Genomic DNA, 115,343 nt, shown 5'->3' on the forward strand with positions numbered 1-115,343 from the left:
GGCGCTGCCGACGCCCAGCGATGCGCTGGCGGAGCGTGTGCTCGACCTCTACAACCATCGCGACCCGGTGCTGGCAGCGGTGCTGCAGAAGGGCCTCGACGCTGACCGCATGGCGATGAGCGACCAGCTCGATGGCAGCACGATGAAACCCCACGGCGGCCTCGCCAACGCCGCCTGCATGCGCCAGTCCGCGCAAGGCGCGGCGAAACTGATGGCCGCCGACGACGGGCCGCGCATTGCGGCGCTGGCCTTCGACGGCTGGGACACGCATGTCAACGAGGGCGGCGCCACCGGGCGGCTCGCCAAGCTGCTCGGCGGCCTCGATGGCGCCTTCGAGGAATTCGAGAAAGGGCTCGGCGAGCGCTGGAAGGACACGGCGATCGTCGCCATCACCGAATTCGGGCGCACCGCCCGCGTCAACGGCACCGTCGGCACGGACCACGGCACCGGCACGGTGGTGCTGCTCGCCGGCGGCGCGATCAAAGGTGGCCGCGTCATCGCCGACTGGCCGGGGCTGAAGCCGGCTCAGCTCTACCAAGGCCGCGACCTCGCGCCGACCAGCGATGTGCGCGCGGTGCTGAAGGGGTTGCTTGCCGAGCAGTTCGGGCTCTCCGCCGCCGTGCTCGGCGACAAGGTGTTTCCGGAGTCGGCGGCGGTGAAGCCGATGCGGGATTTGGTGGCGTGAGAGCTTCGACTTTGTCCATCAGCCGCGAGGCAGGAACGCGGCGGCACAAGGTGAGATCGGTCGAGATCCTTCGCCCCCCCTCTGTCCTGCCGGACATCTCCCCCACTTGGGGGGAGATTGGCAGCTTCGGCGCCGCGACCACTCTGCGCTGTCGAACAGAGTACGACACTGACGATTGGCGAAGGCCGGCGCGATGTCTGAGCTCCCCCCTTGCGGCGAAGATGTCCGGCAAGACAGAGGGGGCGCTGTCCAGACGCCGTCTCTGAGGGCTGTCTGAATCCTCGCTCGAGGAACTTAGCAAGCCGCCCGCGCCGTTTCCGGCACGGGCGCCCCTCAAACCGATCACCAGCTCCAATAGCCGCGATGCCAGCGGTGGTGATACCGGAAGCCCGGATGCCAGTGGCGCACGGGCCGGATGAACCGGCGACCGTTCGGCACGCATCTGCCCCAGTGATTCACGTGCCAACCAGGACCGCAGCGCCAGCCGACCGTCTCGACTGGCAGCGGCGCAGCGCTGGGCTTTGCCATCGGCATGGCCTGCGCGCCGGCGGAGAGCATCAAAGTGCCGGCGGCCAATGCGAACGGTAGAAAATATTTGGTGAGCATAAAGTTCGTCTCCGTGATTCATCCCTACCGCCGTGAAACGGACGGCAGGGTCGAAATCCGTCGGATGGGATGGGATCACATCCTCGTTATCGGGCGGCGTCGTCGAGCGTCGCCACGGTCTTCAGCGCGCCGTCGAGCATGTCGCCCTTTTCGTCCTTCAGCGCCGCTTCGCGCAGGCGGCGGATCCAGTCGGCGGCGTCTTCGCGGCCCTTGAGCATCGGGAGGGCCGAGAGCACGCGGTCGAATTTCGACTGGGCACGGGCGTGGGTGTCGCTGTAGCCCTTGATCAAGCGGCGGCAATTCAGGATCTCCAGCCCAAGCGCATAATTTTCGCGCGCATGGGCAAGCGCCAAGCCGTACCAGCGCTCCAGATGCTCGACCTCGACCTTGTGGCGCAGCAGGCGGCGCCGCCAGCGGCGCAGGCCGCCGATGAACCAGAGCATGGCGAAGCCGGTGAAACTGTCGGTGCGGATATGGCGGCCGCGGTTGATGCGGCGGTCAAGGAAGGCGGCGAGCTTCGGGCGGTTCTCGATGTAACTGCCGATTGCTAGCGGCAGCGTGCCGCAAAATTCCTCGATGCGCGGATGGAAATATTCAGTGACCTGCAGGACCAAGCCTTCCCTGACACCGACTTCCTTGCGCACGCGCCTGTCGCGGGTCGAACGCGTCTTGAGGTCGGCGACGCGGATCATGTCGTCATAGCACATGGCGTTGGCCAGATGTTTCGCGGCCGCGACCGACAGCGCATGGCCACGCTCCGCATTGTCCAGCGCGATCGCCTTGTCCAGCCGGTCGAGATATTCGCCGCCATAGGCGGCGTCCTGGTAATCGACGACCTTCTTCAAGCCGCGTTCAGCCATGTCGCGCAGCGGTTTCGGCAGTGCCGCGACACGGGCGGCGAGATCCTGCCAGCCCTTCAGCAGGGTCTCGGGACCACTGACCCTCGCCGTTGATTTGGTGTCGGGAGCGGCGGGCTTCCCGGTTGCCTTATCCCCGGCTGTCGCGACCGCGATGCCGCGCGCCCGGTCATAGGCGGCGCCGAAGGCGGCAAGGCTGGCCTTCACGCCGCGGCCACCGGCGCCGATCGCCTGCTCGTAGTTTTCGCGCGCGAAGGGCAGCGCGTCAGAACCGGCCAGCGCGCCGAGCAGGCTGGCCGAGATCATCGTGCCGTGCTCGGCGGCGATCTTTTCCATATCGAAGGCGATGAAGCGCTTGGCGGCCGCCTCGGCCGTCGCATGCACCTTTTCGGACGGGGCGCGGCCGTCGCCCGGCTCGATCTTTTCCGAGACGGCGGCGATGCGGTGCGAGGAGGCGATCAGCGTCGTGCGCTCGGGCGTGACGAAACCGCGGATGATGGCGCGGCCAGCCTCCATCAGCTCGGCGGCGATCAAGATGTCGACGTCGCCCTGCGAGGGCGACAGGGCGAAGACCGGCAGCCGGCCGGTGTCGCGCGCCATCTCGATGTAATAGATCGTGGCCCCCGTGCGCTGGGCGACTCCCGCCACCGACGTCGATTGCGCAATGTAGCCGCTGCGCTCGGCGACGTCGGTGATCCAATCGGCGAGCACGCCGCCGCCCTGGCCGCCGACGGCAAGCACGGCGAGTTTTATCACCCGCTCATCATCAGAGGCGCCCGGCTTCGGGCGCAGCGGTGAAGCCTGCTCAAGCATCGGCGAACATCAAACGGCGACTCTCGCGGCGGCGCTGCAACCGGCCGATCACGGCGCGGCGCGCGCTTTCCAGGAAACGGTCCCAGCGGCTCGGATTGTGCACGACATCGGCGCGGTAGAAGGAGGGACAGAGCACGGCCGCATCCGCCACCTCGCCGCAATTGCCGCAGCCGACACAGTTCTGGTCGATCGAGGCGACCGGATCGTCGCGCAGCGGATCGTCGAGCGACTTCACCGAGAGCGACGGGCAGCCGGAGAGCCGCATGCAGGCGTGGTCGCCAGTGCAGACGTCCTCGTCGACGCCGAATTTCGGCTTGACGACCCGCTCGCCGCCCTTGACCGCCTTGTCGACCAGCGGCCTCTCGCGGCGCTGGCGGTTCAGCATGCATTCGGACGAGGCGACGATGACCTTCGGCCCCTTCTCCTCGGTGGTTAGCGCCTCGCGCAGCGTGTCGCGCATCTTGCCGACGTCATAGGTGCGGTCGATGTGGCGCAGCCATTTGACGCCCATGCCTTTCACCGCTTCGGTGATCGGATGTTTTGTGGACTTGGTGCGGTTCGAGGCGCGCGAGGACAGGATGTCCTGGCCGCCGGTGGCGGCCGAGTAAAAATTGTCGACGATGACGATGACGCCGTCATTCTTGTTGAAGACGGCGTTGCCGATCGAGGAGGTGAGACCGTTATGCCAGAAGCCGCCGTCGCCGACGAAGGAGATCGAGCGGCGTTTCGCTTCCGGCGAATTGAAGGCGGAAGCCGAGGCCGGCCCGAGGCCGTAGCCCATGGTGGTGGCACCGAGCTCGAAGGGCGGCATGATCGAGAACAGGTGGCAGCCGATGTCGGAAGCGATGTGGTGCTTGCCAAGCTCCTGCTCGACCAGCTTGGTCGCAGCGAAGATCGGCCGCTCCGGACAGCCGACGCAGAAGCCCGGCGGGCGGCCGGGAACGACATTGATGAGATCGGCCGTGTCGACGCCCTCGCCCAACTTGTTCGGCGCGCGAACCTCGCCGGGCAGCAGATGCGGAGCATAGGCGCGCAGGAAGGAGCCAATGCCGTCCAGCATCACCTGCCCGGTATATTCGCCGGCCATCGGCAGATGCTCCTTGCCGACCAGCTTGGTGCCGCGCCCTGCCTTGTGCAGCATCGCGGCAAAGGCCTGCTCGATGTAGTTGGGCTGGCCTTCTTCGACGACCAGCACCGCCTGTTTGCCCTCGCAGAAGGAAAGGAACTCGTCATCGACGAGCGGATAGACGGCGTTCAGCACATAAAGCGGCACGTCGGTGTCGCCATAGGTGTCGGCAAGGCCGAGCCGCTGCAGCGCGCGGACGACCGAATTGTACATGCCGCCCTGCATGACGATGCCGATCGAGCCATTGTCCGGCCCAAAGACCTCGTTGATCTTGCGGCTCTTGATGAAATCGACCGCCGCCGGCCAGCGCTTTGCGACCTTCTCCTTCTCGTGCAGGAAGGAGGCAGGCGGCAGCACGATGCGGCCGGTGTCGCGGCGCGGGGCCGACAGCGCATCGGCAACCGACATAGGCGGCCGCTTGTTATCCTTGGCGATGAAGTGGCCATGGACGTGGCAGCAGCGGATGCGCACCTGCAGCATGACCGGCGTGTTGGAGGCCTCCGACAGCTCGAAGCCATCCTCGACCGCCTTGACGATCGAGGGCAGGTTCGGGCGCGGATCGAGCAGCCAGACCTGGCTCTTCATGGCGAAGGCGTGGCTGCGCTCCTGCATGATGGAGGAGCCCTCGCCATAGTCCTCGCCGACGATGATCAGCGCGCCGCCGGTGACGCCGCCCGAGGCGAGGTTCGCCAAAGCGTCCGAGGCGACATTGGTGCCCACCGTCGACTTGAAGGTGGCGGCACCGCGGATCGGGTAGTGCACGGATGCGGCAAGCATGGCGGTGGCGGTTGCTTCCGAGGCGCTCGCCTCGAAGTGCACGCCGAGCTCGCCCAGAATGTCCTGCGCGTCGGCGAGCACATCCATCAGATGGCTGATCGGCGCGCCCTGGTAGCCGCCGACATAGCCGACGCCGCATTGCAGCAGCGCCTTGGTGATGGCGAGGATGCCCTCGCCCGCGAATTCCTGGCCGGCGCCAAGCCTCAGCTTTTCAACTTCCTTGGCAAAAGACCGTTCGGCCATCTCTGCCTCCTTCCGTTACCGCCGTTTGGACGGCGGCGCGTACGTCAAACTCAAATGTCGTGCTTGCGGATGTTCTTCAGCATCTTCTGCAGGATCGCGATCAGCGCGGCATATTCGGCATCGTCGACGCCGTCGAACATCGCTTCGAAGGCATCATGCATGGCCGGCCAGGCGCGGGTGAAAAGCGCCCGGCCGTCATCGGTCAGGAACACATGGCGGAAGCGGCTGTCGGCGACGCCCTGCTCGCGCCGCACGAGGCCCTGGCCTTCCAGCGCGTCGAGCGTGCGACTCAAGGTCGATTGCTCGATCACCGTATAGACCGAGAGGTCGTTGACGGTGATGCCGTCGGTGACCGAGAGCACGGCCAACGTGCGCACCTGCGGAATGGTCAGGCCCTGCTTGCGAAAGTCTTCTCGCAGGGTGGCGTTGTAGCGGCCCATGATGCGGTTCATCAAATAGGGCGCGAATTGCTGCAGGCCGATCTGGCCGAGGGTCGAGATGCGCTGGCGCTTTTCCGGAAGCTTCTGTTCCATCAGAGCCTCTCCGCCAGCAGGAAGCCGGAGCCGCCGCCGAGCCCCGCGCCCGGGTGCGTCGACGCGCCGATATGGTAGAGGCCCTTAATGCCGGTCTCGTGATTGCGGCTGGCCTTGAACGGCCGCCACAAGAAGGACTGGTCGATGGTGGACGAGCCGCCATAGGGATCGCCGCCGACCAGATTGATGTTCATCGCTTCCAGATCGGCAGGCGAATAGGCGCGGCGCGCGATGATGGTGTCGCGAAAACCATCGATGTGATGAGCGAGGATCGCCTCGACGCGGTCGGCGTAGGGCTCGCGCAGCGCCTCGCTCCAGCGGCCATCGGCTGGGGCCTCGAGCTTGCCGGCGGCATCGCCCTTGATGTGGCGCGGCGCTTCCGGAAGCTGCAGCCACAGGATTGCCTTGCCCGGCGGACAGCGCGACGGATCGAGCGCGTGGGGCTGGCCGACGCAGATCGTCGGCACTTCCGGCAACAGGCCGCGCACCGCTTCGTTGCAGGCTTTCGACACACCATCGAGTCCCGGCGTCAGATGCAGCAGCGCCACCTTGTCGAGGCCCTCGCCGCGCCAGGCCGGCGGCTTGTTCAGCGCGTAGTGGAGCTGGAAGTTGCCCTTGCCGTAGCGGTAGGACTGCGTGGCCTTGGTTGCTGCGTCGGGCACATCGTTGCCGAGCAGACGGCCATAGAGCTGCGTCGGCGTGAGCGAGCAGATGATGCCCTTTGCCGCCGTCAGCGTCTCGCCGGAGGCGAGCCGGACGCCGGTGGCACGGCCGCCGGCCTGGACGATCGAGGCGACGTCGGCGTTGACGCGGATTTCGCCGCCGCGCTCCTTGATCAATGTCTCGAAGGCGGCGAGCAGGGTCTTCGCCCCGCCCTTGACGATCGGTGCGCCGGCCGCCTCCAGCGCGAAGGCGATGACCTTGGCGATCTGACCGGAGAAGGCGTCTTCCGGCCCAAGCCCGGCATGCAGCACCCAGGGCGCCCAGAGCGCGCGGACGGTATCGGACTTGTACGCGGTCTCCAGCCAGCCCCGCGCCGGCACCAGCGCCTCGCCCAGGACGGCGGCAAGCTGGCGCGGACCGCGCCGCCACGCCTCGCCGGCCATGAGCTTCGTCGTCGGATAGGACCAGAGCGCGCCACCGAGCAGGCCGAAGAGCAGTCCGGCATTGCGTTCGATGTCGCCGACATCGCCGCCATGACGGTCGCCATCGCCGGAGGCAAAGGCGTTCAGCGCCGCGATATTGGCGGCCCGGTCGGTGGTGAGCACGGCATGGCTGCCATCGGGCCGAAGCACGCCGGTGGGTGTGGTCGTGTGACAGAATACCAGCCCGTGCCGCGCAAGATCCTTGCCGAGCGCGGCATAGGCCGGCGAGGTGATGAAGAGGACGAAGGTCGTCGCCATCACGTCATGGACGAAGCCGGGCGCCGTGATCTCATCGGTGCGCATGCAGCCGCCGATGCGGTCGTTGCGTTCGAGCACGAGCACCTTGACGCCCTTGGCGCCAAGCATCGCCGCGCAGACCAGGGCGTTGATGCCGCTACCGACGATGATGTGATCGGCAGCGGTCATTGCGCACTCGCAATCGAGAAGTGAACGTCAATCGCACTAAGGCGAGTTCCTTCGCGCCCCCCTCTGTCCTGCCGGACATCTCCCCCACTTGGGGGGAGATTGGCAGTTTCGGCGCCCTGCTCAATCCTACGACGTCGGAGATTGGCGAAAGCGGAGGTGACGTGCAATCTCCCCCCTTGTGGGGGAGATGTCCGGCAGGACAGAGGGGGGCGCCGTAGAGCGCCAGCGTCGCTCCGATCCCACCTCTCCACTACTCCATTGCGCGCGAGCATGATCTTCTCCCGAAGACCGCCACCTCGCCTATTGGCCCGGCACCAGCGCCAGGGCGCGGATCGGGCTGCCGGTGCCGTGCTCGATCTTGAGCGGGGCGGCGATCAGGATCGCGCCTTTCGGCGGCAGCTGGTCGAGGTTGCAGAGGCTGGCCAGCCCATAGCGATTGGCTTTGTGCATCAGCGTGTGCGCCGGGAAAGGCGGCTCCATGCCGCCGGCCTTGCCGGCATCGGTGCCGATCGTCTCCGAGCCCCAGCCCTTGATGTCCTTGCTGATCAGGAACTGGATGGCTTCCGCTGTCGGTCCGGGTGTATGCGGGCCGGTCTCGTTGGCGTTGAGGAAGTCGGCTTCCGAACCGTTGCGCTTGTACCAGTCGGTGCGCATCACCACCCATTCGCCGGCATTGATGGTGCCATGCTTGGCCTCCCACGTCTTGATGTGGTCGACGGTGAGAAGGAAATCGTGATCGGCGGCGGCTTCCACTGAGCAGTCGATGACATTGACCGGACCGACGAAATTCTGCGCCGGGATGGTGTCGGTGGCGCCGTCCGGATAGTCCTTGCCGGTGATCCAGTGCTGCGGCGCGTCGAAATGCGTGCCCGAATGCTCGCCGAGCTTCAGCCAGTTCCAGGCCCACCACGGACCATTCTTGTCATACTTTGAAATGGGGTGGATCTCGACCTTCGGCGTGTCGACGGCGAGTTCCGGCGGCAGCTTGATTAGCGGCGTGTTGGGCCCGAGCGGCGCCGACAGGTCGACCACCCTGATGGCGCCCGAAAGCAGCTGGCCGGCGACCTCGCCGAGGAGTTTCTGCGTGTCCATTGTCTTCGTTCCCTCTTGTTCCGTGCTCATCAAGGCTCGTTGCGGCCCTTAATATCCTACTAGACGAAAACATATGCATCTGCAATTATCTTTAAGCATAAAGCATTTTGGGGCAGGGCGTGAGCGAGTTCGACGCCATCTTTGTCGGGGCGGGCCACAACAATCTGGCCTGCGCCGCGCATCTGTCGCTCAAAGGCTGGAAAACCGCAATTTTCGAGCGCAACACAACTATCGGCGGCGCGGTCCGGACCGCGGAATACACGCTTCCCGGTTTCAGGCACGACTTCGGCGCGATGAACCTGAGCCTGTTCGCTGGCTCTCCCTTCCATCGGAAATATGCAAATGAATTGAAAAGCCACGGGCTGGAATTTTCGCCCGTCGCCGACTGTTTCGCCAGCGCTTTCCCGGATGGAAGATGGTTTGGCGTCAGCAACGATCTCGAGAAGACGACATCGCGGCTCGCCACCTTCTCCGCGGCCGATGCCGCTACATGGCGCCGGCTGGTCGAGGCCTTTCCAGGCGAGGCGGAGCATCTGTTCCCGCTGCTCGGATCGCCGATGAGCCCGCGGGCGCTTGCCGGCACGGCCTGGAATCTTTGGCGCAAGAAAGGCATTGGCGGTGCGCTCGATACCGGCCGCTTGTTGCTGTCTTCACCCCGCGCGTGGCTCGAGGACAATTTCGAGACGCCGCATGTGCAAACCACGCTCGCCGCCTGGGGCATGCATCTCGACTTCGCCCCAGACATCGCTGGCGGCGCCGTGTTCCCCTATCTGGAATCAATGGCCAACCAGAGTTTTGGCATGGTGCTCGGCAAGGGCGGCGCCGACACCATCATCCGCGCGCTTGTCGGCATGGTCAAAGCGGCCGGCGGCAAGATCATGGGCGGCGCGGAGGTGGCGGAGATCACCGTCGCCGGCGGCCGCGCGACCGGCGTGCGGCTCGCCTCCGGCGATTTCCATGTCGCCAGCAAGGCCGTCATTGCCGGCGTCGCGCCCAAGGCGCTGACTGGCAAGCTGTTGCCGAACGGATCCGGCGATGCCGGGTTCGACGCGGCGATGAAAAAGTTCCGCCATGCGCCGGGCACGATGATGATCCATTTGGCACTGGACGATCTGCCGGACTGGAGCGCCGGCGCCGAGCTTCGCCACTTCGCCTATGTGCATCTGGCGCCGTCGCTCGATGCCATGTCGCGCACCTATCAGCAGGCGATTGCCGGCGTGCTGCCCGATCAGCCGGTGCTCGTCGTAGGACAGCCGACCGCCGTCGATCCCTGGCGGGCGCCAGAAGGCAAGCACGTGCTCTGGGTCCAGGTGCGCATGCTGCCGGCGGAAATCCTTGGCGATGCCGCCGGCAAGATCGCGCCCGGTTCCTGGTACGCGGTCAAGGACGCCTATGCCGAGCGCGTGCTCGACATCATCGAGAGCTATGCGCCTGGTTTGCGCCAGAAGATCCTCGGCCGCGCGATCTTCTCGCCGCTCGACCTCGAGCGCGAGAATCAGAACCTCGTCGGCGGCGACCAGATCTGCGGCAGCCACCATTTGGCGCAGAATTTTCTCTTCCGTCCGGCGCGCGGCTTCGCGCGCTGGAACACGCCGGTGTCGAACCTCTACCTCATCGGCGCCGCGACATGGCCCGGCGCCGGCACCGGTGCCGGATCCGGCTTCATGCTGGCGCAACAGCTGGGAGGGCACTAGCAGCAGAATTCCAGGATGGACAAGGCGCGGTTGCCCACCAGACCTTGCGAATGAACAACGCCGCGCGACAATGAAAGTCAAAAACCGACAACCAACAAGGGGAACGACCATGACCATCAACAGACGCGATTTGCTTGGGTTTGGCGCAGCAGCGCTTGGCGCGGCGACACTCGGACTGCCGAAGGCAGCCAAGGCGGCGGACGAGCTCACCATCGCCTACAACGTGAACCTGCCATCCTGGGACCCGACGACCGGGCCTTCGGCGGTGAACCCGACCATCCAAGGCCTCTACCAGTCGGTGTTCGACCAGTTCATCCCGCAGAAGCCGGACCTTTCCTTCACACCCGGCCTGCTCACCGAATGGGGTTGGAACGACGATCGCAGCAAGGTGACGATGACGGTCCGCGACGGCGTGAAATGGCATGACGGCTCGCCCTTCACCGCCGAGGACGTTGTCTGGTCGCTGCAGCGGGCGGGCGACGAGAAGACCGGCAATCCGATCCAGTTCGTCTGGAAGAACGTCAACAACTTCAAGATCGACGGCAACAAGATCACCGCCGACGTCGTGCAGTTCGATCCGGTCTATTTCAAATGGATGTCTTTCCTGACCGGCTACATCATGCCGAAGGCCTATTACGAGAAGGTAGGCGCGGAAGGCTTCGAGAAGGCGCCGATCGGCACCGGGCCCTATATGGTCGACAAATTCGAGCGCAACGCCTTCCTGCGGCTGAAGGCCAATCCGAATTACTGGGGTGCCAAGCCAGCCTTCGAGAACGTGACGATCAAGTTCGTCACCGACGCGGCAAGCCGCGTCGCCGAGGTCGAGTCCGGCTCCTCGCAGGTGACGCTCGAAATCCCCTATGAAGAATATGACCGGCTGATCGCCAAGGACGGACTCGCCGGCTCGATCAAGAATGTCTCCGACATCGGCATGATCTTCTTCAACGACATCGAGGCGATGCTCGACAAGAACGTCCGCCAAGCGGCTGTGATGGCGGTGGACAAGGAGCTCTTGGTCAAGCGGCTGCTGCGCGGCTACGGCCAGCCGATCGCCACGCTGGAGACGCCGGAATACACGGCCTTCGACGCGTCGATCAAAGTCGAGCACAATCCGGAAAAGGCCAAGGAACTGCTCGCCGCTTCAGGGTATTCGCCCAAGAAGCCGGTCAAGTTCACCATCCAAACGACCAAGGGCTTCAAGCCCAAGGATTATGAGATGATCCAGGCGATCGTCGGCATGTGGCGCAAGGTCGGCATCGAGGCCAATATCGAGGTCTACGACATCGCCAAGCATTACGAGCTGCGGGCCGCCGACAAGCTGGCGCCGGCCGCCTTCTACAACTGGGGGAATGCGATCGGCGATCCGACCACCTCGACCGGCTTTGCCATGTATGGACCTAGCCCGCATTCGGTGTGGGACAGCCAGGACCTGATCGACATGATCAATCCGCTGTGGGGCGAGAAGGACGAGGCCAAGCGCATCGCCGGCTGGAAGGCCGTCGACAAATACATCGCCGAGCAGGCCTATGTGCTGCCGCTGATGCAGTATGCTCAGCCGATCGTGCACTCGAAGAAGGTCAATGTCGTGCAGCATGTATCGGGCGCGCTGCTGCCGGCGCTGATGACCCCGGCCTGATGACATCTGAGAAGCTGCGCTGGCGCAGCGCACCTTCTCCAACGACGCAAGGCCCCCCTCGTCCGGCCGGTGAGGGGCCGAATGCATTAGGCTCAGCGAGCATGCTGCTGCAGAGATTTCTTGTTCGTCTGATGACGATGCTGGTCACACTGTTCGGCGTCGCCGTCGTCGTCTTCGTCGTCATCCGCGTGGCGCCCGGCGACCCGATCGCGATGATGCTGCCACCCGGCGCCAGCAATGACGACATAGCGCGTCTGCGCGCGCTCTATGGGCTGGACAAGAGTATTGCGCAGCAGTTCTTCATCTGGCTCGCCGGCGTGCTGCATGGCGATTTCGGCACTTCGATCTCGCTGCGCCAGGATGTGCTCGGCCTCGTCTTCAACCGGCTGCCGGCGACGTTGGAATTGGCCACCGTCGCGCTGTTGATGGCGGTGGCGATCGGCGTCTCCGCTGCGATCCTCGGTGCGCGTTCGCGTGGCACGGCCGTCGAAGCCGGCATCGACATCGCCAGCGGCGCGACGCTCTCCATCCCCGATTTCCTGTGGGGCTTGGTGCTGATCCTGCTGTTCGGCGTGCTCATCCCGGTGTTCGACATTTCCGGTCGAGTGTCACCGCAACTCGACCTGCCCTTCGTCACCCAGTTCTATCTCGCCGAGAGCATTCTCAGGCTCCGCTTCGACCTCACCTGGGACCTGCTCAAGCACATGCTGATGCCGGCGATCGCGCTGGCGTTGCCGCTGGCGGCGATCATCGCGCAACTCCTGAAACAGTCGCTGAAGGAAGTGCTCGACCTCGACTATGTCGTGCTCGCGCGGGTCAAAGGCTTTTCCGAAACGCAGGTTATCCTGCGCGAGGCGTTGAAGAACGCGGCGCTGCCAACGCTGACGCTGGTGGGCGTGCAGTTCACCTTCCTGATCGGCGGCACGGTCATCGTCGAGCGGCTGTTCTCCTATGAGGGTCTCGGCAATATGGCGATCGATGCCGTCATCAACCGCGACCTGCCGCTGATCCAGGGCATCGTGCTGGTCTTCGCGCTGCTCTTCGTGCTGATCAACCTTGCCGTCGACATGATGTATGCGCTGCTCAATCCGAGGCTGCGTCATGGATGAGGCGCGCATTTCGCGACGGCGCTTCAGCCCGCGGCTATGGCTGGCCGGCGGCTGGCTTCTGCTGGCGCTGCTTGCGGCCATCTTGGCGCCGCTGATCGTACCGCAAGATCCGCTGGCGCAGGACCTGATGCTCGAGCGTCTGCCGCCCTTCTGGCTCGATGGCGCCGAGCCCGGCTATTGGCTGGGCACCGACAGCCTCGGCAGGGATCTCCTGTCACGGCTGATCTTCGGCGGCCGCATCGCCTTCATCGTCGCCTTCGCCGCGGCGGCGTCCGCCTGCATCATCGGCTCGGCGCTCGGGCTCATTGCCGGCTATTTCGGCGGTTGGGCCGACCGCGTCATCTCGCGCATCGTGGATGTCTGGATGGCGTTCCCGCCGGTGCTGTTCGCGATCCTCCTGGTCGCGGTGCTGGGCACCGGCTTGAGCTCCGTCATCATCGCCATCGCCGTCATCGACTGGACGCGCTTCTGCCGCGTGATCCGCGCCGAGGCGATGAGTCAGGCGCGCATGGACTATGTCGAGAGCGCGCGCATCGCCGGCTATGGCCGCATCGGCATCATGCTGCGCGAAGTCCTGCCCAATGTGCTGCCGTCGGTGGTGGCGCTCTTGTCGCTTGAGATGGGCATCGCCGTCATCGTCGAGGCGATCCTCTCCTTCGTCAATCTGTCGATCTCGAGCGACGATCCGACCTGGGGCGGCATCATCGCCGAGGGCCGGCTGTCGATCCACCAGGCCTGGTGGGTGCTGGTGTTCCCGCTGATTACATTGATCCTCACCGTGCTGTCCTTCAGCCAGTTCGGCGAAGGATTGAAGGCGCGATTCGATCCGGTGCTGCGATGAGCGCCAATATGGAACCATGCCTCGAAATCCGCTCCTTGAGCGCCGTGCTGTCCAACGGCCAGCGCGTGCTGCGCTCGGTGTCGCTCACCGTGCAGCCGGGCGAAGTCCGCGCGCTGGTCGGCGAGAGCGGCGCCGGCAAGACGATGATCGGCAAGGCGGTGCTCGGCGTGCTGCCGAAGAGCGTGCGCATCGTCGAGGGCGAGATGCTGATCGAGGGCGAGGATCTCGGCCGCCTCGATGCGAAGGCGCGGCGGACGCTGATCGGCGCGCGTACCGCGCTGATCCCACAGGACCCGCTCACCGCGCTCAACCCGTCGCGCCGCATCGGCCCGCAGATGACCGACCGGCTGGTGCGCATCCTCGGCTGGAGCGGCGAGAAGGCAGACAAGCGCGTCCGGCAGTTGCTCGACGAGGTGCAGATCCGCGAGCCCGAACGTGTTCTGAAATGCTATCCGCACGAGCTCTCCGGCGGCATGCGCCAGCGCGTGCTGATCGCGGCCGCCTTCGCCGCCGAGCCCAGGCTGATGGTCGCCGACGAGCCGACGACGGCGCTGGACGTGACCGTGCAGAAGCAGATCCTGCGCCTCATCGCGCAATTGCAGCGCAACCACGGCACGGCGCTTCTGTTCGTCACGCACGATCTCGGTGTCGTCGCCAAGATCAGCCAGAAAGTGTCGGTGCTCTATGCCGGCAAGGTGGTCGAAGAAGCCGCGACCGCTGACCTCTTCGCATCGCCGCAGCACCCCTACACGCGGGCGCTGATCGCGGCGACGCCGCGCTATACCGATCCCTACGCATCGCTGAAGCCGGTGAACAAAACCGTGCTGGCCGGGCTCGCGGACGAGATCGCGGGCGCCGACAGGGCGTGGAGGCCAAGCCATGGCTGAGCCGCTGTTTTCCGTCCGCGGGCTGAAGGTGGCGCTGCCCGACATGACGCGCAAGCCGCTGATCGGCCGGGCGCCACTGGCCGAGATCCTCAAAGGACTGGACTTCGACCTGCCGAAGGGATCGGTGACCGGCATCGTCGGCGAATCCGGTTCCGGCAAGTCGACGCTCGGCCGCGCGCTGGTGCGGCTGATCGAGCCGAGCGCCGGCTCGATCAGCTTCGAAGGGCGAGACATCGGCCATCTTTCGGAAGCGGAGCTCAGACCGCTGCGTCGCGACCTGCAGATGATCTTCCAGGACCCGATGTCCTCGCTCAACCCCCGGCACACCATCTTCAACATCATCGCGGCACCCTTGAGGCAGAACGGGCTTGGCGACCGGCTGAAGGAGCGCGTGGCGGAAGCCCTGCAGCGCGTCGGCCTGCCGCAGAGTTTTGCCGGCCGCTACCGCCACGAGCTGTCCGGCGGGCAACGCCAGCGCGTCGGCATCGCACGGGCGCTGGCGCTGTCGCCGAAATTCGTTTTGGCCGACGAGATCGTCTCCGGCCTCGACGTCTCGACGCAGGCACAGATCCTGACGCTGCTGGAAAAGCTCGCGGCCGAGATGGGGCTGACGGTCGCCTTCATCAGCCATGATCTGTCGGTGATCCGGCGGCTCTGCCGGCAAGTCATCGTCATGCGCGAGGGAAGGATCGTCGAAGCCAGCGCAACCGACGTGCTCTTCGACAATCCGAAGGAGACTTACACGCGCGACCTGCTCGCTGCCATCCCGCTGCCTGAGATCGATGCGGACTGGCTCCAGCCGCCTGCAAAGGCGCCGGCATGAGAAAGTCAAACCTTGTCCGCACACCGAACAGCGGGCCTCGGATGTGCATGGGAGCAAAGTCAGCCCGCCAATGGAGGTTGACATGAAATACGCAAGAAGCGGCGCAATGCTCGGCGCAATCCTGTTCGGCTCAATGGGAACGGCTTCGGCCGACTCGATCCCCGGCATGCGCGGCCACGACCATACCGGCATCACCGTGCCCGACATGAAGCAGGCCGTCGACTTCTTCACCAATGTGGTCGGTTGCAAGAAGGCGATGTCCTTCGGCCCGTTCGCCGACGACAAGGGCACCTTCATGCAGGACCTGCTCGGCGTCGATCCAAAAGCGGTAATCGAGGAGATCACCCTGGTGCGCTGCGGCTATGGATCGAACATCGAATTGTTCAAATACACCGCGCCCGACCAGAAGGACCTGACGCCGAAGAACAGCGACATCGGCGGCTTCCATATCGCCTTCTATGTCGACGATGTCGCCGCCGCGAAGGCCTATCTCGACGCCAAGGGCGTGAAGACCAGGATGGGTCCTCTGCCGGTCAAAGAAGGACCGGCCGCCGGCCAAACCATCCTCTATTTCCAGGCGCCCTGGGGACTGCAGCTGGAAGCGATCAGCTATCCCGACGGCATGGCTTACGAGAAAGGCGCCGAGACGGTGCTGTGGAGTCCCAAAGATCCAGCCAAGTGAGCTGATCGCGCCGCGATTGTTCAATCATGAAACTTTAAGCTTGAAATAGTTGTCGGCAGGCGCGATACTGATGTTGGAATCGCCGGCCCCTCGGCGGTCCCGGGTGCCCTTTGAGCGTTTGACGCAATTCCGGACGGAAACCGCTACGCACTTTTCCTGAAATTGCTCTAGAGGAGATCGCAAGACATGAAGGTTGCGGTTCTCGGCGGCGGACCGGCCGGCCTCTATTTTGCCATTTCGCTGAAGCTGCGAGACGCCGCGCATGACGTGACGGTCTACGAGCGCAACCGCCCCGACGATACGTTCGGCTGGGGTGTGGTGCTGTCGGCCGAAACGCTGGAGAACCTGACCAGGAACGACCCTGTCAGCGCGGTCTGGATCAGGAAGCATTTTGCCTACTGGGACGACATCGCCGTCATTCATGACGGCGTGCGCACGGTGTCGACCGGCCACGGCTTCTGCGGCATCGGCCGCAAGCGGCTTTTAATTCTGCTCCAGCGCAGAGCGCGCGAGCTCGGCATCAAGATGATGTTCGAGACCGAGATTTCCGATCCCAGGCCGTTCATGGAAACGCACGACCTTGTCGTTGCGGCTGACGGATTGAACTCGAAGTCGCGCGCCACCTTCGCCAACGTTTTCAAGCCCGACATCGACACGCGCAAATGCAAGTTCGTGTGGCTCGGCACCACGCAGAAATTCGACGACGCGTTCACCTTCATCTTCGAAAGGACGCAGCATGGCTGGGTGTGGGCGCATGCCTACCAGTTCGACAGCGAGACCGCGACCTTCATCGTCGAATGCAGCGAACAGACCTGGGCTGCCTTCGGTTTCGGCGCGATGACGCAGCAGGAATCGATCGCGGTCTGCGAGCGCATTTTCGAAAAGCATCTGGGCGGCCATCCGCTGATGACCAATGCCAACCACATCAGAGGTTCGGCCTGGATCAACTTCCCGCGCGTGCTTTGCGAGCGCTGGTCTTACAAGAATCTGGCGCTGATGGGCGACGCGGCGGCATCGGCGCATTTCTCGATCGGCTCCGGCACGAAGCTGGCCCTGGAAAGCGCAGTCGCGCTCGCCGACTATGTCGAGTCCGAGTCCGACCTCGAAGCGGCCTTCCGCAAATACGAAGATGCTCGCCGCACCGAGGTGCTGAAACTGCAATCGGCGGCGCGCAACTCGCTCGAATGGTTCGAGGAAGTCGAACGTTATCTCGGGTTGGATCCAGTTCAATTCAACTATTCGCTGCTCACCCGCTCGCAGCGCATCAGCCACGAGAACCTTCGTCTGCGCGATGCCGAATGGCTGGCGGGCGCGGAGGAATGGTTCCAGCGCAAGGCCGGCGCCGGCGGCAACATGCTGCGCCGCGCGCCGATGTTCGCGCCATTCAGACTGCGCGAGATGGCGCTCACGAACCGCATCGTCGTCTCGCCGATGGCCCAGTACAAGGCGGTCGACGGCTGCCCGACCGACTGGCATTTCGCCCACTATGCCGAGCGCGCCAAGGGCGGGGCCGGGCTCGTTTATATCGAGATGACTTGCGTCAGCCCGGAGGGACGCATCACCCCTGGCTGCACCGGCTTCTACCAGCCCGAGCATGAGGTCGCCTGGAAGCGGCTGGTCGATTTCGTCCACGCCGAGACCGAAGCCAAGATCTGCGCCCAGATCGGCCATTCAGGCCCGAAGGGCTCGACCCGCCTCGGCTGGGAAGGAACGGACGAGCCGCTGCCGTCCGGCAACTGGCCGGTGATGGCGCCTTCAGCCGTGCCGTGGTCGCCGCAGAATCAGGTGCCGAAGGCGATGAACCGCGCCGACATGGACCTTGTGCGCGACCAGTTCGTCGCCTCGGCGGAGATGGCCGAGCGCTGCGGCTTCGACATGCTGGAGATCCATGCCGCGCATGGCTATCTGCTCTCCGCCTTCATCACGCCGCTGACCAACAGGCGCACCGACGACTATGGCGGCTCGCTGGAGAACCGCATGCGCTATCCGCTGGAGATCTTCCACGCGGTGCGCGCCGTGTGGCCGGCCGAAAAGCCTATCTCGGTGCGCATCTCGGCCAATGACTGGGTGGGCATCGAAGGCGTCACGCCGGCCGATGCGGTCGAGATCGCCAAGCTTCTGCATCAAACCGGCGTCGATCTCTGCGACGTCTCGGCCGGCCAGACCACGATCGCCGCGAAGCCGGTCTATGGCCGCATGTTCCAGACGCCGTTCTCCGACCGCATCCGCAACGAGGTCGGCATGGCGACGATGGCGGTCGGCAACATCTACGAGCCGGACCACGCCAACTCGATCCTGATGGCAGGACGCGCCGATCTGGTGGCGCTGGCCCGGCCGCATCTCAGCGATCCCTATTGGACGCTGCATGCGGCCGTCACCCTCGGCGACCGCGGCGTCAAATGGCCGGATCCTTATCTGCGCGGACGCGACCAGATCTACCGGCTGGCCGAACGCGAAGCGGCGGCAGGGCTGAAGGTATGAGCGCATTTATGTTTTCACGTCGGCGCCGCCCCTCATCCGCCTGCCGGCACCTTCTCCCCGTGAAGGACGGGGAGAAGGCACAAGTTCAAACGCTGGCGGCCCGCTCTCCCCGTCCTTCACGGGGAGAGGGTAAGGATGAGGCGCAGCGCCTTGCCTGGAGGACTGGCGCATGATTGCCGGCAAGCATGCGCTGGTCACCGGCGGCGGCTCCGGCGTCGGCCGTGCGATCGCACTGTCGCTGGCGGAAGCCGGCGTCGCCGTCACCATCTGTGGCCGCCGCAAGGCCGCGCTGAATGAAGTCGCGAAGGCAAACGACCGCATCTTCGGCATCGGCGCCGATGTCACCGACGAAGCCGACATGACGGCGCTGTACGAGAAGGCCGAGGCGGCGCGCGGTCCCTTCGAGATCGTCGTCGCCAATGCCGGGATGGCTGTCAGTGCGCCGGCGCACAAGACCTCGCTCGCCGACTGGCAGCGCTCGCTCGACGTCAACCTCACCGGCGCCTTCCTGGCGGTGCAGCCGGCGCTTGGCGGCATGCTGGCGCGGAAGACAGGCCGTATCGTTTTCATTGCCTCGACCGCCGGACTGAAGGGCTACGCGTATGTCGCGCCCTACGTAGCGGCCAAGCATGGCGTCGTCGGGCTGATGCGGGCGCTCGCAGCCGAGACCGCCAAGTCCGGCATCACCGTCAACGCCATCTGCCCGGGCTTCGTCGAAACCGACATGCTGGAGGAATCCATCCAGCGCATCGTCGAGAAGACCGGCCGTTCCGCCGATGAGGCACGCGCGAGCCTTTCGGCTGCGAACCCGCAGGCGCGTTTCATCCAGCCGGAAGAGGTCGCCGCGGCGGTGCTCTGGCTCTGCGGCGATGCGGCGCGGTCGATCACAGGACAGGCGATCTCGGTCTCGGGAGGCGAGACATGGTAGCGGGACCGACGTCTATCGGGCCGGGCAAGGACAGGCTGCGGCTGTGGATCCGCCTGCTGCGTGCTTCGCGCACGATCGAGGCCGAGCTGCGCGAGCGGCTGAAGAAGGAGTTCGACACCACGCTGCCGCGCTTCGACGTCATGGCGGCGCTCTACCGCTCGCCGGAGGGCATGCTGATGAGCGACCTGTCGCGATTCCTGCTGGTGTCGAACGGCAATATCACCGGCATCGTCGACCGGCTGGTCTCCGAAGGGCTGGTGACGCGCGCGCGCCGCAACGGCGACCGCCGCACCTCGATGGTGCGGCTGACCGAAGAAGGTTCGAAGTCTTTCGCGGCAATCGCCGCGGCGCATGAGAACTGGGTCGGCGAGCTCCTCGGCACTGTCAGCGAGGACGAAGCGCGCCGGCTGACCGGCATGCTGAAATCGTTCCGCAGCAATTGGGAGGGACGCGAATGAGCGCCATGGCCAAGCTCAAGCCGAAGCACTTCCTCTGGGAGGTGGAAGGCAGGGTCGCGAAGGTCCGGCTCGACCGGCCGGAGCGCAAGAACCCGCTGACCTTCGACAGTTATGCGGAGCTGCGCGACACTTTTCGCGATCTCGCTTACGCCGATGATGTCGATGCCGTGGCGTTCCTGCCCAACGGCGGCAATTTCTGCTCGGGCGGCGATGTCCACGACATCATCGGACCCCTGGTCAAGATGGACATGAAGGCGCTGCTCTCCTTCACGCGCATGACCGGCGACTTCGTCAAGGCCATGCTGAATTGCGGCAAGCCGATCATCGCGGCGGTGGATGGCGTCGCCGTCGGCGCCGGCGCGATCATCGCCATGGCCTCCGACATCCGCATCGCGACGCCGGAAGCAAAGACCGCCTTCCTGTTTACCCGCGTCGGCCTCGCCGGGTGCGACATGGGCGCCTGCGCGATCTTGCCCCGCATCATCGGCCAGGGCCGCGCCGCCGAGCTGCTTTACACCGGCCGCACCATGAGCGCGGCCGAAGGCGAGCGTTGGGGCTTCTACAATCGGCTGGTCGATGCAGCGGCGCTCGAGGCCGACGCGCTCGAGATGGCAGCGCGGATCGTCTCCGGCCCGACCTTCGCGCATTGCATCACCAAGACGCAGTTGAACCAGGAATGGTCGATGGGTCTCGACCAGGCGATCGAGGCGGAAGCGCAGGCACAGGCGATCTGCATGCAGACCGGCGATTTCGAGCGCGCCTACAAGGCGTTCGTGGCCAAGGAAAAGCCGGTGTTCGAGGGGAAATGAGGATGGCTCTTTTAACGGAGACGTTTGCGGGACAGCGCCCCCCTCTGTCCTGCCGGACATCTCCCCCACAAGGGGGGAGATCAGTTGTCGTCTCTGCCTTAGCCAATCGCCAAGGTCGCAAGAATGAGCGGGGCGCCAAAACTGCCAATCTCCCCCTTTGTGGGGGAGATGTCCGGCAGGACAGAGGGGGGCGCCATAGAGCAGAGGCCTTGAAGAGTAGCGGAGGCACCGATGCCTGACCGTTCCTTCCTTAACTGGCCCTTCTTTGAAAGCCGCCATCGCGAACTTGCCGAAAATCTCGACGCCTGGTGCGCCAAGAACCTGCCCGTCGATCACCACGATGTCGACGCGGCCTGCCGCAATCTCGTCTCCATGCTCGGCCGCGACGGCTGGCTGAAGCCGACGGCGCTCGATCCCGACAAGCCGGAGCCGCTCGACGTGCGCACGCTCTGCATCACCCGCGAGACGCTGGCGCGCCATGACGGGCTCGCCGACTTCGCCTTCGCCATGCAGGGCCTTGGCAGCGGCGCGATCTCGCTGTTCGGCACACCGGAGCAGCAGCGCTGGCTGGAAAAGACGCGGGCGGGCCAGGCGATCGCAGCCTTTGCGCTGTCGGAGCCGCGGTCGGGATCGGATGTCGCCAACATGGAGATGGCGGCTGTCCGCGACGGCGACTTCTATGTGCTTTCGGGCGAGAAGACCTGGATCTCCAATGGCGGCATTGCCGACGTATACATTGTTTTCGCCCGCACCGGCGAGGCGCCCGGCGCCAAGGGAATTTCCGCTTTGATCGTGCCTGCGGACACCAAAAGCGTTGGCATCGCCGAACGATTGGAAGTTATCGCCCCGCATCCACTCGCGCGGCTCTCCTTCGACAATGTGCGCGTTCCGGCTTCCGCCCTGATCGGCAAACCCGGCGACGGTTTTCGGATCGCCATGTCGGTGCTCGACGTCTTCCGCTCGACGGTGGGTGCCGCGGCGCTCGGCTTTGCTCGAAGAGCGTTGGACGAAAGCATCAAAAGGGTGTCCGAGCGAAAACTGTTCGGCGCGCCGATGGCCGAACTGCAGATGGTGCAGGGCCACATCGCCGACATGGCGCTGGATGTCGACGCCGCCGCCCTGCTCGTCTATCGCGCCGCCTGGACCAAGGATATGGGCGCCGCCCGCGTCACTCGCGAGGCGGCAATGGCCAAGCTGTTCTCCACGGACAAGGCGCAGGAAGTGATCGACAAGGCGGTGCAACTGCATGGCGGCGATGGCGTGCGCAAGGGCCACATCGTCGAGAGCCTCTATCGCGAGATACGCGCGCTGCGCATCTATGAGGGCGCTTCCGACGTGCAGAAAGTGGTGATCGCCAGGCAAGTGATGGGAGCGGCGTGAGATCATGCTTGCGGACCGCATTTCACTTAAGGGAGGCTAGACATGCACACGATCCTGCAGCCGGAAGGCTGGGCCAAACCGATCGGCTATGCCAACGGCGTTGCCGCGCGTGGCCGGCTGGTCTTCATCGGCGGCCAGGTCGGCTGGAATGCCGAGTGCCGGTTCGAGACCGACGATTTCGTCGATCAGGTGCGCCAGACCCTCACCAATGTCGTCGCCGTTCTCGCCGAGGCCGGCGGGGAGCCGCAGCACATCACCTCGATGACCTGGTATTTTACCGAGAAGGCCGAGTACCTCGCCAACCTCAAAGGGATCGGCGAAGTCTACCGCGCCGTCATCGGCCGGCATTTTCCGGCGATGGCCGCCATGCAGGTGGTGGCGCTGGTCGAGGACCGGGCGAAGGTGGAGATACAGGCAATCGCAATTATTCCGGAGTGAGTCGGAGGCGCTACTGGCTTCTATTTCGCAATGGCCTGAAGCGGCGAAGGCGGCTACTCCAACTCGGCGCGCTCGAGGGATCGTGTCTGCCTTCCGTGCGTCAGCATTGCCGTGACAGTACGGCAAGGGCCGCTTGGCTGCCGCCACAATCTGTGATCAGATGATCATACCCGCGTCGGGCGGATATTCGCACATAAACTTTGCCGGCACCAAGGAAAGCAAAAGCGTGGCTCTGGGCTTCGAACCAGTATCGGGACGCATTACTGTCCAGGACGGCGTCTACCAGCAACTTCGCCATGCCCTGATGGTCGGCAGCTTCGATCCCGGGCAGGTGCTGACCATCGCCTCGCTGGCGGAGGCTTTCGGCACCTCAAACATGCCGGTGCGCGAGGCGTTGCGGCGGCTGGCGGCGGAGAACGCGCTGGAAATCTCGCAGAACGGCTCAGCCTGCGTGCCGGTGGTGACGCGGGCGCGGCTCGACGACCTCTGCCGGGCCCGCCTCGCCGTCGAGGGGCTGGCCGCCGAGCTTGGCGCGCCGCGCCTGACCGCAGCCGAGATCGGCTTGCTGCAAAGGGTTACTGACGACCAGCGGGCGATCGGCCGCGACGGCAGCATCTACGAGCTGATCGCCAAGAACCAGCAGTTCCACTTCACCATATACCGCGCCTCCGGCTCCGATGTGCTGTTTCAGCTGATCGAGACGCTGTGGCTGCGCTTCGGTCCGTACATGCGGCTGTTGTCCAACCATGTCGCGCCGCTGATGCGCGCCGGCACCATGGAGCCTTCGGGCCGGCACGTCGCGATCATAGCGGCCATCAAGGACAAGGATTTCACCCGCGCGCGCGACGAGGTGGTGGCCGATATCACGGCGACGCAAGCGACATTGCGGGCGATCTGTCCTGACGTGCCGGAGCCCAGACCGGTCGATTTTGCCGCTTTCGGAAGGGCGCCTTGATAGGCGGCCGCCGCAGAGTGGCTTTGAAGCCGCCTGGGCCAAGCTCCTGGACCAAGAGAACAGCCGGATTGTGAGGCGCTGACCCGCATTTCTTCAGCCGCGGCGCATTGATCCCTGTCCGTATTTGTGATCACATGATCACAGGGAGACAGCGAATGTCCGGCTATTTTCTCTATCATTCGATCGGCACCTTCCCCGGCAAGGCCGAGCGAATGGCCGCCTCGCTGACGGATTTCTCCAACATCTGGTCGGCGGAAGACGACGGTCAGTGGCCTGCCGCGCTTGCGGCGCGGCAACGCTTCATCGATGCCTGGAGGCGGCTGATCGAGGCGCCGCAAGGCACGCTGACCACGGCCGAGAATGTCACCGCCGCGCTCTATAGCCTGATCGGTGGCTTGCCGACGGAGCGGCTGGCGGGAAAGCGGCTGCTGGTCGCCGCCGACTGTTTTCCTAGCCTGCATTTCCTGCTGGCGGGCTTGGGAGAGCGTTTCGGCTTCACCCTCGACACCGTCCCATTGCGGCCTGGCGAGACCTGGGTTCGCGACCAGGATTTCATCGACCGCTGGCAGGCGGATGTCGGGCTCGCGCTCATTACCTTCGTCACCTCGACGGCCTCGCACCGCTGCGATGTCGGCCGCCTCGCCGCGCATGGCCGCGCCGTGGGCAGCATAGTCGGCGTTGATGTCACACAAGGCATCGGCGTGGCGCCGTTTTCGGTTGCCGCGACGCCGGTCGATTTCGTCGTCTCGACTTCGCTCAAATGGCTGTGTGGATCCTCCGGCGCCGGCCTTTTGCAGGTCGCGCCTGACCTTCTGGCGTCCTGCCGGCCGGAGTTGCGGGGCTGGTTCAGTCAGCCGAACCCGTTCTCCTGGGACCTCGACGCTTTCACTTACGCCGACGATGCGCGCCGCTTCGATCATGGCACGCCGGCGATCCTGGCAAGCGTCGCCTCGCTGCCCGGGCTGGAGTGGGTGGAACAGACCGGCATCGACATCATCCGCGCGCAGAATGCCGGGCTCGTCGAGCGTATCATCGGCGCCGCGCTGGAGAATGGCTGGGAGATCCGCTCGCCGCTCGATGCCAGTGAACGTGGCGGCAGCGTGATGCTCGGCCTGCCGCAAGGTACCGAGCCGGCGAAGATCATAGCTGCGCTTCGCGACGAGCGGCTTTACTGCGATGCGCGCGGCACGACGCTGCGGCTGTCTCCCGGCATGGTCACCACAGAGACGGCGGTCGACGCGCTGATCGCGCAACTCACGAAGCATATCGGTTCGCGGCGACGCCGCGCGTCGTGAAATTCAGGTACCGCCTCGCCTGCGGCGCCCGGGAGTTTGGCGCCGGAAAGGGGCGGATCAGGAACCGAACCAGAGGGAAGCAAGATGTTGAAACGTCTAGGACTGATTGGGATGGCCGTCGCTGCCGGCCTTGCCTTTGCGGCGCCCGCCTTCGCCGACAAGATCATGGTGGGCGCCTATCCGGCCAACCCGCCATGGGAATACAAGACCGATTCCGGTGCCTTCGAGGGGTTTGAGATCGACGTCGCCAATGATGTCGCCAAGCGCATCGGCGCAGAGGTCGAGTTCCAGGACCTCGGCTTCCAGGCGCTGTTCGCAGCGACCGCTTCGGGCCGCATCGACTTTGCCGTGTCCTCGATCTCGGTCACCAAGGAGCGGCTGCAGAACCAGGGCTTCACGCAAGCCTATTACGACAGCGACGGTACCATCGTCGGCAAGGCGGATTCCGCCATCAAATCGCTCGACGATCTGAAGGGCAAGACCATCGGGGTCATCGCCGGCTCGACAGGCGAAGCCTACATGAAGGAGAACGCCGCCAAGCTCGGCGTTGCAGAGACCAAGAGCTACAACGCCCAGCAGGACCTTCTGCTCGACGTGCAGAACGGCCGCATCGACGGCGGCGCGGGCGAGCTCGCCGGCTTCCTGTTCGCCATCAAGCAGATGCCAGCGCTAAAGATCCTGGTGCGCATCCCGACCGGCGAGCGCTTCGCCATGATGACCAAGAAGGGCCATCCGCTGCTTGAAAAAGTCAACGACGCCATCAGCGAAATGAAGAAGGATGGCACCATGGCCGCGATCCACAAGAAGTGGTTCGGCGTCGATCCGGAAGCCGGCACCAGCACGGTGACGCCTGGCCCGATCCCGCAATAAGCCGGCTAATCAGAAATTCCGACGAGAGCGGCAGCAAGAGTTGGCGCTCTCGCTTCGACCATTTGGGTCTCGCCCAACACGGCGAACCTTGTCTCACGGTGAGCGCCGATGGAACTGATCGACACCTTCTTCAACTGGGGCATCCTGGTCCGATCGTTTCCGATCCTGATCCGCGGTCTTGGCAACACCATTCTGCTCGGCTGCGCGGCGATCATCTTCGGCACGATCGGCGGGCTGGCGATCTGCCTGGTGCGGCTCTACGCGCCGAAGCCGCTCAGGCGGCTGGCGACGCTCTATATCGACATGTTCCGCGCGCTTCCGATCCTGGTGGTGCTGATCCTGATCTACTACGCCCTGCCCTTCATCGGCATCCGCCTGTCGTCCTTCGTCTCGGCAGCACTTGCGCTGTCACTGGTGTTGGCGGCCTTCACGGCGGAAGTCTGCCGCGCCGGCATCGAGAACATTCCGAAGGGCCAGTTCGAGGCGGCGTCGGCGCTCGGCCTGCCCTTTTGGGTCGCCATGCGCAAGGTGATCCTGCCGCAAGCGATCCGTGTCGTCATTCCGCCGCTCACCAGCAACTGCGTCTCGGTGTTCAAGGACACCGCGCTCGCCTCGGTGGTGGCGATGCCGGACCTCTTGAAGCAGGCGACCGACGCGCAGGCGCTGATGGCCAATCCGACGCCGCTGATCGGCGCGGCGATCATCTATCTCGCCTTCCTGTGGCCGCTGGTGCGGCTGGTCGGCTACCTCGAAGAGCGCGGCAAAGCTCGGTCCGCGCACTGATCCCCTTAGAATGACCTCGATTAGCTGAAGGAGACTCCCGTGAACCAGCACCATGTTTCGAAAGCGCAGGAGAGCGCCGCTTCGTTCCCGGTCGAGAAGATCCGCGCCATGTTCCCGGCGCTCCGGCAGGCCGGCGACTTCATCTTCATGGACAACGCCGCCGGTGCGCAGATCCCGCAAAGCGTGCTCGACGCGGTGACCAGCCATCTGGTGGCGCACAACGTGCAGCGCGGCGGCCGCTACGGCCGCAGCGTCACCGTCGACCAGTCCGTCGCCGAAGCGCGTGAGAGTGTGGCGCTCCTGATCAACGCCTACAGCCCGTCCGAAATCTGCTTCGGCATGAACGCCACCTCGTTCATCCGCCTTGTCAGCCTCGGCATCGGCCAGATGCTTTCGGAACGCGACGAGATCGTCGTCACCGACATGGACCATGACGCCAACATCGCCACGTGGTTGGCGCTGGAGCAGGCCGGCGCCAGGTTCAAATGGTGGCGCATGCGCGAGGACGGCAATCTGCATGTCGACGACCTCAAGCCGCTGATGTCGGACCGCACCCGGCTCGTCGCCTGCACGGTAACCGCGCACTCGATCGGCTCGATTGTCGATGTCGCTTCGGTCGCCAAGATCGCGCATGCGGCAGGCGCGGAAGTGTTCCTCGACTGCGTGCATTACGGGCCGCACGGGCTGATCGACGTGCAGGCCTGGGACTGCGACTATCTCGTCTGCTCAGGCTACAAGAATTTCTCGCCGCATATGGGTTTTCTCTGGGGCCGCTTCGAAACGTTGAAGCGGCTGCCGACCTTCCGCGAGGACTTCATCCCGGATGAGCCGCCCTACAAGGTCGAGGCCGGCACCTTCATCTACGAGAATGTCTCCGGCATGGACGCAGCGGTGCGCTACCTGGAGTCGATCGGCCGCAATTTCTTGGCCGAGAACAACCGCTCGCGCCGCGACAACATCGCCGCCGGCATGAACGCCATCCGCGAGTACGAGCTGACGCTGGCGCGCGAGATGATGAAGGTGCTGAAGGCCTGCGGCGCGACAATTTACGGCGTCGCCGACGAGGCGTGTATCCATGAGCGCGTGCCGACCTTCTGCTTCAACATCGGCACACTGTCGCCGCAAAGGATCGTCGAGGAGATGGCGGCCTTGCAGATCGGCATCCGCGACGGCCATATGTACGCGCCGCGGCTGATGAAGCGGCTGAACCTGTCGATGGACAGCGGCGCGATCCGCGCCTCGCTGGTGCACTACAACACGGTCGAGGAAGTGCACCGTTTCGGCGAAGCGCTGCGGGCAATCATTGCGAAGCTGGCGTGACGCCCGGACGTCTGGTTCGAGCCTTACGCCGCCTTCTTCGCCAGCCTTGCCTTGATGCTTGCCACGTCGGCGCGCGGCGTCGCGGCGAAGAGCGTCTTGGTGTAGCTGTGCTTGGGGTCCGAGAAGACCTCGTCGCGCGAGCCGTATTCGACCGCCTCGCCGAAATACATCACCATGACGTCGTCGGCGATGTAGCGCACCACCGACAGATCGTGGCTGATGAAGACATAGGTCAGCTTGAACTCGTCCTGCAGGTCGGCGAGCAGGTTGAGCACCTGCGCCTGCACCGAAAGATCGAGCGCCGAGACCGGCTCGTCCAGCACCAGCAGGCTCGGGTTCAGCATCAGTGCGCGGGCAATGGCGATGCGCTGGCGCTGACCGCCGGAGAACATATGCGGATAGCGGTTGTAGTGCTCGGGGCCGAGGCCGACCTTCTTCAGCATGTTCATCGCCAGGTCGCGGCGTTCCTCGGCCGGCTTGTCGGTATTGATCAGCAGCGGCTCGCCGAGCACGTCGCCGATCTTTTGACGCGGGTTGAGCGACCCGTAGGGATTCTGGAAGACGATCTGCACCTTGCGGCGCATTTCCTTGGTCAATCCGTCCTTGGCGATGTCGACCTTGTTGCCGTCGATGAACAAATCGCCGGCGGTCGCGGGATCGATCAGCGTGATGATGCGGGCGAGCGTGGACTTGCCGCAGCCGCTTTCGCCGACGATGGCGAGCGTCTTGCCCTTATCGACGCTGAAGGAGACGCCCTTCACCGCATGCACCGTGCGCGCGGGGCGGAACAGGCCGCCGCCGACATGGTAGTCGCGTTTGATGTTCTTGCCTTCGACAACCTTGGTCATGCGCCGGCTCCGGTCATGCACTGGCTTCTGGGGGCGCCGGCTCGAACAGCATGTCGGAGACGGTCGGCAGCCGGTCGCCGACGGCGTTCTCCGGCAGCGCAGACAGCAGCGCGCGCGTATAGTTGCTCTTGGGGTTCTCGAACAGCGACAGCACGTCGGCCTCTTCCATCTTGCGGCCCTTGTATTGGACGATGACGCGATCGGCGGTCTCGGCGACCACGCCCATATTGTGGGTGATCATGATCAGGCCCATGCCGTATTTGGCCTGCAGCGACACAAGCAGATCGAGAATCTGCTTCTGGATGGTGACGTCGAGCGCGGTGGTCGGCTCGTCGGCGATCAGCAGCTTCGGATTGCAGGCAATGGCCATGGCGATCATGACGCGCTGGCATTGGCCGCCCGACATCTGGTGCGGGAAGGAGTTGAGCCGCTCGGCCGGCTCCGGAATGCCGACCTGCTTCAACAACTCGATGGCGCGCGCCCGGCGCTGTGCGCGATCCATGCCGAGATGGAAGCGCAGCACTTCCTCGATCTGAAAGCCGACGGTGAAGCAAGGGTTGAGACTGGCGATCGGCTCCTGGAAGATCATGGCAATGTCCTTGCCGATGATCTTGCGGCGCTCGGCCGGACCCATCTTGAGGAGATCGCGGCCGCCGAACGTCATGCGGTCGGCGGTGACAGTGGCGGTCCAGGGCAGCAAGCCCATAACCGCCAGCATCGACACCGACTTGCCGGAGCCGGATTCGCCGACGATGGCGAGCACCTCGCGCTCGTCGACACGGAGCGAGACGCCGTCGACGGCGCGGAACGGGCCGGAGGCGGTCTGGAACTCGACGACGAGGTTCTGGATGTCGAGCAATGCCATCACGACCTCCTGAGCTTCGGATCGAGCGCGTCGCGCAGGCCGTCGCCGATCAGGTTGATGGCGAGCACCGTGATAAGTATGGCAAGGCCGGGGAAAGTCACCACCCACCAGGCGCGCAGGATGAATTCGCGCGCCGAGGCCAGCATGGTGCCCCATTCCGGCGTCGGCGGCTGAGCGCCGAGGCCAAGGAAGCCAAGCGCTGCGGCTTCCAGGATGGCGTTCGAGAAGGACAGCGTGCCCTGGACGATCAGCGGCGCCAGGCAGTTCGGCAGGATGGTCTTGAGCATCAGCCTCAGGTGCCCGGCGCCGGCGACCTTGGCAGCCACGACATATTCGCGGCTCTTCTCGGCCATCACGGCAGCGCGCACCAGGCGGGCGAAATGCGGCTGCAGGACGAGCGAGATCGCCAGCATCGCATTGAACAGGCCGGGCCCGAGAATGGTGACCAGCACCAGCGCCAGAAGTAGCGACGGGAAGGCCAGGATCAGGTCCATGACGCGCATGATCGCGACGTCGACCCAGCCGCGGAAATAGCCTGCCAGCAAGCCGAGCGTGATGCCGCCGACGAGGGCCAGCGTGACGACGACGGCGCCGATGAGCAGCGAGAAACGCGCGCCATAGAGCAGGCGCGAGAGGATGTCGCGGCCGACCGGATCGGTGCCGAGGATATATTGCGAGCTGCCGCCCGCCTGCCAGGCCGGCGGCCTGAGGAAGGCGGTCTTGTCCTGCACGTCGGGTGCATAGGGCGCCAGCAACGGCGCAAAGAGCGCCGCCAGCACCAGCAGGATGAAGACGACCAGGCCGATGACGGCGCCGCGGTTCACCGAGAAATAGTGCCAGAAGGTCTTGAAGCCAGTCAGCCGGTCCGGGCTGCCGGCGGCCATCGGGGCGATTTCGGTCGACTGGCTCATCACGCCGCCCTGATGCGCGGGTTGATGACGGCATAAAGCACGTCGACGATGAGGTTAACGGCCATGACGATGAGTGCGATCAAAAGCAGACCTGACTGCACGACGACATAGTCGCGCTTGAAGATGGAATCCACCATCCACTTGCCGATGCCCGGCCAGGCGAAGATGGTTTCGGTGAGGATGGCGCCGGCAAGCAGCGTGCCGACCTGCAGGCCGATCGTGGTGACGACCGGGATCAGGGCGTTGCGAAGTGCGTGCGCACCGATGACGCGGGCGGCGGAAAGGCCCTTGGCGCGGGCGGTGCGGACATAGTCTTCACCGAGCACCTCGAGCATGGCCGAACGGGTCTGGCGCGCGATCACCGCCAGCGGAATCGTGCCGAGCACGATCGCCGGGAGGATGAGATGGCTGAGCGCCGAGCGCAGCGCGTCCCATTTGCCGTAGAGGATGCTGTCGATGGTCATGAAACCGGTGATCGGCTTCAGGAAGAACTGCAGGCCCATGCGGCCCGACACCGGCGTCCAGCCGAGATAGCCGGAAAAGAAGATGATGAGCAGCAGGCCCCACCAGAAGATCGGCATGGAATAGCCGACCAGCGCGGTGCCCATCAACGACTGATCGAACCATGAGCCGCGTTTGACGGCCGCGAATATGCCGGCCGGGATGCCGATCGCCATGGCGAAGATCATGGCGAAGAAGGACAATTCCAGCGTCGCCGGAAAGAGCGTCTTGAACTCCTGGAGCACCGGGCGCTTGGAGGAAATCGAGACGCCGAAATCGCCGGTCGCGACCTCGCCGACATAGCGCGCATACTGCTCCCAGACCGGCAGATTGTAGCCGAACTGTTCCTTGAGCTCTTCGTAGCGGGCGGGGGTGACGCCATGCTCGCCGGCCATGGCCAGGATCGGATCGCCGGGCAGCAGCCGGACAAAGGCGAAGGCGCAGATGGTGATGCCGACGAGCGTCGGGATCAGAAGTGCGATTTTGTTGAGGAGATATCTGAGCATCGTGAAATGGAATGGGGCGGCGACAATTCGCGCCGCCCCGTTCGCAAATATTACTCGGCCTTGTCAACGCCGTCGAAGCGATGAATGCCGAGCGGGTCCATCTTGAAGCCGCTGACGTTGTTGCGAACAACGGCATAGACCTGGCTGTGAGCCAGCAGGAAGGCCGGCGCCTGCTTGGCGAAGATTTCCTGCGCCTGCTCATAGAGCTTGGTGCGCTCGCCCTGGTCGCTGGTCTTCTTGGCCTTCTGGATCAGGTCCTCGAAGTCCTTGTCGCACCAGCTGGAATAGTTCGAGACGCCGATGGCCGAGCACGCGAAGAGGGTGGCGAAGAAATTGTCCGGATCGCCATTGTCGCCGGTCCAGCCGATCTGGAAGGCGCCGGGACGCTCCTTCTTTTTGCCTTCCTCGCGATACTTGGTCCACTCGTAGTTGACGATCTCGGCCTTGACGCCGACCTTGGCCCAATCGGCCTGGATCAGCTCAGCCGCGCGCTGAAAGTTCGGGTTGTAAGGACGAACGCGATCGGAAGCCCAGAGCTGGATTTCCTTCAGCCCGGCGTCGGCCAGCACCTTCTTGGCCGCTTCCGGATCATAGGAATCGAACTTCACATCCTTGTTCCACGACCACATGGTCGGCGGGATCAGGTTCTGCGCCGGCGTCGCGCCAGCGTCCTGGAACAGCGACTTGATCAGCGCTTCCCGGTCGATCGCCTGGTTGAGCGCGTGACGAACCTCCGGCTTGTCGAGCGGCGGGATCGTGGTGTTGTAGCTCATGTAGCCGATGTTGAGGCCGGCCTGATCCATCAGGGTCACGTCCTTGTTGGCCTTGATGGTGGCGATGTCGGCCGGGTTCGGATAGGGAGCGACATCGCATTCGCCGGCCAGCACCTTCTGGATGCGGGCGGTCGCGTCAGGCGTGATGGCGAAGACCAGATCGTCGATCTTCTCCTTGCCCTTGAAGTAGTCGGGGTTCGCCGCATAGCGGATGACCGAATCGAGCTGATAGTCGACGAACTGGAACGGCCCGGTGCCGATCGGCTTGGTCGAGAAGTCGGCCATCTTGCCTTCCTTCTCGAGCTGGTCGGCATATTCCTTCGACACGATCGAGGCGAAGTCCATGCCGAGATTGGCCAGCATCGGCGCGTTCGGCTCGGTCAGCGTCAGCTTGACGGTGAGGTCGTCGACCTTTTCCCACTTGGCGACGTATTTCGGCATGTCCATGCCGGTGTAGTAATCCCAGGTCAGGTTCGGCAGATACTTCTCGCCGTTCCACGGATTCTGCTTGTTGAACTGCCGGTCGAACGAGAAGACGACGTCATCGGCGTTGAGGTCGCGGGTCGGCTTGAAATAGTCGGTGGTCTGGAACTTCACGCCAGGGTGCAGGTGGAAAGTATAGACCAAGCCGTCGTCGGAGATTTCCCATTTGTCGGCGAGGCCGGGCTCGATCTCGGTGCCGCCATGCTTGAACTCGACCAGGCGCGAATAGACCGTGCGCGACGAAGCGTCGAAGTCGTTGCCGCCCGTCGTCGTACCCGGATCGAAATTGGCCGGCGACGCTTCCGAGCAATAGACAAGCGTCTTTGCATTGGCCATCCCGCCGAGGACGCTTGCAGCCAGCAACGCGGCTGCAAAAGTCATTGTCTTTTTCATTGAGCACTCCCTGATGTTCTTCCAAGCCCCTCTATCAGGCTCGCGAAGCGCGCATATAAGCACCGTTTTTGGGGCTTTGGAACACCCCGTTTGCGTACCCCACGGTAAGCAGGAAAAGAATCCGCATTTTCCTCAAATAGCAGAAAAAATGAGCAGAATTTTTCGCTCACGCTAATGTTAACAACCGCATTTTTTTATTGATTGAGGCTCTGCCGAAATGGAACGAGGAGCTCCTGCCTGCGATCCCAGGTCCTCGTGGGGACACGCCTGCGGGAGGCGTCGAGGGACAGGATTTCGGCGGCAAATCTTTCCGCCGCTGCCGCTGGGGCAAGACTTGCACGGCCGCCGATAGAGGCAATACATAGATGCCAGGCCGGATTTCTTGGAATCCGCAATCGGCCGCAGCGGGAGGAACGCTTCCGAAATCGGAAAGAGATGCGGCGCAGCGACAAGACCAGGACACCAGGGAGGGATTTGGTGGCAAAAGCAGCAAAGACAACGCCCCCGGCGAAGGCAACAGCCAAGGCCGCGCCCGTCGATGCGGGCGCGGCCAAGGCTTCATCTTCCAAGACCGCTTCGCCAGCCAAAACGCCGTCACCTGCGAAGGCCGGCTCCAAGCCGAAGACCACTGCGAAACCGGCTGCCGCTGCAAAGAAGACGAACCCCACATCCGCCGCCAAGGCTGCAACCGCAAAGACCGCCAGGCCTGCGGCAAAGGCAGCCTCGGGGTCGGCCAGGCGGCTGCCCAAGGCGATCACGGAACTCGCGGCAGGGTTGCCGGAAAAGCCTTGGCTGAAAAACTACCCGAAGAACATGCCGGCGGAGATCGGTCCGCTGCCTTACGATTCCATTGGCGACTTCCTCGTCGGCGCCTGCAAGCAGTTCGCCAGCCGGCCGGCGTTCGTGTGCATGGGCAAGTCGATCTCCTATGCCGAGCTCGAGCGGCTTTCGGCGGCCTTCGGCGCCTATCTGCAGTCGAAGGGACTGGAGAAGGGCGCGCGCGTGGCGCTGATGATGCCGAACGTTTTGCAATACCCGGTAGCGATGATGGCCGTGCTTCGCGCCGGCTTCACGGTGGTGAACGTCAACCCGCTCTACACGCCGCGCGAGCTGGAGCATCAGCTCAAGGACTCCGGCGCGCAGGCCATCGTCATTCTGGAGAACTTCGCCAACACGCTGCAGGCGGTGATCGCCAGGACGCCGGTCAAGCATGTCGTGGTCGCGGCGATGGGCGACATGTTGGGCGGGCTGAAAGGCGCGATCGTCAATCTCGTCGTGCGGCGGGTGAAGAAGATGGTTCCCGCCTGGTCGCTGCCCGGCCACGTCAAATTCAACGCCGCGCTCAAGGCGGGCTCGGCAAGCGCCTTCAAGCCGGCGGCGGTATCGGGCGACGATATCGCCTTCCTGCAATATACCGGCGGCACGACCGGCGTGTCGAAAGGCGCGACGCTGCTGCACCGCAACGTCTTGTCCAACGTGGCGCAGAATTCGCTCTGGGTGGAGGACGCCTATACGGTCAAGCCGAAGCCGGCGCATCTCAACTTCGTCTGCGCGCTGCCGCTCTACCACATCTTCGCGCTGACGGTGAACGCGCTGATGGGCATGCAGCAAGGCGCGCAGAACGTGCTCATTCCGAACCCGCGCGACATTCCGGGATTCGTGAAAGAACTGCAGAAATACCCGGTCCACATCTTTCCCGGCCTCAATACGCTGTTCAACGCGCTGCTCAACAATGAGGATTTCCGCAAGCTCGACTTCAAGCCGCTGATCCTCACTCTCGGCGGCGGCATGGCGGTGCAGAAAGGCGTGGCCGAGCGCTGGAAGGCGCTGACGGGCTGTCCGGTGAGCGAAGGCTACGGACTTTCCGAAACCTCGCCGGTGGCGACCGCCAACAAGTTCAGCTCCAGCGACTTTACCGGCACGATCGGCCTGCCGCTGCCATCGACCGAGATCGCCATCCGCGACGACGACGGCAACAACGTGCCGCTCGGCGAAGTCGGAGAGATCTGCATCCGGGGTCCGCAGGTTATGGCCGGCTACTGGAACCGGCCGGACGAGACCGCCAAGGTGATGACCAAGGACGGGTTCTTCAAGTCGGGCGACATGGGCTTCATGGATGAGCGCGGCTACACCAAGATCGTCGACCGCAAGAAGGACATGATCCTGGTCTCCGGTTTCAACGTCTATCCGAACGAGCTGGAAGAAGTCGTGGCGCAGCACCCGGGCGTGCTCGAAGTGGCGGCGATCGGCGTGCCGGACGAGCACTCCGGCGAGGTGCCGAAGCTGTTTGTGGTCAGGAAGGATCCAGCGCTCACCATCGAGACGCTGACTGTCTATTGCCGCGAGAACCTGACCGGCTACAAGCGGCCGAGATACATCGAATTCCGCGCCGAACTGCCGAAGACGCCGGTCGGCAAGATCCTGCGGCGCGCGTTGCGGGAGCAGATTTGAACGAAAATGTTGCCGGCCTGACGCCAATACATCGCGCCGACCTCGACCCCGCCGAATTCATCAAGGCGAACATGCGGCTTCAGCCGGTGCCGTCGCTGCCTGAAATCCGGCTCTATACGGCCCATCCCGGCAGCGGGCTGAGGCGGCTGCTGGAACCGGAGGACGGGTCGCATGAGCACGCGGCCGAGCCGCAGCCGCCCTACTGGGCCTATGCCTGGGCGGGCGGCGCAGTGCTGGCGCGCTATGTTCTCGACCGGCCGTCAACCGTTGCGGGCCGGCGCGTGCTCGACCTCGGCGCGGGTTCCGGCCTTGTCGGTATCGCCGCGGCGCGAGCCGGGGCTAGGGAAGTGACCGCGGCGGAGATCGACCGCAACGGCATCGTCGCGCTCCGCCTCAACGCGGAGGCCAACGGCGTCGCCATCATCATAATCGGCGAGGACATCAGCGCCGGTCCGCCGCCGTCGGTCGATGTTGTGCTCGCCGGCGACGTTTTCTACGGGCAAGCGGTCGCGCGGCGGATCGTCCCATTCCTCGACCGCTGCCTTGCCGCGGGCATCGAGGTGCTGGTCGGCGACCCGGGCCGCGCCTGGCTACCCAGGCGGCGGATTCGCCTGCTTGGCGAGTATCAGGTGTCTGATGTCGGCGGAAACGGCGGTAGCGCGCCGAAACCGAGCGGGATATTTGCGTTCCTTCCCAGCGAGCCCTGATCAGCCCGCCGGCACACTCATCCGCGCGGCGAGAAAATCCGGCAGGTCGGCGACCGAATCCAGGATGACGTCGGCCATCGGCGACAGCGAGTCACGCGTGCCCGTGCCGGAAAGCACGCCGATCGCCAGGCCGCAGCCGCCGGCGCGCGCCATTTCGAGATCGTGGCGATTGTCGCCGACCATGGCGATCTCGCCAGCCTTCAGTCCCGTCAGATCGCAGAACGCGATGACCGTGTCGGGCGCGGGCTTCGGGTTCGCGACCGCATCATAGCCGAAGGCGGCGTCGAAGAGCTGCGCGACACCGAGCGTGGCGAGCGTCTTCTCGGCGCCGCTGGTGGAATCGTTGGTGGCGACGCCCAGCCGGAAGGATCGCTTGTGCAGCGCCCGCAGCGATTCGACGATACCGGGCAGAGCGACAGCCATCGACGAGCCCTGAACCGAGGTGATCTCGTTGAAGCGGGCGACGGCCAGCATCTGGTCCTCCTCCGACAGGCGCGGGAACCAGAGCTCGACGACGTCCATGTTCGAGCCCGAGGCAAAGATCGAATCGGGCTTGAAGCGCTTGCTGACGAAATCGAAGCCGGCGGCGGCGAGCAACCTGTCGGCTTTCCAGCGATCGCCTTCGGCGGCGTCCATGGCCATGAAATCGGCAATGCCGAGCCAGGTAGCGTTGAAGTCGACAAGCGTGCCGTCCTTGTCGAACAGAATTCCCTTGATATCCGCCAATCCGTTTACTCCGCGCCACGCAATTGGTGGATATGAGCCACCAATCCGGCAGTCGAGGCGTCGCGTTTTGCGGCAGTCTCCTTGCCTTCCACGACAGGCAGCAGGCCTGTCGCCAGTTCCTTGCCGAGTTCGACACCCCACTGGTCGAACGAGTTGATGTTGAACAGCGTGCCCTCGACGAAGACGCGATGCTCATAGAGCGCGATCAGGCGACCGAGCGTGCGCGGATCAAGCTTGCGGTAGAGGATGGTGAGCGACGGACGGTTGCCCGAAAAGACGCGATGCGGCGCGATGCGATCGACATCGGCGGGCTTCATGCCCTTGGCCAGCATCTGCGCGCGCGCCTCTTCCAGCGTGCGGCCCTTCATGAAGGCTTCCGACTGCGCCAGGCAATTGGCAAGCAAGAGATCGTGGTGGGTCTTCAGCTCGGGCTCGTGGCTGACGGCTGCGGCAAGAAACTCGACCGGGATGAAATCGGTGCCCTGGTGCAAAAGCTGGAAAAAGGCGTGCTGGCCGTTGGTACCGGGCTCGCCCCAGACCAGCGGGCCGGTCGGCGTCGTCACCGGGCCGCCGTCCAGTGTCACGCTCTTGCCGTTCGATTCCATATCGAGCTGCTGCAGATAGGCCGGCAGGCGCGACAGGCGCTGATCGTATGGAATGACGGCGCGGGCCGGGTATTTGCAGACGACGCGGTGCCACCAGCCGATCAGCCCCAGCAAAACAGGCAGGTTCTTCTGCAGGGGGGCCGAGCGGAAATGCTCGTCCATCTCATGCGCGCCGTCGAGGAAGGCGCGGAAATTGCGCAGGCCGATGGCGATCATCACCGGCAGGCCGATGGCGCTCCAGACCGAGTAGCGGCCGCCGACCCAGTCCCAGAAACCGAAGACGCGGTCGGAGGCGATGCCGAACTTGGCCACTAGGTCGAGCGCGGTCGAGACGGCGGCGAAATGCTTGCCGATCGCTTGCTTGCCCAGCGCCTTTTCCACCCATCTGCGCGCCGTCTCGGCATTGGTCATCGTCTCGACAGTGGTGAAGGTCTTGGAGGCGATGATGAACAAAGTCGTCTCGGGAGACAGGCCCTTCAGCGTGTCGTGGATGTGGGCGCCGTCGACATTGGAGACATAATGCGCACGCGGGCCGTCATGGTAGGGAGCGAGCGCCAACGTCACCATCGCCGGGCCAAGATCCGAGCCGCCAATGCCGATATTGACGATGTCGGTGATCTTCTTGCCGGTGGCGCCGGCCGCCTCGCCGGAGCGGATCGCATCAGCGAAGGCGCCCATTGCGTCGAGCACGGCGATCACATCGGCGTTGGTGTCCTGGCCATCGACCACGACGCTCTTGCCGGTCAGATTGCGCAGCGCCGTGTGCAGCACGGCGCGGTTTTCGGTGATGTTGATCTTCTTGCCTTCGAACATCGCGGCGCGTCGGCCTTCGATGTCGGCGGCGCCGGCGAGCTTCTCCAGCATTGCCATCGTGTCGGCGTCGACCGCGCATTTCGACCAGTCGAGCAGAAGATCGCCATCGGTCGCGGAGAATTTCTCGAAGCGCTTGGGATCGGCGGCGAAGGCTTCGCGCATCGTGCCCTTGGCTGCCGCGCGCTGCTCACGCAGGGCGGTGACCTGCTTGTCGAAGGCTGACTGATCCAATGGTGGCTCCTGGCGGGTTTTTAGACCATTTTAACAGGCCCGATGTTTCCGGCGCGTGTCGTCGCGACAATGTATTGAGCCGGATTTCCGTTTCGTTCAAGCGCGGCAGTGACGCACTGCATCACGCTTTTATGATGCCCCGCAACATCCGCTTCCCTGGCGGACGCGCCCCTTTCGTGACCAATGGATCACTGGCATAAATCCCAGCGATCAGAAAAATTGATTGGCGCAACCCCTTGTGCCACCCCTACACTCGACTGGTCCAGCCAAGTGAAAACAGCTGGCCATCCGAGGATGATCTCCCATGCCACAGCGCAATGACACGGCCATATGGTCCGGCCTGTTCCGGATTTCGGCCGAATCCGGACAAACTCTCCAGGCACAGATCCGCCAAGCGATCGTCGCAGCCATCCTCGACCGGCAGATCGCCGCTTCGATGCCGCTGCCATCCTGTCGGATTCTGGCGGAAAAACTGGGCGTTGCCCGCGGCACGGTGGTGCTTGCCTTCCAGCAGCTGGTCGACCAAGGTTTTCTTGTGGCGCGCGAGCGGCGCGGCCACTTCGTCAACCCTGAAGTGCTGGCCACCCCCGCCAAGCCGCACCAGAAGGCGCCCGACCAGCAGAATGAGATCGACTGGAAGGCGCGTCGGCAGATCGCCGCCAGCGACATGCCGCCGCCGGCCAAGCACGACAACTGGATCAAGTCCTCCTACCCGTTCGTCTACGGCCAGTTCGATCCGGCGCTGTTTCCGACCGCGGAATGGCGCGAGTGCAACCGCATGGCGCTCGCGGTGCTGGAGATCCGCAACTGGGCATCCGACATGGTCGACCGGGACGATCCGCTGCTCATCGAGCAGATCCAGGCCCGGCTTTTGCCGCGCCGCGGCATCTTCGCCAATCCGGACGAGATCATCGTGACCCTGGGCGCGCAGAACGCGCTCTATATGCTCGCCTCGCTGTTGATGACCAAGGGCTCGAAGGTGGCAATGGAAGACCCCGGCTATCCGGATGCCCGCTCGATCTTCCGGCTCGCCGGCGCAGATATCCAGCCGGTCCCGGTCGACCAGTCGGGCATCGTGACCTCGGCGATTCCCAGCGATTCCGGCTTTGTCTTCGTCACGCCCAGCCATCATTGCCCGACGATGGTGCCGTTGTCCGCCGAGCGGCGGCAGGATTTGCTGGCGTGCGCCAACCGCAACAACCAGATCATCATCGAGGACGGCTATGACAGCCAGCTTCTCGACGAGGCGCCGCAGCAGGCGCTGAAGAGCCTCGATCGCTCGGGCCGCGTCATCTATGTCGGCTCGATGTCGAAGACGCTGGCTCCGGGTCTGAGGCTCGGCTACATCGTCGCTTCGGCAGGACTGATTGCCGAGCTTCGCGCGTTGCGTCGCTTCATGCTCAGGCATCCGCCGGCAAACAACCAGCGCGCCGTTGCGCTGTTTTTGTCGCTCGGCCATCATGAGGCGCTGGTGCGCAGGCTCTCCGCCGCCTTCGACGAGCGGCGCAAGCGTCTGGTCCATGCGATTTCCGCTTTCCTGCCAGAATGGCGCTCGACCGACTCGGCGGGAGGCACATCGTTGTGGCTGGAGGGCCCGCGCGGTACCGATTCACGAGGGCTCGCCGAAGCGGCCGCTTCCCGCAGCGTCATCATCGAACCCGGCGACCGGTTCTTCGACCGCAGCGAAAAGCCCTCGCGTTTCATGCGTTTGGGCATCTCCTCGATCTCGCTGCAGCACATCGAGCCCGGGATCCGGGAGCTCGCCACGGCCGCCGGCCGCAGGCCCGCTGCCGCCTGATCACCACGGACTGCCACATGAAGAGCCGGCGTTTTGCCGGCTCTTCTATTTTGGCGCGCCTCAACGCTTTAGCATCCTGGCATATTCGACGGGATTGACTGGCTCATAGGCTGTGCCAATGCCGACGGCATAGTCGAGGCACAAAGGGGACGAGGCAGGCCGATGGTGGACCAACCGCCGCGCATCCTGCCCCTGAAAAAGCAAAGGTGGAGCGCTTTCCATGTCAGTGGCTCTTGAGAAGCAGGAAACGACGTCGGACCAGCGTTCGCGGCGGTCCGGCGGGCGCGAAGCGCGCCGCGCGATGCGGGCAGCACCGCTCGCAGACGATATCCGTCCGGTGCGAGCCGGCCTCGAAGGCGGCAGCTACGGGCCGTTGAGCCAGAACGACAAGGAACGCATCCATGAAGCGGTGCTGACGCTTCTGGAGACGGTGGGCTTCGCCAACGCCATCCCCTCCTGCATCGAGGCGCTGACCCGGGTCGGGGCGAGCTATGGCGACGACGGCCGCATCCGCCTGCCGCGCGCGCTGGTGCTCGACACGATCAAGAAGGCGGCGCGCCACTTCACGCTCCACGGCCAGGATCCCAAGCACGACATGGTGATCCAGGGCAAACGCGTGCACTACGGCACCGCGGGCGCGGCGGTGCATCTGGTCGATGTCGAGAAGCGCGAATATCGCGAATCGCAGCTGCAGGACATCTATGACGCCGCCCGTCTCGTCGACGGGCTCGACAACATCCATTTCTTCCAGCGCACCATGGTGCCGCGCGATATCCCCGATCCGCTCGAGATGGACTTCAACACGCTCTATGCCTGCGTAATGGGGACATCCAAGCATGTCGGCACCTCGTTCACCGTGCGAGAGAACGTCAAGCCGGCGCTGGAAATGCTCTATGCGATCGCCGGCGGCGAGGAGAATTTCCGGGCGCGGCCTTTCGTGTCGAACTCGAACTGCTTCGTGGTGCCGCCGATGAAATTCGCCGAGGACGCCTGCGGCGTGCTCGAAGCCTGCGTCGAGGGCGGCATTCCGATCCTGCTCTTGTCGGCCGGCCAGGCCGGCGCCACGGCTCCCGCCGCGATTGCCGGCGCCGTCGTGCAGGCGGTGGCCGAAGTGCTGATGGGCCTGGTCTATGTCAACGCCATCAAGCCCGGCCATCCGGCGATTTTCGGCACCTGGCCGTTCGTCTCCGATCTCCGGACCGGCGCCATGTCCGGCGGTTCGGCCGAGCAGGCCGTGTTGACCGCGGCCTGCGCGCAGATGGCGCAATATTACGACCTGCCGGGCGGCTCGGCCGCGGGCATGACGGATTCGAAGCTGCCGGACATCCAGTCCGGCTATGAAAAAGGCATCACCGATGTGATGGCCGGTCTTGCCGGCCTCAACCTCGTCTATGAATCGGCCGGCATGCATGCCTCGCTGCTCGGCTTCTGTCTCGAAAGTCTGATCATCGACAACGATATGCTCGGCCACTGCCTGCGATGCGTGCGCGGCATCGAGGTGACGGACGAGGCGCTGTCGATCGACACGATCGCCGATGTCTGCCTTAAGGGCCCGGGCCACTATCTCGGCAACGAGCAGACTTTGAAGCTGATGCAGACCGAATATTTTTATCCCGCAGTCGGCGATCGCTTCTCGCCCAAGGAATGGAACGAGAAGGGCCGGCCCGACATTTTGCAGCGGGCGATCGCCGAGAAGAAGCGCGTGCTGGCCGAGCGGTTTCCGCGCCATGTGTCGCGGCTCGTCGACGACAAGCTGCGCGCGCGCTTCGGCGAGATGATCAAGCTGCCGCGCAACAAGATGGGCGGCTGATCTTTCCGCTCTCGCAGATCACTCCGCACGCAGCCGATAGCGCTCGACGACTTCGGCGTTGATCAGCTTCGCATGCAGCGTCAACAGCACGATCTGCGCATCGAGGCTGTCGCCGGCATCGAGCGCGGCCTCGATGCGGCGCTCGGCTTCCAAAGTGTGCTCCCTGCCATTGGCCCGCTCGAAGGTTTCCGGTCCGGCGACGCAATAGCCGCAGAGTTGCGCCACCGATTGATAAGCCTGGGGCGGCGGCTCCTCGGGCCAATGATCCTTCATCAGGTTGACGATGGTGAGCTTGACGCCCTCAGGCACCAGTGCCGGATGCAAGTCGGCCTTGCGCAAGGCGTCGTCGAGCTGGCGCAAGTCGCCCGAACGGCCGAACATGCCGAGGAAGCCGAGGGAAGAGCGCCGTTTCGCCATATATAGCCTCCCTTCGTAGGACCGCCGAGATCGGGCTAATCTGTAGATGCCCCGCGGCCGAAACAAGGGCCATGAGAAAGGGCGGTCCGCCGGAAAGCGGACCGCCCTTCGATTTTTCGCCGTGCTCTGAATTCAGTGGTTGTCGCGCGGGACGCCCCTGGTGTGCGCGACATCCTGATATTTCACCGCCGGCTTCAGCACCATGCCGGCGGAGAACTGGTCGACCATGCCGCGCTGGATCTCCTGCCAGGGCGTCTGGTGCTCGGGATAGTCATAGCCGCCAATGCCCTGCAGCGCTGCCCGCCGCCTGGCGATCTCCTCGTCGCCGACAAGGATATTTGCGGTGCCCTTCCTCAGGTCGATGCGGACGCGGTCGCCGGTCTTGAGCAGCGCCAGCCCGCCGCCGACCGCTGCCTCCGGCGAGGCGTTGAGGATCGATGGCGAACCCGACGTGCCGGACTGGCGACCGTCGCCGATGCAGGCCAGCGAATGGATGCCCTTCTTGATGAGATGGGCCGGCGGCTGCATGTTGACCACCTCGGCGCCGCCCGGATAGCCGACCGGGCCGGCGCCGCGCATGAACAGGATCGTGTGCTCGTCGATGCCCTGCGCCGGATCGTCGATGCGGGCGTGGTAATCCTCCGGGCCGTCGAAGACCATGGCGTTGCCTTCGAAAGCCTCCGGATCGTTCGGGTTCGAGAGATAGCGCTCGCGGAATTCGGGCGAGATGCCGCTGGTCTTCATGATGGCGGAATCGAACAGATTGCCCTTGAGGTTGATGAAGCCGGCATTGCTCTTGAGCGGCTTGTCGACGCCGCGGATGACATCGTGATTTTCGTTGACCGCGCCGCGGCAATTGTCGCCGATCGACTTGCCGTTGGCGGTGATCGCGTCGGGGTGCGGCAATAGTCCGCCCTTCAGCAGTTCGGCCACGACGGCCGGCACGCCGCCGGCATGGTGATAGTCCTCGCCGAGATACTCGCCCGTCGGCTGCAGGTTGACGATCAGCGGCACGTTAAGGCCGATGTTCTGCCAGTCGTCATTGTCGAGCGGCACGCCGAGATGGCGGGCGATGGCATTGAGGTGGATCGGCGCGTTGGTCGAGCCGCCGATGGCCGAATTGACGACGATGGCATTCTCGAACGCCTGGCGGGTCATGATGTCCGACGGCTTCAGGTCCTCATGCACCATATCGACGATGCGCTTGCCGGTCTCGTAGGCAATCTGGCCGCGCTCGCGATAGGGCGCGGGGATCGCGGCCGAGCCCGGCAGCTGCATGCCGAGCGCTTCGGCCAGCGAGTTCATGGTGGTGGCGGTACCCATGGTGTTGCAATAGCCGGTCGACGGCGCCGAGGAGGCGACGATGTCCATGAACTCGTCATAATTGATCTCGCCGGCCGACAGCCGCTGGCGCGATTCCCAGACAATGGTGCCGGAGCCGGTGCGCTTGCCCTTATGCCAGCCATTGAGCATCGGGCCGACCGAAAGCGCGATCGCCGGAATGTTGACGGTCGCCGCCGCCATCAAGAGCGCGGGCGTAGTCTTGTCGCAGCCGATGGTCAGCACGACGCCGTCGAGCGGATAGCCGTAGAGCACCTCGACGAGGCTGAGATAGGCGAGGTTGCGGTCGAGCGCCGCCGTCGGCCGCTTGCCGGTCTCCTGGATCGGGTGGCACGGGAACTCGAAGGGGATGCCGCCCATCGAGACAATGCCTTCGCGCACGCGCTTGGCGAGCTCGAGATGGTGCCTGTTGCAGGGCGAGAGATCGGAACCCGTCTGCGCGATGCCGATCAGCGGCTTGCCCGACATCAGCTCGGCGCGGGTCAGCCCGTAATTGAGGTAGCGTTCGAGATAGAGCGCCGTCATGCCCGGGTTGTCGGGATTGTCGAACCACTCCTGCGAGCGAAATTTCTTCTTCTTGGTGGGGGCGCCTGCCATCGTGGTCTCCGTATTTGTATGACAAATCGATATGACAACGCGCCCATGCAGGCAAGAGGCAGACACGCCGCAGACCCGCACTTTGGTGCGATAGACATAGAAAGGGCCGCGCACTAGGACCAATCGAGGCCAGCAATCCGGGAGGTCTTGATGGCCTTGGTGATCGAAGGCGAGGAGCGGATCGCCGCACCCGTCGAGAAAGTGTGGGACGCCCTCAACGACCCGGAAATCCTGAAGGAGGCGATTCCCGGCTGGAAAGGAAATCGGACACCTAGCGGCGGCCCGGCGAATTACTCGAACACGATGCTGGGCACTGCCGCCTCGGCGGCGCCGCGTTCCTCTTGGACCCTGTCCCATATCTTCGCGGCGATATCGCGATAGATCTTCGCCTCGGCGCCGTCCGGCTTGGATGCGACCACCGGGGCGCCGGCGTCCGAGCTTTCGCGGATGCCCATCTCCAGCGGCACCTCGCCAAGGAAGGTGACGCCGAGCCGCTCGGCCTCGCGGCGCGCGCCGCCATGGCCAAAGATGTCGTAGCGCTTGCCGGTGTCGGGCGCGAGGAAATAGCTCATGTTCTCGACGATGCCGAGCAGCGGCACGTCGACCTTCTTGAACATGTTGAGGCCCTTGCGGGCATCGATGAGCGCCAGGTCCTGCGGCGTCGAGACGATGACGGCACCGGCCAGCGGCACCTGCTGGGCCATGGTGAGCTGGGCATCGCCGGTGCCGGGCGGCATATCGACGACCAGCACGTCGAGCGGTCCCCATTCGACCTCGCGCAGCATCTGGGTGAGCGCCGACATGACCATCGGGCCGCGCCAGATCATCGGCGTCTCCTCGTCGACCAGGAAGCCCATCGACATCACCTTGAGGCCGTAATTCTGCATCGGCTTCAGGATCTTGCCGTCGACCGTCTGCGGCCGGCCGTGAATGTTGAGCAGCCTCGGCATCGACGGCCCGTAGATATCGGCATCGAGCACGCCGACGCTCAGCCCATTGGCGGCAAGGCCGAGCGCCAGGTTGACGGCGGTGGTCGATTTGCCGACGCCGCCCTTGCCGGACGCCACCGCGATGATCGCATCGATGCCGGGCACGCCGCGTTTGCCGTGACTGTGAGAAGCCGGCGCCTGCGGGCCAGGACGCTGCGGCGCTGCCTGGGGAGCAGGTCGTGGCGACGCTGCTTGCGAAGCCGGCCGAACCGGCGCCTCCATGCCGCCGCCCTTCTTCTCCGCCGTCAGCGCGACGACGGCGTTGGCGACGCCGGGGATCGCCTTGACGACACGCTCGGCGGCGGCGCGCAGCGGCTCCATCTCCTGGGCGCGGGCGGCGGGAACGGTAATCGAGAAAAACACCTTGGAGTCGGCGATGAAAATCTCAGACACCAGGCCGAGGTCGACGATGTTGCCGGTAAAGTCCGGTCCATTGACCGTCCTCAGGCGTTCGATGACGGTTTCCTTGGTTACAGTCATGGTCTTTCCTCGGAGTTTGGCGTTCCAGATAGTGCAGTTTCCCGGCAGAACCAAGCCGTGGCGCAATGGCTCGTCCGGCGTGCTCCGGAAAACGACTGGTGGTGTCGGATTTGGCCGAGCGCGTCCCGATCCGCCGATTGCCATGGCCAATCGATCCAGGGGCCCTATCTCGGTTGCCATGAGCGACGGCAACCGGAAAAGGAGACTGTCATGCTCGCAAACAGCAACGCAGCGGCCAATGTGGCGGTGAAAGACCTTTCGAGAGCGCAGGGCTTTTACGAAGGAACGCTGGGCCTCAAGCCTGTCGACGACATGGCCGGAGAACTGATCGTCTACAAAAGCGGAGACACGGTCATCAACGTCTATCGTTCAGAATTCGCCGGTACCAACAAGGCGACGGCGTTGACCTGGACGGTCGGCGACCAGATCGGCGCCATTGTCCAGGCGCTGAAGTCGAAGGGCGTCACCTTCGAGCGCTATGAGATGCCCGGGCTGACGGTCGAGGGCGATGTCCATGTCGGCTACGGCATGAAGGTCGCCTGGTTCAAGGACCCGGACGGCAACATACTGTGTCTTGCGGGCGAGTAGATTTCAGCACCAGCTTTGCCTCAGACCGCCAGGCGCGTGACAAAATAGGTCAACGCCGAAATCGCCGCCGTCGCCGGCAGGGTGATCACCCACGCCACGACAATGTTGCCGGCAATGCCCCAGCGCACCGCCGAGACGCGGCGGGCAGCACCCACGCCGATGATGGCGCCGGTGATTGTATGCGTGGTCGAGACCGGGACACCGAGCCAGGTGGCGGCGAACAACGTTATCGCCCCGCCGGTCTCGGCGCAAAAACCCTGCATCGGGTTCAGCCGAGTGATCTTCGATCCCATCGTGTGCACGATGCGCCAGCCGCCGAAGAGCGTGCCCAGCGCCAGTGCGGACTGGCAGGTGATGACCACCCAGAACGGCACGTGGAAGCTCTGGCCGAGCATGCCTTGCGAATAGAGCAGCACGGCGATGATGCCCATGGTCTTCTGCGCGTCATTGCCGCCGTGCCCCAGCGAATAGAGCGAAGCCGAGAAGAACTGCAGGACGCGAAAGCTGTTATCGACCGCGAACGGCGTCTGCCGAACGAACAGCCATGAGACGATGAGGATAAGGACAAGCGCCAGCACGAATCCGGTCGCCGGCGAGAGCACGATCGCCGCGGCCGTCTTGCCGAGCCCGGACCAGACGATGGCCCCCGGGCCGGCCTTGGCGACGCCGGCGCCGACCAACCCGCCGATCAGCGCATGCGAGCTGCTCGACGGAATGCCGGCGATCCAAGTGACGATGTTCCAGACGATGGCTCCGATGAGCGCGGCGAAGATCACTGCGGGGGTCACGATCTCGGCGTCGACGATGCCCTTTCCCACCGTCTCGGCGACATGCAGACCGAAGAACAGGAAGGCGATGAAATTGAAGAAAGCCGCCCAGAACACGGCATAGTGCGGCCTCAGCACGCGGGTGGAGACGATAGTCGCGATCGAGTTGGCGGCATCGTGCAGGCCGTTGAGGAAATCGAAGAACAGCGCCACGGCGACGAGGCCGACCAGCAGGGGAAAGGCGATCGCGGCGTCCATCTGTTAGACGTTCTCGATCGCGATGCCGCTGATCTCGTTAGCGACGTCCTCGAAACGGTCGACCACCTTTTCCAGCTGGCCGTAAATCTCCGAGCCGATCAGGTAGGCCATAGGGTCGCTGCGACCGTGCCGCTTGAACAGGTCCTTCAGGCCCTGCTCGTGCAGGTCGTCGGCGCGGCCCTCAACGCGCATGACTTCTTCGGCGATGGCGTTCAGCCGCGCGGCGTTGGCGCCAACCTTGCCGAGCAGTGGGATGGCCTCTGCTACCAGCCGGGCGGCCTCGACGATGACGCTGCCCATTTCCCGCATCAGCGGATCGAATTCCCTCATCTCGAACAATTTCACCGTCTTGACGGCCTTGTGCATCGTATCGATGGCATCATCCATCGACTGGATCAGATCCTTGATGTCGCCGCGGTCGAAGGGCGTGATGAAGGAGCGCCTGACGGCAAGCAGCACCTCCGCGGTGATCCCGTCCGCTTCGTCCTCCAGATCGACGATCGTCTGGCACCAGCGGTCGATGTCCCGGCCCTGGAGAAGCTGCTCAAGCGCCTCGGCGCCGCCGACCACCGTGCGCGAATGCCGTTCGAACAGTTCGAAGAAGCGATCCTCGCGCGGCAACAGTCTGCGAAACCAACCCAGCATCTGCTCCTCCCTGCTTCCGCCTACCCCACATAGCGCCATGCGCGGCGCGGGAAAACAGATAAGCCGGCTCAAAAATGTGGATGAGATCCTATCGTTCATCCGCCTTGCGAAGCAAAGCGATTTCCCCGACCTTGGGCAGACCGTGGATCGGATGACATGATCGACAAGCTGGAATTCTTCATCGCTTTAGCCAGGGAAGAGCATTTCGGCCGCGCCGCCGAGGTGTGCGGCGTCACCCAGCCGACGCTGTCGGCCGGCATCAAGCAGCTCGAGGAGCAGCTCGGCGTCATGCTGGTGCTGCGCGGCTCGCGTTTCCAGGGTCTGACGCCGGAAGGCAAGCAGGTGCTGGTTTGGGCGCGCCGCATCGTCGGCGATTCAAGGACCATGCGCGAGGAGATGCGGGCGGCGCGCCACGGCCTGTCCGGCCGCATCCGCATCGCCGCCGTTCCGACGGCGCTCGCCATGGTGGCGCGGCTGACGACGCCATTCCGCGACAAGCATCCCGGCGTCACCTTTTCGGTGCTGTCACGGACCTCGATCGAGGTGCTGACGCTGCTCGGCAATCTCGATGTCGATGCCGGCATCACCTATCTCGACAACGAGCCGCTGGGGCGGGTAACCAGCGTGCCGCTCTATGACGAGCGCTACCAGCTGATCACGGCAGTCGGCAACCCCTATTCCGACCGCGACAAAGTGACGTGGGCAGAGATCAGCCAGTTGCCGCTCTGCCTGCTGACGCCGGACATGCAGAACCGCCGCATCATCGACCAGCATCTGGCGGAAGCCGGCGTGCAGGTGCGGCCGACACTGGAATCCAACTCGATGATCGTGCTGTTCTCGCATATCCGGACCGGCAAGTGGTCATCGATCATGCCGCTCAACCTTGCGGAAACATTCGGCTTTTCCGAACCGATCCGGGCCATTCCGATAGTCGATCCGGATGCCAGCCACACGGTCGGGCTGGTGGCGGCGCCGCGCGAGCCGCACACGCCGCTGGTGCAGGCGCTGCTGGACGAGGCAATGGCGCTGGCAGACGATTTCCGTTCCCACCGCTAGGCTAGACAATGCGGGCTCAGCGTTTCTGATAGAAAATTTCTATCAAGCGACGAGACTGCTTTATTGATCTCGGAGGTTTCCTCTGATTTCATAAGGACTTAGCGATATCGCGCCCTGTGCATGTCGTTGCCCCAAAACCGCTCTATATTTTGGGGTGACATATGTGTTGGCGCCACGGCCAGGGAGGGCGCTGCATGCCGATGCAGCCTGCAAGTACCGAGATCGCGTCGCGCATAGCGGCGATCATCGAGGAGTTGAAGGACCTCGAAGGTCCGTTGCTGCCGATTCTCCACGGCATCCAGGAAGAATTCGGCCATGTGCCGCAGGCGGCGCTTCCGGTCATCGCCGACGGGCTGAACCTCTCGCGAGCGGAGGTGCATGGCGTCGTCACCTTCTATCACGATTTCCGCGCCAAGCCGGCCGGCCGGCATGTGCTGAAGCTCTGCCAGGCGGAAGCCTGCCAGTCGATGGGTTCGGAAGCCGTCGCCACCAAGGTCAAGCAACTGCTCGGCATCGATTTTCACGAGACCGCACGCGACGGATCGGTTACACTGGAGCCGGTCTATTGCCTCGGGCTTTGCGCCTGCTCGCCGTCGGCGATGCTCGACGGCGAAGTGATCGGCCGGCTCGACGACGAGAAGATCGAAGAGATCGTCGCGGAGGTGCGTTCATGATCCCGCGCATCTACATCCCTGCCGATTCCGGTGCTCTGGCGCTCGGCGCCGAAAAGGTCGCCAGGGCGATCGAGAAGGAGCTCAAGGAGCGCGGCGTCGAGGCCAAGATCGTGCGCAACGGCTCGCGCGGCGCCTATTTCCTGGAGCCGATGGTCGAGGTTGCGACCGCCGAGGGCCGCGTCGCCTACGGGCCGGTCAAGCCGTCTGACGTGAAAAGCCTGTTCGACAGCGGTTTCCTCAAGGGTGGCCATCACAAGCGCTGGCTGGGTGCGCCAGACAAGATCCCCTTCCTCGCCAAGCAGACGCGGCTGACCTTCGCGCGCTGTGGCGTCATCGACCCGCTGTCGCTCGACAGCTATAAGTCGCATGGCGGTCTGAGAGGCCTGCAGAACGCGGTCGCCATGGCGCCGGCGGACGTCGTGAACCAGGTGACCGAGTCCGGCCTGCGCGGCCGCGGCGGCGCAGGCTTCCCGACCGGCATCAAGTGGAAGACGGTTCTCGATACGAATTCCGAACGCAAATACATCGTCTGCAATGCCGACGAGGGCGACAGCGCCACCTTCGCCGACCGCATGATCATGGAGGGCGATCCCTTCGTGCTGATCGAAGGCATGGCGATCGCCGGCATCGCCACCGGCGCGACCAAGGGCTTCGTCTATATCCGCTCGGAATATCCGCATGCGGTGGCGACGATGAATAAGGCCGTGGCGATCGCCCGCAAGGCAGGCGTGCTCGGCGTCAATGTGCTTGGCTCGCCCAACGCCTTCGACATGGAAATCCGCGTCGGGGCCGGCGCCTATGTCTGCGGCGAGGAAACCTCGTTGCTCAACAGCTTGGAAGGCAAGCGCGGCGTGGTGCGCGCCAAGCCGCCGCTGCCGGCGATCCAAGGGTTGTTCGGCAAGCCGACGGTGATCAACAACGTGATCAGCCTGGCCTCCGTGCCGATCATCATGGACAAGGGCGCCGCCTACTACAAGGATTTCGGCATGGGCCGTTCGCGCGGCACGATCCCGATCCAGATCGCCGGCAACGTCAAGCATGGCGGCCTGTTCGAGACGGCCTTCGGCCTGACGCTGGGCGAAATCGTCGACGAGATCGGCGGCGGCACGGCTTCGGGGCGGCCGGTGAAGGCGGTGCAGGTCGGCGGCCCGCTCGGCGCCTATTTCCCACGCGCGCTTTTCGACACGCCGTTCGATTACGAGGCTTTTGCTGCCAAGGACGGGCTGATCGGGCATGCCGGCATAACCGTGTTCGACGACAGCGCCGACATGATGAAGCAGGCGCGCTTTGCCATGGAGTTCTGCGCCATCGAAAGCTGCGGCAAGTGCACGCCCTGCCGCATCGGCTCGACGCGCGGCATGGAGGTTCTGGACAAGGTCGCCGCGGGCATCGAGGCGGAGAAGAACCTCGCTCTGGTCACCGACCTCTGCAACACGATGAAGTTCGGATCGCTCTGCGCCCTGGGCGGCTTCACGCCCTACCCGGTGATGAGCTCGATCACGCATTTCCCCGAGGATTTCAAGCCGGCGCCGACGCGCGTGGCTGCCGAATAGGAGCTGGCAGATGAACATCAAAGCCGACTTCCCGACACTCATCGAAGAGATCGACTACGGAACGCCGGAGTCGAGAGCGGCGAAGCAGGTGACGCTGACCGTTGACGGGCAAAGCATCACCGTGCCGGAAGGCACCTCGATCATGCGCGCGGCGATGGAAGGCGGGGTCGAGATCCCGAAGCTCTGCGCCACCGACATGCTGGACTCTTTCGGCTCGTGCCGCGTCTGCCTGGTCGAGATCGACGGCCGCGGCGGCACGCCCGCATCCTGCACGACGCCGGTCGGCGAGGGCATGGTGGTGCGCACGCAGTCCGAGCGGCTCGATGCCATCCGCCGTGGCGTCATGGAACTCTACGTCTCCGACCATCCGACCGGCTGGAACGAGAAGGCCGGAACCGGCGCCAGCGAGTTCGACGCGGTTGCGGAGTCGGTCGGTCTGACCGAGAACCGCTACGGCGTCGAAGGCCGCAACCACGTCAAGGAAGAAGGCGGCGTGGCGCCCGGCCATGGCTCGCTGGCGGTCGACTACATCGCCCGCGATGAGTCCAACCCCTACTTCACCTATGATCCGGCGCAGTGCATCGTCTGCTCACGCTGCGTGCGCGCCTGCGAAGAGGTGCAGGGCACCTTCGCGCTGACCATCGAGGGCCGCGGCTTCGAGTCCCGCATGGTCGCCGGCATGCATGAGGATTTCATCGCTTCCGAATGCGTGTCCTGCGGCGTCTGCGTGCAGGCCTGCCCGACCGACGCATTGCGCGAGAAGACCGTGCTCGAGAAGGGCATGCCGGAGCGCTCGGCCGTCACGACCTGCGCCTATTGCGGCGTCGGCTGCTCGTTCAAGGCGGAAGTGAAGGGTGACGAAGTCATCCGCATGATGCCCTACAAGGACGGCAAGGCGAACCACGGCCATTCCTGCGTCAAAGGCCGTTTTGCCTATGGCTATGCCACCCACAAGGATCGGATCCTGTCGCCGATGATCCGGGAGAAGATCACCGATCCGTGGCGCGAGGTGAGCTGGGAAGAGGCGATCGCCCATACGGCAAAGGAATTCCGCCGCATCCAGTACCAGTACGGACGCGGCTCGATCGGCGGCATCACCTCCTCGCGCTGCACGAACGAGGAGACCTATCTCGTCCAGAAGCTGGTGCGGCAGGGCTTCCGCAACAACAATGTCGACACCTGCGCGCGCGTCTGCCATTCGCCGACCGGCTACGGCCTCGGCCAGACCTACGGCACCTCGGCCGGCACGCAGGACTTCGACTCGGTCGAATACACCGACGTTGCCGTCATCATCGGTGCCAATCCCGCTACGGCGCATCCGGTGTTCGCCTCGCGGCTGAAGAAGCGGCTGCGTGAGGGCGCCAAGCTGATCGTGCTCGACCCGCGCCGCACCGAGATGGTGAAGTCGGCGCATGTCGAGGCCGACTACCACCTGCCGCTGAAGCCCGGCACCAACGTCGCGGTGCTGACGGCACTGGCCCACGTCATCGTCACCGAGGGCCTGTTCGACGAAGCCTTTATCCGCGAGCGCTGCGACTGGGCCGAGTTCCAGGACTGGGCGTCCTTCGTCGCCCTGCCGGAAAACAGCCCCGAGACGGTCGGCAAGCTGTCCGGCGTCGATCCTGAAGCGATCCGGGGTGCCGCGCGCCTTTACGCCAAGGGCGGCAACGGCGCGATCTATTACGGCCTCGGCGTCACCGAGCACAGCCAAGGCTCGACTACGGTGATGGCGATCGCCAACCTCGCCATGGCCACCGGCAATATCGGCCGTCCGGGCGTCGGCGTGAACCCGCTGCGCGGCCAGAACAATGTCCAGGGCTCCTGCGACATGGGTTCCTTCCCGCATGAGCTGCCGGGCTATCGCCATATCTCCGGCGAAGCCGTGCGCGACATCTATGAGAGCCTGTGGGGCGTGAAGCTGGACGAGGAGCCCGGCCTGCGCATCCCCAACATGCTGGATGCCGCCGTCGACGGCTCATTCAAGGGCATCTACATCCAGGGCGAGGACATCCTGCAGTCCGACCCCGATACCAAGCATGTCGCCGCAGGGCTGGCCGCGATGGAGTGCGTCGTCGTGCACGACCTCTTCCTCAATGAGACGGCAAACTACGCGCATGTCTTCCTGCCGGGCTCGACCTTCCTGGAGAAGGACGGCACCTTCACCAATGCCGAGCGCCGCATCAACATGGTGCGCAAGGTGCTGGAGCCGAAGGCCCGCTACGCCGACTGGGAGGCGACGCAGGAGCTCGCCCGCGCCATTGGACTGGACTGGAACTACACGCACCCGTCTGAGATCATGGACGAGATCGCCAAGACGACGCCGAGCTTCGCCGGCGTCTCCTTCGAGCTGCTCGACCGTGTCGGATCGGTGCAGTGGCCCTGCAACGAGAAGGCACCGCTCGGCACGCCGATCATGCATGTCGACGGCTTCGTGCGCGGCAAGGGCAAGTTCATCCGCACCGAATATGTCGCGACGGACGAGCGGACCGGCCCGCGCTACCCGCTGCTGCTCACCACCGGGCGTATCCTGTCGCAGTACAATGTCGGCGCGCAGACCAGGCGTACCGAAAACGTCGCCTGGCATGCCGAAGATCGGCTGGAGATCCATCCGCACGACGCCGAGAACCGCGGCATCCGCGAGGGCGACTGGGTGCGGCTGGCGAGCCGTTCGGGCGAGACCACCCTGCGCGCGCTGATCACCGACCGCGTGTCGCCCGGGGTCGTCTACACGACCTTCCACCACCCGGACACGCAAGCCAATGTGATCACGACCGACTTCTCGGACTGGGCGACCAATTGTCCGGAATACAAGGTCACCGCCGTGCAGGTGGCGCCATCCAACGGCCCGACCGAGTGGCAGAGGGACTATAACGAGCAGGCCAAGCAGAGCCGCCGCATCGCCCCGCTGGAAGCGGCGGAGTAGTCTTGGCCGCGCGCCGCAAAGCCACGACGCAAATCTCGCGGCTGGCGCGTCGTGCCGGCGGCACGGCGGCTGCGAACCGCATGGTGCCGGAGGAGACGCCGGTCGCGTTCTCCTATGCCGGCACCACCCATGCGGTGATGATGGCGAGCCCGGCCGATTTCGAGGATTTCGCGCTCGGCTTCTCGCTCACCGAAGGCATCGTTGCCAACCCGGCAGAGATCGAGGCGATCGAAGTCGAGGATCTCGGCGCCGGCATCGACATCCAGATCAAGCTGAAGGACCGGGCCAACACGCGCTTCCAGGCGCGACGGCGCCGGCTTGCCGGGCCGGTCGGCTGCGGCCTGTGCGGCATCGAATCCATCGAGGAAGCGATGCGGTCGGTCGACGCGGTCGGTTCGTCGAAGCTTACGCTCGACGCCGAAGACGTCACGCGTTCGGTCAAGCTGCTGTCGAAGCAGCAGCCGCTGCACACCGAGACCGGGGCGGTGCATGCTGCCGGCTTCTACGTTCCCGGCAAAGGTATCGTGATGGCGCGCGAGGATGTCGGCCGCCACAATGCGCTGGACAAGCTCGCCGGCGCGCTGGCCAAAGCCGGCATCGACGGCGCGAGCGGCGCCGTCGTGGTCACCTCGCGCGTGTCGGTGGAGATGGTGCAGAAAACCGCCGCCATCGGTGCCCCGATCATCATGGCGGTTTCGGCGCCGACCGCGCTTGCCATCCGCACCGCCGAGTCCGCCGGGATGACGCTGGTGGCGCTGGTGCGCGGCGACGATTTCGATATTTTCACCCACCCCGACCGGGTGGCTTGCGGAGTTGCCAAGCATGTCGCGTGACGAAGACCACATCGCCAGCACCAAGGAAAAGCTGGTGCGCATGGCCAATCAGATCGCCACCTTCTTCCATTCGAAGCCGCGTGAGGAAGGCATTGCCGGCGTTGCCGAGCACATCAACAAATTCTGGGAGCCCAGGATGCGGCGGCAGTTCTTCGAGCTGCTGGACGGCGACCCGGAAGATTTCGACGAGCTGGTGATCGCCGCATCCGCCAAGATCAAGCGTCCGCTGACGGCGGAGCAGGCCGACAAGAGCCTCGGTTACAGCAAGCCTGCGGAGGCTGAGGGCGCCATTCCGCATAAGTAGGGCCTCGGGGCCGCATCGGCGCCAAAGGTCTTAGTATTTCCGCTCTCTAAAGTTTCGCTGCCGCAAGCCGGCTGCCTCTGCTATGGTTGAGGACAGGAGATCGTCTGGCCGGGCGGGGTAGTTGCGTGAGGCCGATCGAGACCAGATATGCCCGTAGCGGGGATGTGCGGATCGCCTATCAGGTGGTCGGCCAAGGCTCGTTCGATCTCGTCTTCGTCCCCGGCTTCATCTCCAATCTCGACCTACAATGGGAAGACGAGGGCTACAGCCGCCTGCTGAAGCGGCTTTCGGCTTTTTCACGGCTGATTCTGTTCGACAAACGCGGCACCGGGCTGTCGGACCGCGTGGACAACCATCATTTGCCCGGCCTGGAGACCCGCATGGATGACGTGCGCGCGGTGATGGACGCCGCCGGCAGCGGCCGCGCGGCGATCCTCGGCGCTTCGGAAGGCGCACCGATGGCGATGCTGTTTGCCGCCACCTATCCGGAGCGGACGCGGGCACTCGTGCTCTATGGCGGTTATGCGCATTTCCACAAATGGGTAATGCCGCCGGAGCGCCTGGAAGCCTTCATCGAGATTGCCGAGACTTGCTGGGGCACCGGCGCGACCTTGCCCAATTTCGCGCCAGGCCGGGTGGATGACACGCATTTCGCCCGGTGGTGGGCACGGTTCGAACGGCTGTCGGCCGGCCCGACGGCCGCGGCAGCCCTTGCCCGCATGAATGCAGACATCGACGTGCGCGGCATTCTGTCCGCGATCAACGCGCCGACGCTGCTGATCCATCGCCGCAATGACGCGCGCGTCGATCCGGAGGCCAGCCGCTTCCTTGCCAGGAAGATTCGCGGCGCCCGGCTTGCTGAGATACCCGGCCGCGACCATCCGATCTGGACCGGGGACGTCGACCGGGTGGCCGACCTGATCGAGGAGTGCCTGACCGGCCAGCCGGCGGTGGCCGACACCGAGCGGGTGCTTGCCGCGCTGCTGGTGACGCGCATCTTCGACACCGCCAAGCTCGGCGACCGCATGTGGAGCGAGCGCAGCCAGCGCTTCCAGGAAGCATGGCGGCTGCTGGTGGGCCGCCAAGGCGGGCGGATTGCCGGCACGCACGGCGAATTGCTGATCTCTCGTTTCGACGGGCCGGCGCGCGCCATACGCTGCGCGGCGGCGCTGCGCGATGCGGCGCAGCAGATTGGCGTGGCAAGTGGGCAAGGCGTGCATGTCGGCGAGATCGAAATGCGCGGCCAGCCGGTCGGCCTCACGGCGCGGGTGACCATTCAGCTCGCCACCCATGCCGGACCCGGCGACATCCTCGCTTCGCGGTTGGTCGCCGAACTGGCGATAGGCTCCGGCCTGCGTTTCATCGACGCCGGACGTGTCAGTCTCGACGAGCTGAGCGAGCCGCTGCCGGTGGTCCAGGCCACGTCTGAACAACATCTGGAACCGGCCTGCCGCCCCAGGCCCAGGGCCCTGCAGCCAGCTACACTGACGGCGCGGGAAAGCGAGGTGGTGAACCTGATTGCCGACGGCATGAGCAATGCGGCGATCGCCGCCGAGCTGAGGCTCAGCGAGCATACGGTCAAGCGGCACGTCGCCAACATATTGCTCAAGCTGGACCTGCCGTCGCGCGCTGCTGCGGCGGCCTTCTCGGCAAGGCACACTGGCCCGGACGGGCCATGAGTGCCATGGCGCTTTCGGGCGAAGCGAAAGGGGTGTCTCTAGGACTATGAATTCGTCCCATGCAGGCCAAGCGTCAGGTGGGCTCGTCAAGAAGCAGACCGACGACCTGTTCGCAGCCGCCATGGCCAGTTCGCAGTGAGAAGTCCCTGCCCGGCAGTAATCGTCGGGCAGCGCTTCGGATCTACCACCCAAGACGATGGGCACATGGAGGATGAAATGCTGACCAAGACAGTGGACGGCGCGGCGATCAAGAAAGCGATCGAGAGCCGTGACGGCAAGATGCTGGCGAGCTTCTACAATGACGATGCGCTGGTGCGGGTGATCGACCGCAACAACCCGCCGAGCAAGCCGCGCGAAATCCGCGGCCGCGCGGCGATCAGCACCTTCTGGGACGACATCTGCAGCCGGGCGATGACCCACAAGGTCGACGCCACGATCGCCGAGGGCGACAATCTCGCCTTCACCCAGGCCTGCGCCTATCCCGACGGCACCAAGGTGTTCTGCGCCGCGATGCTCGAATTGAAGAACGGCCGCATCGCGCGGCAGACGGTCGTGCAGGCCTGGGACGAGTAGCTCAAGAACGGATTCATCTGCAAGACAGGGAGGAGAACCAAGATGTTCAGCGGCAGATGGCAGATCGATGCCAAGTTCGGTCACAAGCAGACCGCGCTCGAGCTGATGCGGAAATGGGAGCGCGAGATCGGCTCGCAGGTTGGGCTCGCCGACCTGAAATTCCAGCTCATGACCGGTTCAGTCGGCGCACGCGAAGCGACGATCGAGACCCACCACCAGGTCGAGAGCCTGGCCCAGTTGGAGGAGTTCTTCGCCAAGATCGCCAAGATCGAGGCGCACGCCAAATGGGGCAAGGAGCTGGAGCCCTATGTGGTGTCGGGCACCAGCCTGTGGAACATCTACCGCATCGTCGAGTAGCGGCCTGCGTGGCCGACCTCGCCCGTTGTGGGAGAGGTAGAGGGCTTACCCGTGCGCCACCATCACATGGCGGACGGCGGTGTAGTCCTCCAGCGCGTAGAGCGACATGTCCTTGCCGTAACCGGACTGCTTCAGGCCGCCATGCGGCATCTCGTTAGTGAGCATGAAGTGGGTGTTGATCCAGGTGCAGCCATATTGCAGCCGGGCCGCGGTCGTCATGGCGCGCGAGACGTCCCTGGTCCACACCGACGATGCGAGGCCGTAGTCGCTGTCATTCGCCCAGTTCACCGCCTCGTCGACCTCGGAGAACCGGGTGACCGAGACGACCGGGCCGAACACCTCGCGGCGCACGATCTCGTCTTCCTGCAACGCTCCGGCGACGACCGTCGGCTGGTAGTAGAAGCCGGAGCCCTCGCCCGGCTTGCCGCCGGTGGTGATCTCGATGTGCTTCAATTCCGAAGCGCGCTCGACGAAGCTTGACACGCGGTCGCGCTGGCGGCGCGAGATCAGCGGCCCGATCTCGTTCTCGGTGTCGTCGGGCAGATTGTATTTGATGGTCGACGCCGCCGAGGAGAGATCGGCGACCAGCTTGTCGTAGATCTTCCTGCCGGCATAGATGCGGCAGGCGGCGGTGCAGTCCTGGCCGGCATTGTAGTAGCCGAAGGCGCGCAGACCGTTCACCACCGCGCCGAGATCGGCGTCGTCGAAGACGACGACCGGCGCCTTGCCGCCGAGCTCGAGATGGGTTCGCTTGACCGACTTGGCGGCCGCCTGCAGCACTTTCTTGCCGGTGGCGACGTCGCCGGTGATCGAGATCATGTTGACCTTGGGATGATTGATCAGCGTGTTGCCGACGCTGTCGCCGCGGCCGAGGACGACATTGACGACGCCCTCGGGCAGGATTTCCGACAGGATCCTCGCCAGCTTCAGCGCCGTCAGCGGCGTCTGCTCCGATGGCTTGAAGACGACGGTGTTGCCGCCGCCGATCGCCGGCGCCAGCTTCCAGGCCATCATCATCAGCGGATAGTTCCAGGGCGCGATGGAGGCGACGATGCCGATCGGATCGCGCCGCACCATCGAAGTGTGGCCGGGCAGATACTCGCCCGCGACCTGGCCTGGCATCGAGCGCACCGCGCCGGCGAAGAAGCGGTAGCAATCGACGATCGCCGGGATCTCGTCATTGAGCACGGCGTTGATCGGCTTGCCGCAATTCAGCGCCTCGAGCGCGGCGAACTCCTTCGCTTCGGCCTCGATGCGGTCGGCGATTTTCAACAGATAGCCGGAGCGCTGCGCCGGCGTGGTGCGCGACCAACTGACGAACGCTCGTTCGGCGGCACTGACAGCCGCCTCGATCTGCGCCGGACTTGCTTCCGGCAGGTTGAGGATGGTCGCGCCGGTCTTCGGATTGAGGATCGGCTCCTCGATTTCGGTGCCCTTGTCGAATTTCGAGCCGATCAGCATCTGGGTGTCCATGGGGGTTTCTCCCTTCGCAGTAGCGAGTAGCGAGTTGCGTGCAGCGAGTTGCGAATGGCGGGCAGGGTTCGCGATCGATTTTCCCTATTCGCTATTGGCTAATCCCTATTCGCTGTTTTCATTTGCCCGAGCCGGCGATCTGGTCGCCGTCGCGGGTCAGGTAATAGGCAAAGAGGATCGGCAGCAGCGTCACCAGCACGACGACCATGGCGACGACATTGGTGACCGGACGCTGCCGCGGTCTGATCAGTTCCTCCAGCATCCAGATCGGCACGGTCTGCTGCTGGCCGGCGGTGAAGGTGGTGACGATGACCTCGTCGAAGGACAGCGCGAAGGCCAACATGCCGCCGGCAAGCAGCGCGGTTGCAATGTTGGGCAGCACGACATGCCTAAACGTCTGAAAACCGTCGGCGCCGAGATCCATCGAGGCCTCGATCATCGAGCCTGAGGTGCGGCGAAAACGGGCGACGGCATTGTTGTAGACGACGACCACGCAGAAAGTGGCGTGGCCGAGCACGATCGTCCAGAACGAGAACGGGATGTCGGCGAGCGCAAAAGCCGAGCGCAGCGCGATGCCGGTGATGATGCCGGGCAGCGCGATCGGCAGGATGACGAGCAATGAAATCGCCTCGCGGCCGAAGAAGCGCGTGCGCGAAACCGCAGCGGCGCAGAGCGTGCCAAGAACCAGCGCGATCGCGGTCGAAATGGCAGCGACGCGGATCGACAGCGACAGCGCCTCCCAGACATCCGGCCTGTTCCAGGTGACGGCGAACCATTGCGTGGTCAAACCCGGTGGCGGCCACACAAAACTCTTCTCTTCGGTGGTGAAGGCATAGACGAAGATCAAAAGGATCGGCAGATGCAGGAAGAGCAGGCCGCAGGCGGCGGCGATCTTCAGCCCGAGCGGAGCGGATTGGCCGCGATCAGAGCGCATCGAAAGCTCCCATGCGCTTGGCGCCCCACAGATAGAAGCCCATGATGACGATGGGCACCACGGTGAAGGCGGCGGCTAAAGGAATGTTGCCGGCGGTGCCTTGCTGCGAATAGACGGCCTGGCCGATGAACAGGCGCGAGGTGCCGATGATCTGCGGGATGATGTAGTCGCCCAATGTCAGCGAGAAGGTGAAGATCGAGCCGGCGACGATGCCCGGCAGCGCCAGCGGGAAGAGCACGTTACGAAAGGTCTGGCCGGGCGAGGCGCCGAGATCGGACGAGGCCTCGACGAGGTTGCCGGGGACGCGTTCCAGCGCCGCCTGCACAGGCAGGATCATGAACGGCAGCCAGACATAGACGAAGACGATGAAGGTGCCGGTGAAGGAGACCGACAGCGAGTTGCCGCCAACGATCGGCAACGACAGCCAGGCCTCGAGCAGCCATAGCAGGCCGAGCTTGCCTAACAGCCAAGTGAGAATGCCTTCCTTGGCGAGGATCAGTTTCCAGGCGTAGATCTTGACCAGATAGCTCGACCAGAGCGGCAGCATGACGCCGAGATAGAACAGCGCCTTCCAGCGGCCGCGCGCATAGCGCGCCGCGTAATAGGCGATGGGGAACGCGATGACCGCGGAGGCGAGCGTCACGAGCGCCGCCATCGTCACCGTGCGCAGGATGATGTCGAGATTGGCGGCCTGGAACAGGTCGCCATAGGTCTTCAGCGTGAACTCGCGGTTGATCAGGCCGGAGAACTCGTCGATCGAGAAAAAGCTCTGCAAAAGCAGCGCGAAAAGCGAGCCTATATAGACGATGCCCAGCCACAGAAGCGGCGGCAGCAGCATGAGCAGCAAGAGAAGTATCGGCCGGCGCCAGAAGAGGTCGGAGAGCGCCCCGCGCATGCCGCCGTTGCCGGGCAGGATGGCGGGCACGGGCTTGGATTGAACAGCGGCGATTGTCATCGCGCCGCACCGACGATCAGATCGACGGCGGCAAGGCCGAGATCCTTCACACCTCCCTCTGGCCTGCCGGCCATCTCCCCCGCGAGGAGGGAGATCAGCAGCTCGTCTGCCCCGCCAGTTCTGCAACGCCGAAGATTGGCGAAGCGAGCGGCGAGAGCCAATCTCCCCCCTTGCGCGGGAGATGTCCGGCAGGACAGAGGAGGGTGCTTTGCACAATCCTCAATCATGCCGGCTCGTCCATCAGATGCAGGTGCTCGCGATTGAAGGTGAGCATCACCGCCTCGCCTTCGGCAGGGAGCGCGGTCCCCGCCGGCACCATGGCATGCAGCCTCAGCCCATCGGCATCGAGCGCCAGCCTTGTGGTGGCGCCGAGATAGTTGGTCCCGACCAGACGCGCGGCAACACCATCGCCGCTCGTGGCGCCCGATACGCGGATGGATTCAGGCCTGAGGCTGCCCCAGCGATGCTGGCCGGAATAGCGCTGCACGAAATCCGGCGGCAGCACGTTGGACGAGCCGACGAAATCGGCGACGAAGCGCGTCCTCGGCCGCTGGTAAATGTCCTCCGGCGTGCCGACCTGCATGATTCTGCCGTCGTTGAAGACGGCAACACGGTCGGCCATGGAAAGCGCTTCGCCCTGGTCGTGAGTGACGAAGACGAAGGTGATGCCGAGCACCTTCTGCAGCGACTTCAGTTCCTCCTGCATGTTCTCGCGCAGCTTGAGGTCGAGCGCGCCGAGCGGCTCGTCGAGCAGCAGCACTTTGGGCTGGTTGACGAGCGCCCGGGCAAGCGCGACGCGCTGGCGTTGGCCGCCGGAGAGTTGGCCGGGGCGCCGGGCCCCATAGCCCGGCAGGCGCACCAGCGAGAGCGCCTCTTCCGCCGCCTTCAGCCGTTCGACCCTGCCGACGCCCTTGACCATCAGCCCGTAAGCGACGTTGTCGAGCACGTTCAGATGCGGGAACAGCGCGTAGTCCTGGAAAACGGTGTTGACGTTGCGGCGATAGGGCGGAACGCCTTCGGCCCGCTCGCCGAAGATGGAGATCGAGCCGGCCGTCGGCTGCTCGAAGCCGGCGATCAGTCTGAGGCAGGTCGTCTTGCCGGAACCGGACGGCCCGAGCATGGCGAAGAACTCGCCCGGCGCGATGTCGAGATCGACCGCATCGACGGCGCGCACGCTGCCGAAATGGCGCGAGACTTGTTTAAAGGAAACGGCGGAGGTCATGATCTGTCCTGAAGGTTCAGGCTCTCAAATTCGGGCGTCTGTGCTGCCCCTCGTCCGCCTGCCGGCACCTTCTCCGCGTGAAAGACGGGGAGACGGGACAAACTCCAGCGCTGGCGACCCCCTCTCCCCGTTCTTCAAGGGGAGAGGGTAAGGGTGAGGGGCAGCGCCAACTTCTAAAGGCTAGGCGAACTCACCGCCCACCGATGACGCCGATATAGTCCGACACCCAGCGGTAATAGGGCACGCACTTGTCATTCTGGCTGGCGCATTTCGAGATCGGCGTCTTCCAGAACTTGATCTTCTCGAAATTGTCGTAACCGTTGGTCTTGCAGCCCTCGTCGCCGAGCAGTTCATTGCCCTTGCAGGCGGCGGGCACGACCGGCAGCGAGCCGAACCAGGACGACACATCGCCCTGGACCTTGGGCGAGAGCGAGTGCTCGAGCCACATATAGGCGCAGTTCGGATGGGCGGCGTCGGCTTCCATCATGGTGGTGTCGGCCCAGCCGGTCACGCCCTCCTCCGGCACGGTCGAGGCGACCGGCTTCTTGGCGGCGATCAGCGTGTTCACCTGATACGGCCACGAGCCGGAGGCGACGACGCCTTCGTTCTGGAAATCGTCGACCTGGATCGCGGCGTCATGCCAGTAGCGGCCGACCAGGGTGCGCTGGGTGCGCAGCAGATCGAGCGCCGCCTTGTACTGGTCTTCGCTGAGCTCGTACGGATCCTTGATGCCCAGTTCCGGCTTGTGGAACATCAGGTAGTTGGCGGCATCGGCAATATGGATCGGGCCGTCATAGGCCTGGACACGACCCTTGTTCGACTTGCCGTCGGGCAGCTTCATCTCCTCGAAAACGACGTTCCAGCTCTTGGGCGCTTCCTTGAAGACGGTGGTGTTGTACATCAAGATGTTCGGGCCCCACTGGTAGGGGACGCCGTAATGCACCTTGTCGACGGTGAACCAGGGCGCGTCCTTGAGACGGTCGTCGATCGTCTTCCAGCTCTTGATGAGGTCGGTGTTGATCGGCTGCACGCGCTTGCCGGCGACGAGGCGCAGCGAAGCATCACCAGAAGCCGTCACCAGGTCGAAGCCGCCCTCGTTCATCAGCGAGACCATCTCATCCGACGTATTGGCGGTCTTGACGTTGACCTTGCAGCCGGTCTCCTTCTCGAAGGCAGACACCCAGTCGTAGTTCTTGTCGGTCTCGCCACGCTCGATATAGCCCGGCCAGGCGACGATATTCAGCTCGCCCTCGCCCTTGCCGACTTCCCTGACCTGGGCGATCGCCTGACCCGAGAAGGTCAGCGCAACCGTCAACGCCGTGCATGACTTCAGGAATGCATTCATCATCGATCTCCCATTTTGGCGCATGGCCCCGAAACCGATCCGGTTTTCAACAAGGATCACACGCAAACCTGAACGCCAGAGCTCCCATCACCCCGGCAGCCGCGCTCCCGAGCGGCTTTGTTCCCTGAGCGAAAAGTGCGGTGAAAATTCCGGTTTCGCAAATCCATTTATCAGAAAGCCGATATCGGATTTTCCGATACTCTTTCCGACGCCATTCCGGACGGAAGGTTGCGGCGAAGTGGCCGAGCCCAACCGTTCACACTTTGCTGGAATCGCTCTGATCAGAGCCGCTGCCGGACCATGCGCTGCGACTGGGCAAGTCCGATAAAGTCGCGGGCAGCCTGCGGCAGGCTGGAACCGCGGCGCCAAACCATGCCGACCTGGACGACCGGAAGCGAGCCGGAGATATCGCGGGATTCGATGCGGTCGCCTTCCAGCGACCAGGGACGATAGACGAGATCTGGCAGCAGCGCCACGCCGGCGCCGGTGGCGACGAGGCTGCGCACGGCCTCGACGGAGCGGGTGCGGAAGGCGACATGCGGTCTCGCACCCAGCGCCGACAGCAGCTTGCCGGTGTTCTCCTCGATCTCGTCGACGGTCAGCATGATCAGCGGTTCGGAAGCGATGTCGCCGATCGAGATAATGTCGGCGCTGGCGAGCTTGTGGCTGAGCGGCAGCCAGAGCCGATAGGCCGAGACTTCGAGGATTTCCGACTGCAGCGCGGTGCGATCGCGCAAATTCGACGTGACCATGACGGCGATGTCGAGCTTGCCGCCGACCAGCAGATGCTCGAGATAGTCGCCATTGTCCTCGATCGCCGAGACTTCGACGCTTGGATAGGCGCGGCGGTAGCGAGCCAGCAGATCGGAGAGCACGTAGCCGGCAACAAGCGAGGTGACCCCGAGCTGCAGCCGCCCGCCCGCGGTGAGTTGATCGCCTAGGAAGGCGCGGCGCGCATCGGAGACGTCGGCCAGGATTTTCGTCGCGTGGCGCAGGAACTGGTGCCCCTTATGGGTGATGTTGAGGCCGCGCGGGTGGCGGTCGAATAGCTCGACGCCGAGATCGCTCTCCAGCTCCTTGATCGCCTCGGTGACCGAGGATTGCGAGATGGAGAGGTTCTGCGCGGCGCCCGAGACCGTGCCCTGCTCGGCGACGGCGACGAAGAACTGGAGCTGGCGGATGGTGAAGGCCATGACCCGACTAAACACCGGCGCGGCCGGGAAGGAAAGCCGTTGGCGCATCCGGCGCTAGGCCATCGCAATGCTGAGACGCGCGCCGGCCTGGCTGAGCGCGGCGGCGATGTCGCGCGGCGGCGGCTGGTCGGTGGCAAGCTCGGAGAAACCGTCGAAGCCGCAGACCTGAACCAGGCCCTGCCGGCCGAACTTGGTATGGTCGGTGACGACCAGCGAGCGTTGCCCGCGCGACAACACCATGCGGGCGAATTCCGCCTCCTCCAGCTCGTAGTCGGTCAGGCCGGCGACGGCGTCGACCGCGCCGATGGAGATCACAGCGTGGCTAACCGAGAAGCGGCTTACGAATTCGATCGCCGCGACTCCGAGGGCCGCGCCTGAATCGCTGCGCAGCTCGCCGCCGGCCATATAGACCTTGTTGCCGTTCACCGTCGCCAGCGTACGGGCGATGTCGGACGAATTGGTGACCACCGTCAGGCGGCGATGGCCGAGCAGTTCGCGCGCCAGGAAGGACGTGGTGGTGCCGGTGTCGAGCATGATCGACTCGCCGTCGCGGATGGTGGCCGCGACCATGCGGGCAATCAGACGCTTTGCCTCGGCATTCTCGCGCATGCGGCGCTCGAACGGCGCCTCGCCTGTCATCGACGGCAGGCTGACGGCGCCATGCATCTTGAGCAATGCCCCGTCATCGGTCAACGGTTTCACGTCGCGCCTGACCGTCTCCAGCGACACGCCCAGGCGCTCGGCCAGGCTGGCGATGGTGATCGTGCCCTCCTCACCGAGGAGCCGCAGGATCTCGCCGTGCCGTTTCGAGTGGATCATGTGGATGTCCGGGATTTTGACCGATTCTACGGCATTCCTAACGCTTTTAAAGGAATTGCTCATATTTTCGGGCAAAACACCCAAAAAAGGTCACAGCTTTTTATTGACAGCAACATCACGCTGGCGTGAGATTGTTGTCGTGACAGGCTCGGAACTGCCACAGGAGGGTGATGGCAGAGCCGCAATCGACTGACCAGATTTTCTGGAACGTGCCTGACGCGAGCTTTTTTCGAATCCGCGGGGGCGGATGCCGGGATCCTAAGCCTGGCCAAGGGGCTCGTCGGTGTGGTGAGGGATATCAGTCCCGGCATCCCGCACCGACGAGGCCTTTCTTTTTTCTCTCATCGCTTTGTGAGAGACCGGCGCTTTGTCGTAAGCCGGCCGAAGCAGGACCGAACCCGTGAGCGCCGCCGTAACCACCGAAGACCGCATCCGCGCTCTGCCCTGCTGGAGCGGCGGCATCGAGATCGAGCCGCTGCCGGGCGGCCTCAGCAACGCCAACTATGTCGTTACCGACGCCGCCGGCCGGCACGTGGTGCGCTTCGGCCAGGACTTCCCGTTCCACCATGTCTTTCGCGAGCGCGAGGTGATGACGGCGCGCGCGGCGCATGCGGCCGGCTTCGCGCCGGCCGTGCACTACGCCGAGCCCGGAATTCTGGTGACCCAGTTTCTCGGCGCCAGGACCCTCCTTGCCGAGGATGTGCGCGCCGATCTCGGCCGCGTGGCGGCGCTGCTGCGGCGCTTTCACCGCGAGATGCCGAACCACGTCTCCGGCGCCGGTTTCATGTTCTGGGTCTTTCATGTCATCCGCGACTATGCGCGCACGCTCGAGGAAAGTGGCAGCCGCAAGAAGGACGAGCTGCCGCGCTATCTCGCTTTAGCCGACGAGCTCGAACGGGCGCAGAAGCTTTTGCCGATCGTCTTCGGCCACAATGATCTTTTGCCGGCCAACATCCTCGACGACGGCAAGCGGCTGTGGCTGATCGATTTCGAATATGCCGGCTTCAACACGGCCATGTTCGACCTGGCCGGGGCCGCCTCGAATGCGGGCATGAGCGACGAGGAATCCTTCGCCTTCCTGACCGCCTATTTCATGAAGGAGCCGGACAGCGAGATCCGCCGCTCGCACGCGGCCATGCAATGCGCCTCGCTGCTGCGCGAGGCAATGTGGAGCATGGTCTCCGAGATTTATCTCGACGCGCCCGGCATCGATTACGTCGCCTATACCGAAGAGAACCTGGTGCGGCTCGACGCTGCACTGGAAAACTACCGGACGAGATACGGGACAAGATCATGACTTTGCCCAGCCATGCCGGGATCGTGGTCATCGGCGGCGGCATCATCGGCTGCTCGACCGCCTATCATTTGGCGCGCGACCACAAGGCCGACGTGGTGCTGCTGGAGCAAGGCAAGCTGACCTCGGGCTCGACCTGGCACGCGGCCGGACTGGTCGGGCAGCTGCGCTCGTCGGCCTCGATAACCCGCGTGCTCAAATATTCCGTCGAGCTCTATAAGGGGCTCGAGGCCGAAACGGGACTGGCGACCGGCTGGAAAATGACCGGGTGCCTCAGGCTCGCCACCAACGCCGATCGCTGGACCGAGTTCAAGCGATTGGCGACGACGGCAAAAAGCTTCGGCATGGACATGCAGCTGCTGTCGCCCGCCGAGGTGAAGCGCATGTGGCCGCTGATGGAAACCGGCGACCTCGTCGGCGCCTCCTGGCTGCCGACCGACGGTCAGGCCAGCCCCTCCGATATCACCCAATCGCTCGCCAAGGGCGCGCGCATGCATGGCGCCAAACTGTTCGAGGACGCGCGCGTCACCGGATTCGAGATGACGGGCGGACGCATCACCGCGGTGAAGACCGAAAAGGGCGACATTGCCTGCGACAAGGTGGTGAACTGCGCCGGGCAATGGGCAAGGCAGGTCGGCGCGATGGCCGGCATCAACGTGCCGCTGCAGCCGGTCAAGCACCAGTACATCATCACCGAGAAGCTCGAGGGGCTGGCCAACGACGCGCCGACAATCCGCGACCCCGACCGCCGCACCTATTTCAAGGAAGAGGTCGGCGGGCTGGTGATGGGCGGCTATGAGCCGAACCCGCAGGCCTGGACGACTGAGCCCCCCGGGGGCGACGTGCCCAACGACTGGGAGTTCCGCCTGTTCGATGATGATTACGACCACTTCGAGCAGCATATGGCGCAGGCGATCGAGCGGGTGCCGGCGCTGGCCAATGTCGGCGTGAAGCAAATGATCAACGGGCCGGAGAGCTTTACCCCGGACGGCAATTTCATCCTTGGTGTCGCGCCCGAATGCGCCAACATGTTCGTCGGCGCCGGCTTCAACGCCTTCGGCATCGCGTCCGGCGGCGGCGCCGGCTGGGTGCTGGCGCAATGGGTGGTCGACGGCGAGGCGCCGCTCGACCTCTGGGTGGTCGACATCAGGCGTTTTTCCAACCTGCACCGCGACCGGCAATGGGTCTGCGACCGCACGCTCGAGGCCTATGGCAAGCACTACACCATCGGCTTCCCGCATGAGGAATATCTCTCGGGCCGGCCGCGCATCGTCTCGCCGCTCTATGAGCGGCTGAGAGAGCACCGCGCCGTGTTCGGCTCGAAGCTCGGCTGGGAGCGGCCGAACTGGTTCGCGCCCGACGGCGTAGAGCCGGAAGACATCTATTCAATGGGCCGGCAGAACTGGTTCGAGGCGGTCGGCGAGGAACATCGGCATGTGCGCGAGAAAGTCGGCATCTTCGACCAATCCTCCTTTGCCAAATATGAGATGACCGGGGCCGATGCGCTGAGGGCGCTCGACTGGATCTGCGCCAACGACATCAACAAGCCGGTCGGCCGGCTGACCTATACGCAGCTTCTCAACACGCGCGGCGGCATCGAAGCAGACCTCACGGTGGCACGGCTCGGCGAGGACAGGTTCTACATCGTCACCGGCACCGGTTTCCGCACGCATGATTTTTCGTGGATCGGCGACCATCTCGGCCAGGGACTCGACGCGGCGCTCAAAGACGTGACCGAGGATTTCGGCACGCTGTCGCTGATGGGGCCACGTGCCCGCGACGTGCTGTCGGCGGTAACGGGTGCGGATGTCTCCAACGCCGCCTTCCCCTTCGGCCACGCGCGCGAGATCGACATCGCCGGCCACACCGTGCGGGCGCTGCGGGTGACCTATGTCGGCGAGCTCGGCTGGGAGTTGCATGTGCCGATCGCCGCGACGGGCGAGATTTTTGATGCCCTCATGGCAGCCGGGAATGGCATCCGCCCGGTCGGCTACCGGGCGCTGGAATCGCTGCGGCTGGAAAAGGGCTATCGCGCCTGGGGGGCGGACATCACGCCGAACGACACGCCGCAGGAAGCGGGCCTCGGCTGGGCGGTGAAGCTCAGGAAGAACAACGACTTCATCGGGCGGCGGGCGCTGGAGAAAGCGGCCGGCCAGCCGCTGGCAAAACGTTTTGCCGGCTTCACGGTCGACGATCCGGACGTCGTCCTGGCCGGACGCGAGACGATCCTGCGCAACGGCCAACCGGTCGGCTATCTCACCAGCGGCGGCTATGGCTATACGGTGGAGAAGAACATCGGCTATGGCTATGTGCGCAACGCCGATGGCGTCAGCGACGACTTCCTCGCCTCCGGCGCCTATGAACTGGTGGTGGCGATGGAGCGCACGCCGGCACAGATCCATCTCGAGCCGATGTACGATCCGGCCGGAGAAAAGATAAAGGCTTAAGCGAGGAAAGCGGTCAGCCGACGCGCAGCACGAGGCCTCTGCTTGGCACCGCATCGCCCTCGCCGGGCATCGACGCGTAAGGCCGTGTCTCTTCAAGCCGGGTTATGACGTCCTCCGCTTCGAGCACGGCGATCCGCTCGGCAAAGCCGGCCTGCCAGAGCGTGTTCTTGATCGTCAGCACGATGATGCCGCCTGGACGGCAGATGCGGATCAGTTCGTCCAGCCCCTCGACGCCGACATGGCCGGAGGTGAAGACGCCCGCCGAAACGATGCCGGCATAGGCGCCGTCCGCGAAAGGCAGGGCGCCGCCCAGCGCCAGACGATGCAGCGCCGTGTAGACGCCCTTGGCGCCGGCCTTGTCCAGCATGCCTTGCGAGATGTCGAGCGCCTCGACACGAGGATAGCCGGTGATTGCGAGCCATTCGCCGATCAGCCCGGTGCCGGCGCCTGCGTCGAGCACAGGTTCCGCGCCGCGCGGCAGATGGCGGGCCAGCAGGGCCAGGCAGATGGTCGGATGGCGATAGCCGGCCGCCGACATATCGGCGTCGTAAGTTTCGGCCCAGCTATCGTAGATTGCGGCCACCTCGTCCGGCCGTGTTGCGGCATAGGCCGCGCTTAGCGCGCTGTTGTGCTTGCCGTCCGCCATTGCCGCTCCCGCCGCCGATTCGTGTCGGCCATGGTAGCCAAGCGGCAAAAACTGTGGAACCGTTCCGCCATAAACATGGCGTGATGGTTAAGGGGGTGACGATGGAAGAGGCGCGCGCGGCGCTGGCCGCCATTCCGGCGCTTGCCGGATACAAGGGGCCGCTGGAGCGGCTGGGCGGCCTTACCAACCGTGTCTACAAGGCCGGCGAGGTCTGCCTGCGCATTCCCGGCAAGGGCACGGAGGAATATATCAACCGCGCCAACGAGGCGGTGGCGGCGCGCGAGGCGGCCAAGGCCGGCGTCAGCCCGGAGGTGCTTTTTGCCGACCCCGCATCCGGCTTGATGGCAACGCGCTTCGTCGCCGACGCCGAGACCATGTCGCCGGAAAAGTTCAAGGCCAGGCAGGGAAGTCCGGCGCGCGCGGGCGCAGCCTTCCGAAAGCTGCATTCGTCCGGCGCGGTCTTCCCCTTCCGCTTCGAGCTGTTTGCGATGATCGACGACTATCTGAAAGTGCTGTCGACCAAGGATGTGGTCCTGCCGCCCGGCTACCACGACGTGGTGCGCGAGGCGGGCAGCGTGCGCGAAGCATTGGTCACGCACCCGATCCAGCTTGCTGCCTGCCACTGCGATCCGCTCTGCGAAAACTTTCTCGATACCGGGGAGCGGATGTGGATCGTCGACTGGGAGTACTCCGGCATGAACGATCCGTTGTGGGATCTCGGCGACCTCTCGGTCGAAGGCAAGTTCGACGCCGGCCAGGATGAAGAGCTGATGCGCGCCTATTTCGGCGGCGAAGCAAGGCCGGCCGAGCGCGGCCGCGTCGTCATCTACAAGGCCATGTGCGACCTGCTCTGGACGTTGTGGGGGCTGATCCAGCTCGCCAACAACAACCCGGTCGACGATTTCCGCGCCTATGCGGACGGACGCTTCGCCCGCTGCAAGGCGCTGATGGAGACGCCCGAGTTTTCACGCCACCTCGCTGCTGTGCGAGAGGGGTGAGCGCAGGCCTGGATCCTAGTTGACGCCTTTCGGCACGTTTTCCGGCGGCACGACGGTCTCGACCACCTTCTGGCGATGGAAGATGAAGATGCCGGCGAGCACAACGATGGCCGAGCCGGCGAGTATCCGCGGGCTCGGCACATCGCCGAAGAAGACCAGGCCGAAGACAATGGCCCACAGCAGCAGGCTGTAATGCAGCGGCGCAAGCGTTGACGCCGGCGCCAGTTTCAGCGCCCGGGTGATCATCAGATGGGCGGCGCAGGAAACGATGCCGAGCAAAAGCATGGCGCCGAAATCGAGCGCCGACGGCGTGCGCCAGGCGCCGATCGCCAGCGCGCCGCCGACAATCAACGTGCCGATGGTCTGCCAGGTGACCAGCGTCGTGTCACTCGTTCCGCGCAAACGCCGGCCGAGAATGATGGCGAAGCCGAAGGCAATGCTGCCGATCAGCGCATAGGCCGATGACAACGAAAACGCGGCCGACGATGGCTTCAGGATGATCAGCACACCGCAGAAGCCGACCAGGATCGCCAGCCAGCGCCGCCAGCCGACCTTCTCGCCGAGCAGGAGATGCGAGAGCGCGGCGACATAGATCGGTCCGGCCATGTAGAAGCTCATCACGTCGGCGAGCGGCAGATAGACGACCGCGGCATAGAACAGCCCGGTATCGAGCGTGGTCGCCGCGACGCGCAGGACCTGCAGCACCGGCCTTTCCACCTGAAAAAGCTTGCCTGCGCCCTGGTTGGCGATCATCGGCCCAAGCACCAAGAAGGCGCCGATGGAGCGAACCAACACCACCTGACCGACCGAGAAGGAAGCGACCAGCCATTTGCCCATCGCGTCGTTGAGCGCGAACATGAAGTCGCCGGCCAGCATCAAGAGAATGCCGGCGAGCAGGACATTCTTGATCGTGAGATTGCGGGCGAGGAACTGGGCCATGCCCGGCTCCCTACTCGCAATCTGTCGCTTTGAGGAGGGAAATTCGAACGATCCGTAAGACCAGCGGCGGAAATCGGCTGGCGCTACGCGGATTTGTGCCTGCGGTTGACGCTCTCCGGCCGACCGGCAATCGACAGCCGCGTCTCCTGTCGGGTCCGTTCGGCTACCACCTTGCCCTTGGCGATGACACAGAGGCGCTCGGGGCGCAGGCGGACGGCCTCGATCGGATTGCCGGCGTCGAGCACGACAAGGCTCGCCCGCTTGCCGACGGCCAGACCGAGATGATCAAGCCCCATGATGGCGGCGTTGACGCTGGTGACCATGTCGAAGCAGCGCGTCATGTCGGCCGGGCTCGACATCTGCGCGACATGCAGGCCCATGAAGGCCACGTCGAGCATGTCCGCCGTGCCCAGCGAATACCATGGGTCGAGCACGCAGTCCTGGCCCCAGCCGACGCGGATGCCGAGCGCCAGCATCTCCTTCACGCGGGTCAGGCCGCGCCGCTTGGGGAAAGTATCGTGGCGCCCCTGCAGCATGATGTTGATCAGCGGATTGGGGATCGCAGAGACGCCGGCCTCGGCGATCAGCGGCAACAGCTTCGAGACGTAGTAATTGTCCATGGAATGCATCGAGGTGAGGTGCGAGCCCGCCACCCTGCCCTGCAGGCCGAGGCGCTGCGTTTCATAGGCAAGCTGCTCGATGTGGCGCGAAAGCGGGTCGTCTGTCTCGTCGCAATGCATGTCGACCATCAGGCCGCGCTTCGCCGCGATCTCGCAGAGCTCCGTCACCGAGCGCGTGCCATCGGCCATGCTGCGCTCGAAATGCGGGATGCCGCCGACGATGTCGACGCCCATATCCAGCGCCCGGATTGTGTTTTCGCGGGCCGTCGGCGAGCGATAAAACCCGTCCTGCGGAAAGGCGACAAGCTGCAGGTCGAGATAGGGCGCGACCGTTTTCTTCACGTCCAGCAGAGCTTCCACGGCAAGCAGCCGGTCGTCGCAGACATCGACATGGGTGCGGATGGCAAGCAGGCCCATCGACACCGCCCAGTCGCAATAGGCGAGCGCGCGGTCGCGCACCGCCTCATGCGTCAGGAGCGGCTTCAACTCGCCCCAGAGCGCAATGCCTTCGAGCAGCGTGCCCGAAGCGTTGATGCGCGGAATGCCATAGGAGAGCGTGGCGTCCATATGGAAATGCGGATCGACGAAGGGCGGCGAGACGAGATTGCCGCGCGCATCGACCTCGCTCCGAGCTGCGCCTTGCAACTGAGGCTCGATCGCGGCGATGGTTTCGCCAGCGATGCCGATATCGGCGATCCTGCCGTCCGGCAGCGTGCCGCCGCGCACGATGAGGTCGAAATCCATGTCGTCATCCCTTTGGTAGAAATCAGCGTTATCGTGATCGGAAAGGCGGCCCGCCGCAGCCGTTTCTTCCCTGCCGGCGTTTCCTCCGGCGCCAACTCGCTCTATAAGCCGCCTCTCGCCCCCGTGGCGAATCCGAAATTTGATAAGCCAGACACAGGATCGGCCGTTTGTTTCGCTTCTTCCGCTCGACGGAGAACCAGCGCCTTGTCGCAAGGCTGGTACGAGAATCTTTCCGGGAGCATAAATTCGGCTATGGCGCGGCCATTGTGTCGATGCTGGTGGTGGCCGCCATGACGGGGGCAAGCGCATGGATCCTGAAGGAGATCACCAACGAATTCGTGGTCTACAAGAGAGCGGATCGCGTCAACCTGATCGCGGCCGCGGTCGCCGCTATCTTCGTCCTCAAGGGCCTGGCGACCTTCGTTCAGGCCTATTTCATGAGCCGGGTCGGCAATGCCATCATCGCCGATAGGCAGCGAAAGATCTATGACCGGATCCTGGCGCAAGGCATCGAATTCTACCATTCGACCTCGTCGTCCGACCTGATCACCCGCATGACCAACAACGCCCAAGCCGCGCGCACCGTGCTCGACCTCGTCGTCACGTCCTATGTGCGCGATCTGGTGACGTTGATCGTGCTGGTCGCAGTGATGGTCTGGGAGCAGCCGGCGCTGTCGCTGATCTGCTTCGTCGTCGGACCGGTGGCGATCTACGGCGTCAACAGCATTCTCAAGCGCGTGCGCCAGATCGCCAAGATGGAATTCCGCTCGCTCGGCCAGATCGTGCATGTGATGCAGGAAACGGCAATCGGCGTGCGCGTCGTCAAATCCTTCAATCTCGAAGGCGCGATGCGCAAGCGCATGTACAAGGCCGTGTCGGACGTCCAGAACCGCGCCAACAACATCGCGACGCTCGAGGCAGCCACCAGCCCGGTGATGGAAACGCTTGCCGGTCTGGCGATTGCCGGCGCAGTCTTCATCAGCGGCTTCTTGGTGCTGCAGGGCGGCCAGATGCCGGGCAACATCATGGCCTTTATCGGGGCGCTGCTGCTCGCTTATGAGCCGGCAAAGCGGCTGGCGCGCGTGCGCATCTCGCTGGAGACCGGCATCGTCGGCGTGCGCATGATGTTCCAGCTTGCCGACCGGCCGCTGACGCTGGCCGAAAAGCCCGGCGCCAAGCCGCTGCAGCCGGGCCCGGGCGAAATTCGCTTCGACAATGTCAGCTTCGCCTATCCCGAGAGCCCGCCGGTTTTCGAACAGCTCAACCTGACCCTGGCGGCCGGCAAGATGACGGCGCTGGTCGGACCTTCCGGCGGCGGCAAGTCAACGATCCTCAACCTGATCATGCGCATGTACGACCCGCAAAGCGGCAAGGTCATGTTCGACGGCCAGGACATCTCCTTCGCCACGCTCGATTCACTCAGGCAGAAGATTGCCTATGTCAGCCAGGACACGTTCCTGTTCGCCGGCACCATCATGCACAACATACGTCTCGGGCGTCAGGACGCGACCGACGAGGAGGTGATCGCCGCGGCCAAGGCCGCCAACGCGCATCACTTCATCAGCGCCATGGTCAAGGGCTACGAGACGGAGGTGGGCGAGAACGGCTCGTTGCTGTCCGGCGGCCAGCGCCAGCGCATCTCGATCGCGCGCGCCATGCTGCGCAATGCCGAGATCCTGCTGCTCGACGAGGCGACCAGCGCGCTGGACGCCGAGTCGGAAGCGCTGTTCCGCGACGCGCTGCAGCAACTCACGGTCGGACGCACGACCATCGTCATCGCGCATCGGCTGTCAACGGTGCATCAAGCCGACACGATCGTGGTGCTGGAAAACGGCAAGGTGCTGGAAAGCGGCCCGCACAAGTCCCTGCTCAAACAGGGCGGACTCTATCAGAAGCTTTATGAATATCAGCTGATGCCGTGACGCCGGCGCTTACCCTCCCCGTTATGGGGAGGGTCGCTGCGCAGCAGCGGGGTGGAGGTGCGGCGCCGACCGACCCGGACCTTCGGTCCGACCTCCCCACAGAGGGGCCCACAAGGGGGAGGTAGGGGGGCGCTGCCCGACTTATTCCGGCACTTTCCTGACAGCACCTTTGTCGGCGCTGGTGGCGAAGGCGGCGTAGGCGCGCAGCGCCGTCGTCACCTTGCGCTTGCGCTTTTCCTCAGGCTTCCAGGTATCCGCGCCCTTGGCCGCCATAGCCTTGCGGCGGGCGTCGAGCTCGGCTTCGCTGACGGCGAGATGGATCTTGCGGTTCGGGATGTCGATCTCGATCGTGTCGCCTTCCTGAACCAGGCCGATCAGCCCGCCCTCGGCGGCTTCCGGCGAGACGTGGCCGATCGACAGACCCGACGTGCCGCCGGAGAAGCGGCCGTCGGTGATCAGCGCGCAGGCCTTGCCGAGGCCCTTCGACTTAAGATAGCTGGTCGGGTAGAGCATCTCCTGCATGCCGGGGCCGCCGCGCGGCCCCTCATAGCGGATGACGACGATGTCGCCCGCCTTGATCTCGTTGCCGAGGATCGCCTTGACGGAAGCGTCCTGGCTTTCGAAGACGCGGGCCGGACCGGTGAATTTCAGGATCGACTCGTCGACGCCGGCCGTCTTCACGATGCAGCCGTCGAGCGCCAGATTGCCCTTCAACACGGCGAGGCCGCCATCCTTCGAGAACGGCGTCTTGGCCGAGCGAATGACGCCCGTCTCGCGGTTCGTGTCGAGATCCTCCCAGCGGCGATCCTGGCTGAAGGCGACCTGCGTCGGCACGCCGCCGGGCGCGGCGCGGAAGAACTCGCGCACATTCTCTGCGGAAGTGCGGGCGATGTCCCAATGGTCGAGCGCTTCGCCCAGCGTTGCGGTGTGGACTGTCGGCAGATCGCGGTTGATCAGCCCGGCCTGGTCGAGCTGGCCGAGGATCGCCATGATGCCGCCGGCGCGGTGAACATCCTCCATGTGCACGTCGGACTTGGCCGGCGCCACCTTGCAAAGCACCGGCACTTGGCGCGACAGCCGGTCGATATCCTCCATGGTGAAGTCGACCTCGCCCTCATGCGCGGCAGCCAGGATGTGCAGCACCGTGTTGGTCGAGCCGCCCATGGCGATGTCGAGGGCCATGGCATTCTCGAAGGCTCCCTTGGAGGCGATGCTGCGCGGCAGCGCGCTGTCGTCCTCCTGTTCGTAATAGCGCTGCGCAAGATCGACGATCAGATGGCCTGCCTCGACGAACAGCCGCTTGCGATCGGCATGGGTGGCCAAAGTCGAGCCGTTGCCGGGCAGCGAGAGACCCAACGCTTCGGTCAGGCAGTTCATCGAGTTCGCCGTGAACATGCCCGAGCAGGACCCGCAGGTCGGGCAGGCCGAGCGCTCGATCACCTTGACGTCCTCATCTGAAATTCGGTCGTCGGCCGCGGCCACCATGGCGTCGACGAGGTCGAGCGCCTGCGCCTTGCCGCCCAGCACCACCTTGCCGGCTTCCATCGGGCCGCCGGAGACGAAAACGGTCGGGATGTTGAGGCGCAGCGAGGCCATCAGCATGCCGGGCGTTATCTTGTCGCAGTTGGAGATGCAGACCATGGCGTCGGCGCAGTGCGCATTGACCATGTATTCGACGGAATCGGCGATCAGCTCGCGCGACGGCAACGAATAGAGCATGCCGTCGTGACCCATGGCGATGCCGTCATCGACGGCGATGGTGTTGAACTCCTTGGCGACGCCGCCGGCCTTCTCGATCTCGCGCGCGACGAGCTGGCCGAGATCCTTCAGGTGCACATGGCCCGGGACGAACTGGGTGAAGGAATTGACCACCGCAATGATCGGCTTGCCGAAATCACTGTCCTTCATGCCGGTGGCACGCCACAGGCCACGGGCGCCTGCCATGTTGCGGCCATGGGTGGTGGTGCGGGAACGGTAGGCGGGCATCGGTATTCCTTGCTGGCTGGCGGCGCTCAAACGTGGCGCGGCGGCGCTGTATTTCAGTCGGCAGCGGTTATAGCGGCCAAGGTTCGGCCTTGCCACAATTTTGCGCTGCGCCACGATTCTTCAGGAAATTTGAAAAATGCTGTCGGATCGCGCCGCGCCGAGCCGTCCTTGAGGCAGACGGTACGAAAGCCGCGCCAAATCGCCGGCGCGCCGTTGATGATGAGCCAACCTGAACAAGTCGGAGGAGCAAGATATGCAGAAGATCACCACCTTCCTTTGGTTCGACGGCCAGGCCGAGGAGGCCATGAACCACTATGTCGCCATCTTCAAGAATTCGAAGGTGCTTAGGGTCACGCGCTGGCCCAAGGGCCATCCCCAGGAAGGCCAGGTTCTGGTCGCCTCGTTCGAGCTCGACGGGGTGCAGTTCCAAGCCCTCAACGGGGGGCCGCAATACAAGTTCACCGAGGCGATGTCGCTGTCGATCGACTGCAAAACGCAGGAAGAAGTCGATTATTTCTGGGCCAGACTCACCGAAGGCGGCGGCGAACCGGGACGCTGCAGCTGGCTGAAGGACAAGTTCGGCGTTTCCTGGCAGGTCGTGCCGGAGCAGCTGCCGCGCCTGCTTCAGGACCCCGACAGAGCGAAGGCCGGGCGCGTGATGTCGGCGATGATGCAGATGGGCAAGATCGACATCGCCACGATCGAGGAAGCGGCGAAGGGGTGATTACGCGTGAATAGTGAATGGTAAATGGTGAGGGTGCCCGACTACTATTCACTATTCACTATTCACTATTCACCACAATCACGCCGCCTTGTCGCGGACCTGATAGTCCTTGACCGCGGCGAAGCGGATCGCTTTCCAGCGCTCGGCCTCGTAGTTGAGCGAGAAGGCGTGCTGGGCGAGGAAGACCGGATCGTTGTCGAGGTCGCGGGCGATGTCGCCGCGATGCGCCTCGATAAAGCGCTGGACATCCGCCCTGTCGTCGGCCGAGATCCAGCGGCAGACGGAGAAGCGCGACATCTCGAAATCCACCGGCAGCGTGTATTCGATGTTAAGCCGCTCCTTCAGAACATCGAGCTGCAGCGCGCCGACAACGCCGACGATGGCCGGCGAGCCGTCCTCAGGCGAGAACAGCTGCACGACGCCCTCCTCGGCCATCTGATGCAGCGCTTCCTTCAGCTTCTTGGCTTTCATCGCATCGCCGAGGCGGACACGGCGCAGGATTTCCGGCGCGAAGTTCGGCACGCCGCGGAACAGGATCTCCTCGCCCTCGGTCAGCGTGTCGCCGATGCGCAGAGTGCCGTGATTGGGAATGCCGACGACGTCGCCGGCGAAGGCCTCGTCGGCGGTGACGCGGGTGCGGGCGAAGAAGAATTGCGGCGCCGAGAGGCTCATCGGTTTGCCGGTGCGCACCAGCTTGGCTTTCATGCCGCGCTCCAGCTTGCCGGAGCAGACGCGGACGAACGCGATCCGGTCGCGATGGTTGGGGTCCATGTTGGCCTGGATCTTGAAGACGAAGGAGGTCATCTTCCCCTCGGTCGCCTCGACCGTGCGTTCATCGGCTGCCTGGGCCCGCGGCGGCGGCCCGTAGGCGCCGAGCGCCTCGATCAGGTCGCGCACACCGTAATTGCGCAGCGCCGAGCCGAAATAGACCGGCGTCAGATGGCCTTCGCGGAAGGCGTCTATGTCGAGGGGTCTGCACGCTTCCCGCGCGAGCTCCAGTTCCTCGATGAAGTCGTTGCGCTCGTTTTCCGGCAAAAGCCCGGCGACGCGGTTGGAATCCGGGCCGTTTACGGGCGTGCGCTCCTTCTCGTCATCGCTCCGGCGCACCGCGTTCTGCGCCAGGTGATAGGTGCCCGAAAAGGTCTTGCCGCGGCCGATCGGCCAAGTAACCGGTGCTGTGTCCAGCGCCAGCTTCTGCTCGATCTCGTCGAGGATTTCGAACGGATCGCGGCTCTCGCGGTCCATCTTGTTGACAAAGGTGATGATCGGGATGTCGCGCAGCCGGCAGACCTCGAACAGTTTCAGCGTGCGCGGCTCGATGCCCTTGGCGGCGTCGATGACCATGACGGCCGAATCCACCGCAGAGAGTGTGCGGTAGGTGTCGTCGGCGAAATCCTCATGGCCGGGCGTGTCGAGCAGGTTGAAGACGTTGTCGTCATATTCGAAGGTCATCACCGAGGTGACGACCGAGATGCCGCGCTCGCGCTCGATCTTCATCCAGTCGGACCGGGTCTGGATGCGATCTTTCTTGGCCTTGACCTCGCCGGCAAGCTGGATGGCGCCGCCGAACAGAAGCAGCTTTTCGGTGAGCGTAGTCTTGCCGGCATCGGGGTGGGCGATGATCGCGAAAGTGCGGCGGCGCGAAACCGCCTGTTCGATGTCTTCTGCCAATTTTTGGAATCCTGTCTGTGGCGCGGGCTTCTAGCAGCGCATTTTGGGCGTGTCGACAGTTTCGGGCAGACCGGCACGGCCGAACAGCGTAGTCGATGTGGCCTGACAGGAACCTTAGGCCGTTCAGGTTCGCTCGCGATGACGGTCCTGGCGGCCCAACCGGGTAGCTAAACGTATCTCCGCCCCCTCGATGCCGATGTCGCGCAGCAGATAGTCCGGCAATTCGTCCAGCGTGGCCCGACCCCTGCGATTTCGCAGGATGCGCGCAAGCACGCCTCCGCCGGAACGGCAGGTTTCGAAGATTCAACGAGGAACCGTCCGAGCGCGGAGTGGTTGGCCGCAAGCTCCTGTCCAAGGATGGTCATGGTTTATCCTCCTCTGTTTGAACGATGGAATCGGGAGGGCCAGACCTGCCCTCCCGAAGGTTTGGCCGACAGAAGATCAGGATCGATCGTGCTCGCAGCTGGCCTGCAGGCACTTCACGATCGGTCGCCCCGTCAGGCGGCGGCGTATGCCGTCGTCGGATCGAACAGGCGCTTCACCTGCGTGATCTTGGTGGCCGGGAAGCCGCTCATCTTGGCGTGGCGCTGAATGATCGCCTCGTCCTTGGCGAGGTAGACGCAGAAGGTCTTGTCATCCGCGACGAAGGATTCGACCCACTGAATGTCCGGGCCGAGCTCGGCGAGAACGGCGTTCGAGGCCTTGGAGGCGTCGCGAAGCTGCTCGCGCTCGAAGGTGCCGACTTTGGGAATTTCACGTTCGATGATGTATTTCTGCATTTCGCAATCTCCTTGATCTTGGGTTCAAATGCCTCCGGACGCTCGACCAGATTCGGTGCCGGTGACATCCCCGGGGCCGCTGAGCTAAACTGCAGCTTGGCTCGCCGGGCAGACGGAGAATTGCGCAAGAGGCGGCCGACAGTCCTTACGCCGTCCTTATCTTCTTCCGATCCTTTGCCTAGTGCCGTTACAGGATTGCTGCCGATGGGAACTTATTGCTTCGGCGACTTCGAGCTTAATCAGGACGCTCGCTCCCTTCGTCTCGCCGGAAGCGAGATCGAGGTGCAGCCCCTGGTCTTCGATTTCCTCGCCATCCTGCTGCGGCACCGGGACCGGGCCATGAGCAAAGACGAATTGCTTGAAACGCTATGGCCGGGCGTGACAGTGACGGAAGCTTCGTTGCAGCGCGTGGCAAGCCTTGCCCGCGGCGTTCTTCGCCAGGGCGGCATGGAAACGGCGCTGCGCAACCTGCCCCGCTTCGGCTACCGGATTTGCCTCGACCAGCCGCCCATTTCGGCGAACGGGCCAGCCAGCGCGGGTGGCAAGCCTTGGAGCCCCGGTTCGCCTATTCTGTCGGCGCGCGCGGCTGTTGCTGCCAGGAAATGGCACGAGGCCGCGGCCTGCTTTAGCGAAGCGGAGGCCGCTGGCGAGCTGCTGACGGCCGATCTTGAGGAATGGGCACTTGCGCTGGAGTGCATGGGCCGCCCGGCTGAAGCCATCCCGCTTCTGGCGCGCGCGGTGACTGCCTACGGCGTGGCCGGCGAGCGCTTGCGAGCGGCGTCCCCGGCAATCGGCCTGGCCAGGGTTCATCTGGAGAGAGGGGAACTTGCCGTCGCCAAGGGCTGGCACAAGCGGGCGGCGCAGCTGATCGATGGCGCAACCGACAGCAGGGAGCACGGCCTGTGGTGCTGGATGGGAGCGCGCATCATGGGCGCGGAAGCCGAGCCGGAGCAGGCGCTTGCGCTTGCCGAACAGGCTTTCGCGGTTGGCAGGGATCTCGAAGATCCGGTCGTGGAGTCGCTCGGGCTGATCTATCGCGGTTTTTTCAAGCTCTGCCTCGGTGAGACCAAATCCGGCCAGGAGGACCAGGATTTCGCCGCCGCGCTCGGCCTCTCCAGCGACGTGGACCCGGTCGTCGGCGGCATTCTCTACTGCAACATACTTTGGGCCTGCCGGAATTTTGGCGACTGGGCGAGGGCCAACCAATGGACCCTCGGCTATGAGGACTGGTGCAGGGGACATGGGCTTGAGGATCTGTCGGGCTCCTGCCGGCTGCATCGCGCCGAAGTGCTCGGCGTTCACGGCACGCTGAGGGAGGCTGAGGCGCTGGTACGCGCCGCGCTCGACCAGCTCGCCGTCGACGCCCCCTGGGCGACGGGCGATGCGCTGCGTGTCTTAGGTGACATTCATCTGGCCGCCGGAGATCTCACCGAGGCGGAAACAGCCTATCGTGCGTCCCATGCCGCCGGCTGGGATCCGCAGCCCGGACTGGCGCTGCTGCAGTTGGAGCAAGGCCAGGCCGAGGCCGCCTTCAGCGCTCTCGAGCGCTCCCTGGTCGGAAACGGCTGGCCGACGCTGCAGCGGCGAGGCATGGTCCTTGCCACTCTCGCCAAGGTGGCGGCGCGCACCAATCGTCTCGAGCGCGCAAAAGAAGTTATCACCGAGCTGGAGAGCCAGCCGCAGCGCTGGCCGATGGCCTCCATCCGGGCGCTGTCCGCCGAGGCCAAGGCTGAACTTTTCATACGGGAAGACCGCCCCACCGAGGCTGTTCGGGAGCTGCAGACCGCATGCTCGCGCTGGAGCGAGGTCGGCTCGCCGGTCAATGTCGCCGATGCCAGGCTTGCGCTCGCGGCGCTGCTCATTCAGCTCGGCGATCGTTCCGGCGCGGAGCTGGAGCTCGGCACAGCGTTGGCGTTAGCGAAGAAGGTCGACTCTTCACGGCTCACGCGGCGCTGCGAAGAGCTGAAGGGCCTGGTTGTCGGGACGCAGAAGATAGCGATGGGCGGCGCGTAGCCGCTTCTCGCTTGAGGTCTGGCCGGCGCGATGGCATGACGGGGAAATCTCCTCTGAAGGTCATGGCATGAGCAGCGCAAAACAAGTCATCGTCATCGGCGCCGGCATCATCGGCGCATCGATCGCCTGGCATCTGGCGAAGGCTGGAGCGAGGGTGACGGTCGTCTCGACAAGCGGCGCCGGCGGCGTCGCGACGCCCAATTCCTTCGCCTGGATCAACGCAAGCTGGGGCAATCCGGAGACCTATTTCCGGCTGCGCATCCGGGCGATGAACGAGTGGAAACGCTTGGCGAATGATCTGCCGGGCCTGCCGCTTGCCTGGTGCGGCGGCCTGTGCTGGGACCTGCCGGCGGACAAGCTCAAAGCCTATGCGGCCGAGCATTCGTCCTGGGGCTACGGCATCGAGCAGGTCGGCCGCGAACAGGCGGCGCGGATCGAACCCAACCTGACCGAGCTTCCCGATTTCGCGCTTCATGTCGCCGAGGAAGGCGTGGCCGAGCCGGTGGCGACCGCAACGGCGCTGCTGGCGGACGCCGAACGGCGCGGCGCGCGGCTTATTACTGGGACTGTCGATACACTGACTCTATCCGGCGGCAGCCTGAGCGGCGTCGTCGTTGCGGGTGAAACCATCGCCGCCGACGAGGTGGTGATCGCCGCCGGCGCCGGCGCTCCGGCGATCGCCGCGACGGCAGGCGTCCAGTTGCCGATCAAAACGCCGCCCGGTCTGATCGTGCATTCGCGACCCTACAGGAAGCTCCTCAACGGCCTGGTGCTGGCCGAGAGGCTGCATATGCGGCAGACGGCCGATGGCCGGATCATCGCCGGCTCGGATTTTGGCGGCGGCGATCCGGGCGAGAACCCGGAGGCAACCGCGCTTGAGCTTTTCGAAGCGGTGAAAGCGATGCTGCGCGGCGCCGACGGGCTGGAGTACGATTTCCACACAGTCGGCTATCGTCCTACTCCGATCGATGGTTTCCCAATTGTTAGCCGCGCCGACGGCGTAGGCGGCGTCTATGCCGCCGTCACCCATTCCGGCATCACGCTGGCACCCGCCATCGGCCTGTTTGCGGCCCGCGAAATCGTCGATGGCGAGCGCGATCCATTGCTCGCGCCTTATGCGCTGTCGCGCTTCGCTCAGTAGCCCGGCGGCCGGCGAAACCCGTCGGTCAGCGGCGCGATCGCCGCAGCGACGCCGAGCAGTCTCGCCTCCGACCAGCGCTTGCCGACCAGTTGCAGGCCGATGGGCAACCCGTTGCTGTCCTGCCCGCCTGGTATCGCCAGCGCCGGATGGCCGGAATAATTGAAGACCGCGCCATAGGCCGGCAGCATCCAATAGCTCTCGTCCTTGCCGTCGACCTTCAGCGGGCTGCCTGGCTTGCAGTGCGGAAAGGCCGTTGTCATGGCGACCGGGCAAAGCAAGGCATCACAGCTTTCGAAGAACCGCTCCCAAGCAAGAATCGACCGGTCGCGGCGAGCGAGCGCCGCGAACCAGCGCGACACCGGCGCAGGCTGTTCCGGCGGTTCCGGTTGCGCTGCCTCCAGCATCATGCCGATCAACTTGCCGCCCTCGGTGAGATCATCATGCAGGTCGAGCTTCGGCAGTTTGGCTTCCTCGACGTGCGCGCCGGCGGAAGCCAGCCTAGCAGCCAATCTCTCGACCGCGGCGCCGATCTCGGCGGCCACCGGAAAGCCGCGGAAGGTGCCGGCGAAGGCGATGCGCAGCGATTTCAGCTCGAGCCTCGGTATGGGATCAACCGGCACCGGCGCCAGATCGGTATCGCCGCCGTCCGGACCGGCAATGATCCGGTAAATCAGCGCCAGGTCCTCCAGATTGCGAGCAATCGGCCCAACACAGGACATCAAGCGGACGCTGCGCGGAATGCCGCCCGGATCGGGAAAAGCGCCGGCCAGCGAGACGCGATGCTCGGTCGGCTTCAGGCCGTAGACGCCGCAAAAGGCGGCGGGCAAGCGGATGGAATTCTGCATGTCGGTGCCGACCTCGAAGGGCATCATGCCCGTCGCGACCGCAGCCGCAGCGCCGCCGCTGGAGCCGCCCGCTGTGCGCGACGGATCCCAAGGGTTGCCGGTGCGGCCGAACAGCGGATTGTCAGATTGCCAGTCGCCCAGCATGGTGGCGACATTGGTTTTGCCGACCAGCACGCCGCCGGCTCTCTTTAGCCTGGCAACCACAGGGCTGTCCTGCTTGGGAACGTTGTCGGCAAATGGCGGGAAGCCGACCGTCGTCTTCATGCCAGCGGTCTCGTGCGCATCCTTCAGCGTGAACGGCACGCCGTGCAGCGGGCCGAGCGCGGCGCTGCGGGCCAGTGCCGCATCGGCTTCTCGGGCACGCTGAAGCGCGCCTTCCCGATCGAGGAGGACGACGGCGTTCAGAGCTTCGTTATGCCGGTCGATCTGCGCCAGATGCGCGTCGAGCGCCTCCACGGCCGAGATTCTCCGGCGGGCAATTGCTGCCGCGAGTTCGGTAGTCGAGGAAAATCCGATGTCCATGGTGCTGCACTCCGGCTGCTTGCCGCGCTGCGCCTTGAACATGGCGGATGAGACCGCGGCTTCAAGCCGAATTCAGCATTGTTAGGACAGCGGTGCTTGATCGAAATTGCGCCCACCTGTGGTCAGGGCGGCGCTGTCCCGCGACCTTCGCTACGTTTGGAGCTAGACGGCCAACGCGAACTTAGCAACGGTCGGCGCGAACGGCCGGATGTTTGTGCCGTCCCTTGTCATGGTGACAAAGCTCGACGGCGGGATCGCCTGCCATTCGCCGCCGTCGCGGTCGAACGGTTCGGAGACGATGCAGCGGCCGGCGCGGCTCGCGAATGCGCCGGTATAGAGCGTTGGCGCCTGGCCGTCGGTAGCGTAGCGCACGGCGTAGAGCGCCTCGCCATCGGAAAATGCCGCTGTCAGCTTCAGGGAGGGTTCGAGACCGGCGTGGCGCGAAGCCTCGAGAACGCGGCTGGTGGCGCGGGCTACCGCGCCTTGCGGGTCGGCGGACAGGCCTTCGTCGAGCATCAGCAGGAAGAAGAGTTCGGAATCAGTCGTCCCTTCGCGCTGGTCGAAGACAGCATCCGACAGCGAATTCTCAAGCGCGCGGCGGATCTTCTCGAAGCCGCCGATCTGGCCGTTATGCATGAACGACCAGCGGCTGGAGACGAAGGGATGGCAGTTCATGCGGCTGGTCGCGCCGCCGGTGGAGGCGCGCACATGGGCGAGGAACAGGCCTGATTTGATCTGCCGGCAGAGGCTTTTCAGATTGGGGTCCGACCAGGCCGGCAGGATGTCGCGGTAAAGGCCGGGCTCGGGACGATCGCCATACCAGGCGAGGCCAAAACCGTCGCCATTGGTCGGCGATTTGGCCTCCTGGGCGCAGTGGCTCTGGGCAATCAGCGAGTGGCAGGGCGCCGTGATGATGTCTTCGAGGAAGACCGCTTCACCAAGATAGGCCGCCCACCGGCACATCGCATTCCACCACTTATCAGGCGCGATCCATCAGAGCCTGAGGCTCCTTCACCGCGTGTGAGCTTCTGTTATTCGTGCGCTCATAGAGCTCACGGACGATTCGGCTGGCGGTAGTCTCGAACAGAAACGGCAAGAAAGCGTGAACGAGGGCGGCGCCCGCGGCCATCGACAGGCGAGAGCAGAACCAGGCGGCGAAGGCCATATGGCCGAAATAGGTCTCGCCAACCTTGGCCGGGTGAGACGTAAAGAGCGCCGAAAACCGCGTCGTCATGGTGATCCCTCCTGCTGGGATGAGCCCCGATATTGAGTATCCTGCCACGAGACGAAGGTTCATCGATCCCAAATTGTCCTTGTGTCTAGCCCTATTTTGGGACATTCATCCCAAGAATGGCGTTTGATATCGACGAAACCGATCGGAGATTGCTGGCCGAGCTGCAGCGCGACGGCACGCTTTCCGTCGACCAGTTGTCGGAGCGCGTGGCCTTGTCCCGCAACGCCTGCTGGCGGCGCGTGAAGCGGCTGGAGGAGGAGGGCGTCATTACTGGGCGCGTGGCGCTGGTCGATGCCGACAAGCTTGGACTCGGGCTTTCGGTGTTCATCCTGATCCGCACGTCGAACCACGACCCGGACTGGCTGCAAAAGTTCCGGGCGGCGGTGACGGGCTTTGCGGAGATCACCGGCGTCTACCGCATGTCGGGCGACCTCGACTATGTGCTGAGAGCCCGCGTCGCCGACGTGAAAGCCTATGACAGGCTCTATCAGCGGCTGATCGCCAAGGTGCCGCTGTCGGACGTCTCCGCTTCCTTCGTCATGGAGGAGATCAAGGAGACGACCGTCGTTCCGGTGGAGTTGCGCTGACGCGGAACCGCATTGAAAGAAAGGCGTTGATAGCGTCGCGGCCGGGTTGACCGAATCGGCAGCCGCGCCGATAGGAATGGGCTCATGCGTACGGCTGTCTATCCTTCCTCCGTCATCGGCCCCACCGTCGGTTTCGTCAGGCTTCCGCATGGCGAGGGCTTGCCGCTGCCGACCTATGAAAGCGCGGGCGCGGCCGGGATGGACCTGCGAGCCGCGGTGCCGGAAGACCGGCCGCTGCTCATCCTGCCCGGAAAACGCGCGCTGGTGCCGACCGGGCTGATCGTGGAAATCCCGGAAGGCATGGAAGGCCAGGTGCGGCCGCGCTCCGGCCTCGCCTTCAAATATGGACTGACCGTGCTCAACACGCCCGGCACCATCGACAGCGATTACCGCGGCGAGGTGAAAGTGCTGCTCGTCAATCTTGGCGATGAGGACTTCGCGGTGACGCGCGGCATGCGGATCGCGCAGATCGTGTTTGCGGCAGTCACGCAGGTGGCCGGCGAAGAACGGGCGCTCGCCGGCGGCACGGCGCGCGGCGCCGGCGGTTTCGGATCGACCGGCACCGCCTAGATGCAAGTCCCAAAACTGGTCATCTTCGATTGCGACGGGGTTCTGGTCGACACCGAGAACCTTGCCAATCGGCGCCTCGCCGACTGGCTTTGTGAAGCGGGCTTTCAAACCACATTCGAATATTGCCGCAAGACCTTCTCGGGCCGCAGCATGGCCTCGGTGCAGAAAGAGATCGAAGAGGCGACCGAGGCCCGGCTCGGCGCCGACTTCGTCGAACGCTGGAACGCCGGCCTGCCGGATCTATTCGCGCATGGCGTCGAGGCGATCCCTCACGTGCGCGATTTCATCGAAAAGGTGCGCGCCGCCGGTATTGCCTATTGCGTCGCCTCGTCGGCGCGGGTTTCGAAGATGCATATCACGCTCGGGCAGACCGGCTTGTTGCCGCTGTTCGAGCACGCCATGTTTTCCTCGACCATGGTCGGGCGCGGCAAGCCGTTCCCGGACCTTTTCCTGCATGCGGCAAAGACGATGGGCTTCGCGCCGGCCGACTGCATCGTCATCGAGGACAGCGTCGCCGGCACCCAGGCCGGCATTGCCGCCGGCATGCGCGTGTTTTCCTATCACGCCGATCCATTCTCGGACCGCGACGGGCTGGCGGAAGCCGGCGGCGTCCTGTTCGACGACATGCGCGACCTCGCAGGACTGGTGCCGATCCTTTGATCGGACACTGGAGCGGTTCCGCTTTCGTCGAATTGCCGACCCGCTCCAGCTACTTGTTTTACGCAATTCCGGACGGAAAACTGTTTCACATTCTTCCTGGAATTGCTCCGGGCTGTTCGGCGAAATCTTCCGTGCTAGCGTGCAGCCGTCAAACAGCCGGCGGCTCCCACCCCATGAAATTCACCCTGCTTCGCCTCGCCCTCGCTCTTGTGCTTCTGTCATGGCTTTGGGGCCCGGCGAGCGCGGAGAATGTCAGCTTTCCGGACTTTGCCAGCGCCATCCCGGGCCACAAGGACGTCACCTATCTCGACCTCGCCAGGATGGTCATCCCCGATCTGGCGTTGAACGCCGACGGCTTCTACCGCGGCGGCTTGCCGATCGAAATGCGCCACGTCGCCGGTCCGGACAGCGGTGGCTCGCCGCCTGAAACGTCAAGCCTGCCCAATGCTGCGGTGCTTGCCATCAAGGCCGGCGGCAAGGACCGGCTGACCATGCTGTTCGATCTCGGCGACTCTCCCGACAGCGCCGAGGGCTATGCGGTGCTGGCGCTCTACGATCTGCCCGGCGGCAAGCCGGCGCTGCTCGACGCGGTCAATGTCGCCGTCGATCGCAGCACCTATTTTCGCGAACCGAACAAACTGTCGGTCGGCGCCGGTGACGATATCCTCATCACCATGAGCACGCATTTCAATTCCAGCCAGGGCTATGTGATCACGCCGCTGATCATGGTGCGCAACGACAAGTTCGAACTGATCGACATGATCTACACGTTCGATGAAAGGCTATGCACCTACAGCCGCAAGCAGGACATCGCTTTTAAGGCTATTGCCGACGGCCGGCCGCATGCAGCGATCAAGGTGACGGTGACCGATGCCACGATCCCAAGCGGCGAAAGCTGCGACGATGCGGCGCCCGAGGCGTCCTCGAAAGACATTTCAGTCACCTATCATTGGGATAAGAAAGCGTCGCGCTACGTGGCGGGTTCAGACGCCCTCAAAAGGTTGTCAGCAGAGAACGAGAAACGCTTCTGAGCCGAGCGCATTCGTTTGCCCGAGCGGGGAGACCGCGATAAATTCCCCGCACGACCCATGATTGAGGACCCGCCATGGACAAGGGCAAGATTTTTCGCGATCTGCACGCCTCGACCTTCGTCATGCCCAATCCCTGGGATGTCGGCACGACCAAGCTTTTGACTTCCTTCGGCTTCAAGGCGCTGGCCACGACCAGCGCCGGCTTCGCCTTCTCGCGCGGCCTGCCCGACGGCGCCGTGACGTTCGAGGCCATGATCCACCATTGCCGCGAAGTGACGGCGGCAACCGACCTGCCGGTTTCGGCTGATCTCGAGCGCGGCAAGGGCGACAGCGCCGAGCAGGCCGCAGAAACCATCTTCGCGGCGGAAGCCGCGGGCCTTGCCGGCTGCTCGATCGAGGACCATACGGGCGATCTAGAGTATCCAATCTACGAGTTCTCGCATGCAGTCGAACGCGTCGCCGCGGCCGCCGAGGCGGCGCGCGCCTTGAAGCACGATTTCGTCTTCACCGCGCGGGCCGAGAATTTCCTTTGGGGCAAGACCGATCTCGACGACACGATCAAGCGTCTGCAGGCTTTCGAGAAAGCCGGCGCCGACGTGCTCTACGCGCCGGGCCTGAGCGACATCGACACCGTGCGGACGGTCTGCTCCGCGGTCAGCAAGCCGGTCAATGTCATGGCGCGGCCCGGCTTCACCGTGGCCGACCTTGCCGCGGCCGGGGCCAAACGCGTCTCGCTCGGGCCATGGCTGACGAATTTCGCCTTTGGCATGCTGGAAACCGCTGCGCGGGAAATCCAGCAGGACGGCACCTTCGGCTTCACCCGTTCGGCGATGCCGTTCGGCAAGCTGCAGGCGCTGTTCCGCGGGGGCGGTACCGAGCAGGATTAGAGCGTTCAGCGTTTCACGGAAACACCGAACCGCTCTATCCCCTTGTTGCGCATTTCCGGACGGAAAACCGCTACGCGCTTTTCCTGGAATTGGGCTGGACCGGGTCCCGCGCCGAAACCGCCTTGTGCAGACGCACCATCATGGCGGCGGCAAAGAGCGGGGTCAAAAGGTTGAGCAGCGGCACGGCAAGGAAGACCGCGATCAGCAGTCCGGCCAGGAATACCGTGGCCGCATACTTCCGGCGCAGCGCCTTGGCTTCAGCCTCGGGGCGGAAGCGCATGGCGGCGAACTCGAAGAATTCGCGACCCAGCAGATAGCCGTTGACGATGAAGAAGGCGGCGAGGTTGATGCCCGGCACGAGGAGCAGCAGTAGGGCGACGATGTTGCCGAGGATCACGACGCCAAAGAATTTTATCGCCAGCGCCAGCGACTGCAGCACCGGCACGGCGCGGCCGGGCAGATCGCCGGGATAGTCGGTGCGCTCGACCACCTCGGCGATATCGTCGAGGAACAACCCTGCGACGATCGCCGTCACGGGTGCCACGAGCAGCGCCATGCCCATTGCCAACAGGATGCCGGCGATGATGCCGCTCAGCCATCCTGCCCAGGACGGCAGGCCGGGCACAAATGCCTGCAGCCACGGCCATGCCAGCCATTCGAGCAGGCTCTCGATGCCGAACCACAGCGCCACCAAGGCGAGCAGCGTCAGGCCCAGCGTCTTCAGGAAGACGGAGCGGAATTCAGGTGAGAACAGCCGGCTGGCGGCGGCGCGGGCGGCATCGAGGATCACGGCAGGTCCAAGCCCTTACAGAGGAGCGACGATCCCGAGATAGGCGGGCTTGCTAAGCGGCGCAACTAAGCGCGTCGCGTCGACGCGCCTTAGGTTTGTCTCGATGCATGTCGTCCTCCCAAAACCGCCATGCACTTTTGGGCGACATGCATTATTGCGCAAGCCTGGCCAGTCTGGCCGGGATGGTCATGGCCGCGACGCCAACGACGACGAAGCCCATGCCGAACCAGGCGCTCGGCCCGAGGCTTTCGCCCAGAAAGACGGCGCCGATGCCGACGCCGATCGGCACGCGCAGATAGGCCTGCGAGGTGGTGCCGACAGAGCCCAGCGTGTGGATGAGCCGGAAGAAGATCGAAAAGGCGAGCGCGGTGGAGAAGACCGAAAGCCCGAAGAGCGCCAGAATCGACGCCGTCGACGGCGTCAACGTCCAGGGCCGGTCGAAGACGAGGCTCAAGGGAATCAGGATCACGGCGCCGCAGATCATCGAGCCGGCGGCCGGCACCATCGGGTCGAGCCCTCTGAAATTGCGGCCGAAAATGGCGGCGCCGGCATAGCAGACGGTGGCGGCGACGACCGCAAGCTGCTCCCAGAGCTGATGGCCGATGCCGCCCAGCGCCTCGGTGCCGACGATGAGGCAAATGCCGGCGATGCCGGCGCCGACGCCGACCAGCTTGCGCAATGTCACCGGCTCGTGGCGGGTGATCAGCGCCGTCAGCAGAAAGGTGAAGATCGGCGACGTCGCGTTGAGGATCGTGGCAAGCCCGGCGTCGATCGAACGTTCGGCGGCGGCGATCAGCGTGAACGGGATGACGCTGTTGAGGCAGGCCTGGAACATGAAGCGGCGCCACATGACCACCTCCCGCGGCATGGCAAGGCCGCGCCAGCGGATGAGGCCAAGCAGAATGCCGCCGGCGATCAGCGTGCGCCCGGCGATGAAGGTCACTGGCGGGATCGTCTCGACGCCGATCTTGATGAAGGTGTAGGAGGCACCCCACAACACCGCCAGCAGGCCAAGCAGCGCCAGCTCGGTCGTCATCTCGGTCTTATCGGACATGGGATTTCGCGCCTTCAGCCTGTTTCGACGGTCCGTTCTAGCTCACACCGCGGCTTAGATGTTTCGATGACGCTCCAACCATAGCCGCCGTCGCCTCTAACGATATGGTCCAGTTCGGCGCGACGGCTGCCGCAGCAACCGGCCAGAAGTCGGCGAAGCGGAAACCGGTGCCGATTTTCGGGGTAGGCAAAGCGGCTGCGAGCCGCTAGACCCGCGCGCGGCCGGCGTGGCACAAAGCCGGACAGTCGTTGGCGGAGACATTGATGCCGGAATATGACGTGCTTTGCATCGGCAATGCCATTGTCGACATCATCGCGCAATGCGACGAGGCCTTTCTGGAAACCAACGGCATCATCAAGGGCGCGATGAACCTCATCGACACTAGGCGCGCCGAGCTGCTCTACAGCCGCATGGGACCGGCGATCGAAGCTTCAGGCGGTAGCGCTGGCAACACGGCGGCGGGCGTGGCGAGCTTCGGCGGCCGCGCCGCTTTTTTCGGCAAGGTGTCGAACGATGCGCTCGGCGACATCTACAGCCATGATATCCGCGCCCAGGGCGTGGCCTTCGACACCAAGCCACTGCAAGGCGAGCCGCCGACGGCTCGCTCGATGATCTTCGTCACGCCGGACGGCGAGCGCTCGATGAACACCTATCTCGGCGCCTGCGTCGAGCTGGGGCCGGAGGACGTCGAGGCCGACAAGGCGGCCGGCGCCAAGGTCACCTATTTCGAGGGTTATCTGTGGGATCCGCCGCGCGCCAAGGAAGCGATCCGGCAGACCGCGAGGCTGGCGCATGCGGCGGGGCGCGAAGTGTCGATGACGCTGTCGGATTCTTTCTGCGTCGACCGCTACCGCGACGAGTTCCTCGATCTGATGCGCTCCGGCACGGTCGACATCGTCTTCGCCAACAGCCACGAGATCAAGTCGCTCTACCAGACCGCTTCCTTCGAGGACGCGCTGGCGGCGATACGCAAAGATTGCAAGATCGCCGCCGTTACTCGCTCGGAAAAGGGCTCGGTGATCGTGCGCGGCGACGAGACCGTCACTATTCATGCGACCACGATCAAGGAACTGGTCGACACGACCGGCGCGGGCGACCTTTATGCCGCCGGTTTCCTCTATGGATACACGACCGGACGCAGCCTCCAGGACTGCGGCGACCTCGGCTCACTGGCGGCCGGGCTGGTGATCCAGCAGATCGGCCCGCGACCGCGCCAGAATCTGCGCCGCGAAGCGGAACAGGCGGGCCTGCTTTAGTTCCGCCGCGTCATCCCGGTCGGGCGCCAAATGAACCCGGCTGTCGCGCCGCTGTCATAGATCGCTCCTAGAGGCACATTGGGCGTTCCGCGACTGACATTTCAGGACGGCCGCAGCAGTTGGGGTGTCAAAAATGCAAGACAGCAACCTTCACGGTCGCTGCGTCCGTCACCATTGCGATAGCCGCTTTCCGCTGTAGCCGTTCAACGACGGCCCAGTTTGGGAGAAGCGCGGCCCCGCAAGACAGATGCATGACCAGGTTTCAGAATCCGCCTGAAGGAACTTCGCAAGACGCCTTGGCCGGACTTGTGGCCGAGGCTGTGCGACAGGCTTTGATGCAGCATGGCGTCCTAATGGACGCGGAGGCGCTGATCTGCGCCACCGCGATGGCCGGAGGTGTTGCCGCCGCCCTTCCGTTCCTGCCGCAGGCGCAGCGGCTTGCCATCACCTCCTTCAAGGGCAGCTGGACCGGGCTCGCCTCCGAATTCTTCCGCGCGATGGCGGAGAAGATCGCGCGCGCCGAGCCGCGCGACGCAGGCAGCAGGGACGAAAATCCGAAGATCGGGGCCGGCAAGCCCATCCCGCGGCCCTTTGCCGAGCGGGTCTCCGAGCTGCAGTCGATGCTGATCGAAGACTGGGCCGGCGAGGTCGCCGGGTCGACCTATCTGGAAAAGAAGTTCCGTATACCTCGCTCGACGCTGCACCGCTGGCAAAGGCGCGCTGAGGTCGTCGCGCTGCGCAAAGGCGGCCGCAAGCATGTCTTCCCGCTCGCCCAGTTCATCGACGGCAGGCCGGCCCGCGGCATAAGCGAGGTGTTGGCGGCCATCACCAATCCGAGATTGGCCTGGTTCTGGCTCGCTCATCCCTGCCCCGAACTCGATGGCCGCGTCCCCATCGAAATGCTGCGCGAGAGGTCGGCACGTTGAAGACCTACACCGAAACGCGCTTCAACTTCGGTGACAAGAACCTGGTCACCTCCAACGGTGAGGTTGACACCAACCCCGCTGCCAACAAGGCGCCCGACCTGCATTTCGCCTGGATCCAGCTCGGCGGCCTGCGCGTCGGTAAGGACGAAACGCCTTATGACCAGTTCATCGGTTACGCGGGCAATGTCATCCAGGACACGATCATTCCGTACGGCGTCAAGGACACCAACGTCGTCAGCTACTACTTCGATGTGGACGGCGGCTTCTCGGGCGTCATCTCGCTCGAAGAGGGCTCCGGCGTGACCGGCACGATCGACAGCTATGTTCCGCATGTCGTCGGCGGCGTGAAGTACAAGGGCGACTGCGGTGCGGTCACCGGCGTCGTCGCCTATGACAGCAATTACGAGGAAGTCGCCGGCAAGGTTCGCTTGGACGTCAATGTCAGCAAGGAACTGTCGCTGTTCGTCATGGCCGGCTACGGCACCGACGACAACCTGAGCGACGATGCCGGCAACGCCATCGACGCCATGGCCGCGGCTTCTACAAGCCGTGGGCGGCAATTGGGCCGTCTGGGGCGGCGGCACCTACAAGTTCAACGACAAGACGGCGTTCAATCTCCAGGCTTCGGCCGACGACGACAAGAACTACGCTTTGGCGGCGAACGTCGCCTACACCATCGTGCCGGGCTACACGATCAAACCGAAGTCGACTGGAACCACTTCGGCCATTTCTACGACGGCACTCCGTTCGGCAACTGGACCAAGGCCGACAAGAAGGACAGCGTCGGCGGCATCGTCCGCTTCCAGCGCAATTTCTGATCGAAAGCTGCGACCCAAACAGAAAGGCCCGCGGCATCGCCACGGGCCTTTTTGCTTTTGAGTTCGGCAAAGGGCGGGGCGCGGCGGCCGCCCGTCAATTCCCCGCCGTATAGGCCGCGATCGCCGCCATGTTGACGATGTCTGAGTCCTTGGCGTTGAGCGAGACGATCTGCACCGGCTTGTTCAAACCGACCAGCAGCGGGCCGATGACGGTCGAGCCGCCGAGTTCCTGCAGCATCTTGGTCGAGATCGAGGCCGAGTGGAAGGCGGGCATGACCAGCACATTGGCCGAACCGGTCAGCCTGATGAACGGGTACTGCGCCATGGCGCGCGGGTTCAGCGCCACGTCGGCGGCCATCTCGCCGTCATATTCGAAGTCGACGCGGCGCTTGTCGAGGATGCGCACCGCCTCCTGCACCCGCTCGGAGCGCTCGCCCTGCGGATGACCGAAGGTGGAGTAGGCGAGCATCGCAATCCTCGGCTCGTAGCCCATGCGGCGGGCAAACCCGGCCGCCTCCTCGGCGATGTCGGCGATCTGCTCGGCATTCGGCATGTCGTGCACGGCGGTGTCGGCAACCAGCACGGTGCGACCCCTTGCCAGCACGATCGAAACGCCGATCACGCGGTGGCCTGGCTTGGCGTCGATGACGCGGCGCACGTCGTCGAGCGCGGTGGAATAGTTGCGGGTCACGCCGGTGACGATGCCGTCGGCGTCGCCCAGCGCCACCATGCAGGCGGCGAAATGGTTGCGGTCGTTGTTGATCAGGCGCTGACAGTCGCGGAACAGGTAGCCCTTGCGCTGCATGCGTTCGTAGAGATAGTCGGTGTAGATCCCATTGCGGCGCGACAGCCTGGCATTGATGATCTCGAGGCCTTGCTTGTTGAGTTCGATACCGGCGTTGCGGGCATTCTCCTTGATGACGTCGTCGCGGCCGAGCAGGATCGCCGTGCCCAGCCTCTGGTTCACATAGGAGACGGCGGCGCGCATCACCTGCTCCTCCTCCCCTTCGGCGAAGACGATGCGCTTGGGCTGGCGGCGGACGCGGTCGTAGATGCGCTGCAAGGTCGAGGCGATCGGATCTCGGCGGGCGGAGAGCTCATGCGCGTAGCGGTCGAGATCGAGGATCGGCTTGCGGGCGACGCCGGACTCCATCGCGGCCCTGGCCACGGCAAGCGGGATCGCCGAGATCAGGCGCGGATCGAAGGGCACCGGGATGATGTAGTTGGGGCCGAATTTCGGCCGGTTGCCCTGATAGGCGGCGGCGACGTCGTCGGGCACGTCCTGGCGCGCCAGCTCGGCGAGGGCGCGTGCGGCGGCGATTTTCATCTCGTCATTGATGGTGGTGGCCCTGACATCCAGCGCGCCGCGGAAGATGTAGGGAAAGCCCAGCACATTGTTGACCTGGTTCGGGTAATCCGAGCGGCCGGTGGCCATGATGGCGTCGGTGCGGATCTCGCCCACTTCCTCGGGCGTGATCTCCGGATCCGGATTGGCCATCGCGAAGATAATCGGGTTCTTGGCCATCGACTGCACCATGGCGGGGGTCAGCGCGCCCTTGGCGGAAAGCCCGAGAAAGACGTCGCAGCCGTCAAGCGCCTCGGCGAGCGAGCGCGCCTCGGTCTTGACCGCATGCGCCGACTTCCACTGGTTCATGCCTTCGGTGCGGCCCTGGAAGACCACGCCCTTGGTGTCGCACAGGATGATATTTTCCGGCGAAAAACCCATCGCCTTCATCAATTCGATACAGGCGATGCCCGCTGCACCCGCGCCGTTGCAGACCATTTTCGTGGTCTTCATGTCGCGGCCGGTGATCTCCAGCGCGTTGATCAGCCCGGCGGCCGAGATGATGGCGGTACCGTGCTGGTCGTCGTGGAAGACGGGGATGTCCATCAGCTCGCGGAGCCGCTGCTCGATGATGAAGCATTCCGGCGCTTTGATGTCCTCGAGATTGATGCCGCCGAAGGATGGTCCGAGGAAGCGCACGCAGTTGATGAATTCGTCGGCGTCCTCGGTCGCCACTTCGAGGTCGATCGAATCGACATCGGCGAAGCGCTTGAACAGCACCGACTTGCCTTCCATGACCGGCTTCGAAGCCAGGGCGCCGAGATTGCCAAGACCGAGAATTGCGGTGCCATTGGAGATGACGGCGACCATGTTGCCGCGCGTCGTGTAGTCGAAGGCGCGGCTTGGATCCTCCGCAATTGCGCGCACAGGAACGGCGACGCCCGGCGAATAGGCGAGGCTCAGATCGCGTTGCGTGGCCATCGGCTTGGTGGCGACGATCTCCAGCTTGCCCGGCCGACCCATGGCGTGGAATTCGAGCGCCTCCTGCGCGCTGACGGAGGGCCCGCTGCTTTCGGTTTTCCTGGCCATGATGCTTTTGATTTCCTCGCCTGTGCGGCACCGCTTGGGACGGCTGCTTGCTTATGGTTCCCACCGATTAAGGCTACACGCGGCGACTGTAAACCGACAAGCCGGGCGAAGCTGCTTCAACGCAGAAGGCCGGCAATGCGGCGGACCGATTGACGGCGAGCTGGCAGCATGGCTCGCGCTTTCCCCTGCTTTTCGAGCCTCCGGCATTAAACCGCCCTGCCACATCTGCTAGCGTTCGGGCATGAACATGCACATGCCGACCGATACCGATGCCCAGGAAACGACGACGCCGGCGCCCACCATGGGCGGCGTTACGCCGATGATGGAGCAGTATATCGAGATCAAGGCGGCGAACCCGGATTCGCTTCTGTTCTACCGCATGGGCGATTTCTACGAGCTGTTCTTCGACGACGCCGAAAAGGCGAGCCAGGCGCTCGGCATCGTGCTCACCCGGCGCGGCAAGCACCAGGGCCACGACATCCCGATGTGCGGCGTGCCGGTGCATGCGGCGGACGACTATCTGCAGAAGCTGATCGCGCAAGGCTTCCGCGTTGCCGTGTGCGAGCAGATCGAGGACCCGGCGGAAGCCAAGAAGCGTGGCTCGAAATCGGTGGTGCGCCGCGACGTGGTGCGGCTGGTCACGCCGGGCACCATCACCGAGGACAAGCTGCTTGCACCCTCGGAGTCGAGCTTCCTGATGGCGCTGGGGCGAGTGAAGGGTGGCAATGCAGCCAGCCAAGGCAGTTTCGCGCTTGCCTGGATCGACATCTCGACGGGCGCGTTTCGGGTGGCTGAAACCTCGGCCGAACGGCTGCTTGCCGACATTTTCCGCGTCGATCCGCGCGAGCTGATCGTCGCCGAGCCGGTGTTCCATGATGCGGAGCTGCGGCCGGTCTTCGACGTGCTCGGCCGGGTCGCCAACCCGCAGCCGCCGTCGCTGTTCGATTCGGCGTCGGCCACGGGCCGCATCGCCCGCTTCTTCGAGGTGGCGACCCCGGACAGTTTCGGCAGTTTTTCGCGTGCCGAGCTGTCGGCGATCTCGGGCGCCATCGCCTACGTCGAGAAGACGCAGAAGGCCGAGCGGCCGCCGCTGTCGCGGCCGGAGCGCGAGGAGAACGGCTCGACGCTTTTCATCGACCCGGCGACGCGCGCCAATCTGGAACTCCTGCGCACGCTATCCGGCAGCCGCGAGGGCTCGCTGTTCAAGGCGATCGACCGGACCGTGACCGGGGGCGGGGCGAGACTGCTCGCCGACCGGCTGATGGCGCCGCTGACCGACCCGGCATTGATTTCCGCTAGGCTGGATTCGGTGTCGTTCTTTCGCGCCGAAGCGCGGCTTTGCCAGGGATTGCGAACGAGCCTGAAAAGTGTCGCCGACATGCCGAGGGCGCTCTCCAGGCTGGCGCTCCACCGCGGCGGCCCGCGCGACCTTGGCGCGCTCAGCGCCGGCTTCGAGGCCGCGGGCGCGATCGCCGCACTGTTTGCGACGACGGCGCTCCCCGCCGAACTCGCCGCGGCGCTCGCGGCGATCCATGGCTTGCCCAAGGCGCTCGCCCGCCATCTCGGCGAGGCGCTCGACGACGAATTGCCGCTCATCAGGCGCGACGGCGGCTTCGTGCGATCAGGCTACAATGCCGAACTCGACGAGATGCGGGCGTTGCGCGATGAGTCGCGAAAGGTGATCGCCGGGCTGGAGCGCTCATTGATCGAAGAGACCGGCATCCGCTCGCTGAAGATCCGGCACAACAATGTGCTCGGCTACTATATCGAGGTGACGGCCAACCATCATTCGATCATGACCGGCAGCGACGCTGCGAAGGCGCGCTTCATCCATCGCCAGACCATGGCCAACGCCATGCGCTTCACCACGACGGAACTGGCGGAGCTGGAATCGAAGATCGCCAATGCCGCCGATAAGGCGCTGAGCATCGAGCTTGCCACCTTCGACCGGCTGACGGCGGAAGTGGTGAGCGAGGCCGACAGCATCCGCGCCGGGGCCGAGGCACTTGCAGTCCTCGACGTATCGTCGGCCTTGGCGCTGCTTTCCGAAAGGGAGGGCTGGTGCCGGCCGGTCGTGGATTCCAGCCTCGCCTTCGAGATTGCCGGCGGCCGCCACCCGGTGGTCGAACAGGCGCTCAGGCGATCAGGCGAAGGTCCGTTCGTCGCCAATGACTGCGACCTCTCGCCTGAAAACGGGGCAAAGGCCGGCGCCATCTGGCTGCTCACCGGCCCGAACATGGGCGGCAAGTCGACCTTCCTGAGGCAGAACGCGCTGATCGCCATCCTTGCCCAGACCGGCTCCTTCGTGCCGGCCGAAAGCACCCATATCGGTGTCGTCGACCGGCTGTTCTCGCGCGTCGGCGCCTCGGACGATCTCGCTCGCGGCCGCTCGACCTTCATGGTCGAGATGGTCGAGACCGCGGCGATCCTAAACCAGGCCGGGGAGCGGGCACTGGTCATCCTTGACGAGATCGGCCGCGGCACCGCGACCTTCGACGGTCTGTCGATCGCCTGGGCGGCGGTCGAATATCTGCATGAGAAGAACCGTTGTCGTGCGATCTTCGCCACACATTTCCACGAGATGACGGCGCTGGCCGGCAAGCTTTCGCGGCTCTCCAACGTCACCATGCGGGTCAAGGAATGGGAAGGCGACGTCGTCTTCCTGCACGAGGTCGGCAAGGGTGCCGCCGACCGTTCGTACGGCGTGCAGGTAGCTCGGCTCGCCGGACTGCCGGAAGCGGTGGTGGCGCGCGCCAAGGAAGTGCTGCACCAGCTCGAGGAAGGCGAAGTTTCCGGCAAGACCAACCGGCTGGTCGACGATCTGCCGCTGTTTTCGGTGGCGGTGAAGCGCGAAGCGCCGAAGCCGGCGAAGAACGATGTCCTGGGCGAAGCACTGGGCGCGATCAATCCGGACGAGATGACGCCAAGGGAGGCGCTGGAGGCGCTCTACAGGCTGAAGGGGCTGGCGGCGAAATAAGGCTTTCCAGCGTCATTGCGAGCGCGCCTAGATCATCTCCAGCCCGCGCTTGCGCGTCGGCGGCGGGAAGGCGCGGTCAAGTTCGGCAAGCTCTTCCGCCGTCAGGACGATGTCGAGCGCCGCAGCATTCTGGCGGACGTGCTCCTGCCGGCTGGCCTTCGGGATGGCAACGACGCCTTTCTGCGTCATTACCCAGGCAAGCGCGATCTGCGCGGCGGTGGCGTTGTGGCGGGCGGCAACGGCGTCGAGTCTGGCGTTGCGCGCCAGCGCGCCCTGCTCGACCGGCGAATAGGCCATCAGCGGGATGCCGCGCTCAAGGCTCCAGGGCGCGAGGTCGAATTCCGGACCGCGCCGAGAGAGATTGTAGAGGACCTGGTTGGTTTGGACGTGGGCGCCGGAGGGTAGGCCGACCAGTTCCTCCATCTCGTCGGTATCGAAATTGCTGACGCCCCAATGGCGGATCTTGCCGGCCGCCTTCAAGGCCTCGAAGGCTCCGATCGTTTCCGACAGCGGCACGCTGCCCGGCCAGTGCAGCAGATAGAGGTCGATGCGGTCGGTGGCGAGCCGTTTCAGACTGTTCTCGCAGGCCCGCTTGACGCCGGCGCGCGAGGCGTTGGACGGCAGTACCTTGGAAACCAGAAAAGTCTCGTCGCGGCGTCCGGCGATGGCTTCCGCCACCACCTCCTCGGCGCCGCCGCCGGCATACATTTCCGCCGTATCGATAAGCGTGATGCCGAGATCCAGCCCAAGCCTCAGCGCCGCGACCTCGTCGGCGCGGCGCCGGCCGTCCTCACCCATCTTCCACGTGCCTTGACCCAGCACCGGAACGGCTTCGCCTGACGGCAGGAAAGTGGTTCTGATTTTAGAAGACATGGCCCGCTCCGCGTGAGGCTGGATCGCAGCACAAGCATGGCCGAAAATCCAGGCCGAAGTCCTCGCCTTCGTCCGGGATTTCCGGCGCGGGGAACTAGTTCACCGGATGCTTGGCAAGCCAATCCTGCATTTTTTTGATCTCGGCTTCCTGCGCCTTGACGACGTTCTCGGCGAGCTTGCGGATTTCCGGGTCCTTGCCGTTGGCGATCACCACCTTGGCCATGTCGATGGCTCCCTGGTGATGCGGGATCATGCCGCGGACGAAATCGACATCGGCATTGCCGGTGTAGTTGAGCATCATGTCCTTGTGCATCTTGTCCATGGCCGCCTTGTAGCCAGCGGTTGCGGGGCTGTCCGCGCCCATGGCCATCCCGGACATGTCGTGCTTCATTTCGTCCGATTGCGCGGGCACGCTTTCGAGGAACACCGCGATCAGCATTCCCGCCGCCATCAGCAGCAGCACAATCTTCTTGGCCAAGGTCATCCAATATCTCCTGTTGAATGGAATGTCGTATTTGGGGGCGTCGCTCAGAGTTTCAACGTTCTCAGCCGCAGCGCGTTGCCGATCACCGAGACCGACGACAGGCTCATCGCCGCCGCTGCGATCATCGGCGACAGAAGCATACCGGCGAGCGGGTAGAGCACTCCGGCGGCGACCGGCACGCCGAGCACGTTGTAGAGGAAGGCGAAGAACAGGTTCTGGCGAATGTTGCGGATCGTCGCCTGGGCCAGTGTGCGGGCTCTGACGATGCCGTTGAGATCGCCCTTGACCAGCGTGATGCCGGCGCTTTCGACCGCGACGTCGGCGCCGGTGCCCATGGCGATGCCGACATCGGCTCCGGCAAGCGCCGGCGCATCGTTGACGCCGTCGCCGGCCATGGCGATGCCGGCGCCCCTGGCGCGCAGTTCGTCGACAAGTGCCGCCTTCCGATCCGGCAGCAGCCCGGCGCGGACCTCGTCGATGCCGAGCCTGCCGGCGATCGCTTTTGCCGTGCGCTCGTTGTCGCCGGTCGCCATGATGATCCTCAAGCCCTTGTCGTGCAGCGCCTTGATCGCCTCGGCCGTGGTTGCCTTGAGCGGATCGGCGACGGCAACCAGGCCGGCAAGCTTGCCGCCGACGGCAACGAACATCGCCGTCTTGCCTTCGGCCTGCAGCGCCTCCGCGCTGGCGGAAACGGGCGCGGTGTCGACGCCGAGGTCGGCCATCATCGCCGCATTGCCGAGCGCAACCTTCCTGCCGGACACGGTACCGGCAACGCCCTTGCCGGTTATCGCCTCGAAGTCCTCGGCACCTGCAAGCTTGGCGCCGCGTTCGGCGGCACCTTCGACGATCGCCTCGGCGAGCGGGTGTTCCGAGCCCTTTTCGAGCGTCGCGGCGAGCGCCAGCAATTCATTCTCCGCAATGCCTTCGGCGGCGACGACATCGGTCAGCCGCGGCCGGCCCTCGGTCAAGGTGCCGGTCTTGTCGACGATCAGTGTGTCGACGGAGGCGAAGCGCTCCAACGCCGCCGCTTCCTTGATCAGCACGCCGGCATGCGCGCCGCGGCCGGTCGCAGTCATGATCGACATCGGCGTGGCCAAGCCGAGCGCGCAGGGACAGGCGATGATCAGCACCGACACCGCCGACACGATGGCGTAGGCCAGGCTGGGCTCGGGGCCGAAGAGCGACCATACAATGAAGGCGATGATCGCCACCAGCACGACAGCCGGCACGAAGTAAAAGGAAACTCGATCTGCCAGCCCCTGGATCGGCGCGCGCGAGCGCTGCGCCTTGGCGACCATTTCGACGATGCGCGAAAGCGTGGTCTCGGCGCCGACCTTTTCGGCACGCATGATGAGGGAGCCGTTCTTGTTGAGCGTCCCGCCGGTGAGCGAATCGCCCTCCGACTTCTCGATCGGCAGCGGCTCGCCGGTGATCATCGATTCGTCGATGGCCGAGCGCCCCTCGTGCACGATGCCGTCGACCGGCACGGCGTCTCCGGGGCGGATACGGAGCCTGTCCCCGGTCTTGACGCTGTCGAGCGGCACGTCCTTTTCGGTCCCGTCAGCGCCGATCAGGCGCGCCGTCTTCGGCGCGAGGTCGAGCAAGGCGCGAACGGCCGAGCCCGTGCGCTCGCGGGCTCTGAGTTCCAGCACCTGGCCGAGGAACACCAGCGCGACGATGACCGCGGCCGCCTCGAAATAAACCGGCACGCTGCCGTCATGGCCGCGAAATTGGTGCGGGAAGACATCCGGGAACAGCGTCGCGACAAGGCTGAAGAGATAGGCAGCGCCGACGCCGAGCGAAATCAGCGTCCACATATTGGGACTGCGGTTGAGCAGCGATGCCCAGCCACGATGGAAGAACGGAAACGCCGCCCACAGCACGACCGGACTCGCCAGCGCCAGCTCTGCCCATGTCTTCGTGCGGCCGTCGACGAAGCTTTCGAAGCTGACGCCGAGCATCGGCGCCATTGCGATGATGAGAAGCGGCAGCGAAAGCACGGCGCTGACCCAGAAGCGGCGGGTGAAATCGACAAGCTCCGGATTCGGGCCTTCGTCCCCGGACGGCACGCCCACCGGCTCCAGCGCCATACCGCAGATCGGGCAGGAGCCGGGCCTGTCGCGAATGATCTCGGGATGCATCGGACAGGTGTATTGTGTGCCCTTAGGCATCGGCTGCGGCGCAGGCCGGCCGGCAAGATACTTTGCCGGCTCGGCTTCGAACTTGTCCTTGCATCCGGCCGAACAGAAATAGAAACCCTGCCCCTCGTGTCGGACAAAATGCCTGGCGCTAGCGCGGTCGACATTCATGCCGCAGACGGGATCGGTGGCCGTCAGATATTTGTCCGGCTCGGCCTGGAACTTCGTGCGGCAGCGCTCGCTGCAGAAATGAAAGGTCCTGCCGCCATGCTCGGCCGCCGGCTTGCCGGCCGCCGGATCGACCGCCATGCCGCAGACGGGGTCGCGAATCACCGCTTCGGTCGCAGGCCGAGCATTCTTCCCCGAACAGCAGGATGCGCCGTGCGCATGATGATGGTTATGGTCGGAATGGGTCATCAGCAAATGCCTCGGAACTCTCGGATTGAGGCGGAGGTAGTCCTTCCAGTAACTGGAAGGTCAAGGGTCAGTTTCGATTTTTTAGTCTAGAAAGTTGATCGGCTGAGCGTCGAACGCACCTTCCGCGTGATGGAATTCGGCCTGTCGCACGCCCCATACACAGCGCGAAGAAAACGCGCTATAGACGCCGCCGAATGGCCAAGATCTCCCTCAAACTCGACGAAATCATCGATGGCGACGCTTTGCGCCGCGACATGACTGCGCTGACGGCGCCGAGCGCAGGCGACGGCTCCGGCAAGGCTGCCCGCACAGCGGTTCTCCAACTGCTCAAGGGCAAGCTCGCGGAAGGGCGAACGATCGCCGAGGCGATGCTGAAGCAGGATGGCGGCGGCCATGCCTGCGCCGAGCGGCTGTCGCATCTGATGGACGAGTTGATCCGGGCGCTTTACGATTTCGCGGCCACCCACGTCTACCAGGTCAAGAACCGCTCCGCCGCCGAGCGCATGGCGGTCGTCGCGGTCGGCGGCTACGGCCGCGGCACGCTGGCGCCGGGCTCCGACATCGACCTGTTGTTCCTGCTCCCTTACAAGCAGACGCCGTGGGGCGAGCAGATCGTCGAATACATGCTCTACATGCTGTGGGACATGGGGCTGAAGGTCGGCCACGCCACCCGCAACATCGAAGAGTGTCTGAGGCTCTCGCGCACCGACATCACTATCCGCACCTCGATCCTGGAAGCGCGCTTCCTGTGGGGCGAACGCAAGCTCTACGACGAACTGCTCACCCGCTTCGACCACGAAGTGGTGCGCACCACCGGACCCGAATATGTGCAGGCCAAGCTCGCCGAACGCGACGAGCGCCACGCCAAGGCGGGCGAGAGCCGATACCTCGTCGAGCCCAATGTCAAGGACGGCAAGGGCGGCTTGCGCGATCTGCAGACGCTGTTCTGGATCGGCAAATACTTCTACCGCGTGCGTACCGGCCAGGAACTGGTCGAGAAAGGCGTCTTCACCGAAGCCGAGTATCGCGAGTTCCAGAAGGCCGAGGACTTCCTATGGGCGGTGCGCTGCCACATGCATTTCCTCACCGGCAAGGCGGAAGAGCGGCTGCATTTCGACATCCAGCGCGAGATCGCCGAGCGGCTGGGCTACACCACCCATCCCGGGCTGTCGGCGGTCGAGCGCTTCATGAAGCACTACTTCCTGGTCGCCAAGGATGTTGGGGATCTCACTCGCATCTTCTGCGCCGCGCTCGAGGAAGAGCAGGCCAAGCATGTGCCCGGCTTCAACCGCATCTTTCTCACCTTCTCGCGGCGCAAGCGCAAGCTTGCCGGCACGTCCGACTTCATTGTCGACAACCACCGCATCAACATTGCCGACGACAGCGTGTTCGAACGCGATCCGGTCAACCTGCTTCGGCTGTTCTGGTTCGCCGACAAGCACGGGCTGGAGTTCCACCCCGACGCGCTGAAGCTGCTGACCCGGTCGCTCGGCCTGGCCAACAAGTCGCTCAGGCGCGACGAGGAGGCCAACCGGTTGTTCCTCGATATCCTGACCTCGGACCGCAATGCCGAGCTCAATCTCAGGCGCATGAACGAGGCCGGACTGCTCGGCAAGCTGATCCCCGACTTCGGCAAGATCGTCGCCATGATGCAGTTCTCGATGTACCACCATTATACGGTGGACGAGCATCTCATCCGCTGCATTGGCGTGCTGGCCGAGATCGAGCGCGGCGACGGTGCCAAGGTGCATCCGCTGTCGCACTCGCTGATGCCGGGGCTGAAGAAGAGCCGCGAGGCGCTCTATGTCGCGGTGCTCTTGCACGACATCGCCAAGGGCCGGCCGGAGGACCATTCGGAGGCCGGCGCCAGGATCGCGCGGCGCATCTGTCCGCATATGGGGCTGTCGGCCGCCGACACCGAGACCGTCGCCTGGCTGGTCGAAAACCATCTCGTGATGTCGATGACGGCGCAGACGCGCGACCTCAACGACCGCAAGACGATCGAGGATTTTGCCTCGATCGTGCAATCGGTGGAGCGGCTGAAGCTGCTTCTGATCCTGACCGTCTGCGACATTCGGGGCGTTGGGCCCGGCGTGTGGAACGGCTGGAAGGGACAATTGCTGCGCACGCTCTATTTCGAAACCGAGTTGCTCTTGACCGGGGGCTTCTCCGAAGTGTCGCGCGCCGAGCGCACCTCCGCCGCGCGCGAGCGGCTCGCCGAGGCGCTTTCCGCATGGCCGGCGAAGGAGCGCAAGCGCTATGTCGCCCAGCACTACGAAAACTATCTGCTGACCGTCGACCTGCCCGACCAGTTGCGCCACGCCGAATTCGTCCGCGAGGCGGATGTGGCCGGCAGGAAGCTCGCCACGATTGTGAAGACGCATGAGTTCGAAGCGGTAACCGAGATCACCGTGCTGGCGCCGGACCATCCGCGCCTGCTGTCGGTGATCGCCGGCGCCTGTGCCGCGGCCGGCGGCAACATCGTCGATGCGCAGATCTTCACCACCTCTGACGGGCGGGCGCTGGACACCATTTTGATCTCCAGAGAATTCGATCGCGACGAGGACGAGCGGCGGCGGGCCGAACGCGTCGGCAAGCTGATCGAGGACGTGCTGTCCGGCAAGAGCTGGCTGCCCGAGATGATCGAGAAGCGCGCCAAGCCGAAGCGCGGCGCCAAGGCCTTCCGCATTCCGCCGCGCGCCGAGATCCGCAACACGCTGTCGAACCGTTTTTCCGTGATCGAAATCGAGGGGCTGGACCGGCCCGGCCTGCTCTCAGAGGTCACCGGCGCGCTGTCGGACCTATCGCTCGATATCGCCTCGGCCCACATCACCACCTTCGGCGAAAAGGTCATCGACACCTTCTATGTCACCGACCTTACCGGCCAGAAGATCGACAGCCCGACGCGCACGGCCACGATCCACAAGCGGCTGATCGACACACTCGAAGGCAACGCGCCCGAACGCAACGGCAAGGCCAAGGCGGCGGCCGCCGAGTGATCATCACCATCCATTTGACGCAATTCCGCAGGCAGTCATCCTCCGCATGAGCCTTGTCAAAAAATTCGCCACCGTCGCCTCCGGCACGCTGATGAGCCGCGCGCTGGGTTTCGGCCGCGAGATGCTGATGGCGGCGGCCCTCGGCACCGGACCGGTCGCCGACGCCTTCAACGCCGCCTTCCAGTTTCCCAACACCTTCCGCCGGCTGTTCGCCGAAGGCGCCTTCAACGCCGCCTTCGTGCCGCTGTTCGCCAAGGAGATCGAAACGCACGGCACCGACGGCGCAAAGCGCTTCTCGGAGGAAGTGTTCGGCGTGCTGTTCTCGGCGCTTCTGGCGCTCACCATCGCCATGGAACTGGCGATGCCGCTGATCGTCCGCTACCTGGTGGCGCCGGGCTTTGGCGACATTCCGGGCAAGTTCGAGACGACCGTCCGGCTGGCGACGATCATGTTCCCCTATCTGATCTGCATGTCGCTCGGCGCCATGATGGCCGGCATGCTGAACTCGCTGCGCCGCTATTTCGCCGCAGCGATCGCCCCCGCTTTCCTCAACATCATCCTGATCAGCGTGCTCGCCTATGCCTGGTATCATGGGCTCGACGCGCATGATGTCGGCTTCGGCCTGTCCTGGGGCGTGCTGGCGGCGGGCATCGTGCAGCTCGCCATCGTCTGGGTAGCGGTGCGCCATGCCGGCATCTCGATCGGCTTCCGCCGGCCCAAGATGACGCCGAACGTCAAGCGGCTCCTGATCCTGGCGCTGCCGGCCGCTATTACCGGTGGCATCACCCAAATCAACCAGCTGATCGGCACGGCGATTGCCTCCGGGCAGAACAGCGCCGTGTCATCGCTCGCCTATGCCGATCGCATCTACCAGCTGCCGCTCGGCGTCGTCGGCGTCGCGGTGGCGATCGTGCTGCTGCCGGAGCTGTCGCGGGCTTTGAAATCGGGCAATCTGATCGAGGCGGCCAATTTGCAGAACCGCTCGGTCGAATTCACGCTGTTCATGACCTTGCCGGCGGCCGCGGCGCTTTGGGTGATGTCGGAGCCGATCGTGCGACTGGTCTATGAGCGCGGCGCCTTCGCCGCCAACCATTCGACGCCGATCGTCGCCTCGATCCTGGCGATCTTCGGCCTCGGCCTGCCGGCCTTCGTGCTGATCAAGGCCTTCACGCCCGGCTATTTCGCGCGCGAGGACACGCGCACGCCGATGATCTTCGCCGCCATCTCCGTCGGCGTGAACGTCGCCACCGCGCTGAGCTTGTTTCCTTCGATGGGCGCGCCGGGCATCGCCGTCGCCTCGGCCGTCGCCGGCTGGGTCAACGCGGCTTTGCTGCTCGGCATGTTGATAAAGCGCGGCCACTGGGGTCGTGACATACCGCTCTTGAAGCGCATTCCCCGGCTGGTGCTGTCGGCTGTTGTGATGGCGGTCGCGCTCTATTTCGCCGAGCACTATTTCGCGGCAAGGCTCGGACCCGGCTCGCCGCTGGTGATCAAGGCGACGACGCTGCTCGCGCTTGTCGGCGGGGGTGCGGCGCTCTACTTCATCACCGCCTTCGGCACCGGCGGCGCCGATTTCGGCATGATCCGTCGGAACGTGAAGCGCGGCACGGGGAAATCTGCGCCGCGGAAATCGAACACCGGCTTGGATGAATAACTCGAGCTGGCTTTCAGCAACACCGGTCTTGATCCCGCATTCGCCTTCGTCCATAAGCCCGCCGTCGCAAGACTTTCGCCGCGCGCGGTTTCCAGCCGCATGATTGGCTCCAAAAAGTCTGCAACTTTTTGGAATCATGCGTATACGGCCCTCCACAAGCCATGAGGAAATCATGTCCGCCTTCAAGCCCCTCGTCTTCTCGGGCGTCCAGCCGACCGGCAATTTGCATCTCGGCAACTATCTCGGCGCCATCAAAAAATTCGTCGCCCTCCAGGAACAGTCCGACTGCATTTATTGCGTCGTCGACCTGCATTCGCTGACGGCGCAGCTCGTGCACCAGGACCTTGGCGACCAGACGCGCTCGATCACCGCCGCGTTCCTGGCATCGGGCATCGACCCCAAGAAGCACATCGTCTTCAACCAATCGCGAGTCATCCAGCACGCCGAGTTGGCCTGGATCTTCAACTGCGTGGCGCGCATCGGCTGGATGTACCGGATGACGCAGTTCAAGGACAAAGCCGGCAAGGACCGCGAGAACGCCTCGCTCGGCCTGCTCGCCTATCCGAGCCTGATGGCCGCCGACATCCTGCTCTACCGCGCCACCCATGTGCCCGTGGGCGAGGATCAGAAGCAGCATCTGGAATTGACCCGCGACATCGCGCAAAAATTCAACAACGACTTCTCGGAAAAGATCGCGGCGCTCGGCGTCGGCGTCGAGATGCAGGTCGGCGAAGAGACGGTGAACGGCTACTTCCCGATCACCGAACCGGTGATCGGCGGTCCTGCGGCGCGCATCATGAGCCTGCGCGACGGCTCGAAGAAGATGTCGAAGTCGGACCCGTCGGACCTGTCGCGCATCAACCTCACCGACGATGCCGACACAATCTCGAAGAAGATCCGCAAGGCCAAGACCGATCCGGAGGCCTTGCCGAGTGAAGTCGGCGGGCTGGAAAGCCGGCCGGAAGCCGAAAACCTGGTCGGCATCTATGCCGGCCTCGCCGAAATTTCCAAAGCCGACGTGCTGAAGGAATATGGCGGCCAGCAGTTTTCCGTGTTCAAGCCGGCGCTGGCCGACCTTGCGGTCGAAAAGCTCGCGCCGATCGCCTCGGAGATGCGCCGCATCGAGGGCGACCGCGCCTATGTCGACGCCGTGCTCAAGGACGGCGGCGAGCGCGCCCGCGCGATCGCCGAAGGCACGATGAAGACGGTGCGCGACATCATCGGCCTGTTGCAGGACTGATCGGTCCTCGCTGGTTGACTGGGATCGCCATACCGGCCGGCGGCTTGCCGCCGGTCCGTGGCGGTGGCAGATTGCGGCCGAATTGATCCCGAGCGGACAGACATGGTTTCCAAACGCCTCAGCCGTGAAGCCGGACATCGCCGCAAATTCCTGGCGATCATCGACGATACGCCGGAATGCGAGCGCGCGGTCGCCTACGCATCGACGCGCGCACAGAGCACCAGCGGCGTGCTGGTCCTGCTCTACGTGATCGAGCCGGACGATTTCCAGCATTGGCTGGGGGTTGAGAAGATCATGCGCGAGGAAGCCAACGCGACCGCGCGCGCGGCGCTCGACACCTATGCCAGCAAGGTGCGCCAGAAGGTCGGCATCGAGCCGGAACTGGTGGTGCGCGAAGGCAAGCCGACCGAGGAAATCCACAAGCTCATCGAGGAAGACCAGGACATCGCCATCCTGGTGCTGGCGGCCGGCGCCGGCAAGGAAGGTCCGGGGCCACTGGTGAGTGCGGTGGCCGGCCGGGGCGCCGCCTTCCCCATCCCGGTTACCGTGGTGCCGCAGAACCTCTCCGACGAGGAAATCGAGAGCCTGGCCTGAATTGGGAAGGCCCCTCCTGCCCGATTGGAACGTCGCCGATCCGCAGATACACATCGATGTTATCAACCAGCCCATAGCCCTTGGCCCGTGTCGGCGGCGCGCCATTTGGAATGGTCACGGAAACGCCATTCCAAAGGAGCGCCGGTGGACGAATCAACCCGGAAAGCAGGGCGTAGCGGCACGTCAAAGCCGCGAAACGCTGGGACTGGATCACCGGTGCAGCCGCGCTCGCAGGCAGCGCGATCACAGCAAAAAGCCCGGCAGACGCCTGATGCGCAGCAGGAGCGCAGGCACCGCGTGCTCGCCAAGGGGCACCCGGCCATGGTGGACAGCATCGCCGGCGCGATTACGGTCAAGAATCTCGATCTCTACTATGTCGTCGCTCCCGACGCCCAGATACCGCTGAAAGGCGAGCACGGCTTCGGGCTCTATTTCCACGACTGCCGTTTCCTCGGCGGCTATGAGATGACGCTGGGCGGTTTGCCGCCGATCGTGTTGGCCTCGACCGCGCAAAGAGGTTACGCCGCGCTTTTCGAACTGGCCAATCCCGACCTGCATTGCGATGGGGGGCGACTGATCCCCAAGGACGAGCTCGGCATCCGCTGGGAGCGCATTCTCGATGCGGAGCAAACATGCCTGCGAGAGGTTCTGACCATCCAGAATCTCGGCCACGAGCCGCATGGCTTTCCGCTGGCCCTGCACTTCGGCGCCGGCTTCGAGGACATTTTCAATGTGCGCGGACTGGTGCCGAAGAACCTCGGCAGGTGCGAGCGGCCCGCCTGGCGCGACGGCAGCCTCCACTTTGTCTATCACGGCGCCGACCACGTCCGCAGAACGGCAGCAATCGGTTTTTTGCCGGCACCCGATGCCATGCACAGAACGGCGGCCGAGTTCCGGTTCGATGTGGCCCCAGGAGAAAAGCGTACCATCGCGATCACCATAGAATTGAGGGAACTGTCGGAAGAGCCGGAGGCCGAGCAAATGAGCCAGCACCCGGCGTTTGCTCTCGAGGGCTTTGCCGGGACGGTTCAGGCGGATACTGAAAAATGGCTGGAGCAACACACGAAGTTCGACAGCGACAGCCTGCTGCTCAACAGCATCATGGACCGTTCGCTGCGCGATCTCGCGGTGCTCCGGTCGGATCTTGGCAACAGGGAGTATTTCGCAGCCGGCGTGCCGTGGTACGTCGCGCTGTTTGGACGCGACAGCCTGATCGTCGCGCTCGAGATGCTCGCCTTCCAGCCGGAGATCGCCGCCCAGACGCTGCGCCTTCTCGCCGGCTATCAGGGACGTCGAACGGATCGATGGCGAGAGGAGCAGCCCGGCAAGATACTGCATGAGCTGCGCGTCGGCGAGCTCGCTCGCGCGGGCAATGTCCCACATGCCAGATTCTACTGCACGGTCGACGCGACCCCGCTCTTCCTGCTGCTTCTCGGCCGCTATGCCGCGTGGACAGGCGACGTGGGGCTCTTCCGCGAACTGCGGGAGCCGGTGGAAAAGGCCTTGGGCTGGATCGCCAAGGCCGGAGACGGGCATGGCGAAGGCTATGTCAAATACCGGACCATCTCGGAAAGCGGTCTCGTCAACCAGGGGTGGAAGGATTCGGCCGACGCGATCGTCAGGACCGACGGCAGCATCGCCAGGCCGCCGATCGCGCTGGTCGAGGTGCAGGGCTATGTGTTTGCGGCCAAGCATGCCATCGCCGATCTCTACGAACGCATTGGCGAGCGCAACAGCGCCAGGCAGGTTCGCGGCGAGGCCGAAAAGCTTCGGACACGGTTCAACCGCGACTTCTGGTGCGAGGACCTGGACACTTTCGCGCTGGCGCTCGAGGCGCGCGGCCGCCCGGTCGCGGTCGTTTCCTCCAACCCGGGCCATGCGCTGTGGACCGGTATCGCGGATCGGGGCAAGGGCCGCCGAACCGTCCGGCGGCTGATGCAGGACGACATGTTCAACGGCTGGGGCGTGCGCACGCTCTCGAGCGCGGCGCGGCGCTACAATCCCGTCGGATATCATCTCGGCACCGTCTGGCCGCATGACAATGCGCTGCTGGCGGCCGGCTGCCGGCGGTATGGCGAGGACGGCGCGGCGCTGCGGATCTTCACCGCCATTGTCGAAGCGGCGATGCACTTCCGCCATCACCGGCTGCCGGAGGCAATGGCGGGCTTTCAGCGCAACGATTTCCAGGTGCCGGTGCACTATCCCGTGGCCTGCCACCCGCAGGCATGGGCAGCGGGCGCGGTGCCGTTCCTGGTGACCACCTGCCTCGGCCTGGAGCCCGACGCCTTCGCAAACAAGCTGCGGATCGTGCGGCCGCGACTGCCCGATTTCGTCAGCCGCATCGAGCTTCGCGGGCTGCGGGTCGGCGAGGCAAGCGCCGACCTCGCATTCATGCGCACGGCGGACGGCGCCGAGGTGAACATCCAGAAGACGAGTGGACAACTCAGCGTGGAAGTCGGAGGATAGGCTTGCCGTGGCGAAGCGCTCCGCCGGGGCAAAAACATTCCGCCAGCCAGCCGTTCGGGCGACGCGTTTCGCTTGAATGTCCAGCCGATAGAGCCTATTTAGAACTATTCCAAACTATCGGCCCGGAAGGGCCTGGAGATATCCATGTTCATCCAGACCGAATCGACGCCGAACCCGGCGACGCTGAAATTCCTGCCCGGCAAGGAAGTGCTGCGCGACGGCACCGCCGACTTCCGCGACGCCGAAGGCGCCGCGCAGGCTTCGCCGCTGGCCGGCCGGCTGTTCGAGATCCCCGGCGTCACCGGCGTCTTCTTCGGCTACGACTTCATCACCGTGACCAAGGACGGTCCCGACTGGCAGCACCTGAAGCCGGCAATCCTCGGCGCCATCATGGAGCATTTCATGTCCGGGGCGCCGGTCATGGCTTCGGCTGCCCCGGCCAACGATGCCGGCCAGGCCGGCGAATTCTACGACAAGGCGGATGAGGAGCTGGTGCTGACCATCAAGGAGCTGCTCGACACCCGCGTGCGCCCGGCGGTCGCGCAGGATGGTGGCGACATCACCTTCCGCGGCTTCGAGAACGGCACCGTGTTCCTGCACATGAAGGGTGCTTGCGCCGGTTGCCCGTCGTCGACGGCGACGCTGAAGCACGGCATCCAGAACCTGCTTCGCCATTTTGTTCCGGAAGTGCAGCAGGTCGAGCAGGTCGCCTGACAATTCTGCTCCGCCCGCCGCCTGTGGCGATTTTCTGGGCTTCTCGGCGGAGCGAATTTTCCCCAAGCCGCAAAAACAAAAAACCGGGCCCCAACAGCCCGGTTTTCTGTCTTTGGACGTCTTGTTGTTGCCTAGACGGTCCGCTCACGAAAGCTTTTGTCCGCGCGCCATCATGATCACATCACAATGACCTTGGCGCCGACCGAAGTGCGGTCGTAGAGATCGATAATGTCCTGGTTCATCAGGCGGATGCAGCCCGATGACATCGCCTTGCCGATGGAGAACCACTCCGGGCTGCCATGCAGGCGGTAGCCCATGTCGCCGCCCTTGTTGAACAGATACATGGCGCGCGCGCCGAGCGGGTTCTTCAGGCCCGGCTCCATGCCGCCCGCGAATTTGGCGAGTTCGGGCTGGCGCTTGATCATCGGCGCCGGCGGCGTCCAGGTCGGCCATTCGCGCTTCAGCGCGATATGGGCGGTGCCGTGCCACTCGAAGCCCTCGCGGCCGACGCCGATGCCGTAGCGCATGGCCATGCCGTCACCCTCGACAAAGTAGAGGAACTTGTTCTGGGTGTCGACGATGATGGTGCCGGGCTTCTCGGGAGTGTCGTAGCGCACTTCCTGCCGGCGGAAGCGGGCCGGAACCTTCTCGATCGGGATGCGCGGCAGCTGATAGCCGGCATCGGTCATCGCGCCATAGTTGTTGGTGAAGATTTGCCCGCCAATGGTGCTGCACCCGCTGATCGCGGTCGACAGCGCAAGGGCGGCGACGATTGCAAACGACTTCAAGCGCATGAATAGGTCCGACGCCCCGCCTTTTATCAGCGGCACGAGTCGGCCGCTTTCTCACCATCATTCATGCTGGCATTTCTTTTGCTTGCCAAGCGTGCACTGCCTATATGCATGACCTTCCCTGCTGGTAAGTGCCGAACTGCGGCATTTCGGCAACAGGGGTCCCAGGATTGTGAAGTAAAATCAACGGGGCAGCCGGAAAGGCTGTCGGAGACAGGAGAGCGCCATGAATGTCGGTGATGCCGCCGAGCGTTCCGGCCTGCCGGCCAAGACCATCCGCTACTATGAGGAGATCGGCCTGATCCTGCCGGCGCGGGCCGAAAACGGCTACCGCGACTACTCGCGCGACGACGTGCACCGGCTGGCCTTCTTGCGCCGCGCCCGCAACCTCGGCTTTTCAATCGACGATTGCAGGCAGCTGATGGCGCTT

98 protein-coding genes and 2 pseudogenes (2 of these 100 cut by a window edge) are annotated in these 115,343 nt (G+C 64.5%); 58 read left to right on the forward strand and 42 right to left on the reverse strand.

What is annotated here, in order from left to right:
- Nucleotides 1–685, forward strand: the 3' portion of a protein-coding gene (locus P9217_RS08275; protein ID WP_278086243.1) for a DUF1501 domain-containing protein. The gene continues 554 nt to the left of window position 1, outside the view; 685 of the gene's 1,239 nt are visible here — the last part of the coding sequence; its start codon lies off the left edge, out of view; its stop codon occupies nt 683–685.
- 342 nt (nt 686–1,027) lie between these two features.
- Here P9217_RS08275 and P9217_RS08280 read toward each other — a convergent pair whose 3' ends face one another.
- The 6 genes from P9217_RS08280 to P9217_RS08305 all read right to left on the reverse strand — a co-directional run bounded on the left by P9217_RS08280 (nt 1,028) and on the right by P9217_RS08305 (nt 8,303).
- Complete coding sequence (locus tag P9217_RS08280) at nt 1,028–1,291, reverse strand: hypothetical protein (protein ID WP_095824259.1); 264 nt, start codon at nt 1,289–1,291, stop codon at nt 1,028–1,030.
- Between the two features lie 86 nt (nt 1,292–1,377).
- On the reverse strand, nt 1,378–2,961 hold the full coding sequence (locus tag P9217_RS08285; protein WP_278086242.1) for an indolepyruvate oxidoreductase subunit beta family protein: 1,584 nt from the start codon (nt 2,959–2,961) through the stop codon (nt 1,378–1,380).
- Nucleotides 2,954–5,107 carry an indolepyruvate ferredoxin oxidoreductase subunit alpha gene (locus P9217_RS08290; RefSeq protein ID WP_278086241.1) on the reverse strand — a complete coding sequence of 718 codons (2,154 nt, stop codon included), beginning with the start codon at nt 5,105–5,107 and terminating at the stop codon, nt 2,954–2,956. The genes P9217_RS08285 and P9217_RS08290 overlap by 8 nt, the downstream gene beginning before the upstream one ends.
- A gap of 50 nt (nt 5,108–5,157) precedes the next feature.
- The gene (locus P9217_RS08295; RefSeq protein WP_067324441.1) at nt 5,158–5,640 is read right to left on the reverse strand and encodes a MarR family transcriptional regulator; all 483 of its coding nucleotides are present in this window, start codon (nt 5,638–5,640) and stop codon (nt 5,158–5,160) included.
- Nucleotides 5,640–7,211 (reverse strand): NAD(P)/FAD-dependent oxidoreductase, encoded by a 1,572-nt coding sequence (locus P9217_RS08300; RefSeq protein WP_278086240.1) that lies wholly within the window; start codon nt 7,209–7,211, stop codon nt 5,640–5,642. The genes P9217_RS08295 and P9217_RS08300 overlap by 1 nt, the downstream gene beginning before the upstream one ends.
- Nucleotides 7,212–7,511: 300 nt before the next feature.
- Nucleotides 7,512–8,303: a cyclase family protein gene (locus tag P9217_RS08305; RefSeq protein ID WP_278086239.1), complete on the reverse strand. Its 792-nt coding sequence runs from the start codon at nt 8,301–8,303 to the stop codon at nt 7,512–7,514.
- A gap of 119 nt (nt 8,304–8,422) precedes the next feature.
- On the opposite strand from P9217_RS08305, the gene P9217_RS08310 reads away from it, so the two are divergent.
- The 18 genes from P9217_RS08310 (at nt 8,423) to P9217_RS08395 (ending at nt 27,692) form a co-directional block, all read left to right on the forward strand.
- Nucleotides 8,423–9,997 carry an NAD(P)/FAD-dependent oxidoreductase gene (locus P9217_RS08310; protein ID WP_278086238.1) on the forward strand — a complete coding sequence of 525 codons (1,575 nt, stop codon included), beginning with the start codon at nt 8,423–8,425 and terminating at the stop codon, nt 9,995–9,997.
- 109 nt (nt 9,998–10,106) lie between these two features.
- On the forward strand, nt 10,107–11,633 hold the full coding sequence (locus tag P9217_RS08315; RefSeq protein ID WP_278086237.1) for an ABC transporter substrate-binding protein: 1,527 nt from the start codon (nt 10,107–10,109) through the stop codon (nt 11,631–11,633).
- 101 nt (nt 11,634–11,734) lie between these two features.
- Nucleotides 11,735–12,742, forward strand: a complete 1,008-nt coding sequence (locus tag P9217_RS08320; RefSeq protein WP_067324431.1) for an ABC transporter permease — start codon at nt 11,735–11,737, stop codon at nt 12,740–12,742.
- Nucleotides 12,735–13,583, forward strand: a complete 849-nt coding sequence (locus P9217_RS08325) for an ABC transporter permease (protein WP_067324429.1) — start codon at nt 12,735–12,737, stop codon at nt 13,581–13,583. Before P9217_RS08320 ends, P9217_RS08325 begins: the two co-directional genes overlap by 8 nt.
- 8 nt (nt 13,584–13,591) lie before the next feature.
- The gene (locus P9217_RS08330; RefSeq protein ID WP_278086235.1) at nt 13,592–14,470 is read left to right on the forward strand and encodes an ABC transporter ATP-binding protein; all 879 of its coding nucleotides are present in this window, start codon (nt 13,592–13,594) and stop codon (nt 14,468–14,470) included.
- Nucleotides 14,463–15,293 (forward strand): ATP-binding cassette domain-containing protein, encoded by an 831-nt coding sequence (locus tag P9217_RS08335; protein ID WP_095824267.1) that lies wholly within the window; start codon nt 14,463–14,465, stop codon nt 15,291–15,293. Before P9217_RS08330 ends, P9217_RS08335 begins: the two co-directional genes overlap by 8 nt.
- An 82-nt stretch (nt 15,294–15,375) precedes the next feature.
- Nucleotides 15,376–15,975, forward strand: coding sequence for a VOC family protein (locus P9217_RS08340; RefSeq protein ID WP_278086234.1), 600 nt, complete (start codon nt 15,376–15,378; stop codon nt 15,973–15,975).
- Nucleotides 15,976–16,161: 186 nt separating this feature from the next.
- Nucleotides 16,162–18,456 carry a bifunctional salicylyl-CoA 5-hydroxylase/oxidoreductase gene (locus P9217_RS08345; RefSeq protein WP_127335208.1) on the forward strand — a complete coding sequence of 765 codons (2,295 nt, stop codon included), beginning with the start codon at nt 16,162–16,164 and terminating at the stop codon, nt 18,454–18,456.
- Nucleotides 18,457–18,625: 169 nt separating this feature from the next.
- A complete protein-coding gene (locus tag P9217_RS08350; RefSeq protein ID WP_127247593.1) occupies nt 18,626–19,384 on the forward strand; it encodes an SDR family NAD(P)-dependent oxidoreductase in 759 nt (252 codons plus the stop codon).
- Nucleotides 19,378–19,842, forward strand: a complete 465-nt coding sequence (locus P9217_RS08355) for a MarR family transcriptional regulator (RefSeq protein WP_067324419.1) — start codon at nt 19,378–19,380, stop codon at nt 19,840–19,842. Before P9217_RS08350 ends, P9217_RS08355 begins: the two co-directional genes overlap by 7 nt.
- Nucleotides 19,839–20,651, forward strand: coding sequence for an enoyl-CoA hydratase family protein (locus P9217_RS08360; RefSeq protein ID WP_067324417.1), 813 nt, complete (start codon nt 19,839–19,841; stop codon nt 20,649–20,651). Before P9217_RS08355 ends, P9217_RS08360 begins: the two co-directional genes overlap by 4 nt.
- Nucleotides 20,652–20,882: 231 nt before the next feature.
- Nucleotides 20,883–22,031, forward strand: a complete 1,149-nt coding sequence (locus P9217_RS08365) for an acyl-CoA dehydrogenase family protein (RefSeq protein WP_278086233.1) — start codon at nt 20,883–20,885, stop codon at nt 22,029–22,031.
- Nucleotides 22,032–22,073: 42 nt separating this feature from the next.
- Nucleotides 22,074–22,469, forward strand: a complete 396-nt coding sequence (locus P9217_RS08370; RefSeq protein WP_278086232.1) for a RidA family protein — start codon at nt 22,074–22,076, stop codon at nt 22,467–22,469.
- A gap of 226 nt (nt 22,470–22,695) precedes the next feature.
- A complete protein-coding gene (locus P9217_RS08375; RefSeq protein ID WP_067324745.1) occupies nt 22,696–23,424 on the forward strand; it encodes a GntR family transcriptional regulator in 729 nt (242 codons plus the stop codon).
- Between the two features lie 155 nt (nt 23,425–23,579).
- Complete coding sequence (locus tag P9217_RS08380; protein WP_067324411.1) at nt 23,580–24,719, forward strand: aminotransferase class V-fold PLP-dependent enzyme; 1,140 nt, start codon at nt 23,580–23,582, stop codon at nt 24,717–24,719.
- 84 nt (nt 24,720–24,803) lie between these two features.
- Nucleotides 24,804–25,589 (forward strand): ABC transporter substrate-binding protein, encoded by a 786-nt coding sequence (locus tag P9217_RS08385; RefSeq protein WP_067003647.1) that lies wholly within the window; start codon nt 24,804–24,806, stop codon nt 25,587–25,589.
- Between the two features lie 108 nt (nt 25,590–25,697).
- On the forward strand, nt 25,698–26,372 hold the full coding sequence (locus P9217_RS08390) for an amino acid ABC transporter permease (protein ID WP_067324409.1): 675 nt from the start codon (nt 25,698–25,700) through the stop codon (nt 26,370–26,372).
- A gap of 39 nt (nt 26,373–26,411) precedes the next feature.
- Nucleotides 26,412–27,692 (forward strand): cysteine desulfurase-like protein, encoded by a 1,281-nt coding sequence (locus P9217_RS08395; protein ID WP_278086231.1) that lies wholly within the window; start codon nt 26,412–26,414, stop codon nt 27,690–27,692.
- A 23-nt stretch (nt 27,693–27,715) separates the two neighbouring features.
- On the opposite strand, the gene P9217_RS08400 is transcribed toward P9217_RS08395, so the two are convergent.
- The 5 genes from P9217_RS08400 to P9217_RS08420 are packed head-to-tail and all read right to left on the reverse strand — an operon-like array spanning nt 27,716 to nt 32,972.
- Complete coding sequence (locus tag P9217_RS08400; RefSeq protein ID WP_095799476.1) at nt 27,716–28,540, reverse strand: dipeptide ABC transporter ATP-binding protein; 825 nt, start codon at nt 28,538–28,540, stop codon at nt 27,716–27,718.
- A gap of 13 nt (nt 28,541–28,553) precedes the next feature.
- The gene (locus tag P9217_RS08405) at nt 28,554–29,405 is read right to left on the reverse strand and encodes an ABC transporter ATP-binding protein (RefSeq protein WP_082953860.1); all 852 of its coding nucleotides are present in this window, start codon (nt 29,403–29,405) and stop codon (nt 28,554–28,556) included.
- On the reverse strand, nt 29,405–30,289 hold the full coding sequence (locus P9217_RS08410) for an ABC transporter permease subunit (RefSeq protein ID WP_245322339.1): 885 nt from the start codon (nt 30,287–30,289) through the stop codon (nt 29,405–29,407). Before P9217_RS08410 ends, P9217_RS08405 begins: the two co-directional genes overlap by 1 nt.
- 26 nt (nt 30,290–30,315) lie before the next feature.
- A complete protein-coding gene (locus P9217_RS08415; RefSeq protein WP_067003640.1) occupies nt 30,316–31,323 on the reverse strand; it encodes an ABC transporter permease subunit in 1,008 nt (335 codons plus the stop codon).
- Nucleotides 31,324–31,373: 50 nt separating this feature from the next.
- On the reverse strand, nt 31,374–32,972 hold the full coding sequence (locus P9217_RS08420) for an ABC transporter substrate-binding protein (protein ID WP_067003638.1): 1,599 nt from the start codon (nt 32,970–32,972) through the stop codon (nt 31,374–31,376).
- Nucleotides 32,973–33,449: 477 nt separating this feature from the next.
- Between P9217_RS08420 and P9217_RS08425 the strand changes: the two genes are divergently transcribed.
- Both P9217_RS08425 and P9217_RS08430 read left to right on the forward strand, forming a co-directional pair.
- Nucleotides 33,450–35,423: a long-chain fatty acid--CoA ligase gene (locus P9217_RS08425; RefSeq protein WP_278088279.1), complete on the forward strand. Its 1,974-nt coding sequence runs from the start codon at nt 33,450–33,452 to the stop codon at nt 35,421–35,423.
- Complete coding sequence (locus P9217_RS08430) at nt 35,420–36,130, forward strand: 50S ribosomal protein L11 methyltransferase (RefSeq protein ID WP_067324401.1); 711 nt, start codon at nt 35,420–35,422, stop codon at nt 36,128–36,130. Before P9217_RS08425 ends, P9217_RS08430 begins: the two co-directional genes overlap by 4 nt.
- Here the strand turns inward: P9217_RS08430 and P9217_RS08435 are convergent, their stop codons facing one another.
- Both P9217_RS08435 and pgi read right to left on the reverse strand, forming a co-directional pair.
- Nucleotides 36,131–36,856: an HAD family hydrolase gene (locus tag P9217_RS08435; RefSeq protein WP_095824276.1), complete on the reverse strand. Its 726-nt coding sequence runs from the start codon at nt 36,854–36,856 to the stop codon at nt 36,131–36,133. It lies immediately after the preceding gene.
- Nucleotides 36,857–36,861: 5 nt separating this feature from the next.
- On the reverse strand, nt 36,862–38,505 hold the full coding sequence (gene pgi, locus P9217_RS08440) for a glucose-6-phosphate isomerase (protein ID WP_278086229.1): 1,644 nt from the start codon (nt 38,503–38,505) through the stop codon (nt 36,862–36,864).
- Nucleotides 38,506–38,809: 304 nt separating this feature from the next.
- Here pgi and P9217_RS08445 point away from each other — a divergent pair, with 304 nt between their 5' ends.
- A complete protein-coding gene (locus tag P9217_RS08445; RefSeq protein ID WP_278057239.1) occupies nt 38,810–40,303 on the forward strand; it encodes a PLP-dependent aminotransferase family protein in 1,494 nt (497 codons plus the stop codon).
- A 220-nt stretch (nt 40,304–40,523) separates the two neighbouring features.
- Complete coding sequence (locus P9217_RS08450; RefSeq protein WP_067324395.1) at nt 40,524–42,113, forward strand: trimethylamine methyltransferase family protein; 1,590 nt, start codon at nt 40,524–40,526, stop codon at nt 42,111–42,113.
- Nucleotides 42,114–42,131: 18 nt separating this feature from the next.
- Here P9217_RS08450 and P9217_RS08455 read toward each other — a convergent pair whose 3' ends face one another.
- Together P9217_RS08455 and P9217_RS08460 are read right to left on the reverse strand one after the other, a co-directional pair.
- A complete protein-coding gene (locus tag P9217_RS08455; protein ID WP_278086228.1) occupies nt 42,132–42,530 on the reverse strand; it encodes a hypothetical protein in 399 nt (132 codons plus the stop codon).
- Between the two features lie 132 nt (nt 42,531–42,662).
- Nucleotides 42,663–44,468 (reverse strand): IlvD/Edd family dehydratase, encoded by a 1,806-nt coding sequence (locus P9217_RS08460; protein ID WP_067324393.1) that lies wholly within the window; start codon nt 44,466–44,468, stop codon nt 42,663–42,665.
- 150 nt (nt 44,469–44,618) lie between these two features.
- On the opposite strand from P9217_RS08460, the pseudogene P9217_RS08465 reads away from it, so the two are divergent.
- A pseudogene (locus P9217_RS08465) lies at nt 44,619–44,720 on the forward strand (SRPBCC domain-containing protein); the annotation flags it as partial.
- Between the two features lie 38 nt (nt 44,721–44,758).
- Here P9217_RS08465 and P9217_RS08470 read toward each other — a convergent pair.
- Nucleotides 44,759–45,937, reverse strand: coding sequence for an Mrp/NBP35 family ATP-binding protein (locus P9217_RS08470; protein ID WP_278086227.1), 1,179 nt, complete (start codon nt 45,935–45,937; stop codon nt 44,759–44,761).
- A gap of 210 nt (nt 45,938–46,147) precedes the next feature.
- Here P9217_RS08470 and P9217_RS08475 point away from each other — a divergent pair, with 210 nt between their 5' ends.
- The gene (locus P9217_RS08475) at nt 46,148–46,525 is read left to right on the forward strand and encodes a VOC family protein (protein WP_095799271.1); all 378 of its coding nucleotides are present in this window, start codon (nt 46,148–46,150) and stop codon (nt 46,523–46,525) included.
- Nucleotides 46,526–46,545: 20 nt separating this feature from the next.
- Here the strand turns inward: P9217_RS08475 and P9217_RS08480 are convergent, their stop codons facing one another.
- Both P9217_RS08480 and P9217_RS08485 read right to left on the reverse strand, forming a co-directional pair.
- Nucleotides 46,546–47,550, reverse strand: a complete 1,005-nt coding sequence (locus P9217_RS08480) for an inorganic phosphate transporter (RefSeq protein ID WP_067324384.1) — start codon at nt 47,548–47,550, stop codon at nt 46,546–46,548.
- Between the two features lie 3 nt (nt 47,551–47,553).
- Nucleotides 47,554–48,195, reverse strand: a complete 642-nt coding sequence (locus P9217_RS08485; protein WP_067003620.1) for a DUF47 domain-containing protein — start codon at nt 48,193–48,195, stop codon at nt 47,554–47,556.
- Nucleotides 48,196–48,351: 156 nt separating this feature from the next.
- On the opposite strand from P9217_RS08485, the gene P9217_RS08490 reads away from it, so the two are divergent.
- From P9217_RS08490 to P9217_RS08530, 9 genes are all read left to right on the forward strand, one after another.
- On the forward strand, nt 48,352–49,251 hold the full coding sequence (locus tag P9217_RS08490) for a LysR family transcriptional regulator (protein ID WP_067003618.1): 900 nt from the start codon (nt 48,352–48,354) through the stop codon (nt 49,249–49,251).
- A 194-nt stretch (nt 49,252–49,445) separates the two neighbouring features.
- The gene (locus P9217_RS08495) at nt 49,446–49,925 is read left to right on the forward strand and encodes a formate dehydrogenase subunit gamma (protein WP_067003616.1); all 480 of its coding nucleotides are present in this window, start codon (nt 49,446–49,448) and stop codon (nt 49,923–49,925) included.
- Nucleotides 49,922–51,478, forward strand: a complete 1,557-nt coding sequence (locus P9217_RS08500) for an NADH-quinone oxidoreductase subunit NuoF (RefSeq protein ID WP_127214952.1) — start codon at nt 49,922–49,924, stop codon at nt 51,476–51,478. The genes P9217_RS08495 and P9217_RS08500 overlap by 4 nt, the downstream gene beginning before the upstream one ends.
- A gap of 10 nt (nt 51,479–51,488) precedes the next feature.
- Nucleotides 51,489–54,401, forward strand: a complete 2,913-nt coding sequence (gene fdhF, locus P9217_RS08505; protein WP_278086226.1) for a formate dehydrogenase subunit alpha — start codon at nt 51,489–51,491, stop codon at nt 54,399–54,401.
- 2 nt (nt 54,402–54,403) lie between these two features.
- Nucleotides 54,404–55,234: a formate dehydrogenase accessory sulfurtransferase FdhD gene (gene fdhD / locus P9217_RS08510; protein ID WP_278086225.1), complete on the forward strand. Its 831-nt coding sequence runs from the start codon at nt 54,404–54,406 to the stop codon at nt 55,232–55,234.
- On the forward strand, nt 55,224–55,538 hold the full coding sequence (locus tag P9217_RS08515; RefSeq protein WP_127239650.1) for a formate dehydrogenase subunit delta: 315 nt from the start codon (nt 55,224–55,226) through the stop codon (nt 55,536–55,538). Before fdhD ends, P9217_RS08515 begins: the two co-directional genes overlap by 11 nt.
- A 125-nt stretch (nt 55,539–55,663) precedes the next feature.
- Nucleotides 55,664–57,217 carry an alpha/beta fold hydrolase gene (locus tag P9217_RS08520; protein WP_278086224.1) on the forward strand — a complete coding sequence of 518 codons (1,554 nt, stop codon included), beginning with the start codon at nt 55,664–55,666 and terminating at the stop codon, nt 57,215–57,217.
- Between the two features lie 216 nt (nt 57,218–57,433).
- Nucleotides 57,434–57,790 carry a nuclear transport factor 2 family protein gene (locus tag P9217_RS08525; protein WP_095782332.1) on the forward strand — a complete coding sequence of 119 codons (357 nt, stop codon included), beginning with the start codon at nt 57,434–57,436 and terminating at the stop codon, nt 57,788–57,790.
- A 42-nt stretch (nt 57,791–57,832) separates the two neighbouring features.
- A complete protein-coding gene (locus P9217_RS08530) occupies nt 57,833–58,147 on the forward strand; it encodes a hypothetical protein (RefSeq protein WP_278086223.1) in 315 nt (104 codons plus the stop codon).
- Nucleotides 58,148–58,192: 45 nt separating this feature from the next.
- On the opposite strand, the gene P9217_RS08535 is transcribed toward P9217_RS08530, so the two are convergent.
- The 8 genes from P9217_RS08535 to P9217_RS08570 form a co-directional block, all read right to left on the reverse strand.
- The gene (locus tag P9217_RS08535; RefSeq protein ID WP_127239652.1) at nt 58,193–59,620 is read right to left on the reverse strand and encodes a gamma-aminobutyraldehyde dehydrogenase; all 1,428 of its coding nucleotides are present in this window, start codon (nt 59,618–59,620) and stop codon (nt 58,193–58,195) included.
- A 118-nt stretch (nt 59,621–59,738) separates the two neighbouring features.
- Entirely contained in the window at nt 59,739–60,554 is an 816-nt protein-coding gene (locus P9217_RS08540; protein ID WP_067003601.1) for an ABC transporter permease, read from the reverse strand.
- Entirely contained in the window at nt 60,544–61,449 is a 906-nt protein-coding gene (locus P9217_RS08545) for an ABC transporter permease (RefSeq protein ID WP_206519861.1), read from the reverse strand. Before P9217_RS08545 ends, P9217_RS08540 begins: the two co-directional genes overlap by 11 nt.
- Nucleotides 61,450–61,505: 56 nt before the next feature.
- On the reverse strand, nt 61,506–61,670 hold the full coding sequence (locus tag P9217_RS08550) for a hypothetical protein (protein ID WP_278086222.1): 165 nt from the start codon (nt 61,668–61,670) through the stop codon (nt 61,506–61,508).
- A gap of 62 nt (nt 61,671–61,732) precedes the next feature.
- Nucleotides 61,733–62,731 carry an ABC transporter ATP-binding protein gene (locus P9217_RS08555; protein WP_095824287.1) on the reverse strand — a complete coding sequence of 333 codons (999 nt, stop codon included), beginning with the start codon at nt 62,729–62,731 and terminating at the stop codon, nt 61,733–61,735.
- Nucleotides 62,732–62,921: 190 nt separating this feature from the next.
- On the reverse strand, nt 62,922–64,076 hold the full coding sequence (locus tag P9217_RS08560) for an ABC transporter substrate-binding protein (RefSeq protein ID WP_127240067.1): 1,155 nt from the start codon (nt 64,074–64,076) through the stop codon (nt 62,922–62,924).
- A 281-nt stretch (nt 64,077–64,357) separates the two neighbouring features.
- A complete protein-coding gene (locus tag P9217_RS08565; protein WP_067003593.1) occupies nt 64,358–65,269 on the reverse strand; it encodes a LysR substrate-binding domain-containing protein in 912 nt (303 codons plus the stop codon).
- A 54-nt stretch (nt 65,270–65,323) separates the two neighbouring features.
- Entirely contained in the window at nt 65,324–66,088 is a 765-nt protein-coding gene (locus tag P9217_RS08570) for a DeoR/GlpR family DNA-binding transcription regulator (protein ID WP_128371344.1), read from the reverse strand.
- Between the two features lie 4 nt (nt 66,089–66,092).
- On the opposite strand from P9217_RS08570, the gene P9217_RS08575 reads away from it, so the two are divergent.
- The 3 genes from P9217_RS08575 (at nt 66,093) to P9217_RS08585 (ending at nt 69,829) form a co-directional block, all read left to right on the forward strand.
- Nucleotides 66,093–66,281 (forward strand): hypothetical protein, encoded by a 189-nt coding sequence (locus tag P9217_RS08575; protein WP_127214944.1) that lies wholly within the window; start codon nt 66,093–66,095, stop codon nt 66,279–66,281.
- 207 nt (nt 66,282–66,488) lie between these two features.
- On the forward strand, nt 66,489–67,385 hold the full coding sequence (locus P9217_RS08580) for a phosphotransferase family protein (RefSeq protein WP_278086221.1): 897 nt from the start codon (nt 66,489–66,491) through the stop codon (nt 67,383–67,385).
- The gene (locus P9217_RS08585; protein WP_278086220.1) at nt 67,382–69,829 is read left to right on the forward strand and encodes an FAD-dependent oxidoreductase; all 2,448 of its coding nucleotides are present in this window, start codon (nt 67,382–67,384) and stop codon (nt 69,827–69,829) included. Before P9217_RS08580 ends, P9217_RS08585 begins: the two co-directional genes overlap by 4 nt.
- A 13-nt stretch (nt 69,830–69,842) precedes the next feature.
- Here the strand turns inward: P9217_RS08585 and P9217_RS08590 are convergent, their stop codons facing one another.
- Nucleotides 69,843–70,475 (reverse strand): class I SAM-dependent methyltransferase, encoded by a 633-nt coding sequence (locus P9217_RS08590; RefSeq protein WP_067324354.1) that lies wholly within the window; start codon nt 70,473–70,475, stop codon nt 69,843–69,845.
- A gap of 95 nt (nt 70,476–70,570) precedes the next feature.
- Between P9217_RS08590 and P9217_RS08595 the strand changes: the two genes are divergently transcribed.
- A complete protein-coding gene (locus tag P9217_RS08595; RefSeq protein ID WP_156751062.1) occupies nt 70,571–71,473 on the forward strand; it encodes a phosphotransferase family protein in 903 nt (300 codons plus the stop codon).
- 15 nt (nt 71,474–71,488) lie between these two features.
- On the opposite strand, the gene P9217_RS08600 is transcribed toward P9217_RS08595, so the two are convergent.
- Both P9217_RS08600 and P9217_RS08605 read right to left on the reverse strand, forming a co-directional pair.
- Nucleotides 71,489–72,412, reverse strand: coding sequence for a DMT family transporter (locus tag P9217_RS08600; RefSeq protein ID WP_067324352.1), 924 nt, complete (start codon nt 72,410–72,412; stop codon nt 71,489–71,491).
- Nucleotides 72,413–72,495: 83 nt separating this feature from the next.
- The gene (locus tag P9217_RS08605) at nt 72,496–73,776 is read right to left on the reverse strand and encodes an amidohydrolase family protein (RefSeq protein ID WP_127247565.1); all 1,281 of its coding nucleotides are present in this window, start codon (nt 73,774–73,776) and stop codon (nt 72,496–72,498) included.
- Between the two features lie 167 nt (nt 73,777–73,943).
- Between P9217_RS08605 and P9217_RS08610 the strand changes: the two genes are divergently transcribed.
- Complete coding sequence (locus P9217_RS08610) at nt 73,944–75,698, forward strand: ABC transporter ATP-binding protein (RefSeq protein ID WP_278086219.1); 1,755 nt, start codon at nt 73,944–73,946, stop codon at nt 75,696–75,698.
- A 141-nt stretch (nt 75,699–75,839) separates the two neighbouring features.
- Here the strand turns inward: P9217_RS08610 and ilvD are convergent, their stop codons facing one another.
- The gene (gene ilvD, locus P9217_RS08615) at nt 75,840–77,684 is read right to left on the reverse strand and encodes a dihydroxy-acid dehydratase (protein WP_278086218.1); all 1,845 of its coding nucleotides are present in this window, start codon (nt 77,682–77,684) and stop codon (nt 75,840–75,842) included.
- Nucleotides 77,685–77,937: 253 nt separating this feature from the next.
- Here ilvD and P9217_RS08620 point away from each other — a divergent pair, with 253 nt between their 5' ends.
- Nucleotides 77,938–78,408, forward strand: a complete 471-nt coding sequence (locus tag P9217_RS08620; RefSeq protein ID WP_278086217.1) for a VOC family protein — start codon at nt 77,938–77,940, stop codon at nt 78,406–78,408.
- Nucleotides 78,409–78,486: 78 nt separating this feature from the next.
- Here P9217_RS08620 and P9217_RS08625 read toward each other — a convergent pair whose 3' ends face one another.
- Entirely contained in the window at nt 78,487–80,079 is a 1,593-nt protein-coding gene (locus tag P9217_RS08625; protein ID WP_095780207.1) for a peptide chain release factor 3, read from the reverse strand.
- Nucleotides 80,080–80,576: 497 nt separating this feature from the next.
- A complete protein-coding gene (locus P9217_RS08630) occupies nt 80,577–80,858 on the reverse strand; it encodes a DUF4242 domain-containing protein (RefSeq protein WP_067003570.1) in 282 nt (93 codons plus the stop codon).
- Between the two features lie 204 nt (nt 80,859–81,062).
- Between P9217_RS08630 and P9217_RS08635 the strand changes: the two genes are divergently transcribed.
- Both P9217_RS08635 and P9217_RS08640 read left to right on the forward strand, forming a co-directional pair.
- Nucleotides 81,063–82,871 (forward strand): winged helix-turn-helix domain-containing protein, encoded by a 1,809-nt coding sequence (locus P9217_RS08635; RefSeq protein ID WP_278086215.1) that lies wholly within the window; start codon nt 81,063–81,065, stop codon nt 82,869–82,871.
- A gap of 67 nt (nt 82,872–82,938) precedes the next feature.
- Complete coding sequence (locus P9217_RS08640; RefSeq protein WP_067324336.1) at nt 82,939–84,012, forward strand: FAD-binding oxidoreductase; 1,074 nt, start codon at nt 82,939–82,941, stop codon at nt 84,010–84,012.
- On the opposite strand, the gene P9217_RS08645 is transcribed toward P9217_RS08640, so the two are convergent.
- The 3 genes from P9217_RS08645 to P9217_RS08655 form a co-directional block, all read right to left on the reverse strand.
- On the reverse strand, nt 84,006–85,379 hold the full coding sequence (locus P9217_RS08645) for an amidase (RefSeq protein ID WP_127215006.1): 1,374 nt from the start codon (nt 85,377–85,379) through the stop codon (nt 84,006–84,008). The genes P9217_RS08640 and P9217_RS08645 overlap by 7 nt on opposite strands.
- 162 nt (nt 85,380–85,541) lie before the next feature.
- Nucleotides 85,542–86,342, reverse strand: coding sequence for a class II glutamine amidotransferase (locus P9217_RS08650; RefSeq protein WP_095799254.1), 801 nt, complete (start codon nt 86,340–86,342; stop codon nt 85,542–85,544).
- Between the two features lie 16 nt (nt 86,343–86,358).
- Nucleotides 86,359–86,613, reverse strand: coding sequence for a DUF6356 family protein (locus tag P9217_RS08655; protein WP_095799471.1), 255 nt, complete (start codon nt 86,611–86,613; stop codon nt 86,359–86,361).
- Nucleotides 86,614–86,729: 116 nt separating this feature from the next.
- Here P9217_RS08655 and P9217_RS08660 point away from each other — a divergent pair, with 116 nt between their 5' ends.
- From P9217_RS08660 to P9217_RS08680, 5 genes are all read left to right on the forward strand, one after another.
- On the forward strand, nt 86,730–87,200 hold the full coding sequence (locus tag P9217_RS08660; RefSeq protein ID WP_095780205.1) for an Lrp/AsnC family transcriptional regulator: 471 nt from the start codon (nt 86,730–86,732) through the stop codon (nt 87,198–87,200).
- Nucleotides 87,201–87,284: 84 nt separating this feature from the next.
- Nucleotides 87,285–87,770 carry a dUTP diphosphatase gene (gene dut, locus P9217_RS08665; RefSeq protein WP_278086214.1) on the forward strand — a complete coding sequence of 162 codons (486 nt, stop codon included), beginning with the start codon at nt 87,285–87,287 and terminating at the stop codon, nt 87,768–87,770.
- Nucleotides 87,771–88,430 (forward strand): HAD family phosphatase, encoded by a 660-nt coding sequence (locus P9217_RS08670; RefSeq protein WP_128371355.1) that lies wholly within the window; start codon nt 87,771–87,773, stop codon nt 88,428–88,430.
- Nucleotides 88,431–88,603: 173 nt separating this feature from the next.
- Nucleotides 88,604–89,461 (forward strand): hypothetical protein, encoded by an 858-nt coding sequence (locus tag P9217_RS08675; protein ID WP_278086213.1) that lies wholly within the window; start codon nt 88,604–88,606, stop codon nt 89,459–89,461.
- 74 nt (nt 89,462–89,535) lie between these two features.
- On the forward strand, nt 89,536–90,348 hold the full coding sequence (locus P9217_RS08680; protein WP_278086212.1) for an oxaloacetate decarboxylase: 813 nt from the start codon (nt 89,536–89,538) through the stop codon (nt 90,346–90,348).
- A 70-nt stretch (nt 90,349–90,418) separates the two neighbouring features.
- Here P9217_RS08680 and P9217_RS08685 read toward each other — a convergent pair whose 3' ends face one another.
- Both P9217_RS08685 and P9217_RS08690 read right to left on the reverse strand, forming a co-directional pair.
- Nucleotides 90,419–91,138 (reverse strand): sulfate transporter family protein, encoded by a 720-nt coding sequence (locus tag P9217_RS08685; RefSeq protein WP_278086211.1) that lies wholly within the window; start codon nt 91,136–91,138, stop codon nt 90,419–90,421.
- A 151-nt stretch (nt 91,139–91,289) separates the two neighbouring features.
- On the reverse strand, nt 91,290–92,192 hold the full coding sequence (locus tag P9217_RS08690; RefSeq protein ID WP_278086210.1) for an EamA family transporter: 903 nt from the start codon (nt 92,190–92,192) through the stop codon (nt 91,290–91,292).
- A 263-nt stretch (nt 92,193–92,455) separates the two neighbouring features.
- Here P9217_RS08690 and P9217_RS08695 point away from each other — a divergent pair, with 263 nt between their 5' ends.
- The 3 genes and pseudogenes from P9217_RS08695 to P9217_RS08705 form a co-directional block, all read left to right on the forward strand.
- Nucleotides 92,456–93,448 carry an adenosine kinase gene (locus P9217_RS08695; protein WP_067324320.1) on the forward strand — a complete coding sequence of 331 codons (993 nt, stop codon included), beginning with the start codon at nt 92,456–92,458 and terminating at the stop codon, nt 93,446–93,448.
- A 251-nt stretch (nt 93,449–93,699) separates the two neighbouring features.
- Nucleotides 93,700–94,374 (forward strand): hypothetical protein, encoded by a 675-nt coding sequence (locus tag P9217_RS08700; protein ID WP_278086209.1) that lies wholly within the window; start codon nt 93,700–93,702, stop codon nt 94,372–94,374.
- Nucleotides 94,359–95,192, forward strand: a pseudogene (locus P9217_RS08705) (porin); the annotation flags it as partial. The gene P9217_RS08700 and the pseudogene P9217_RS08705, both read left to right, overlap by 16 nt.
- A 94-nt stretch (nt 95,193–95,286) precedes the next feature.
- Here P9217_RS08705 and P9217_RS08715 read toward each other — a convergent pair.
- Nucleotides 95,287–97,566 carry an NADP-dependent malic enzyme gene (locus tag P9217_RS08715; protein ID WP_067324316.1) on the reverse strand — a complete coding sequence of 760 codons (2,280 nt, stop codon included), beginning with the start codon at nt 97,564–97,566 and terminating at the stop codon, nt 95,287–95,289.
- 253 nt (nt 97,567–97,819) lie between these two features.
- On the opposite strand from P9217_RS08715, the gene mutS reads away from it, so the two are divergent.
- Nucleotides 97,820–100,543, forward strand: a complete 2,724-nt coding sequence (gene mutS / locus P9217_RS08720) for a DNA mismatch repair protein MutS (protein ID WP_278086208.1) — start codon at nt 97,820–97,822, stop codon at nt 100,541–100,543.
- Nucleotides 100,544–100,570: 27 nt separating this feature from the next.
- On the opposite strand, the gene P9217_RS08725 is transcribed toward mutS, so the two are convergent.
- From P9217_RS08725 to P9217_RS08735, 3 genes are all read right to left on the reverse strand, one after another.
- On the reverse strand, nt 100,571–101,416 hold the full coding sequence (locus P9217_RS08725; RefSeq protein WP_278086207.1) for an aldo/keto reductase: 846 nt from the start codon (nt 101,414–101,416) through the stop codon (nt 100,571–100,573).
- A gap of 94 nt (nt 101,417–101,510) precedes the next feature.
- Nucleotides 101,511–101,900 (reverse strand): DUF305 domain-containing protein, encoded by a 390-nt coding sequence (locus P9217_RS08730; protein ID WP_067324310.1) that lies wholly within the window; start codon nt 101,898–101,900, stop codon nt 101,511–101,513.
- 44 nt (nt 101,901–101,944) lie between these two features.
- Nucleotides 101,945–104,455 (reverse strand): heavy metal translocating P-type ATPase, encoded by a 2,511-nt coding sequence (locus P9217_RS08735; protein WP_278086206.1) that lies wholly within the window; start codon nt 104,453–104,455, stop codon nt 101,945–101,947.
- Between the two features lie 194 nt (nt 104,456–104,649).
- Between P9217_RS08735 and P9217_RS08740 the strand changes: the two genes are divergently transcribed.
- The 6 genes from P9217_RS08740 (at nt 104,650) to P9217_RS08765 (ending at nt 114,122) form a co-directional block, all read left to right on the forward strand.
- Entirely contained in the window at nt 104,650–107,454 is a 2,805-nt protein-coding gene (locus tag P9217_RS08740) for a [protein-PII] uridylyltransferase (protein ID WP_067324306.1), read from the forward strand.
- A gap of 46 nt (nt 107,455–107,500) precedes the next feature.
- Nucleotides 107,501–109,108 (forward strand): murein biosynthesis integral membrane protein MurJ, encoded by a 1,608-nt coding sequence (gene murJ / locus P9217_RS08745; RefSeq protein WP_278086205.1) that lies wholly within the window; start codon nt 107,501–107,503, stop codon nt 109,106–109,108.
- Between the two features lie 172 nt (nt 109,109–109,280).
- Complete coding sequence (gene trpS, locus P9217_RS08750; RefSeq protein WP_095799470.1) at nt 109,281–110,348, forward strand: tryptophan--tRNA ligase; 1,068 nt, start codon at nt 109,281–109,283, stop codon at nt 110,346–110,348.
- Between the two features lie 102 nt (nt 110,349–110,450).
- The gene (locus tag P9217_RS08755; RefSeq protein WP_067003529.1) at nt 110,451–110,942 is read left to right on the forward strand and encodes a universal stress protein; all 492 of its coding nucleotides are present in this window, start codon (nt 110,451–110,453) and stop codon (nt 110,940–110,942) included.
- A gap of 216 nt (nt 110,943–111,158) precedes the next feature.
- On the forward strand, nt 111,159–113,408 hold the full coding sequence (locus P9217_RS08760; protein WP_278086204.1) for a glycogen debranching N-terminal domain-containing protein: 2,250 nt from the start codon (nt 111,159–111,161) through the stop codon (nt 113,406–113,408).
- Nucleotides 113,409–113,552: 144 nt separating this feature from the next.
- Nucleotides 113,553–114,122, forward strand: a complete 570-nt coding sequence (locus tag P9217_RS08765) for a NifU family protein (protein WP_067003527.1) — start codon at nt 113,553–113,555, stop codon at nt 114,120–114,122.
- Between the two features lie 176 nt (nt 114,123–114,298).
- On the opposite strand, the gene P9217_RS08770 is transcribed toward P9217_RS08765, so the two are convergent.
- On the reverse strand, nt 114,299–114,916 hold the full coding sequence (locus tag P9217_RS08770; protein ID WP_067003525.1) for a L,D-transpeptidase: 618 nt from the start codon (nt 114,914–114,916) through the stop codon (nt 114,299–114,301).
- 223 nt (nt 114,917–115,139) lie between these two features.
- Between P9217_RS08770 and cueR the strand changes: the two genes are divergently transcribed.
- On the forward strand, nt 115,140–115,343 hold the 5' portion of the coding sequence (gene cueR / locus P9217_RS08775; protein WP_067003523.1) for a Cu(I)-responsive transcriptional regulator. Its footprint extends 186 nt past the window's final position; 204 of the gene's 390 nt are visible here — the first part of the coding sequence; its start codon is at nt 115,140–115,142; its stop codon lies off the right edge, out of view.

The organism is Mesorhizobium sp. WSM4989 (genome assembly GCF_029625795.1).
Lineage (GTDB): Bacteria > Pseudomonadota > Alphaproteobacteria > Rhizobiales > Rhizobiaceae > Mesorhizobium.

Coding starts and splice junctions, on each gene's coding strand:
- P9217_RS08280 (WP_095824259.1), bottom strand. CDS start 1,291: ATGCTCACCAAATATTTTCTACCGTTCGCATTGGCCGCCGGCACTTTG.
- P9217_RS08285 (WP_278086242.1), bottom strand. CDS start 2,961: ATGCTTGAGCAGGCTTCACCGCTGCGCCCGAAGCCGGGCGCCTCTGAT.
- P9217_RS08290 (WP_278086241.1), bottom strand. CDS start 5,107: ATGGCCGAACGGTCTTTTGCCAAGGAAGTTGAAAAGCTGAGGCTTGGC.
- P9217_RS08295 (WP_067324441.1), bottom strand. CDS start 5,640: ATGGAACAGAAGCTTCCGGAAAAGCGCCAGCGCATCTCGACCCTCGGC.
- P9217_RS08300 (WP_278086240.1), bottom strand. CDS start 7,211: ATGACCGCTGCCGATCACATCATCGTCGGTAGCGGCATCAACGCCCTG.
- P9217_RS08305 (WP_278086239.1), bottom strand. CDS start 8,303: ATGGACACGCAGAAACTCCTCGGCGAGGTCGCCGGCCAGCTGCTTTCG.
- P9217_RS08315 (WP_278086237.1), top strand. CDS start 10,107: ATGACCATCAACAGACGCGATTTGCTTGGGTTTGGCGCAGCAGCGCTT.
- P9217_RS08320 (WP_067324431.1), top strand. CDS start 11,735: ATGCTGCTGCAGAGATTTCTTGTTCGTCTGATGACGATGCTGGTCACA.
- P9217_RS08325 (WP_067324429.1), top strand. CDS start 12,735: ATGGATGAGGCGCGCATTTCGCGACGGCGCTTCAGCCCGCGGCTATGG.
- P9217_RS08330 (WP_278086235.1), top strand. CDS start 13,592: ATGGAACCATGCCTCGAAATCCGCTCCTTGAGCGCCGTGCTGTCCAAC.
- P9217_RS08335 (WP_095824267.1), top strand. CDS start 14,463: ATGGCTGAGCCGCTGTTTTCCGTCCGCGGGCTGAAGGTGGCGCTGCCC.
- P9217_RS08340 (WP_278086234.1), top strand. CDS start 15,376: ATGAAATACGCAAGAAGCGGCGCAATGCTCGGCGCAATCCTGTTCGGC.
- P9217_RS08345 (WP_127335208.1), top strand. CDS start 16,162: ATGAAGGTTGCGGTTCTCGGCGGCGGACCGGCCGGCCTCTATTTTGCC.
- P9217_RS08350 (WP_127247593.1), top strand. CDS start 18,626: ATGATTGCCGGCAAGCATGCGCTGGTCACCGGCGGCGGCTCCGGCGTC.
- P9217_RS08355 (WP_067324419.1), top strand. CDS start 19,378: ATGGTAGCGGGACCGACGTCTATCGGGCCGGGCAAGGACAGGCTGCGG.
- P9217_RS08360 (WP_067324417.1), top strand. CDS start 19,839: ATGAGCGCCATGGCCAAGCTCAAGCCGAAGCACTTCCTCTGGGAGGTG.
- P9217_RS08365 (WP_278086233.1), top strand. CDS start 20,883: ATGCCTGACCGTTCCTTCCTTAACTGGCCCTTCTTTGAAAGCCGCCAT.
- P9217_RS08370 (WP_278086232.1), top strand. CDS start 22,074: ATGCACACGATCCTGCAGCCGGAAGGCTGGGCCAAACCGATCGGCTAT.
- P9217_RS08380 (WP_067324411.1), top strand. CDS start 23,580: ATGTCCGGCTATTTTCTCTATCATTCGATCGGCACCTTCCCCGGCAAG.
- P9217_RS08385 (WP_067003647.1), top strand. CDS start 24,804: ATGTTGAAACGTCTAGGACTGATTGGGATGGCCGTCGCTGCCGGCCTT.
- P9217_RS08390 (WP_067324409.1), top strand. CDS start 25,698: ATGGAACTGATCGACACCTTCTTCAACTGGGGCATCCTGGTCCGATCG.
- P9217_RS08400 (WP_095799476.1), bottom strand. CDS start 28,540: ATGACCAAGGTTGTCGAAGGCAAGAACATCAAACGCGACTACCATGTC.
- P9217_RS08405 (WP_082953860.1), bottom strand. CDS start 29,405: ATGGCATTGCTCGACATCCAGAACCTCGTCGTCGAGTTCCAGACCGCC.
- P9217_RS08410 (WP_245322339.1), bottom strand. CDS start 30,289: ATGGCCGCCGGCAGCCCGGACCGGCTGACTGGCTTCAAGACCTTCTGG.
- P9217_RS08415 (WP_067003640.1), bottom strand. CDS start 31,323: ATGCTCAGATATCTCCTCAACAAAATCGCACTTCTGATCCCGACGCTC.
- P9217_RS08420 (WP_067003638.1), bottom strand. CDS start 32,972: ATGAAAAAGACAATGACTTTTGCAGCCGCGTTGCTGGCTGCAAGCGTC.
- P9217_RS08445 (WP_278057239.1), top strand. CDS start 38,810: ATGCCACAGCGCAATGACACGGCCATATGGTCCGGCCTGTTCCGGATT.
- P9217_RS08450 (WP_067324395.1), top strand. CDS start 40,524: ATGTCAGTGGCTCTTGAGAAGCAGGAAACGACGTCGGACCAGCGTTCG.
- P9217_RS08455 (WP_278086228.1), bottom strand. CDS start 42,530: ATGGCGAAACGGCGCTCTTCCCTCGGCTTCCTCGGCATGTTCGGCCGT.
- P9217_RS08460 (WP_067324393.1), bottom strand. CDS start 44,468: ATGGCAGGCGCCCCCACCAAGAAGAAGAAATTTCGCTCGCAGGAGTGG.
- P9217_RS08470 (WP_278086227.1), bottom strand. CDS start 45,937: ATGACTGTAACCAAGGAAACCGTCATCGAACGCCTGAGGACGGTCAAT.
- P9217_RS08475 (WP_095799271.1), top strand. CDS start 46,148: ATGCTCGCAAACAGCAACGCAGCGGCCAATGTGGCGGTGAAAGACCTT.
- P9217_RS08480 (WP_067324384.1), bottom strand. CDS start 47,550: ATGGACGCCGCGATCGCCTTTCCCCTGCTGGTCGGCCTCGTCGCCGTG.
- P9217_RS08485 (WP_067003620.1), bottom strand. CDS start 48,195: ATGCTGGGTTGGTTTCGCAGACTGTTGCCGCGCGAGGATCGCTTCTTC.
- P9217_RS08490 (WP_067003618.1), top strand. CDS start 48,352: ATGATCGACAAGCTGGAATTCTTCATCGCTTTAGCCAGGGAAGAGCAT.
- P9217_RS08495 (WP_067003616.1), top strand. CDS start 49,446: ATGCCGATGCAGCCTGCAAGTACCGAGATCGCGTCGCGCATAGCGGCG.
- P9217_RS08500 (WP_127214952.1), top strand. CDS start 49,922: ATGATCCCGCGCATCTACATCCCTGCCGATTCCGGTGCTCTGGCGCTC.
- fdhF (WP_278086226.1), top strand. CDS start 51,489: ATGAACATCAAAGCCGACTTCCCGACACTCATCGAAGAGATCGACTAC.
- P9217_RS08515 (WP_127239650.1), top strand. CDS start 55,224: ATGTCGCGTGACGAAGACCACATCGCCAGCACCAAGGAAAAGCTGGTG.
- P9217_RS08525 (WP_095782332.1), top strand. CDS start 57,434: ATGCTGACCAAGACAGTGGACGGCGCGGCGATCAAGAAAGCGATCGAG.
- P9217_RS08530 (WP_278086223.1), top strand. CDS start 57,833: ATGTTCAGCGGCAGATGGCAGATCGATGCCAAGTTCGGTCACAAGCAG.
- P9217_RS08535 (WP_127239652.1), bottom strand. CDS start 59,620: ATGGACACCCAGATGCTGATCGGCTCGAAATTCGACAAGGGCACCGAA.
- P9217_RS08540 (WP_067003601.1), bottom strand. CDS start 60,554: ATGCGCTCTGATCGCGGCCAATCCGCTCCGCTCGGGCTGAAGATCGCC.
- P9217_RS08545 (WP_206519861.1), bottom strand. CDS start 61,449: ATGCGCGGGGCGCTCTCCGACCTCTTCTGGCGCCGGCCGATACTTCTC.
- P9217_RS08555 (WP_095824287.1), bottom strand. CDS start 62,731: ATGACCTCCGCCGTTTCCTTTAAACAAGTCTCGCGCCATTTCGGCAGC.
- P9217_RS08560 (WP_127240067.1), bottom strand. CDS start 64,076: ATGAATGCATTCCTGAAGTCATGCACGGCGTTGACGGTTGCGCTGACC.
- P9217_RS08565 (WP_067003593.1), bottom strand. CDS start 65,269: ATGGCCTTCACCATCCGCCAGCTCCAGTTCTTCGTCGCCGTCGCCGAG.
- P9217_RS08570 (WP_128371344.1), bottom strand. CDS start 66,088: ATGATCCACTCGAAACGGCACGGCGAGATCCTGCGGCTCCTCGGTGAG.
- P9217_RS08575 (WP_127214944.1), top strand. CDS start 66,093: ATGTCCGGGATTTTGACCGATTCTACGGCATTCCTAACGCTTTTAAAG.
- P9217_RS08585 (WP_278086220.1), top strand. CDS start 67,382: ATGACTTTGCCCAGCCATGCCGGGATCGTGGTCATCGGCGGCGGCATC.
- P9217_RS08590 (WP_067324354.1), bottom strand. CDS start 70,475: ATGGCGGACGGCAAGCACAACAGCGCGCTAAGCGCGGCCTATGCCGCA.
- P9217_RS08600 (WP_067324352.1), bottom strand. CDS start 72,412: ATGGCCCAGTTCCTCGCCCGCAATCTCACGATCAAGAATGTCCTGCTC.
- P9217_RS08605 (WP_127247565.1), bottom strand. CDS start 73,776: ATGGATTTCGACCTCATCGTGCGCGGCGGCACGCTGCCGGACGGCAGG.
- ilvD (WP_278086218.1), bottom strand. CDS start 77,684: ATGCCCGCCTACCGTTCCCGCACCACCACCCATGGCCGCAACATGGCA.
- P9217_RS08620 (WP_278086217.1), top strand. CDS start 77,938: ATGCAGAAGATCACCACCTTCCTTTGGTTCGACGGCCAGGCCGAGGAG.
- P9217_RS08630 (WP_067003570.1), bottom strand. CDS start 80,858: ATGCAGAAATACATCATCGAACGTGAAATTCCCAAAGTCGGCACCTTC.
- P9217_RS08635 (WP_278086215.1), top strand. CDS start 81,063: ATGGGAACTTATTGCTTCGGCGACTTCGAGCTTAATCAGGACGCTCGC.
- P9217_RS08640 (WP_067324336.1), top strand. CDS start 82,939: ATGAGCAGCGCAAAACAAGTCATCGTCATCGGCGCCGGCATCATCGGC.
- P9217_RS08645 (WP_127215006.1), bottom strand. CDS start 85,379: ATGGACATCGGATTTTCCTCGACTACCGAACTCGCGGCAGCAATTGCC.
- P9217_RS08650 (WP_095799254.1), bottom strand. CDS start 86,342: ATGTGCCGGTGGGCGGCCTATCTTGGTGAAGCGGTCTTCCTCGAAGAC.
- P9217_RS08655 (WP_095799471.1), bottom strand. CDS start 86,613: ATGACGACGCGGTTTTCGGCGCTCTTTACGTCTCACCCGGCCAAGGTT.
- P9217_RS08660 (WP_095780205.1), top strand. CDS start 86,730: ATGGCGTTTGATATCGACGAAACCGATCGGAGATTGCTGGCCGAGCTG.
- dut (WP_278086214.1), top strand. CDS start 87,285: ATGCGTACGGCTGTCTATCCTTCCTCCGTCATCGGCCCCACCGTCGGT.
- P9217_RS08670 (WP_128371355.1), top strand. CDS start 87,771: ATGCAAGTCCCAAAACTGGTCATCTTCGATTGCGACGGGGTTCTGGTC.
- P9217_RS08675 (WP_278086213.1), top strand. CDS start 88,604: ATGAAATTCACCCTGCTTCGCCTCGCCCTCGCTCTTGTGCTTCTGTCA.
- P9217_RS08680 (WP_278086212.1), top strand. CDS start 89,536: ATGGACAAGGGCAAGATTTTTCGCGATCTGCACGCCTCGACCTTCGTC.
- P9217_RS08690 (WP_278086210.1), bottom strand. CDS start 92,192: ATGTCCGATAAGACCGAGATGACGACCGAGCTGGCGCTGCTTGGCCTG.
- P9217_RS08695 (WP_067324320.1), top strand. CDS start 92,456: ATGCCGGAATATGACGTGCTTTGCATCGGCAATGCCATTGTCGACATC.
- P9217_RS08700 (WP_278086209.1), top strand. CDS start 93,700: ATGACCAGGTTTCAGAATCCGCCTGAAGGAACTTCGCAAGACGCCTTG.
- P9217_RS08715 (WP_067324316.1), bottom strand. CDS start 97,566: ATGGCCAGGAAAACCGAAAGCAGCGGGCCCTCCGTCAGCGCGCAGGAG.
- mutS (WP_278086208.1), top strand. CDS start 97,820: ATGCCGACCGATACCGATGCCCAGGAAACGACGACGCCGGCGCCCACC.
- P9217_RS08725 (WP_278086207.1), bottom strand. CDS start 101,416: ATGTCTTCTAAAATCAGAACCACTTTCCTGCCGTCAGGCGAAGCCGTT.
- P9217_RS08730 (WP_067324310.1), bottom strand. CDS start 101,900: ATGACCTTGGCCAAGAAGATTGTGCTGCTGCTGATGGCGGCGGGAATG.
- P9217_RS08735 (WP_278086206.1), bottom strand. CDS start 104,455: ATGACCCATTCCGACCATAACCATCATCATGCGCACGGCGCATCCTGC.
- P9217_RS08740 (WP_067324306.1), top strand. CDS start 104,650: ATGGCCAAGATCTCCCTCAAACTCGACGAAATCATCGATGGCGACGCT.
- murJ (WP_278086205.1), top strand. CDS start 107,501: ATGAGCCTTGTCAAAAAATTCGCCACCGTCGCCTCCGGCACGCTGATG.
- trpS (WP_095799470.1), top strand. CDS start 109,281: ATGTCCGCCTTCAAGCCCCTCGTCTTCTCGGGCGTCCAGCCGACCGGC.
- P9217_RS08755 (WP_067003529.1), top strand. CDS start 110,451: ATGGTTTCCAAACGCCTCAGCCGTGAAGCCGGACATCGCCGCAAATTC.
- P9217_RS08765 (WP_067003527.1), top strand. CDS start 113,553: ATGTTCATCCAGACCGAATCGACGCCGAACCCGGCGACGCTGAAATTC.
- P9217_RS08770 (WP_067003525.1), bottom strand. CDS start 114,916: ATGCGCTTGAAGTCGTTTGCAATCGTCGCCGCCCTTGCGCTGTCGACC.